93 protein-coding genes, 2 tRNA genes and 1 pseudogene (2 of these 96 cut by a window edge) are annotated in these 115,343 nt (G+C 38.7%); 35 read left to right on the top strand and 61 right to left on the bottom strand.

Going from position 1 to position 115,343, the window contains the following annotated elements:
• A protein-coding gene (locus tag J5X91_RS00510) for an ABC transporter ATP-binding protein (RefSeq protein ID WP_208833844.1) crosses the window boundary here: on the top strand, nucleotides 1–1,081 show its 3' portion. The gene continues 767 nt to the left of window position 1, outside the view; the window shows 1,081 of its 1,848 coding nt (coding positions 768–1,848); its start codon lies off the left edge, out of view; the stop codon is at nucleotides 1,079–1,081.
• An 82-nt stretch (nucleotides 1,082–1,163) separates the two neighbouring features.
• Here J5X91_RS00510 and J5X91_RS00515 read toward each other — a convergent pair whose 3' ends face one another.
• The 4 genes from J5X91_RS00515 to J5X91_RS00530 form a co-directional block, all read right to left on the bottom strand.
• Nucleotides 1,164–2,540 (bottom strand): NAD(P)/FAD-dependent oxidoreductase, encoded by a 1,377-nt coding sequence (locus tag J5X91_RS00515; RefSeq protein WP_011328377.1) that lies wholly within the window; start codon nucleotides 2,538–2,540, stop codon nucleotides 1,164–1,166.
• 351 nt (nucleotides 2,541–2,891) lie between these two features.
• Nucleotides 2,892–4,286 (bottom strand): sodium:proton antiporter NhaD, encoded by a 1,395-nt coding sequence (gene nhaD, locus J5X91_RS00520; RefSeq protein ID WP_244363703.1) that lies wholly within the window; start codon nucleotides 4,284–4,286, stop codon nucleotides 2,892–2,894.
• Nucleotides 4,287–4,693: 407 nt separating this feature from the next.
• The gene (locus tag J5X91_RS00525; protein WP_011328379.1) at nucleotides 4,694–5,113 is read right to left on the bottom strand and encodes an MAPEG family protein; all 420 of its coding nucleotides are present in this window, start codon (nucleotides 5,111–5,113) and stop codon (nucleotides 4,694–4,696) included.
• Nucleotides 5,114–5,353: 240 nt separating this feature from the next.
• Nucleotides 5,354–6,436 carry an endonuclease/exonuclease/phosphatase family protein gene (locus J5X91_RS00530; RefSeq protein ID WP_208833914.1) on the bottom strand — a complete coding sequence of 361 codons (1,083 nt, stop codon included), beginning with the start codon at nucleotides 6,434–6,436 and terminating at the stop codon, nucleotides 5,354–5,356.
• Nucleotides 6,437–6,965: 529 nt separating this feature from the next.
• Between J5X91_RS00530 and J5X91_RS00535 the strand changes: the two genes are divergently transcribed.
• Together J5X91_RS00535 and J5X91_RS00540 are read left to right on the top strand one after the other, a co-directional pair.
• Entirely contained in the window at nucleotides 6,966–8,228 is a 1,263-nt protein-coding gene (locus J5X91_RS00535; protein ID WP_208833846.1) for a valine--pyruvate transaminase, read from the top strand.
• A gap of 301 nt (nucleotides 8,229–8,529) precedes the next feature.
• The gene (locus J5X91_RS00540) at nucleotides 8,530–9,729 is read left to right on the top strand and encodes an Nramp family divalent metal transporter (RefSeq protein WP_208833847.1); all 1,200 of its coding nucleotides are present in this window, start codon (nucleotides 8,530–8,532) and stop codon (nucleotides 9,727–9,729) included.
• 106 nt (nucleotides 9,730–9,835) lie between these two features.
• Here the strand turns inward: J5X91_RS00540 and J5X91_RS00545 are convergent, their stop codons facing one another.
• A complete protein-coding gene (locus tag J5X91_RS00545; RefSeq protein WP_058373532.1) occupies nucleotides 9,836–10,276 on the bottom strand; it encodes a hypothetical protein in 441 nt (146 codons plus the stop codon).
• Here J5X91_RS00545 and J5X91_RS00550 point away from each other — a divergent pair.
• Nucleotides 10,261–11,451: a PQQ-dependent sugar dehydrogenase gene (locus tag J5X91_RS00550; RefSeq protein WP_208833848.1), complete on the top strand. Its 1,191-nt coding sequence runs from the start codon at nucleotides 10,261–10,263 to the stop codon at nucleotides 11,449–11,451. The two genes, J5X91_RS00545 and J5X91_RS00550, sit on opposite strands and share 16 nt — an antisense overlap.
• 248 nt (nucleotides 11,452–11,699) lie before the next feature.
• Here J5X91_RS00550 and J5X91_RS00555 read toward each other — a convergent pair whose 3' ends face one another.
• The 10 genes from J5X91_RS00555 to lrp all read right to left on the bottom strand — a co-directional run bounded on the left by J5X91_RS00555 (nucleotide 11,700) and on the right by lrp (nucleotide 23,666).
• Complete coding sequence (locus tag J5X91_RS00555) at nucleotides 11,700–12,134, bottom strand: hypothetical protein (protein ID WP_208833849.1); 435 nt, start codon at nucleotides 12,132–12,134, stop codon at nucleotides 11,700–11,702.
• 375 nt (nucleotides 12,135–12,509) lie between these two features.
• Nucleotides 12,510–13,154 (bottom strand): DCL family protein, encoded by a 645-nt coding sequence (locus J5X91_RS00560; RefSeq protein ID WP_208833850.1) that lies wholly within the window; start codon nucleotides 13,152–13,154, stop codon nucleotides 12,510–12,512.
• A gap of 51 nt (nucleotides 13,155–13,205) precedes the next feature.
• The gene (locus J5X91_RS00565; RefSeq protein ID WP_208833851.1) at nucleotides 13,206–15,671 is read right to left on the bottom strand and encodes a DEAD/DEAH box helicase family protein; all 2,466 of its coding nucleotides are present in this window, start codon (nucleotides 15,669–15,671) and stop codon (nucleotides 13,206–13,208) included.
• A complete protein-coding gene (locus tag J5X91_RS00570) occupies nucleotides 15,668–16,435 on the bottom strand; it encodes a hypothetical protein (protein ID WP_197119318.1) in 768 nt (255 codons plus the stop codon). Before J5X91_RS00570 ends, J5X91_RS00565 begins: the two co-directional genes overlap by 4 nt.
• A 419-nt stretch (nucleotides 16,436–16,854) precedes the next feature.
• Nucleotides 16,855–18,159: a serine--tRNA ligase gene (serS, locus tag J5X91_RS00575; protein WP_197108179.1), complete on the bottom strand. Its 1,305-nt coding sequence runs from the start codon at nucleotides 18,157–18,159 to the stop codon at nucleotides 16,855–16,857.
• An 8-nt stretch (nucleotides 18,160–18,167) separates the two neighbouring features.
• Complete coding sequence (crcB, locus tag J5X91_RS00580) at nucleotides 18,168–18,548, bottom strand: fluoride efflux transporter CrcB (RefSeq protein WP_041454454.1); 381 nt, start codon at nucleotides 18,546–18,548, stop codon at nucleotides 18,168–18,170.
• The gene (locus tag J5X91_RS00585) at nucleotides 18,541–19,884 is read right to left on the bottom strand and encodes a replication-associated recombination protein A (protein WP_208833852.1); all 1,344 of its coding nucleotides are present in this window, start codon (nucleotides 19,882–19,884) and stop codon (nucleotides 18,541–18,543) included. The genes crcB and J5X91_RS00585 overlap by 8 nt, the downstream gene beginning before the upstream one ends.
• Entirely contained in the window at nucleotides 19,877–20,503 is a 627-nt protein-coding gene (gene lolA, locus J5X91_RS00590; RefSeq protein WP_086998676.1) for an outer membrane lipoprotein chaperone LolA, read from the bottom strand. Before lolA ends, J5X91_RS00585 begins: the two co-directional genes overlap by 8 nt.
• Complete coding sequence (locus tag J5X91_RS00595; protein WP_011328393.1) at nucleotides 20,503–22,989, bottom strand: DNA translocase FtsK 4TM domain-containing protein; 2,487 nt, start codon at nucleotides 22,987–22,989, stop codon at nucleotides 20,503–20,505. The genes lolA and J5X91_RS00595 overlap by 1 nt, the downstream gene beginning before the upstream one ends.
• Before the next feature lie 197 nt (nucleotides 22,990–23,186).
• Nucleotides 23,187–23,666 carry a leucine-responsive transcriptional regulator Lrp gene (lrp, locus tag J5X91_RS00600; protein WP_011328394.1) on the bottom strand — a complete coding sequence of 160 codons (480 nt, stop codon included), beginning with the start codon at nucleotides 23,664–23,666 and terminating at the stop codon, nucleotides 23,187–23,189.
• A 138-nt stretch (nucleotides 23,667–23,804) separates the two neighbouring features.
• Between lrp and ald the strand changes: the two genes are divergently transcribed.
• Nucleotides 23,805–24,926 (top strand): alanine dehydrogenase, encoded by a 1,122-nt coding sequence (gene ald / locus J5X91_RS00605; RefSeq protein ID WP_011328395.1) that lies wholly within the window; start codon nucleotides 23,805–23,807, stop codon nucleotides 24,924–24,926.
• 117 nt (nucleotides 24,927–25,043) lie between these two features.
• Here the strand turns inward: ald and pssA are convergent, their stop codons facing one another.
• A complete protein-coding gene (pssA, locus tag J5X91_RS00610; protein ID WP_011328396.1) occupies nucleotides 25,044–26,369 on the bottom strand; it encodes a CDP-diacylglycerol--serine O-phosphatidyltransferase in 1,326 nt (441 codons plus the stop codon).
• 288 nt (nucleotides 26,370–26,657) lie between these two features.
• Between pssA and trxB the strand changes: the two genes are divergently transcribed.
• From trxB to infA, 4 genes are all read left to right on the top strand, one after another.
• On the top strand, nucleotides 26,658–27,608 hold the full coding sequence (gene trxB / locus J5X91_RS00615) for a thioredoxin-disulfide reductase (protein ID WP_011328397.1): 951 nt from the start codon (nucleotides 26,658–26,660) through the stop codon (nucleotides 27,606–27,608).
• A gap of 97 nt (nucleotides 27,609–27,705) precedes the next feature.
• Nucleotides 27,706–28,422 carry a leucyl/phenylalanyl-tRNA--protein transferase gene (gene aat, locus J5X91_RS00620; protein WP_011328398.1) on the top strand — a complete coding sequence of 239 codons (717 nt, stop codon included), beginning with the start codon at nucleotides 27,706–27,708 and terminating at the stop codon, nucleotides 28,420–28,422.
• Nucleotides 28,415–29,119, top strand: a complete 705-nt coding sequence (locus J5X91_RS00625) for an arginyltransferase (RefSeq protein ID WP_208833853.1) — start codon at nucleotides 28,415–28,417, stop codon at nucleotides 29,117–29,119. The genes aat and J5X91_RS00625 overlap by 8 nt, the downstream gene beginning before the upstream one ends.
• 90 nt (nucleotides 29,120–29,209) lie before the next feature.
• Complete coding sequence (infA, locus tag J5X91_RS00630; protein WP_002962494.1) at nucleotides 29,210–29,428, top strand: translation initiation factor IF-1; 219 nt, start codon at nucleotides 29,210–29,212, stop codon at nucleotides 29,426–29,428.
• Nucleotides 29,429–29,639: 211 nt separating this feature from the next.
• On the opposite strand, the gene clpA is transcribed toward infA, so the two are convergent.
• Together clpA and clpS are read right to left on the bottom strand one after the other, a co-directional pair.
• Entirely contained in the window at nucleotides 29,640–31,901 is a 2,262-nt protein-coding gene (clpA, locus tag J5X91_RS00635) for an ATP-dependent Clp protease ATP-binding subunit ClpA (protein WP_011328400.1), read from the bottom strand.
• A 68-nt stretch (nucleotides 31,902–31,969) separates the two neighbouring features.
• Entirely contained in the window at nucleotides 31,970–32,278 is a 309-nt protein-coding gene (gene clpS / locus J5X91_RS00640) for an ATP-dependent Clp protease adapter ClpS (protein ID WP_011328401.1), read from the bottom strand.
• Nucleotides 32,279–32,487: 209 nt separating this feature from the next.
• Here clpS and cspD point away from each other — a divergent pair, with 209 nt between their 5' ends.
• Nucleotides 32,488–32,706, top strand: coding sequence for a cold shock domain-containing protein CspD (gene cspD / locus J5X91_RS00645; protein ID WP_011328402.1), 219 nt, complete (start codon nucleotides 32,488–32,490; stop codon nucleotides 32,704–32,706).
• Between the two features lie 797 nt (nucleotides 32,707–33,503).
• Nucleotides 33,504–35,726: an NADP-dependent isocitrate dehydrogenase gene (locus tag J5X91_RS00650; RefSeq protein ID WP_208833915.1), complete on the top strand. Its 2,223-nt coding sequence runs from the start codon at nucleotides 33,504–33,506 to the stop codon at nucleotides 35,724–35,726.
• A 155-nt stretch (nucleotides 35,727–35,881) separates the two neighbouring features.
• Here the strand turns inward: J5X91_RS00650 and J5X91_RS00655 are convergent, their stop codons facing one another.
• The 4 genes from J5X91_RS00655 to J5X91_RS00670 all read right to left on the bottom strand — a co-directional run bounded on the left by J5X91_RS00655 (nucleotide 35,882) and on the right by J5X91_RS00670 (nucleotide 40,212).
• Nucleotides 35,882–37,123 carry an amidohydrolase family protein gene (locus tag J5X91_RS00655; RefSeq protein WP_208833854.1) on the bottom strand — a complete coding sequence of 414 codons (1,242 nt, stop codon included), beginning with the start codon at nucleotides 37,121–37,123 and terminating at the stop codon, nucleotides 35,882–35,884.
• A gap of 12 nt (nucleotides 37,124–37,135) precedes the next feature.
• Nucleotides 37,136–38,518, bottom strand: coding sequence for an amidohydrolase (locus tag J5X91_RS00660; RefSeq protein WP_208833855.1), 1,383 nt, complete (start codon nucleotides 38,516–38,518; stop codon nucleotides 37,136–37,138).
• Nucleotides 38,519–38,618: 100 nt separating this feature from the next.
• On the bottom strand, nucleotides 38,619–39,404 hold the full coding sequence (locus tag J5X91_RS00665; RefSeq protein WP_208833856.1) for a hypothetical protein: 786 nt from the start codon (nucleotides 39,402–39,404) through the stop codon (nucleotides 38,619–38,621).
• 115 nt (nucleotides 39,405–39,519) lie between these two features.
• Entirely contained in the window at nucleotides 39,520–40,212 is a 693-nt protein-coding gene (locus J5X91_RS00670; protein WP_011328407.1) for a hypothetical protein, read from the bottom strand.
• A gap of 109 nt (nucleotides 40,213–40,321) precedes the next feature.
• On the opposite strand from J5X91_RS00670, the gene J5X91_RS00675 reads away from it, so the two are divergent.
• On the top strand, nucleotides 40,322–41,182 hold the full coding sequence (locus tag J5X91_RS00675) for a fructosamine kinase family protein (protein ID WP_011328408.1): 861 nt from the start codon (nucleotides 40,322–40,324) through the stop codon (nucleotides 41,180–41,182).
• A 135-nt stretch (nucleotides 41,183–41,317) separates the two neighbouring features.
• Nucleotides 41,318–41,521, top strand: coding sequence for a CPXCG motif-containing cysteine-rich protein (locus J5X91_RS00680; protein WP_011328409.1), 204 nt, complete (start codon nucleotides 41,318–41,320; stop codon nucleotides 41,519–41,521).
• Here the strand turns inward: J5X91_RS00680 and J5X91_RS00685 are convergent.
• Nucleotides 41,518–42,141 (bottom strand): riboflavin synthase subunit alpha, encoded by a 624-nt coding sequence (locus tag J5X91_RS00685; protein WP_086993449.1) that lies wholly within the window; start codon nucleotides 42,139–42,141, stop codon nucleotides 41,518–41,520. The genes J5X91_RS00680 and J5X91_RS00685 overlap by 4 nt on opposite strands.
• Nucleotides 42,142–42,312: 171 nt before the next feature.
• Between J5X91_RS00685 and J5X91_RS00690 the strand changes: the two genes are divergently transcribed.
• The 5 genes and pseudogenes from J5X91_RS00690 to J5X91_RS00710 all read left to right on the top strand — a co-directional run bounded on the left by J5X91_RS00690 (nucleotide 42,313) and on the right by J5X91_RS00710 (nucleotide 47,005).
• A complete protein-coding gene (locus J5X91_RS00690; protein ID WP_208833857.1) occupies nucleotides 42,313–43,668 on the top strand; it encodes an MATE family efflux transporter in 1,356 nt (451 codons plus the stop codon).
• A pseudogene (locus tag J5X91_RS00695) lies at nucleotides 43,646–44,697 on the top strand (DUF3080 domain-containing protein). The gene J5X91_RS00690 and the pseudogene J5X91_RS00695 overlap by 23 nt, the downstream one beginning before the upstream one ends.
• 114 nt (nucleotides 44,698–44,811) lie before the next feature.
• Nucleotides 44,812–44,888, top strand: a tRNA-Val gene (locus tag J5X91_RS00700).
• Nucleotides 44,889–45,007: 119 nt separating this feature from the next.
• Nucleotides 45,008–45,084 (top strand) — tRNA-Val (locus J5X91_RS00705).
• 400 nt (nucleotides 45,085–45,484) lie between these two features.
• A complete protein-coding gene (locus J5X91_RS00710; protein ID WP_208833858.1) occupies nucleotides 45,485–47,005 on the top strand; it encodes a catalase in 1,521 nt (506 codons plus the stop codon).
• 309 nt (nucleotides 47,006–47,314) lie between these two features.
• On the opposite strand, the gene J5X91_RS00715 is transcribed toward J5X91_RS00710, so the two are convergent.
• A complete protein-coding gene (locus tag J5X91_RS00715) occupies nucleotides 47,315–47,758 on the bottom strand; it encodes a hypothetical protein (protein ID WP_208833859.1) in 444 nt (147 codons plus the stop codon).
• 386 nt (nucleotides 47,759–48,144) lie between these two features.
• On the opposite strand from J5X91_RS00715, the gene J5X91_RS00720 reads away from it, so the two are divergent.
• Complete coding sequence (locus tag J5X91_RS00720; protein ID WP_041454459.1) at nucleotides 48,145–48,876, top strand: FCD domain-containing protein; 732 nt, start codon at nucleotides 48,145–48,147, stop codon at nucleotides 48,874–48,876.
• Nucleotides 48,877–48,941: 65 nt separating this feature from the next.
• On the opposite strand, the gene J5X91_RS00725 is transcribed toward J5X91_RS00720, so the two are convergent.
• The 17 genes from J5X91_RS00725 to J5X91_RS18055 all read right to left on the bottom strand — a co-directional run bounded on the left by J5X91_RS00725 (nucleotide 48,942) and on the right by J5X91_RS18055 (nucleotide 70,133).
• Nucleotides 48,942–51,992, bottom strand: a complete 3,051-nt coding sequence (locus J5X91_RS00725) for a TonB-dependent receptor (RefSeq protein WP_208833860.1) — start codon at nucleotides 51,990–51,992, stop codon at nucleotides 48,942–48,944.
• A gap of 694 nt (nucleotides 51,993–52,686) precedes the next feature.
• The gene (locus J5X91_RS00730) at nucleotides 52,687–53,667 is read right to left on the bottom strand and encodes a class 1 fructose-bisphosphatase (protein WP_197182773.1); all 981 of its coding nucleotides are present in this window, start codon (nucleotides 53,665–53,667) and stop codon (nucleotides 52,687–52,689) included.
• Entirely contained in the window at nucleotides 53,664–54,746 is a 1,083-nt protein-coding gene (fbaA, locus tag J5X91_RS00735) for a class II fructose-bisphosphate aldolase (RefSeq protein WP_011328419.1), read from the bottom strand. Before fbaA ends, J5X91_RS00730 begins: the two co-directional genes overlap by 4 nt.
• A gap of 13 nt (nucleotides 54,747–54,759) precedes the next feature.
• Complete coding sequence (eda, locus tag J5X91_RS00740) at nucleotides 54,760–55,377, bottom strand: bifunctional 4-hydroxy-2-oxoglutarate aldolase/2-dehydro-3-deoxy-phosphogluconate aldolase (protein ID WP_208833861.1); 618 nt, start codon at nucleotides 55,375–55,377, stop codon at nucleotides 54,760–54,762.
• Between the two features lie 57 nt (nucleotides 55,378–55,434).
• Complete coding sequence (locus J5X91_RS00745; RefSeq protein ID WP_208833862.1) at nucleotides 55,435–56,367, bottom strand: sugar kinase; 933 nt, start codon at nucleotides 56,365–56,367, stop codon at nucleotides 55,435–55,437.
• Between the two features lie 73 nt (nucleotides 56,368–56,440).
• Nucleotides 56,441–57,748 (bottom strand): MFS transporter, encoded by a 1,308-nt coding sequence (locus J5X91_RS00750; RefSeq protein WP_208833863.1) that lies wholly within the window; start codon nucleotides 57,746–57,748, stop codon nucleotides 56,441–56,443.
• Between the two features lie 2 nt (nucleotides 57,749–57,750).
• A complete protein-coding gene (locus tag J5X91_RS00755; RefSeq protein ID WP_011328423.1) occupies nucleotides 57,751–58,095 on the bottom strand; it encodes a cupin domain-containing protein in 345 nt (114 codons plus the stop codon).
• Nucleotides 58,096–58,100: 5 nt separating this feature from the next.
• Nucleotides 58,101–60,317: a heparinase II/III family protein gene (locus J5X91_RS00760; protein ID WP_208833864.1), complete on the bottom strand. Its 2,217-nt coding sequence runs from the start codon at nucleotides 60,315–60,317 to the stop codon at nucleotides 58,101–58,103.
• Nucleotides 60,318–60,321: 4 nt separating this feature from the next.
• Nucleotides 60,322–62,583 (bottom strand): polysaccharide lyase 6 family protein, encoded by a 2,262-nt coding sequence (locus tag J5X91_RS00765; RefSeq protein WP_208833865.1) that lies wholly within the window; start codon nucleotides 62,581–62,583, stop codon nucleotides 60,322–60,324.
• Nucleotides 62,584–62,728: 145 nt separating this feature from the next.
• Nucleotides 62,729–63,607, bottom strand: a complete 879-nt coding sequence (locus J5X91_RS00770) for an NAD(P)-dependent oxidoreductase (protein WP_182683406.1) — start codon at nucleotides 63,605–63,607, stop codon at nucleotides 62,729–62,731.
• A gap of 1,027 nt (nucleotides 63,608–64,634) precedes the next feature.
• Nucleotides 64,635–65,906: an IS4 family transposase gene (locus tag J5X91_RS00775; RefSeq protein ID WP_208833866.1), complete on the bottom strand. Its 1,272-nt coding sequence runs from the start codon at nucleotides 65,904–65,906 to the stop codon at nucleotides 64,635–64,637.
• Nucleotides 65,907–66,016: 110 nt separating this feature from the next.
• The gene (locus J5X91_RS00780) at nucleotides 66,017–66,640 is read right to left on the bottom strand and encodes a nitroreductase family protein (protein WP_244363689.1); all 624 of its coding nucleotides are present in this window, start codon (nucleotides 66,638–66,640) and stop codon (nucleotides 66,017–66,019) included.
• A 58-nt stretch (nucleotides 66,641–66,698) separates the two neighbouring features.
• The gene (locus J5X91_RS00785) at nucleotides 66,699–67,430 is read right to left on the bottom strand and encodes a sulfite exporter TauE/SafE family protein (RefSeq protein WP_208833867.1); all 732 of its coding nucleotides are present in this window, start codon (nucleotides 67,428–67,430) and stop codon (nucleotides 66,699–66,701) included.
• Nucleotide 67,431: 1 nt separating this feature from the next.
• Nucleotides 67,432–68,127 (bottom strand): pirin family protein, encoded by a 696-nt coding sequence (locus J5X91_RS00790; RefSeq protein ID WP_208833868.1) that lies wholly within the window; start codon nucleotides 68,125–68,127, stop codon nucleotides 67,432–67,434.
• Nucleotides 68,128–68,227: 100 nt separating this feature from the next.
• Nucleotides 68,228–69,115 (bottom strand): LysR family transcriptional regulator, encoded by an 888-nt coding sequence (locus tag J5X91_RS00795; protein WP_208833869.1) that lies wholly within the window; start codon nucleotides 69,113–69,115, stop codon nucleotides 68,228–68,230.
• Between the two features lie 164 nt (nucleotides 69,116–69,279).
• Nucleotides 69,280–69,687, bottom strand: coding sequence for a pirin-like C-terminal cupin domain-containing protein (locus J5X91_RS18050; protein WP_244363691.1), 408 nt, complete (start codon nucleotides 69,685–69,687; stop codon nucleotides 69,280–69,282).
• Entirely contained in the window at nucleotides 69,687–70,133 is a 447-nt protein-coding gene (locus J5X91_RS18055) for a pirin family protein (RefSeq protein ID WP_244363693.1), read from the bottom strand. The genes J5X91_RS18050 and J5X91_RS18055 overlap by 1 nt, the downstream gene beginning before the upstream one ends.
• Before the next feature lie 1,044 nt (nucleotides 70,134–71,177).
• Between J5X91_RS18055 and J5X91_RS00805 the strand changes: the two genes are divergently transcribed.
• From J5X91_RS00805 to J5X91_RS00870, 14 genes are all read left to right on the top strand, one after another.
• Nucleotides 71,178–72,086 carry an urease accessory protein UreD gene (locus tag J5X91_RS00805; RefSeq protein WP_208833870.1) on the top strand — a complete coding sequence of 303 codons (909 nt, stop codon included), beginning with the start codon at nucleotides 71,178–71,180 and terminating at the stop codon, nucleotides 72,084–72,086.
• Nucleotides 72,087–72,348: 262 nt separating this feature from the next.
• Nucleotides 72,349–72,651, top strand: a complete 303-nt coding sequence (ureA, locus tag J5X91_RS00810) for an urease subunit gamma (protein ID WP_058374577.1) — start codon at nucleotides 72,349–72,351, stop codon at nucleotides 72,649–72,651.
• Between the two features lie 11 nt (nucleotides 72,652–72,662).
• Nucleotides 72,663–72,995 (top strand): urease subunit beta, encoded by a 333-nt coding sequence (locus J5X91_RS00815; protein ID WP_011328434.1) that lies wholly within the window; start codon nucleotides 72,663–72,665, stop codon nucleotides 72,993–72,995.
• Nucleotides 72,995–74,698, top strand: coding sequence for an urease subunit alpha (gene ureC / locus J5X91_RS00820; RefSeq protein ID WP_208833871.1), 1,704 nt, complete (start codon nucleotides 72,995–72,997; stop codon nucleotides 74,696–74,698). Before J5X91_RS00815 ends, ureC begins: the two co-directional genes overlap by 1 nt.
• Before the next feature lie 20 nt (nucleotides 74,699–74,718).
• Nucleotides 74,719–75,231 carry an urease accessory protein UreE gene (gene ureE, locus J5X91_RS00825; RefSeq protein ID WP_208833872.1) on the top strand — a complete coding sequence of 171 codons (513 nt, stop codon included), beginning with the start codon at nucleotides 74,719–74,721 and terminating at the stop codon, nucleotides 75,229–75,231.
• Nucleotides 75,221–75,928: an urease accessory UreF family protein gene (locus tag J5X91_RS00830; RefSeq protein ID WP_208833873.1), complete on the top strand. Its 708-nt coding sequence runs from the start codon at nucleotides 75,221–75,223 to the stop codon at nucleotides 75,926–75,928. The genes ureE and J5X91_RS00830 overlap by 11 nt, the downstream gene beginning before the upstream one ends.
• Nucleotides 75,929–75,958: 30 nt before the next feature.
• Nucleotides 75,959–76,597: an urease accessory protein UreG gene (gene ureG, locus J5X91_RS00835; protein WP_089368417.1), complete on the top strand. Its 639-nt coding sequence runs from the start codon at nucleotides 75,959–75,961 to the stop codon at nucleotides 76,595–76,597.
• A gap of 58 nt (nucleotides 76,598–76,655) precedes the next feature.
• Nucleotides 76,656–77,240: a HupE/UreJ family protein gene (locus tag J5X91_RS00840; protein WP_089368418.1), complete on the top strand. Its 585-nt coding sequence runs from the start codon at nucleotides 76,656–76,658 to the stop codon at nucleotides 77,238–77,240.
• A gap of 188 nt (nucleotides 77,241–77,428) precedes the next feature.
• On the top strand, nucleotides 77,429–78,694 hold the full coding sequence (locus J5X91_RS00845) for a RidA family protein (RefSeq protein WP_208833874.1): 1,266 nt from the start codon (nucleotides 77,429–77,431) through the stop codon (nucleotides 78,692–78,694).
• A 679-nt stretch (nucleotides 78,695–79,373) separates the two neighbouring features.
• Complete coding sequence (locus J5X91_RS00850; protein WP_208833875.1) at nucleotides 79,374–80,588, top strand: EAL domain-containing response regulator; 1,215 nt, start codon at nucleotides 79,374–79,376, stop codon at nucleotides 80,586–80,588.
• Nucleotides 80,585–82,057, top strand: a complete 1,473-nt coding sequence (locus J5X91_RS00855; RefSeq protein WP_208833876.1) for a response regulator — start codon at nucleotides 80,585–80,587, stop codon at nucleotides 82,055–82,057. The genes J5X91_RS00850 and J5X91_RS00855 overlap by 4 nt, the downstream gene beginning before the upstream one ends.
• Nucleotides 82,058–82,199: 142 nt before the next feature.
• On the top strand, nucleotides 82,200–86,156 hold the full coding sequence (locus J5X91_RS00860; protein WP_208833877.1) for a transporter substrate-binding domain-containing protein: 3,957 nt from the start codon (nucleotides 82,200–82,202) through the stop codon (nucleotides 86,154–86,156).
• Between the two features lie 238 nt (nucleotides 86,157–86,394).
• The gene (locus J5X91_RS00865) at nucleotides 86,395–87,882 is read left to right on the top strand and encodes a bifunctional 2-methylcitrate dehydratase/aconitate hydratase (RefSeq protein WP_208833878.1); all 1,488 of its coding nucleotides are present in this window, start codon (nucleotides 86,395–86,397) and stop codon (nucleotides 87,880–87,882) included.
• A 106-nt stretch (nucleotides 87,883–87,988) separates the two neighbouring features.
• Nucleotides 87,989–88,192 carry a hypothetical protein gene (locus J5X91_RS00870; protein ID WP_011328442.1) on the top strand — a complete coding sequence of 68 codons (204 nt, stop codon included), beginning with the start codon at nucleotides 87,989–87,991 and terminating at the stop codon, nucleotides 88,190–88,192.
• Nucleotides 88,193–88,251: 59 nt separating this feature from the next.
• Here the strand turns inward: J5X91_RS00870 and J5X91_RS00875 are convergent, their stop codons facing one another.
• The 4 genes from J5X91_RS00875 to J5X91_RS00890 form a co-directional block, all read right to left on the bottom strand.
• Nucleotides 88,252–89,226, bottom strand: coding sequence for an aldose epimerase family protein (locus tag J5X91_RS00875; protein WP_208833879.1), 975 nt, complete (start codon nucleotides 89,224–89,226; stop codon nucleotides 88,252–88,254).
• A 135-nt stretch (nucleotides 89,227–89,361) separates the two neighbouring features.
• A complete protein-coding gene (locus J5X91_RS00880; RefSeq protein ID WP_011328444.1) occupies nucleotides 89,362–90,924 on the bottom strand; it encodes a sodium/sugar symporter in 1,563 nt (520 codons plus the stop codon).
• A 41-nt stretch (nucleotides 90,925–90,965) separates the two neighbouring features.
• On the bottom strand, nucleotides 90,966–92,111 hold the full coding sequence (gene galK, locus J5X91_RS00885) for a galactokinase (protein ID WP_086995000.1): 1,146 nt from the start codon (nucleotides 92,109–92,111) through the stop codon (nucleotides 90,966–90,968).
• Nucleotides 92,111–93,154, bottom strand: coding sequence for a UDP-glucose--hexose-1-phosphate uridylyltransferase (locus J5X91_RS00890; protein WP_192532089.1), 1,044 nt, complete (start codon nucleotides 93,152–93,154; stop codon nucleotides 92,111–92,113). The genes galK and J5X91_RS00890 overlap by 1 nt, the downstream gene beginning before the upstream one ends.
• A gap of 145 nt (nucleotides 93,155–93,299) precedes the next feature.
• On the opposite strand from J5X91_RS00890, the gene J5X91_RS00895 reads away from it, so the two are divergent.
• Complete coding sequence (locus J5X91_RS00895) at nucleotides 93,300–94,310, top strand: LacI family DNA-binding transcriptional regulator (RefSeq protein ID WP_208833880.1); 1,011 nt, start codon at nucleotides 93,300–93,302, stop codon at nucleotides 94,308–94,310.
• A gap of 90 nt (nucleotides 94,311–94,400) precedes the next feature.
• On the opposite strand, the gene prpF is transcribed toward J5X91_RS00895, so the two are convergent.
• From prpF to J5X91_RS00920, 5 genes are all read right to left on the bottom strand, one after another.
• Nucleotides 94,401–95,567: a 2-methylaconitate cis-trans isomerase PrpF gene (gene prpF, locus J5X91_RS00900; RefSeq protein WP_208833881.1), complete on the bottom strand. Its 1,167-nt coding sequence runs from the start codon at nucleotides 95,565–95,567 to the stop codon at nucleotides 94,401–94,403.
• Between the two features lie 14 nt (nucleotides 95,568–95,581).
• The gene (gene acnD / locus J5X91_RS00905; RefSeq protein ID WP_089368425.1) at nucleotides 95,582–98,191 is read right to left on the bottom strand and encodes a Fe/S-dependent 2-methylisocitrate dehydratase AcnD; all 2,610 of its coding nucleotides are present in this window, start codon (nucleotides 98,189–98,191) and stop codon (nucleotides 95,582–95,584) included.
• Nucleotides 98,192–98,325: 134 nt separating this feature from the next.
• Nucleotides 98,326–99,450 (bottom strand): 2-methylcitrate synthase, encoded by a 1,125-nt coding sequence (prpC, locus tag J5X91_RS00910; protein WP_086994992.1) that lies wholly within the window; start codon nucleotides 99,448–99,450, stop codon nucleotides 98,326–98,328.
• Between the two features lie 25 nt (nucleotides 99,451–99,475).
• Complete coding sequence (gene prpB, locus J5X91_RS00915) at nucleotides 99,476–100,348, bottom strand: methylisocitrate lyase (protein ID WP_011328451.1); 873 nt, start codon at nucleotides 100,346–100,348, stop codon at nucleotides 99,476–99,478.
• Nucleotides 100,349–100,419: 71 nt separating this feature from the next.
• Nucleotides 100,420–101,118, bottom strand: a complete 699-nt coding sequence (locus J5X91_RS00920) for a GntR family transcriptional regulator (protein ID WP_011328452.1) — start codon at nucleotides 101,116–101,118, stop codon at nucleotides 100,420–100,422.
• A gap of 263 nt (nucleotides 101,119–101,381) precedes the next feature.
• Here J5X91_RS00920 and rsmF point away from each other — a divergent pair, with 263 nt between their 5' ends.
• Nucleotides 101,382–102,830, top strand: coding sequence for a 16S rRNA (cytosine(1407)-C(5))-methyltransferase RsmF (gene rsmF / locus J5X91_RS00925; RefSeq protein ID WP_208833882.1), 1,449 nt, complete (start codon nucleotides 101,382–101,384; stop codon nucleotides 102,828–102,830).
• A 227-nt stretch (nucleotides 102,831–103,057) separates the two neighbouring features.
• Here the strand turns inward: rsmF and J5X91_RS00930 are convergent, their stop codons facing one another.
• The 11 genes from J5X91_RS00930 to J5X91_RS00980 form a co-directional block, all read right to left on the bottom strand.
• Entirely contained in the window at nucleotides 103,058–103,780 is a 723-nt protein-coding gene (locus J5X91_RS00930; RefSeq protein ID WP_086994989.1) for a VpsP family polysaccharide biosynthesis protein, read from the bottom strand.
• On the bottom strand, nucleotides 103,773–104,501 hold the full coding sequence (locus tag J5X91_RS00935; protein WP_089368427.1) for a CpsB/CapC family capsule biosynthesis tyrosine phosphatase: 729 nt from the start codon (nucleotides 104,499–104,501) through the stop codon (nucleotides 103,773–103,775). The genes J5X91_RS00930 and J5X91_RS00935 overlap by 8 nt, the downstream gene beginning before the upstream one ends.
• Nucleotides 104,502–104,504: 3 nt before the next feature.
• Nucleotides 104,505–106,718: a polysaccharide biosynthesis tyrosine autokinase gene (locus tag J5X91_RS00940; RefSeq protein WP_208833883.1), complete on the bottom strand. Its 2,214-nt coding sequence runs from the start codon at nucleotides 106,716–106,718 to the stop codon at nucleotides 104,505–104,507.
• Nucleotides 106,719–106,738: 20 nt separating this feature from the next.
• A complete protein-coding gene (locus tag J5X91_RS00945; RefSeq protein WP_089368429.1) occupies nucleotides 106,739–107,260 on the bottom strand; it encodes a polysaccharide biosynthesis/export family protein in 522 nt (173 codons plus the stop codon).
• A complete protein-coding gene (locus J5X91_RS00950) occupies nucleotides 107,257–108,474 on the bottom strand; it encodes an outer membrane beta-barrel protein (protein WP_011328458.1) in 1,218 nt (405 codons plus the stop codon). Before J5X91_RS00950 ends, J5X91_RS00945 begins: the two co-directional genes overlap by 4 nt.
• Nucleotides 108,458–109,861, bottom strand: a complete 1,404-nt coding sequence (locus tag J5X91_RS00955) for an undecaprenyl-phosphate glucose phosphotransferase (RefSeq protein ID WP_089368431.1) — start codon at nucleotides 109,859–109,861, stop codon at nucleotides 108,458–108,460. Before J5X91_RS00955 ends, J5X91_RS00950 begins: the two co-directional genes overlap by 17 nt.
• A 1,109-nt stretch (nucleotides 109,862–110,970) precedes the next feature.
• Nucleotides 110,971–111,927: a phosphoribosyltransferase family protein gene (locus J5X91_RS00960; protein WP_011328461.1), complete on the bottom strand. Its 957-nt coding sequence runs from the start codon at nucleotides 111,925–111,927 to the stop codon at nucleotides 110,971–110,973.
• Nucleotides 111,928–112,124: 197 nt separating this feature from the next.
• Nucleotides 112,125–112,853 (bottom strand): WecB/TagA/CpsF family glycosyltransferase, encoded by a 729-nt coding sequence (locus J5X91_RS00965; RefSeq protein ID WP_089368434.1) that lies wholly within the window; start codon nucleotides 112,851–112,853, stop codon nucleotides 112,125–112,127.
• A 12-nt stretch (nucleotides 112,854–112,865) separates the two neighbouring features.
• Nucleotides 112,866–113,663 (bottom strand): hypothetical protein, encoded by a 798-nt coding sequence (locus J5X91_RS00970; protein ID WP_182683396.1) that lies wholly within the window; start codon nucleotides 113,661–113,663, stop codon nucleotides 112,866–112,868.
• 36 nt (nucleotides 113,664–113,699) lie between these two features.
• Nucleotides 113,700–114,887: an EpsG family protein gene (locus tag J5X91_RS00975; protein WP_011328464.1), complete on the bottom strand. Its 1,188-nt coding sequence runs from the start codon at nucleotides 114,885–114,887 to the stop codon at nucleotides 113,700–113,702.
• A 53-nt stretch (nucleotides 114,888–114,940) separates the two neighbouring features.
• A protein-coding gene (locus J5X91_RS00980) for a glycosyltransferase (protein WP_089368435.1) crosses the window boundary here: on the bottom strand, nucleotides 114,941–115,343 show its final stretch. 512 nt of this gene lie beyond the right edge of the window; only the last 403 of its 915 coding nucleotides appear in the window; its start codon lies beyond the right edge, outside the window; its stop codon occupies nucleotides 114,941–114,943.

Genomic DNA, 115,343 nt, shown 5'->3' on the forward strand with positions numbered 1-115,343 from the left:
GCCGGTGTACAAGCAAATGCGTTTAGTTACCAGCCTCAACTTTGTTATTCAAACTTTAAATTACTTATTAGTGTTTTCGGTCACTGCGGTATCACTTTACTTGTGGTCGCTAAGTGCCATTAGCGCAGGAGCAATTGCCGTTGCGGTAAGTTTAGCCCTTAGATTAAACGGCATGGCGCAGTGGATCATGTGGGAAATAAGCAGCTTATTTGAAAATATTGGCACCGTGGCCGATGGCATGCAAACCCTCTCTAACCCAATTGCAGTAGCCGATAAACCCAATGCCAGCACTCTTAACGTTAGCCAAGGTGCAATTGAATTTAACAATGTGCACTTTAACTACGGCAAAGCAGCAAGTGAAACGCTGCGTGGCCCGGTTATTAACGGTTTAAACTTAAATATTAAAGCCGGTGAAAAAATTGGCTTAGTGGGTCGCTCTGGCGCGGGTAAATCAACGCTAGTTAATTTACTACTACGCTTTTACGACACCGACTCTGGCAGTATAAAAATTGACGGCCAAAACATTACCGATGTGAGCCAAGAAAGCTTACGCCGTTACATTGCCATGGTAACTCAAGACACTTCCCTGCTGCACCGCTCAGTAAAAGACAACATTTTATACGGCAGACCAGATGCCACTGAAGCCGAAATGATCGATGCCACCAAGCAAGCTAAAGCTCTAGAGTTTGTAACCGACTTAGTTGATAGCAAAGGTAATAAAGGCTTTGACGCACAAGTAGGCGAACGTGGCGTTACCTTATCGGGTGGGCAGCGCCAACGTATTGCTATTGCGCGCGTACTGCTTAAAAACGCCCCTATTCTCATACTCGACGAAGCCACCAGCGCGCTTGATTCAGAAGTAGAAGCCGCTATTCAAGCAAGTCTTGATGATTTAATGACAGATAAAACAGTAATTGCTATTGCTCACAGGCTATCAACCATAGCGCAAATGGACAGGCTTATCGTACTTGATAACGGCGGTGTTGTTGAGCAAGGCACACATGATGAGTTAATAGCTAAGAATGGGATTTACGCTGCACTTTGGGCACATCAAACAGGTGGGTTTATTGGCGTTGAATAGTTTTTTTAAGTATTAACAACAAACTTAAAATATTAAACCATAACGAAAAATGCGTTATGGTTTAATATTGTTTTATTACGTGCTAGCTCGCTTTACTTTTTTCTATGGTGTGAGTAGCCGATAATTCTAAAAAGTATTCTAATGAATCATCAAGTACATCTAACCACGGCACAGGAAGCTCAGGTGCCAAGGTATTTGTTAAAGTAGAGCGATACGCTTTTTCTCTAAAACACATAATGTCTTGTTGTTTATCTTTTTGCCATTCTTTGAGAATATCTGCCTGTTTTTCAACTGCAAATTCAGGGTAATCTGTGGCATTAGTTAAATCACGAATATACGCTGCTTGATAATCAATAGAGCCTTCAACATTCGTTACTTCATCGTACTTAGCTAACCAATTTTTTTCATCTTCTTGTCGTGCTGCTAATGCTGGTATTTTTATTCTGTCTAAAATTTCGTCGCGTACATACCATGCTTGCGCATCAAACATATTAAAAGTGAAGTACTGATCTTGCATGCCTAAATAAACTAACTTAGGGTTTGGCTGCCAAAAAACACCCTTATACAAGTTTGCCGGATACAAACAGTTATGTGTTTGTAAACGTAGTTCGTCAGGTAAAAATGGAAAATGAAATAAATACCCAGTACACATAATCACAGCATCAAAGCGCTTACTAGTGCCATCTATAAAATGCGCAACGTCCCCTTCAAAGTGGGTCACAAGTGGCATTTCTGCAATGCCGTCTGGCCAATTATAGCCAAGTGCTTTAGTACGGTAGCTTATAGTTACCGATTTAGCGCCATACTTATAACACTGCGTACCTATATCTTCGGCAGAATAGCTACTGCCTATAAGTAAAACTTCTGAATCTTTAAATTCTAGTGCGTCTCTAAAGTCATGAGCATGTAATACTCGACCAGAATACTCTTCTAGCCCTTCAAAATAAGGCATGTTTGGTGTAGAGAAATGACCTGTAGCAACAATAACATAATCAAACTCATTCACTTCCTGCTCGCCGGTTTTATGGTTCATAACCGTTACAGTAAACATTTGTGTTTCGTCGTCAAATGTAACCCAACGAACCGGGCACTCAAAGCGAATGTATTTACGAATATCTTGCTTGTTAATACGCCCCATTATGTAGTCTTTAAGCACTTCACGAGGGGGATACGAAGGAATAGGTCTACCAAAATGTTCTTCAAAAGAATAATCAGCAAATTCTAAGCATTCTTTTGGTCCGTTAGACCAAAGATAACGATACATACTGCCATGTACCGGCTCACCATTTCTGTCTAGCCCAGTGCGCCATGTATAGTTCCACATGCCACCAATATCATTTTGTTTTTCGTAACAAACAACTTCCGGTAAATTCTCAATACCGGCTAAACGAGCTGCTTCAAATGCACGTAATTGTGCCAAACCGCTTGGACCTGCGCCCAAAATAGCAATTTTTTTCATTATAAAAGTCGACTCCTAATAGCTAATACGAGCCTTACTATAACATTTTTTCATGCAAATTATTTGCCACAATAAAAATAAATCCTTTTTTATAACATTTACCTTTAAAAAAACATAAAATAAATCAATATTTTATTAACTAGCCGTCTATTATCACCACAACTTATTTGGCTTAAAAAATTTAATCAGTAAGCACTCAGCCATTAGTTTATAACGGCTTAAATTTAAGTAATAAAAAAAGCGAAGATGCTGTTTATGCTCCTTCGCTTTTACTACCATTTAATACTTAAATTAAAGCTTTAAAGTATTGTTACTGTGATAAAAAATAGCTTATAGCGTTTGCTGGTATCTTTAAAATAATGATGCGTTAAGCCATAAGTGCAGCATTATGCTGGCCCCGTAACCTAACGCAATCACAGGCGTCCACTTTAGGTGACCAAAAAAAGTATAGTAGCCGCGTGCTTGCCCCATTAATGCCACTCCCGCAGCCGAGCCAATCGAGAGTAAACTACCGCCTACCCCCGCAGTTAATGTGATCAGCAACCATTGCCCATGCGACATTTCAGGATCCATAGATAACACCGCAAACATAACCGGTATATTATCGATCACTGCAGAAATCACCCCAAGAAAAATATTTGCCGTTGTAGTAGACCAATTGCCGTATAGCATCTCAGACATAAAGTTTAAATAACCTAAAAACCCTAAGCCACCCACGCACATAACAATACCGTAAAAAAATAATAACGTGTCCCACTCTGCCCGTTGCACTCTACTAAATACGTCAAATGGTACAACACTGCCTAGTTTAGCTAATCGTTCTTGATCGCCCAACTGCTCTGCATGGGCTCTTTTACGAGCCAGTGATCCTGGTAAAGTCATTCTTAAAAAATAACCAAAAAACTGTAAATAGCCTAGCCCCATCATCATACCTAATACTGGTGGCAGGTTTAAAAAGCTATGACAAGCAACGGCAGTGGCTATGGTAAGTAAAAACAACACTAATATTCGCACTGCGCCGCGTTTGAGCTCAACCGCTTCGTATTGTGCGGTTGGGTGCTTATCGGCAACATAAAAGCTCATAATGGCTGCGGGCACTAAGTAATTAACTAAAGCAGGTAAAAACAGCACTAAAAACTCGTTAAAATGCACCAATCCAGCTTGCCACACCATTAGCGTGGTTATGTCGCCAAAGGGGCTAAATGCGCCGCCCGCATTAGCCGCAATAACAATATTAATACAGCTGATGTTTATAAATGGCTTATCACCTTCGGCAACTTTCATTACCACTGCACACATTAATAACGCGGTGGTAAGGTTGTCGGCAATCGGGGAGATAAAAAATGCTAAAAAACCGGTTATCCAAAATAAATTTTTATAGTTAAAGCCTTTACGGATCATCCAAGCGCGCAATGCATCAAATACTCCTCTTTCTTCTAGCGCATTTATGTAGGTCATAGCGACCAGTAAAAAGAGCATAAGCTCAGCAAACTCAAGTAAATTATGCCTAAATGCAGTTTCGGTAAGTTCAGTAATATCATGGCTAACGTAATAGGCACCTATTAATATCCAAATTAATCCTGCTGCAACCAATACTGGTTTCGACTTTCTTAAATGTAGCTTTTCCTCGAGCATAACCACGGTATAAGCAATAAAAAATATACCAATACACAACCAACCAATACTCGATGATGTTAAATCTAACTGCCCTTGCGCAGCCCAAACTGGCGAGCAAAAAAACAACATAGCAATACATACTATGTTGAACCCCCGTAACAAACTCTTCATTTTACATTTCCTGTTTTAATTACATAAATCAGCTGGCTTTAATTACAATAAAGCAATTTATCTGCTTTATTGATACGCATTTTGGTGAGTATTTATTGGTTATTATTTTTTCACCACAATAAAATAGCACAGCATTACCAAGTGGCTATTGTACTGAGGTCTATATATGCATAGATGGTTGCTATATTGTAAATAGAGTGTGTGAATAGTGGTTGTGCAAGCTTTAATATTTACAGGTTAATTATTTAAAATTCAATTGGTTATATTATTTTTATTTAGTGCTGCGAAAGTAGTTTACAAAAAAGCGAAGTTGCTATGTAAGCAACTTCGCTCTTGGTTAATTGTTGTTTGTTATTTAATTTGTATTAGGCAATTAACCTTAAACCTACCATTACTAGCATCACAACATTGGCAAGTACCCCAATTAAAAAGAAGTAGCTACGTGGGCTAGGATTTTTATTAGTAGCAATTGCGTAGTACAGCACCATATGAATTAATCGCGCAATAACGTATATCCATACACATAGTGCAAATATTGGGCTTTGATAATTTATTACAAAAGCAAACAACACTGTTCCTATAAATAACGCACTATTTTCAAGGGTATTGTGAAAAGTACGGTGTGCTCTAAATATAAAACTATCGTGAGATAAATCGTCACTTATTTTACCCGGCACTGCATTAGGCTGTTTTGCTTTACTAAAAGTTGCTACCGCCCACTGTACAAGCAACATAATTAAATACAGGTAAAACGCCAAATACGCCGAAAGTGCAATATTAGTCATAGTTAATTTCCTTGTTTTTATTAAAGATTATCAATTTTTAGATGTTTAACATTAATAACAGGCAAGTTTTAGGCCGAGTTTAATTATTTGATAGTTATACAAATAATTAAAGCTATCGTTTAAACTCAGTAATTTATTCCGACGTTTTTACATAAAAGCACTTAATACTTAAATTAAAAACCGTAAAAGTAATATTGTTAAACAAATATTCTTAGCAATATCAATCATTAAAATTATAGCCTACGACCTCAAAGTTAAACTAACTATAACCACCCCATGGTCGGTACTTAAATCGTCTCGCTCAAATACTGGGTTAATTAAATGCCGATCGTAAGTGTTATAGTCACTTACTTCAAAAAAGCTATCATGGTAGCTGGCATCAAATTCACTAGACAATAAAATGTAGTCAAGCACTGAACTGCTCGCGCCATAATAATGGGTTGGCGTGCGTGGAGTTGCTGGCTTAGCCACATTATTTGTATCACCTTGCTCAATTACAACACTCGCTATATCACCATCAACACGCAAGTCGTCTGTTGGTGCTTGTGGCTCAGCACTTGCCAATTGCGACTTTGTAAATAAGTCCCATGCATCATTTAAACAATATTTAGCAAGGTAAGTTTTAGCGTCAAAAGCAGGTGCAAAACGCAGTGTATTAGTAAGCATGTGGCTTAACACACCATCGGCTATGCTGTTATTAAAGTCGCCCATTAAAATCATAGGCTGCTGCGTAGCTTCGCGGCGCGCAATCATTTGTATCATTAATAATGTGGCTTCGCTGCCGCGTTGAATAGTTGATCCCCAGCCACCCGCTACATTCGCTTTTAAAATCTCAATTATGTTCTTTTCGGGCGAAAGTGCTTTATTGTGCTCATCAACCTCAATCATTGGGCGTTTAGATTTAAAATGCACCACATAACAATCGGTATTACCTATGTGCGGCAAAGTTACTGTGGCTCTTAATACCTTGCGGCTAAATGTAAAATCAGCACTAAGCCCAAGGGTAGCTACAAGTTCATTATCGTGCTGCACCGCAGCCACTTCAACAATAGGATATTTTGCGGCAATTGCCACTACGGGGCGTTTATAAATAAAGTCGTCAATCACCTCGGGCGTATCTACCACTGCAAAGTGCTCATAACCTTGCCCACGTACTAATTCTTGTAACGACTCAATACTAAACACTTCTTGAAAACCAATCACATCAGGTGCGTGCTCTGTTAAATAATCAATAATCCACTGCTGCTTTTTAGCCCACTGTTGCGCGGTATAAATTTTCTCAAACTCATAGAATGCATTGGGTGGCTCAAGGTAATTAAACAAGTTAAATGTGGCTATTTTTAGTTGAGTGTTTTTTATCAAAAGAGGTTCCACTACTGTACATTTTAAAATAACAAACATCGCTGAGTTATTAGCCCTAATGCTTGCTTAAATGAATACGTAAAAGTATGTAATAGCAGTATACCCTATTGCTTATCGTTTTTAAGGCTTTAGGGGGGTGTTCAAAACCTGTGCTATTTCAGTAAACTTGTAAAAATAAGATCATACATGGCAAATCAATTCAATTTCATACATCAAACAATAGCATTACAAATTTAGCTGCTTACGTATTCGTACGCTTTATTTTTACCCTTGAGTATCGCTACGTGCTATTAAAACCAAAAACCCCTCATCTTTTACAAATATCTCCAAAAAGCACAGTGCCTATTTTATTACTGCTTTATTATGCTTATATGCAATGAGGTTGCAGTAACAACCTTTAAAACTACGCATTGAATAATTCTCAACTTACTATTTTAGCCCTTTATTTAGGCTATAATGCCCTTTCCATTACCTACAAACGCTATGTATTATGAACTACTCAAACTTTGGCACTAAATTTACACAACCCAACGGCATTACTCAGTTAATGGAAGACTTAGGCAGTGCTAAAAGCAGTAACAATCCTAATATTGTTATGCTGGGTGGCGGTAACCCTGCATTAGTACCACAAGTAAATGAGGTTTTTTTAAGTGAGTTACAAAAGCTCGTTGCCAGTAATAAAGTATCGCAAGTATTTGGCCTTTACGACGGCCCAACCGGTAACGACGAGTTTAGAGCTGCATTGGCAGGCCAACTAAGTAAAGAATATGCATGGGATATAAGCGCCAACAACGTAGCACTTGGCAATGGCAGCCAAGCTAACTTTTTTGTGTTGTTTAATATGTTTGCAGGCGAAATGCCTGATGGCAGCCATAAAAAGATTTTATTTCCCCTCGCGCCAGAATACGTAGGTTATGCCGACCAAGGTTTATCGGACGATATGTTTGTTGCCATAAAGCCCGATATCGAAATTTTAAATACCGGTAGCACATCTAAACAATTTAAATACGTTATTGATTTTAAAGCGGTTGAAAAAATATTAGCAAACGACAGCAGTATCAGTGCGCTGTGCGTGTCGCGCCCTACCAATCCAACCGGTAATGTAATAACCGACGATGAAGTAAAACACCTTGATTTACTCGCTAAGCAATACAACATTCCACTCATTATAGATAACGCATATGGCGATCCATTCCCGGGCTGTATTTACACCGACGCAAACCTAACCTGGAACTCAAACATAATTTTATGTATGTCGCTTTCAAAGCTTGGCTTACCGGGTTTACGCAGCGGTATTGTGGTTGCAAACAATGAAATTATTAAAGCAATTGGCCGCGTAAATGGCAGCATGGTTTTATCGCCAAATAGTATAGGCCCAAGCTTAGTTACCCGTTTAATTAACGACGACGAACTACTGCCGCTGTGTCGTAATGTTGTGTTGCCTTTTTATCGTAATAAAGCACAAGTAGCGATTGAACTGTTTGATGAAATATTTGCCGATATGAGCGTTTACTTGCATAAAGTTGAAGGCGCATTTTTTATGTGGCTGTGGTTTAAAGATGCAAAAATAACAAGCGAAACACTATACCAAAAGCTTAAAGAGCAAGATGTGTATGTAATTCCTGGACACAACTTTTTTATTGGTATTGACGATAGCTGGGCGCACAAGCACGAGTGTATTCGCATTAACTATGCAACCGATGAAGCAACACTACGCAAAGGTTTACAAACCATAAAGTATTTAATGGCGTAAATTAATGCTTATGCTATCTACGCTTTGGCTATAACTTAACATCCACTATAACGGCACGCTATTGAGCAAGTGTTGTCTTTATCCCTTATTTACCTCTGTAATACTGTACTCTTTTTGTGCAAACGCGCGCTATACTCTTTAAATTTATATATAAACTGTTATTCTACGCGACCTTTTTTACACGCTATTTACTAGCGGGTAGCATAAAAGGTAGTTCAGGCTGCAAACGCTTACTAAGTGGCAGTAATAAAACGCGCGCCCATACAGGTGCACACTTTAAACACCAACATACAGGTAAATTATGCGATTAGGACCAGGACTACTAGTCACCGCAGCCTTTATAGGACCAGGCACCATAACGACTGCTAGCGTAGCAGGTGCAAACTTTGGCTTTGCACTTATCTGGACATTACTTTTTTCAGTAATAGCCACTATATTATTACAATCTATGGCTGCTCGCCTTGGCGTAGCAACAGGCAAAGATCTTGCTCAAGCACTGCGCGCGCATATTCATACCCCAGTGCTTAAAGTGCTCGCTAGCTTTTTGGTAATAAGCGCCATTGGCGTGGGCAGCGCCGCCTATGAAGCGGGTAACCTTAGTGGCGCTAGCATGGGTTTAATAAAGATATTTCCGACAATAAATGCGCAAATATGGACGCCGCTCATTGCTTTTATTAGCGCATTGTTACTGTACAGCGGAAAACATAAAGTGGTAGAAAACGCGCTCATTTTATTAGTGATTTTAATGAGCTTAGTGTTTATTTCTACTTTAGTTATGGCTGCTCCGCCTATAAGCAAAGTACTAGCGGGTTTTATTCCTACTATGCCTGAGGGCTCTGTTACCACTGTACTTGCACTGATTGGCACCACCATAGTACCTTATAATTTATTTTTGCATTCAGGAGTGCTCGCAGCAAAGTACAACAATAATAGCGATAAACGTAAAATAATTAAGCAAACAAATATCGATACCAGCTTATCAATCACTTTAGGTGGAGTGATCACTTTGGCTATTTTATCTACCGCCTCGGTGGCTTTTTATGGTACCGACGCAGGTAAAGTTAGCGCAGCCAATATGGCTGTACAGCTTGAGCCATTATTAGGTGGCGCTGCCCATTACTTTTTTGCTATTGGTTTATTTGCTGCAGGTTTAACTAGTGCAATTACTGCTCCTTTAGCGGGAGCCTATGCAGTTTGCGGAATGCTTGGTTGGTCTAACAAAATGCAAAGTAGCCGTTTCAAATCGGTAGCATTAGTTATCTTATTGTTTGGCGCAGCTGTTGCCTCTTTGGGGTTAGATCCGGTTGCCGTGATCATTTTTGCCCAAGCTGCTAATGGCTTATTACTGCCTATTATTACTGTTTATTTACTCTGGTTGGTAAATCAAAAAGCGGTGATGGGCAATTACACCAATTCTGTGTTATTAAACCTTATCACTGTGCCTATATTACTGCTTATTTTTGGCTTAAGCAGCTACAAGCTGATTAGTTTGATTTTTTAATTAAACTAAAAACACCTAATTAAAAGCCACTGTTTATTAAAAACAGTGGCTTTTACCTTATTCACTATTATAAAAAAACCTTACCTGTATCCTGCAGTAATTAAAATCAGATAATATTTGTTTTTGTTAAGCGTGAAAACACATAGCCACCGGCCGCACCTGCAAGCAATTGAGTGTAAAACCCCCAACCTCTTGCGCCCGCTATAATATGAATATTCATAATCGATTCAATGGCAATTAACACCATAGCAAATGCCACAATGCCAGCAATAACAAATAGCTGAGTACGGTATTTTTGAACCTTTTTATTAAGCTGCACCGTAACTAAAAAAGCGATTGCCAATGCAATGGCAATAATAGCGCCATAGGTGGGTAATAAGCCCAGCCAATCATCCAGTGTTAAACTAACACGGTCGCTAAAGCCCACTACAACACCTACATTAACTAATTGATTGACAACGTATTGGCTATGAAACAAGCTAGCAAGTGTGAATGTAAATAACCAAGAAACTAAAAATGAGGGCAATATACGTGTTAAAAATGACATGGTTATCTCAACTTAAAATAAAGTTTTTTTCTTATATAAGCCATGCTAGCAAAGGCTTACCCCGTAAACAATGTATCTCTTTTTTTACTCTGCTTTCGCTTTTTGCGTTTTCTGTTAATGCAGGCGCTGCGTTACCAAAAAAGCAATACAGTACAAAAACCCTTGCTACACAATTACAGTCTCCGTGGAGCATGGTTGAACTAGCAAACGGTACATGGTTAATTACAGAGCGCGATGGCCACGTAGTTATAATTAAAAATAATGCGCAATCAAGAGTAAAACTAAACCTAGAGGGCTTATACCTTGCAGGCCAAGGTGGCTTACCCGATATAGTGTTATCGCCAGATTATAGCAACTCCAAAGAAGTAATTTTTACCTACGCCCAAGGCGATGCCAACGCAAACAGGCTTGTTGTTGCCAAAGCCACCTTTAATGGTACTCGTTTTTCAAAGCCGCAAATTATTTATAAAGTAGCTACCAATAAAAACACACCACAGCATTACGCTGGGCGCGCCCTTGTCCTACCCGACAATACGTTATTAGTTTCAACGGGCGATGGCTTTGACTTTAGAGAACAAGCACAAGTTATTACCAGCCAGCTTGGTAAAATATTACGTATAAACTTAAACGGCAGTATTCCAACAGATAACCCATTTATTAACCATACAAATCCAAATGCCCATGCTGTTTACTCACTTGGCCACCGTAACCCTCAAGGCCTTGTATATGATTACGATACACAGCAAATTATTAGCAACGAACACGGCCCCGCAGGCGGCGACGAGCTAAACTACTTAACCGCAGGCACCAATTATGGCTGGCCAGTAATTACTTACGGTAGGGATTATTCGCAAGCGCGTATTTCACCTTTTACGCAATACCCAGGCATGCAAAAACCAAGTGTTAATTGGACGCCATCAATCGCCCCATCAGGCATGGCGTATTACGGCTCTAAGCACGCGGCTTTCCCTTCACTACAAAAACATGTGTTAATTACTACTTTGGTTGATAAAAAGCTCTACGCTGTAAATTTAGCTAATGGTGAATTTACCCAGTCTCATATATTCCCAGAGGCCACAGGCCGATTAAGAGATGTGTTTGTAACCACTGAGGGGAATGTAGCAATATTAACCGATGGGGAAGATGCAAAGCTGATGTTAGTTAAATCAAATTAGTTCACAAGAGGGTTAGAGAGACTTCGCTTTTAGGGGGTGATAGCGCCTTTTAGTAAGCCGCTTTAATAGGTTTAATAACTCTGTTGGGTGGCGCCTTCGGCTTAACCAACCTACCTTTTGACGTAAGTCGGATAAGTGGCGAAGCCACGCCATCCGACAAAAGTGATGAGTTTACTAGAAACAACCCGACTTACCGCGTTATGCAGTAACCGAAAAATGTATTAAAGGTAACTACAGGAGCTTTACACCTAGTTTTTACCCGATTCTAATTTCTGTTTTAATAATTCAATAAGTTGAATATTAAGCCCGGTAATTTCACCTTCTAGCACCTTCACTTTTGCCTGCGACTCTTCATCATTTTTACTGCGTAACAATGCAGTTTCTTGCAGTAGTTTTTCAAGCTTTTCTTGTATTTCAGCAATTAGTTCATCAAGGGGGGCACCTTCAGATTGTGAGGCTTGATCTACATCTTCATTACCTAATAACTTGCGAAACGCTGCTTGATTTTTATCTTCCAGACTTTTTTCCGCCCCCTCTTCAGATATATCTACTTGAACACCTTGAGCCACTCCCTTTTGCACTGTCTCTTTTTCAGAAGCGTCATCAGCCACCACCTTTAAAATTTGTTTTTTCGGGTAAGTTTCTAAAGGTTTAGACGTTATGTTAACTGACATTTTATCCATTGTAATACCCCTTATTTAATCAATTCTTGGTGGCTATTGTTCAACTATAAATATAATGCTTTGCCAACTGTTATTTATTCTTGTATATAAAAATTTTGTGCCTGTCCTATTTTACTTGTTGAATGTTTACGCGTAATATCAAAGCTCGTATTGGTGAATTTATGCAGTCTCACGTATTCCCTGAGGCCGCAGGGCGATCAATAGATGTGTGTTACAACTGAGGAAAATATAGCGATATTAATCGGTGAGAAAGATGCAAAGCTTATGTTGCTGATACTGAATTAATTTGCATGAAATAATCAATAATAAAACTAATTGCAAAAAAACTGACCCCATTCTTTTGTTTAAATTCATTAAATTGGTGATCAATCAACCTTATTTTCGTTGGTTAGCACCTGCACTCCATAGCTCCAAATTAGAATTGCTACGATGATATTTTATCCATGATGTTTTAATATTAAGGTTTTTAAGCTTACCTCTTTGGTCTTTATCTCCAGATAAAGGATTTTCAAGCTCTACTGATTCATACGTATTATTAGTCAATGTGAGAAATTCACTCAATAGTTCATCAAAACTAGGTTTCACATATGACACATGGCTATTTTTCAAATTAAGGGGGATTTTTAATATTGGGCAACAAGATCCCTTACTTATAGCCTTCATCTTAAAATCTTTTATAGTCTCTTTAACTGCTCGTCGAAAAGCCATAGATACTATCGATTTAATTGTAGCTGGGCGGACACAATGAACCCAACTAATATCAATTTTAGTACCATCGACTCTATGAATATATAAACATCGATTATTATTAAAGTCTCTTTCTACTTGAATATGCTTTATACCAAGACCTACTTTGTTATCGTGTTCATCATGGAGTTTAAAAAGTTCCTCAAAAAATAATTGGTCTTCTTTTTTTAGTACTTCGCTTGTTTCATAAGCATTAATTCTTCGACGAATTTCATCCGTTGCTGCTTTTTTTGTTCTAAACTGAAAAGATCCAAATATAATCGATTTTGCCACAAAATTCTCCTCATGCATTATAAAATTAAAAAGACGCAATTCTGTAATTACCTATATAGGTAAGTATTTATTCACTTCAAACTGCATTAGATCATCCTGCCTTAATAAATAGTCTTTAAACTCAGTATTGGCTTTAACATGACCTAAATGGTCAATTTCAATATTTTGAAGTTGCTTATCATTTTCCAGTTTGTGAATCAGTGAACCAGTCAAACCCAATTTAGTAAACTCAGTATTTCTTTTAGTGCTAGTTCCATAAATAAATTTATTATATTCGTCTTCGGTAATTAATTCTAACTCTTCAAGAAGTGAAACGTATTGGTTTAATGTATACGAAACAAAGTCACTCTCGATTTTCAGCTTGACTAATGCAAGATTAACTAACTCTTTTTGACTCTTATTACTTAAATTTAAATAAACTAATCTACCTGAGGTATTCGCATTGCCAGTGTCTTTCGCAACTTCACCATAAGAGGGACCAATGTAAAACTCTCTGCCACTTTTTTTATCTTTAATCGAATAAAAGTATTTAACGATGCTATTAATATGCTCCTTCAATGTAAACATGTGCATATTATTCACAAATGCATTATAAAAATTTCTAGCTTTTTCATTTTTCAATCGTGCAACAGATAGCTCTAAAAACTCATCATCTAGATCTTCAATGAAAACGTGAAAAACTTTAGTGATCACATCAATTTCAGACCAATTTCCCAAGCTAACTAACCTATCTTTCCGCTCTCTAATTAACTCTATTACAGCATCTGGATTCCGATATACAGAAAAAAGTCCGGCTTCAATGAAAGCTGCCCTAAATTTATTTTCAGGGATATGCGAAAGGTTCACCAAGAACTCTTCCCTTTCTTTAATTTCAGTAGCTCTATTTAGTACCTTTTCTTCCTTAAGTCTACCCTCAATACTTGTGGTGTTTTCTATAAACTCTTCGTGTTTTTCAAAATCATATGATTTAAGCGTAGGGTTTTTGATCTCATCAGGGAAAAAACGAGATTTAAGCAATTCAATTTTTTTACTCATATTGCTATTTTTGCGATTGAAATGTTCAGTGTTTACAAAATGAACTTTAGGAATTAATTTATTTAATGAATGCTCTGAGCCACTAAATACTTCATTTAGCCTATTCACTCGGCCAATTAAATTTGTCAGTTCTTTACCCTTTAATGAGAACGTATTCATTATGTACAAATTATCTACTGGTAAATTCACTCCTTCCAATATTACTGAGTTTGCAACTATATATTTTAATTCATTAATCGTTTTAAATTTATATTCTAAGTACTCTTTTACTAAATCAGGTAATTTTCCATGGAGGTATAAAAGACCTTTTTTTACATAATCGACGCAGTAAAAATCATCGTGTACGTTTTTAGATAATATTTTAGATAGAGCTTTAAGTTCATCATTTTCAGCATAATGTAACTCTTCAGAAAGCATAAATGTTAACTCTTCCACTTTCTTTGGGGTTCTTAAATATAGGAAGTTTTTATTACATTTATTTCTTAGAATATAATCCAGAAAAGTACCTTGCTCACCAATTGGATAGAAGTCATTTAGAAATCTATTATATAGGTAACTATTACCATCTAACCTGTACTCAAATATATCGGGCTCTTTAATATTTAACTCTATTTTTCTTTCATATATTTCTTGTCTATCGTCTGTTTGCAAATTATTGCTATCAGTGATCAATGGGGAAAAATAAAATACTTTCGAATTTGTATTTCTAATTTTATTTTTTCTAATTAGACGACTTAATAGAATGCTTCTGCTGGATGAGTCAAACAGATTATGAGCTTCATCAATGATAAGGGCGTCAAAAAATATCGCATAATTTTTGAGTAAGCGAAGTGCTCTTTCTTGTGTAAATACTGCAATAAATTCATCTTCGTTGTCATACATTTCATCGTGAAAAATCACTTTCTCTTTTGTAAATGCTTGGCTTACCATTCTATAAGTTTGTGTAAGAAGTGATTTAGTCGGTACAATAATTGCTATTTTATTAAGATTTAAATTTTCAATAACATCTATGATTAATGAACTTTTACCGAATGATGTAGGAGCAATATAAGAATTATCCTGTTCTTCAGTTGAAATCATCTCTTTTCGGAATTTATTTTGTTCAAATGTCTCAGTAATATCCTGATATTTAAATCTTTCAAGTTGGTTATCAATTAGAAAAGATTGTAAGTTATTTTGTGAAATAAGTTTATTATCAATTATGTACTGTGATATTGGATAGAAGCCAAAATTTGTACTTAAATCAAACAAAGGAGTGTAGTCGTTAGTTTTAAGGCTATATTTTAGGATGATGAAGTAACTAAACTCAAAATTTGTACTTGTCCTTTTATCTTTAGAGTATTCTTTTAAAAATGTAATTGCGCAACTCAAAAGATAAGAATATTCATAAGAAGATAACTCCTCTTCTTTTGTAAGTTTCATAAATAACATTAAAAAATATTCGTCTTTACCTAACCATGACAAGCTAATCGATACACTCATAATGGTAACTCCAAATATTCAATAAACTTATCACTACTATTCTTAGTTATACATATCATTCTTGTTGTTTTTGCTTTAATGCCAGTTAAAAACTCTATATCAAGATTTAATATATCCGTCGAAAATCCATCATCCCAAACACCATCTAAAAAGATAGTTGAACATGGGATGATATTAAACTCATCTACTTCTCTAAATTCTCCAGAATCAAATAAGTCAGAAAGGGCTTTAATTTTTTTTCGAATAGTCCCCTTGCATTGAACATCTATATGACTTGCATGGTTATAAGCATTTTTCCAAGGATTGTTTGTACCTTTTTTACTGGTTCCTTCAACGTTTGTTTTAACGTCATCATAAGCTTTTTTTATCTTCGATTTGTGGCTTATATTCTTCGTTGAAGATTTTCCTGATTTACTTTCTACAATATACTCTTCATTGTCCTTAGAAAAATAACCATCAAATCCCTTTTTAATAGACCCTTCTTCAAGGTTAAAAAATAAAAACTCTTGTTTGAAGCCATTTTCATTTAAATACAAATGTACAAAAAATTCAGCAATAGCCCCTAAGATAGTTCTTTCATCTTTTGTTGATAAAAATTTTAAGAAGTTTTTCTTAACTTGGATTACAGTGCTGTCAGACTCTCCTTCACAAATCCCTACAATGCGACTATCTAATAACTTTATTTTATCATCAGTTAATAATTTAAAATCAATCACATGTAGTTCAATATCACCTGTAATATTTCTAATTTCAGCTTCTAGCATGTCAATTCCATTTGCAATTTTAGTATCGTCTTAATTTAATCACACATTCCATGCTATCAGGTTGATTTAAAATAATATAGAGAATACATATTGGTAATAAATAAAAATTAGTTTAGTTACTTAAAGCTCTAATTTAAAGGATATTTATCATGCTTTATCTAATTATTGATATAGATACCTTAAAACACATCTAAACAAGCCTTTTATGCACGACACCATCTATTAGGTAAAACTGACAAAAAGGACAGGTACATATTTTTGTCAAAAAACTGTAACGCGCTAAAGCACGTCCTACATATTAGCTGAACCTTTTTCTCTTCAACCTTTAATCTAAAATAAAAAAGCCGCTGTTCATTACAAACAGCGGCTTTCGTCTTAAGATTTACAAGCTTAAAGCTTGCTTAACTTAAACTTGATTTTTATTGCTTACCAATCACTTCAAGTCCACCCATGTACGGGCGTAACACTTCTGGTACTACAACTGTGCCATCGGCTTGTTGGTAGTTTTCTAGTATGGCTACGAGTGTACGGCCAACGGCTAAACCTGAGCCATTTAGTGTATGTAGTAACTCTGGCTTTTTAGCCCCTTCACGGCGAAAACGTGCTTGCATACGACGTGCCTGAAAATCTACCATGTTTGAACATGATGAAATTTCGCGGTAGGTGTTTTGCGCTGGTAACCATACTTCTAAGTCGTAGGTTTTAGCTGAGCCAAAGCCCATGTCGCCCATGCATAAAATTACTTTGCGGTACGGTAGTTCAAGCTCTTGTAGTATTTGCTCTGCATGACCTGTTAACTCTTCAAGCGTTGCCATTGAGTCTTCTGGTTTTACCAGCTGTACAAGTTCTACTTTATCAAACTGGTGCTGGCGAATTAAGCCGCGAGTGTCGCGACCATAGCTGCCGGCTTCACTTCTAAAACATGGCGTGTGTGCGGTTAAACGAATTGGCAAATCGCTTTCGTCGTAAATTTCATCGCGTGCACTGTTAGTAAGTGGTACTTCTGCTGTAGGGATTAAGCTAAAGCCTGATTGCTGTTCGCCATCGTCGTTTACAAGGCCTAGCGTGTGGAATAAATCGCCCGCAAACTTAGGTAATTGGCTAGTACCGTATAGACTTGCGCTATTTACTAGGTACGGTACGTACATTTCTGTGTAACCGTTTTTGTCTGTGTGGGTGTCTAGCATGTATTGCGTTAATGCACGATGCATACGCGCTACTTGGCCGCGCATTACAGTAAAGCGTGCGCCACTAATTTTAACGCCCATTTCAAAGTCTAAGCCGTTTAAGTCTTGGCCTACATCAACGTGATCTTTCACGTCAAAATCAAACTTTTTAGGTGTGCCCCACGTTAAAATTTCAACGTTGTCGTCTTCGTCTTTACCTGCAGGTACTGATTCGTCTGGCAAGTTTGGAATTGCTAAAGCAATGTCGTTAATTGCGGCTAATACGACATCTTGCTGCGCTTTTGCTGCGTCTAGTTCGCTACCTAAGTTAGCAACTGCATCAAGTAGCGGTTGAGCGTCTTCGCCTTTGGCTTTAGCTTGGCCAATTGCTTTTGCGCTTGCATTACGCTGACTTTGAAGTTCTTGCGTTTTTACTTGTAATGTTTTGCGTTTTTCTTCAAGTGCCGTGACCGTCGCTACATCGAGTTCGTAACCGCGAGCCGCTAAGCGTGCTGCAGTTTGTTCGATATCTTGACGTAAAAATTTAGAATCTAACATGTTAGTTTTTAACCTTTTTGCATTACTAGCTGAAGGCCCAGCCAAGCCATAAAAATACACACCATCACGTTTAAGATGATATTGAGGGCCATTTTAATAAAGTGACCTTGTTGTAACAACAACAGCGAATCCATTGAAAATGTTGAAAAGGTGGTTAACGCACCTAAAAAGCCAACCCCGATCAGGGCTTTAGCAGGGCTTTCGGCGATTATATCTTTATCTAGTAAACCGTACAAAATGCCCATCAACAATGAACCCAGAATATTAACCGCCAACGTGCCAAAAGGGAATCCCCTACCGAGGAGTTTTAGCATGCTTTCGCTAATAAAAAACCGTAAACACGCTCCTGAGGCTCCACCAAGGGCGATCATCATATAAAGTTTAATCATTTTCGTATCGTTTAAGTGGGCTTTGCGCGTCGCGCTCTTTTAGGTAATCGAGCTTTTGCTTAATTTTTTGCTCAAGGCCACGATCGCTCGGTAAGTAATACTCCCTACCTTGCATTTCTGGTGGTAAATACTTCTCTCCGGCAGCAAAAGCGCCTTCTTCGTTGTGCGCATAACGATACTCAGCGCCATACCCCAAGTCTTTCATTAAGTTGGTTGGCGCATTGCGTAAATGCTCTGGCACGGGGTAACTTGGCTCGTTTTGGGCATCGGCCTTGGCTTGATTAAACGCCATATACACCGCATTACTTTTAGGTGCGCTGGCTAAATAAAGTGTGGCTTGAGCAATTGCGCGTTCGCCTTCGCTTGGGCCTACTCGCTGAAAAATATCCCATGCGTTTAGCGCCACTTCCATAGCGCGCGGATCGGCGTTACCAATGTCTTCTGTAGCAATGGCAAGTAATCGCCTAGCTACATATAATGGGTCGCCACCACCGGCTAAAATACGGCAATACCAGTACAGCGCGCCATCGGGGGAGCTGCCACGTACTGATTTATGAAAGGCTGAGATTAAATCGTAAAATTCATCGCCGCCTTTATCGTATTTAGCTAAATGTGTGGGCAGCACTTGGCTAAGTACATGCTCGTCTACGTTGTATTGGCCGTTTTGCTCCGTGGTTAAATCAACCGCTTGCTCTAGTAAGTTAAGTACTTTTCGCGCGTCGCCACCACTTGCTTGGCACAGTGCTTTTTTAGCGTTGTCGGCAATTATTATGTGTTTTTGGTTTAATTGTTCGTCTTGTTTGAGTGCACGATCTATTACTGTGTATAGGTCGGTATCGGCAAGCGATTTTAAAACATACACCCGCGCCCGCGACAAAATAGCGTTGTTAAGTGCAAATGATGGGTTTTCGGTGGTTGCACCTACAAATATAAACGTACCGTCTTCTATATGTGGTAAAAATGCATCTTGCTGAGATTTATTAAAACGGTGTACTTCGTCAACAAACATTAAGGTGCGTTGGCCACGGCTTTGTAGGTTTTCGCGCGCCTGCGTAACGCTGTCGCGAATGTCTTTAACGCCTGCAGTAACTGCCGACATTTGAATAAGCGCAGCATCAGCATGGTTGGCAATTATTTGCGCGAGCGTTGTTTTACCTACGCCCGGCGGGCCCCACAATATTAAACTATGGCAGCGCCCTGCAACAATTGCCTGATGCAGTGGTTTATCGGCGCTGAGTAAGTGCTGCTGGCCAATGTATTCATCAAGCGTTGTTGGGCGCATACGCGCTGCGAGTGGGCGCACATCGGGCCCAAAGTTAAATCCTAAGTTACTCACCGTTACTCTGATCGTCTATTTCAACACCTTCAGGAGGCGTAAATTCAAAGGTGCTTTTATCAAGCGGCGTATTAACTTGTGCATCATTAAAAGTAAACGACGATAACTGCCCTGAATTATCGGTTACCACTAATTTAGCCAAACCTTGCTCGTTACCAGCAAAGGTTATATCTAGCTGCTCCACTTGGCTTTCTACGCCTTTGTTTGGCGTTACGCTAAAGCCGCTATTTGTAGCCAGTACGCTGTATTTCTCCCACTGCGCTGGGTCTTTTGAGGTAAGTAACACAAACGGCGTTGAATCTATAAGGCTGCTAGTTTGCATAATAGTTACTTGCTCGGCAAAACTGTCGAAGTAATATGTTTTATCCCCATTTGATACAAATAATGTATCGTCTGGATTAGTTTGCTGCCAGCGGATCATCATAGGTTGTTGCAGGGCAATTGTGCCCTCGCCTTGCATTACTGCTTGGCCTTGTTTGTCTGTTACTTTTTGCGAGAACTGAGCTTTAAAGCTTTTTAGCGATGCGAGTTGATCTTGTAATGCTTGGCTGTCGTCTGCAAAGCTTGGCGTAGCAACTAAGCTGCCAAGTACTAATAATAAGGTGTTAAGTTTTTTCATTAATTTGCTCCATTAGGTACTAATACATCGCGAGCGCCATTGTGGCCAGCTGAACTCACGATACCCGATGTTTCCATTTGTTCTACTAAGCGTGCTGCGCGGTTATAGCCAACACGTAATTTACGTTGCACAGACGACACCGATACTTTACCGGTTTCAATTACAAACGACACGGCTTCGTCGTATAGCGGATCGTTTTCTTCATCTGCGTTTTCGCTGGCTTCACCCGGTAATAAAATATCCTCGTTCGCGTCGCCATTAAGTATTTCGTCTATGTAATTTGGTTTAGCACGGGCTTTCCAGTCGTTTACTACTGCGTGTACTTCGTGGTCGTCTACAAACGCGCCATGCACACGCTCAGGAACACTTGTACCTGGCGGTAAATACAACATATCACCCATACCTAGTAAATTTTCGGCACCTTGTTGGTCAAGTATAGTGCGCGAATCTATTTTACTCGATACCTGAAACGCCATACGCGTTGGTATATTTGCTTTAATTAAACCGGTAATTACGTCTACCGATGGGCGCTGTGTTGCCAGTATTAAATGAATACCTGCGGCACGTGCTTTTTGCGCAATACGGGCAATTAGCTCTTCTACCTTTTTACCTACAATCATCATCATGTCGGCAAATTCGTCAATTACTACCACTATACTAGGTAGTTTTCCAAGCTCATCTGGGCCATCTTTCATGCCATCGGTGTCTTTAAATAATGGGTCCATTATTGGATAGCCCGCTTCTTTGGCTTCAAGCACTTTTTGGTTGTAACCTTTTAAGTTACGTACACCCAAAGCCGACATTAGCTTATAACGACGCTCCATTTCGCCTACACACCAACGTAGTGCATTAGCGGCTTCTTTCATGTCGGTAACTACTTCACACAATAAATGCGGAATACCTTCGTATACCGAAAGTTCAAGCATTTTAGGGTCAATCATGATCATTCGTACATCATCAGGCCCCGATTTGTACAGTAAGCTTACTATCATCACATTAACGCCCACTGATTTACCCGAGCCTGTAGTACCGGCTACCAGTAAATGCGGCATTTTGCCAAGGTCGGCACATACCGGCTCCCCGGCAATATCTTTACCTAAGACCATGGTGAGTGGCGATGGGTTTTGCTCAAATTTAGGGGCGTTTATTACTTCTGATAAACGCACTATTTCGCGATACTTGTTAGGCAGCTCAATGCCTACATAGGTTTTACCCGGAATAACCTCAACCACACGTACACTAATTGCCGAAAGCGAACGGGCTAAATCTTTTGCTAAACCGGTAATTTTAGACACCTTTATACCGGGTGCTAAATCTAGCTCAAAGCGTGTAACAACTGGCCCTGGGTATACTGCTACAACCTTTGCTTGTACGTTAAAGTCGAGCAGTTTTGTCTCTACTAGTCGCGATACTGTATCGAGCTCTTCTTGCGAAATAGGGTTTTTAGCTTTGTCGGGTCTGTCGAGTAAATCAAGCGATGGTAATGGCCCTAGTGGCGGCTCTTGATTTAGTAATTGTTCAAATTTTTCTTTGGCTGTTGGCGGCGGCTGATACGCAGCTTTTGGCTTGTTCATTGGCCTTGCTGGCGATACTACCGTAGTTACTGGCTTTTCAGGCTCTACTACTGGGCTCTGATCAAGTGCATTAAGTGCAGCTTCTGTATCCATTGGATCGTCATCTATGGCGCTAAAGCCAATTTCTTGATCGAGAATATCATCTAGCTCGTCAAACGGCATAAATTCGTCGCTAATTTGCGGCTCATTAAATGGCGTTTGCGGTTTGTTAATTGATTTTTGTTTATTTACTTTTTTGGTATTTGTTTCATCGGCTTGCTCGTTGGCGTCTGGTTCAAATTGTGCGTCTATTTGCTGATTATCATTACCTGCTAAACGCTCTCGGTTTAACCAGCCTTTTACATAATTGCTTATGTAACGATAAAAACGAACGATTAAATCACCTAAATAATCAACAAAATCAACCCACGATACGCCCGTTAATAATGTTAAACCGGCAAAAAAGAAGCACAATAATAGTATTGAAGTACCGGTAAAGTTAAATGCTGGCATCATTGCCGATTCAATCACATCGCCCACTACCCCGCCTGATGAAAAGTTATAAATATCATCAAAATTAATGCTGCTAATAGCGGTAGCTGAGGTAATAAATAAAGCAAAACCAATAACACGCAATGCTAAGGTGGTGTAGTCGAGTTGTAAAATTCGGTGCGGTTGTTTAAATAATAAATAACCAAATATCTGAATTGCGGCCGGTACTAAATAAGCCAACCAGCCAAAAGTGAGTAATAATATGTCAGCAATCCATGCACCCGCAGCGCCAGTAATGTTTTTTACTTCGCTAAAGCTAGTTTGCGACCATGCAGCATCCGCCGGATCAAAGCTGATTAAAGCACATAAAATAAATATTGCTGTAAAAGTGCTGATTATCAGCCCTGTTTCTAATAGCCTTTGCACACCGTTTAGGCGCATAATTCCCTATTCCTCTTTATTATTTTTACACTCACTTAGCAGTGGAATACCTTAGCAGGAAATGTATTTTGTTGCACTTTATCTTAACCTTGATGGCCTGATTATGAACAAGTTTTTATAATTTAAACTTATATTATGCGAAACTAATTATAAATTACTATATTAGCCTATAAATAACACACATATTGTAAATCAGCTTAAGCAACATAGGGGCGAATAATTACGCCTTCCTCGCCTTTTACTTCTTCCATTACTACATAAGTACGACTTTCGCTAACATTGGGTAACTTTAAGAGTATATCACCCAGTACTCCTCGATATTCTGACATGTCGTTTACCCGCGTTTTAAGTAAAAAGTCAAAATTACCCGATACTAAATGGCACTCTATTATTTCGTTATGCTTTTTAACTGCAGCACTAAATTCGTCAAATACATCTGCCGATGTTTTAGTAATTGTTACCTCAACGTATACCGATAAACCTTGGCCAAGCTTAGCCGGATCGACCACAGCCTTGTAACCAAGTATATAACCTTCTCGCTCCAACTTTTTTACACGCTCTAAACAAGGTGTCGCACTTAAGCCAACTCGTCGGGCCAGTTCCACATTAGATAACCGCCCATCCTGTTGTAATTCCACTAATATTTTGCGATCTATTCTATCTAATAGTGTATGCATACTCACCTAGTTTATTATTCTGTTTAAAAGCCAAAAACAGATATTATCACTATAATATGTTAAAAAAAAGGTAAGACACACTAGCAACTCATGAATATAATAGTGAAAAAACTTATCCCGTTCTAACAAGGCAAAATTATGATTATAGGTGTACCTAAAGAAATTAAAAACCATGAATACCGCGTAGGTATGGTTCCTGCTAGTGTTCGTGAGCTCGTTAATCACGGCCACCAAGTATTAGTGGAAACAGATGCGGGTATGGGCATTGGCTTTACTAACGACGATTACGTACAAGCCGGTGCTGAAATTTTAGCAACACCTGCTGATGTATTCGCAAAAGCCGAGATGATAATTAAAGTAAAAGAGCCACAAGCGATTGAGCGTGCCATGCTGCGCGAAGATCAAATTCTTTTCACTTACTTACACCTTGCCCCTGACTTACCACAAACTGAAGACCTAGTTAAAAGCAAAGCAATTTGTATTGCATACGAAACAGTCACAGACTCTCGCGGTGGCCTTCCTCTTTTAGCACCTATGAGTGAAGTAGCAGGTCGTATGTCTATTCAAGCAGGCGCACAAGCACTTGAAAAAATAAATAAAGGCAGTGGTATGTTACTTGGTGGCGTACCGGGCGTTGAGCCAGCTAAAGTAGTTATTATTGGCGGCGGTATGGTTGGCCGTAGCGCTGCCCTTATGGCGGTTGGTTTAGGTGCAAACGTAGTAATACTTGATCGTAACATTGATGTATTACGCGCACTAGACGCACAGTTTGGCAACAAAGTACGCGCTATTTACTCAACTGCCGACGCACTTGAAAAACACGTACTAGAGGCCGATTTAGTAATTGGTGGTGTACTTATTCCAGGTGCAGCTGCACCTAAACTAGTAACTGCTGCGCACATTAAAGCCATGAAACCAGGCTCTGCAATTGTTGACGTTGCCATTGACCAAGGTGGCTGTATTGCCACCTCTAAAGCAACTACCCATGCTGATCCTACGTTCATTGTTGATGACGTTGTTCACTATTGTGTTGCTAATATGCCGGGCGCTGTGCCACGTACTTCTACGTTTGCACTTAACAATGCAACCTTGCCGTTTATTATTAACCTTGCAAACAAAGGTTATAAAAAGGCATTGCTTGACGACGCTCACTTCTTAAAAGGCTTAAACGTAATAAAAGGCCAAGTAACTTACAAAGAAGTAGCACAAGCGTTTAACATGGAATATGTTGATCCTCGTACTGCGCTAGAAAACGTTTAATTTAGCGTAAAGCACTCAAGCATTAACTTACTTGAGTGCTTTAGAGTAAACATTAGTGCAAACAAAAAAAGCAGCTATTAGCTGCTTTTTTGTTGTATAGATTTTAAATTTATAAGCTTATATAAAACGTTTAATTATAAAATCTACTTTTACACGTTTTGCTTGGCCAAGTAACTTTTTAACCGCTTGCGGATAATCGTCCATGGTTTCTAAATCATCTGGGCCAGTTAAACGGCGACAGTGCTGCAGAATTTCTTGCTTTTCGTTGTCAATATCTTGCATTATTGTTTGCTGTGGATCTTCAATTAAAATACCATTTTCAACATCTAGTCCCCACGCCCGCGGGTTAAGGTTATGACCACTGAGTAAATGTACTTTTCTGTCTGAACAAATGCCTTTTAAATGAAACGAATTACTGTCGTGCTTCCATAAATAAACGTTTAAATTACCGTTATCAATATGGCGTTTTTGCGTTTTAACAAATTTATGCAAAATAGTTTCGTATAAATACGGCAACGCGCCTATTTTACTAAATGGCTCGCTAGGCGGTACATAAAAGTCGTTGGCCGTTTTATCGCCCACTACAATAGTGACTTGCTTACCTTGTTTTAATAAGCGGCGTAATGAGCGCATTAACGGCGCCGGAAAATTAAAGTAAGGCGTATACAACACTAGCTCTTGCTCGGTGGCGTCAAACATGGTTTTAATTAAACGATTAAGTTCGTTATTGCGTCGCCCTAATCCTAAAAACAAACGAATACCTAAGGACTGAGTATTATGCAGCTCGGCGCTGTTATACCTTGCTGTTTTTAAATCACGCATTAATTGCTTTTGATCTAATCTAAAATCATTAAGCTTTGGCAGCGGGCGGCTATCAATACGCGGCACTGCATTTGAGCTAAGTAATGTTGTTTCAATAAAGTCTATTACAGCATCGCACAATGCGTTTTGCGTAACTAAAAAGTAACGATCGAGGCGATAACGGTCGTTATACTCTAAATACACATTATTTATACTCGCGCCGCTATAAAGCAAGGTGTCGTCAATCACAAAACCTTTTAAATGCAATACGCCAAATAACTCTTTCGCTTTTACTGGTACGCCGTATACCTGCACGTTCGATTGAAACTTTTCGAGGTAATCACAATATAAACTGGCATTCCCCTCAGATTTTTCGGCACCAATAAGGCCACGTTGCGCGCGATGAAAATCTACCAGCACTTTTATTTCAAGCGCTGGGTTAGCTAATGACACCTGGTGCAGTGCCTCTAAAACTTCACGTCCGGCTTCATCATCTTGTAAATAAAGCGTGGTTATATAAATTCGTTTTTTTGCGTTGGCAATTAAACGTAGCAATTGCGTACGGTACTCTTGCGCATTGGTTAAGACGTTAAGGTCTTTTGAAGTCAACCCAAATGCGGGTTTTTCCTGCCAAAATAACATAGTTGCCTATTCACTTAGGTCACATAATCTTTCAGTGACAAATCAAAATTAGGTAAAACATATCAAAAAAAATCAAACCGGTCATGAATTAACGCAGTTTTGTTGCGTATTAGTCTGTTTATTGAACTAATTTTACTTATTAGACATAAATTACTCCATTTTAAGTACACAATATTGCACAGCTTTAAAATTTGTTAAAAAAATTAATCACGGATTTTGTTTACTTCCTGCTTGTTTTTCTTAGAATCGAGCGCATTACAGAGTGAATTAAACGTTTAGGAAAAAACCATGACTGAAGCAAAACATTGTAAGTTACTTATTTTAGGCTCAGGCCCCGCTGGTTACACTGCCGCAGTTTACGCAGCCCGCGCAAATTTAAACCCGGTATTAATTACTGGTATGCAACAAGGTGGCCAATTAACCACCACTACCGAAGTAGAAAACTGGCCTGGCGATGCGCATGGCTTAACTGGTCCTGCGTTAATGGATCGTATGAAAGAGCATGCTGAGCGCTTTGAAACTGAAATTATATTTGATCACATAAATAAAGTAGACGTGTCTAAACGCCCTTTCACTTTAACTGGCGACCAAGGCACTTACACCTGTGACGCACTTATCATTGCAACAGGCGCGTCTGCTAAGTACCTAGGCTTAGAGTCAGAAACAAATTTTCAAGGCCGTGGCGTATCTGCGTGTGCGACCTGTGATGGTTTTTTCTATAAAGGACAAAAAGTAGCGGTTGTTGGCGGCGGTAACACAGCTGTTGAAGAAGCGCTTTACTTATCTAACATTGCCGATGAAGTGCATGTAATTCACCGTCGTGATAGTTTCCGTAGTGAAAAAATATTAGCCGACCGCCTAGCTGAAAAAGCAGCAAACGGTAATGTGGTAATGCATTACAACCGCACGCTTGACGAAGTATTAGGTGACCAAATGGGCGTTACCGGTGTGCGTATTAAAGATGCAAACTCTGATGCAACCGAAGAGTTAGACCTAGCGGGCGTATTTATTGCTATTGGCCATAAGCCAAATACCGATATGTTTGTTGGCCAACTAGAAATGAAAGACGGCTATATAATTGTTGAGTCGGGCCTTAATGGCAACGCTACACAAACTAGCGTACCAGGCGTATTTGCCGCTGGTGATGTGTCGGATCATATTTACCGCCAAGCAATTACTTCAGCCGGAACAGGTTGTATGGCAGCATTAGATGCTGAGCGCTTTTTAGATAATCTATAAGCAGTTAAGTATTTAGTGAAAAAGGCTGATAAATCAGCCTTTTTTTATGTCTAAATTATAGTTACACTTTTGTTATTCGTTTTTATTGAAGTATTGTATGAAAAAGCAGCTGTACCAGCTAAGTAATACCGATATAGCATTTCCTCCTATAGAGTGCGCTCTCGACTCCCCCGACGGTTTACTCGCTATTGGTGGCGATTTAAGTTTAGCGCGGCTAAGTAACGCTTATAATAATGGTATATTTCCGTGGTTTAGCGAAGACGAGCCAATAATGTGGTGGTCGCCCAGTGAGCGCGGCATTGTAGAGCTCGATAATTTTCATATTAGTAAAAGCCTGCGCAAGCATTTAAAAAAGCACCCGGTCACCGTTACTATAAATAATGCCTTTATTGAAGTGATTGAAGCATGCTGCGAGCAACGCATTGATACCGATGGTACGTGGATCACCTCTGACATGCTCACTGCGTACATTAACGCCCATAACGCAGGCATTGCTCATAGTGTAGAAGTGTGGCGCGAGGGAGAGCTTGCAGGTGGCTTATATGGCATTATGCAAAATGGTGTTTTTTGTGGCGAGTCGATGTTTCATCATCAAACAAACTGCTCTAAGCTGGCTATGTGGGCGTTGGTTAATTGGCTTAAGCGCCATAACGCGCATTTTATTGATTGTCAGCTCGAAAACCCCTATTTAATGTCGTTAGGGGCGACAGTGATCCCACGCCCTGCATTTTTAGCTAAACTACACGCAGCGCAAAATTATAAAGTAGACCCTGCTATGTGGATACCACAGGAGCTTAACGCTATTTATGAATGAACATATTCCTGCACGCGCTGGTTTAAGCCAAGAGTTTGCTTGTAGTTATTTACCCAACCGCCAAGAGCAGTTATTGGTCATTCTTGATCCAAGTTGCTACAGCAGCGATAAATTTGAGTCTTTGCTGGCGTTAGGTTTTCGTCGCAGCGGTAACCAAATTTACCGCCCGCACTGCCCAACTTGTAGCGCATGTAGCTCTGTACGTGTATTAGCACAAGAGTTTATTGAGACAAAATCGCACAAACGTAAACTAAACAAAGCAAAAACACGCTTTGAAGTTAAATATTCTAACCAAGAGCGCCCGCAATACTTCGCGCTGTACAGTAAATATATTAGTTTGCGCCATCAAGACGGTAGTATGTATCCTCCTGATAAAACACAGTTTCAGAGTTTTTTATTATGCAGTTGGTTAAACATCACTTTTATAGAACTTTGGGATCAAGACAATTTAGTTGCGGTTGCTGTAACTGATTGTATGGACAAGGCTATTTCAGCTATTTATACTTTTTTTGACCCCGACTATGAGCAGTATAGTTTGGGTACTGTGATGATTTTACAGCAGCTAATATTTGCTAAAGCACAAAATAAGCACTACGTGTACTTGGGCTACCAAATAGACGAATGTCCTAAAATGAACTACAAAACGCAATTTTTACCGGCGCAAAAACAAGTCAAAGACCAGTGGTTGACTATTTAATTTGCAAAAATAGCCGCTGCGCCTTTACTTATTGGCGTATTTTGGGCAGAATCTGCAGCGTTTAACTATTAAAGAGGTGTTACGCTAAACATGGCGAAAGAAGACGTAATCGAAATGCAAGGGACAGTCCTTGATACTTTACCAAATACAATGTTCCGAGTTGAGCTAGAAAATGGTCACGTAGTTGTGGCTCACATTTCAGGCAAAATGCGCAAAAACTATATCCGTATTTTAACCGGCGATAAAGTAACGGTAGAAATGACTCCTTACGATTTATCGAAAGGTCGTATCGTATTCCGTGCTCGCTAAGTAAGTGCGTAAACGAGATTTAGTTTTTGGCTAGTGTTTCACTAGCTTTAAGCGTTTATTAAATGTAATTGATGGATATTAACTAGCAATTACATTTAATAAACAAAAAACCCAGCCTTGCTGGGTTTTTTGTTGTCTATAAAACATTACAAAAAAAGGCCTGCTTTTTAAAAGCAGGCCTTTTTATTTAACTCATTTAGCGCATATTAAACTAAGCTGGTGTTAAATCACTTTGATAATCAAAGCGAATTTTTTTATCTTTAACCGATACTTTAACCGTACCGCCTTCAACAAGTTCGCCAAAGAGTATTTCGTTGGCTAATGGTTTTTTAAGCTGCTCTTGGATAATACGTGCCATAGGACGTGCCCCCATCGCTTTATCGTAACCTTTGTCAGCCAACCATTCCCGTGCTTTAGCACTTAGCTCAAGATTAACTGACTTTTTATCCAGTTGCGCTTGAAGCTCTACAATAAACTTATCAACCACAAGTAAAATAACGTCTTTATCAAGGTGATTAAACCAAATAATGTTATCTAAACGGTTTCTAAATTCTGGTGAAAATACTTTATTAATTTCACCCATTGCATCGTGCGTATGGTCTTGCTCGCTAAAACCAATTGACGCACGCGTTGTTTCTTGCACGCCCGCATTGGTGGTCATTACCACGACTACATTTCTAAAATCGGCTTTGCGGCCGTTATTATCAGTTAATGTACCGTGATCCATTACTTGCAACAATATGTTGTAAATATCTGAATGCGCTTTTTCAATTTCATCTAACAGTACTACCGCGTGCGGGTTTTTAATTACCGCTTCAGTGAGTAACCCACCTTGCTCAAAACCAACATAACCTGGTGGCGCACCAATTAGTCGACTTATTGCATGGCGCTCTACGTACTCCGACATATCAAAGCGAATAAACTCAACACCCATACATTTAGCTAGCTGTTTAGTTACCTCTGTTTTGCCTACCCCTGTTGGGCCTGCAAATAAGAACGACCCTACCGGTTTTTCTTCGTTGGCTAAACCAGAGCGCGATAAGCGAATAGCTGATGTAAGCGCATCAATAGATTGATCTTGCCCAAACACCAACATTTTTAAATTGCGGTCTAAGTTTTTTAGCGTTTCTTTGTCGCTAGATGACACACTTTGCGGTGGAATACGCGCCATTTTAGCCACAATGTTTTCTATATCGGCAACGCCAATGGTTTTTTTACGTTTAGAGCTAGGCAGTAAACGTTGGCTTGCACCGGCCTCGTCAATTACGTCAATTGCTTTGTCGGGCAAATGGCGTTCATTAATATATTTTGCACTTAGCTCTGCCGCTGCTTTTAACGCTTTTTGCGTATAACGAATGCCATGGTGCGCTTCGTAACGCTCTTTTAAACCATTTAATATTTTAGTGGTATCGGCAACACTCGGCTCAAGCACATCAATTTTTTGAAAGCGACGTACCAATGCACGGTCTTTCTCAAAAATATTTTTATACTCGTTATAAGTTGTCGAACCCATACAGCGTAATTGCCCACTAGAGAGTAGTGGCTTAAGTAAGTTTGATGCATCCATAACTCCACCCGATGCCGCGCCGGCACCAATAATGGTATGAATTTCATCAATAAATAAAATAGAACCCGGTTGTGCTTGCAACTCTTTTAGTAAGCTTTTAAAGCGTTTTTCAAAATCGCCACGGTACTTAGTACCTGCCAATAATGCGCCCATATCAAGCGAGTAAACAACTGCATCGGCAATTACTTCGGGTACTTGCTTATTTACAATACGATACGCTAAGCCTTCTGCAATTGCTGTTTTACCAACACCTGCTTCGCCTACTAATAGTGGGTTGTTCTTTTTACGACGACACAACACCTGTACAGTACGCTCTACTTCACTATCGCGCCCTATTAATGGGTCAATGTGGCCTTCGAGCGCTTGTACGTTTAGGTTAGTGGTAAAGCTGTCGAGCTTGCTTGCTTCTTCGCTTTGCACTTCTTGTACATCTTCGTGAATATCGTCGGTGTCATCGCCTAATTCATCATCGCCTTTGGCAATGCCATGCGAAATAAAATTAACAATATCGAGACGTGATATGTCGTGTTTTTTAAGTAAATAGACTGCTTGGCTTTCTTGTTCAGAAAAAATAGCCACCAGCACGTTTACGCCTGTCACTTCGTTTTTACCCGATGATTGCACATGAAAAACAGCACGTTGCAATACACGTTGAAAACCAAGTGTTGGCTGAGTTTCACGCTCTTCTTCTAAATCTGGAATAACCGGCGTGGTTTCGTTAATAAACTCAAGGAGTTCAGTTTTTAACTCTGCAACATTTACTGCACAGGCACTTAGCGCTTCCCCAGCAGATGGATTGTCCAAAAGCGCAAGTAAAAGGTGTTCTACCGTCATAAACTCATGACGACGTGTACGCGCTTCGCGAAACGCGCTGTTCAAAGTAAGTTCTAAATCTTTATTTAGCATTGGCAACCCCTTACAGAGATAATAATTTTATACCATTACAATCGAACGAAAGATCATTCGCTTGGTATTTATTCCTGCTCACAACTACATAGCAGTGGATGCTCGTTATCCCTTGAATACCGGTTAACTTGTTCAGCTTTTGTATGGGCTACATCTGAGCTAAATACGCCACAGATCCCCTTCCCTTGTTGATGAATTTGCAGCATCACGTCGGTTGCTCTATCGCTATCCATATTAAAAAACGTCATCAGGACCTCAATCACAAAATCCATTGGCGTGTAATCGTCGTTATTTAAAACAACTTTATATTTTCGCGGTGGTTGCAGCTTTTGCTTTTCCTTGTCGCGAACGATGTCTATAACACCTGAATCTTTCATACCACTCATAATTAAATATAGTCTTGTCTTTGTAACTCAAGCAAACTTGAATAAAAAAATAAATAAAATGTTAATAAATAGATCAAAACACTTGACTGACTGGCTAAATAAACTACAGTCAAACATAGATTGATTAAACCTTAGTCAGTCTAGCAAATTATACAGTTTAGATTAACTAAATTAGTGAACTTATAGAAGGATGTAGAAGTATGGCTTGTGGTAAAGTCAAATGGTTCAATAATGCCAAAGGTTTCGGTTTCATCGTAGAAGACGGCTGCGAGAATGATATTTTCGCTCATTACTCAACAATTGTAATGGACGGCTATAAAACACTTAAAGCTGGTCAAGATGTAACATTCGAATTAGAACAAGGCCCTAAAGGCTTACATGCTAAAAATATAGCGCCTAACGGTGATATTATTGAGTGACTGTTATTTTGTTCTACTAAAGCGAGTGACCTGTTTAGATCCTCGCTTAATTCCTTCAACATCTTTTTTATCATCTCTTCTTCTGTATTAATAGCCTCATTATCTGCAAATTCAACCCTTTTCCTTGAATTTATTTTATCTACCCCAATATTTTCTATATTGAATGTTAAATATCAATTTGTATTAAATACGCGAATATACCAATAACATTAAATTAATGAGTAATTTCGGCGCAAAACAAATGGCTTAACAATAGGGTTAAATAATGTACCCCATTGTTTTACCTTAGTTATTTTAAAAGTAACCAATAAGTCATTTAATACGCAAGCATGCTCATATTTTTAATAAAATTGGCATTTACTATAGCGACAAGTAAAAAAGCTTAATAATTAAGCATAAATTTAAATGTATAGTTATTCTATATGAAAATTTTAATGCCATTATGAAACTTTAGTCCGTTAGAACGATCAATGTTTTTAATTCAATTGGTATAACTACTTGGATGGTGCTTGCAAAAACTAGCCCTTTTAAACCAAGCTTGTTACACTCTTTACCCTAAAAATAACGTATTAACGCTAGCCTAAAGGCTAATTTATTTTTATTAAATGTTTAGTTATAAATACGGTACTAGCTGGTCAGGTGTGACTATTTTGCTTTATATAAATATAGGGCAATAAACACCTAACTGACTGCTCGTTGCTCCATTATTAACGCTTTAATGTATTACCAATACTGGTGGCAATGATTTCTTTGCATTGTTGAATATGGTCGTTATGGCCAACTATCTAGGAATGATGATGACATCAAAAATTATCTATACAAAAACGGACGAAGCTCCGGCACTCGCAACTTATTCGTTGCTACCTATCATCCAAGCATATACAAATGCGGCAGGTGTTGAAGTTGAAACTCGCGATATTTCATTAGCAGGTCGTGTAATTGCAAGCTTCCCTGATTATTTAACACCAGAACAACGTATTAACGATGCACTGGCTGAACTTGGCGAACTGGCTAAAACACCAGAAGCTAACATTATTAAATTACCAAACATCAGCGCCTCTGTACCACAGCTTCGCGCGGTAATTAAAGAGCTTCAAGCTAAAGGTTATGCACTTCCAGAATACCCTGTTGAGCCTAAAAACGATGAAGAAAAAGCAATTCAAGCTGCGTACGACAAAATTAAAGGCAGTGCAGTAAACCCAGTACTACGTGAAGGTAACTCAGATCGTCGTGCACCTGGTTCTGTAAAAGAATATGCACGTAACAACCCGCATTCAATGGGTGCGTGGAGCAAAGATTCTGAATCTTACGTTGCTAGCATGAGCGAAGGCGACTTTTTTGGTTCTGAGCAATCAGTAACTGTTGATACAGCCACTGATGTGCGTATTGAACATGTTGCAACTAACGGCGACGTTACTGTGCTTAAACAAAGCACACCGCTTTTAGCTGGCGAAGTTATTGATGCATCAAGCATTAGCGCTGCTAAACTGCAAGCTTTCTTAGCTGCCGAAATTGATGCTGCTAAAGAAAAAGGCGTATTATTCTCGCTGCATATGAAAGCGACAATGATGAAAGTATCTGACCCAATTATTTTTGGTCACGCTGTAAAAGTATTCTACAAAGATGTATTTACTAAGCATGGTAAACTTTTTGAAGAGCTAGGTGTTGATGTAAATAATGGTTTAGGCGACGTATATTCTAAAATTCAAACATTAGACGATGCTAAGCGCGAAGAAATTGAAGCAGACATTCAAGCTGTTTACGCTAACCGCCCCGCTATTGCTATGGTTGATTCTGACCGTGGTATTACAAACTTACACGTACCAAGTGACGTGATCATCGATGCATCTATGCCTGCTGCAATTCGTTCAAGCGGTCAAATGTGGAATAACGATGGTAAATTACAAGACACTAGCTTTGTAATTCCTGATCGTTGTTACTCAAGTGTTTACCAAGCAACTATCGATTTTTGTAAAGAAAATGGCGCGTTTGATCCAACAACAATGGGTAGCGTTCCAAACGTTGGCCTTATGGCTCAAAAAGCTGAAGAATACGGTTCACACGACAAAACATTTGAAGCAAAAGCGGACGGTTTTATCCGTGTTGTTGATGCAAATGGTAATACATTACTTGAGCACAGTGTTGAGCAAGGCGATATCTGGCGCATGTGTCAGGTTAAAGACGCACCAATTCAAGATTGGGTTAAGCTTGCAGTAAATCGTGCACGCGCAACAGGCGTTCCTGCTATTTTTTGGTTAGACGAAAACCGTGCACATGATGCGCAGCTAATCAAAAAAGTAAATAAATACCTACCAGAGCACGATACAGCTGGCCTAGATATTCAAATTTTAGCACCGCTTGAAGCAACTTTATTCTCTTTAGCGCGTATTAAAGAAGGTAAAGACACGATTTCTGTAACAGGTAACGTTTTACGTGATTACCTTACAGATTTATTCCCAATTTTAGAGTTGGGTACAAGTGCTAAAATGCTGTCAATTGTTCCACTTATGAACGGTGGTGGCTTATTTGAAACTGGCGCAGGTGGTTCTGCACCTAAGCATGTGCAACAATTCGAAAAAGAAAACCACTTACGTTGGGATTCTTTAGGTGAATTTTTAGCACTTGCTGCATCGCTTGAGCACCTAAGCGTAACGACGGGTAACAACAAGGCACAAGTACTTGCTGACACCCTAGATAAAGCAACTGGTACTTTCCTTGCAGAAAACAAGTCGCCTTCACGTAAAGTAAAAGAAATTGATAACCGTGGTTCTCATTTCTTCCTATCTTTATTTTGGGCACAAGAACTTGCTAAGCAAAATGACGACAGCGAACTTAAAGCGCAGTTTACGCAAATTGCTAGCGACCTTGAAACTAACAAAGAACAAATTGTTAGTGAGCTAAACAACGCTCAAGGCCCAGCGGTAGATTTAGGCGGTTACTTCCAGCCTAACGACGATGCTGCTTTTAAAGCGATGCGTCCAAGCACTACCTTTAACGATATTCTTGCTAAATTAGTATAATATTGAAATGAATTTAAAAGCCGCTTACTTGCAAAAGTAAGCGGCTTTTTTATGTCTAAAATTTTACAAATAAAAAGGCCGCTATTTATAAAATAGCGGCCTTTTTAGTAGTAGCTTTAACCTCCAATATATAGGATGTTTAGCTTAGTTTCTGATTACTTAGTATATGCGCGTGGCATACTTGACTCAGTTGTATAACGGTCACGCAGTTTATCTTGGCGAGATTGTGTAGATACCTCAACCCCATTAATAAACATTTTGCTCACGTGGCTGCTAAGCTCAAACGGATCATTGCTCCACATAACCACATCGGCCGCTTTACCTACTGCTAGGCTGCCTGCATTAATGCCAAATACATCAGCCACGTTTGCTGTAACTGCTTTTAACGCACCTTGTTGGCTCATACCATACGATACAGCATTACCCGCATCAAAACGTAGCTGGTAAACATTATGACTGGCATCGCCGCCCACAGTTAGCAGTACTTTTACACCGGCCTTTTCAAGTAATCCTGCATTATTTAAACTCGCATTTAATGAGTCAAAACTACCTGGCAAACTATCCATAGCACTAATGATCACTGGAATGTCTGCTTTAGCTAAACGCTCTTTAACTACAACAGCATCTTGCGCACCATTAAGTACAAAGTTAATGCCAAACTGCTGCTTTACTTTAATAAGCTCAACTATATCGGCAGCGCGAGATACATTAACGATTAATGGCATTTCACCGCTAAGTACTTTAGCCATTATTTTATCTTCGGCGGTTGGCTTTTTGTCATCTTTTTTAGCTTTTTTATCGGCTTTCGTTTGATGTTCATCAAGCTTATTTATAAGCGTTTGCAAAGTAAACGCACGCGAACCTTTACGGCGCTCACCTAAATTAACCACTAGTGCCACTTGTTTTTGCAGTACGCTTTCAAAACTACCACTTAAATCAACTACACTAGCAAGGCCTGCAAAAATACTCTCGCCGCCCTGTGGGGTGATCACATCGCGTGTAATTCCGCCTTTACGTGCGTAAGGAATTAACCCCGAGTGGCCGTTAAAAGCTAAACTTGCATCAAAATCAATACCGGCTTTTTCATCGCCGCCATCGCGTGAGCCTGCAACCGCGCCTACTTCAACTAAACCTAATTGGTTAATACTGGCAATAAAGCCAGGCGTTACTATTTGGCCCTTAGCATCAATAATTTTGTCGGCTTTTACAGCGCTTGGATTAATGGCAGAAATTTTGCCATCAGTCATTACAATGCTCGCGCCCTCTAATACACCTTGCTCTGTTGAGGTGTGTAATGTGGCGTTAATAATTGCCAGTGACTGCGCATTAACCGCGCCTGCTGCTAATAACCCTGCAGCAACCAGAGAAAGCGAAAACGAACGTGATAAATTTTTCATTCTGGGTGCTCCTTATTGTTGACCTAACATAAAATCACTTGTTGCCTGATACGTGCTATCGTTTCTATCGTAAACTTTTGCACCATCAACAAACACTTGCTCAGCTTTAGCGTAAACACTAAACGGACTTTGGTTCCAAATAACCACATCGCCCTGTTTACCGGCTTCGAGTGAGCCTGTTTTATCATCAATTCCTAGTGATTTTGCCGCATTAGCGGTGATCCACTTAATTGCGTGTTGCTCCGAAATATCAAAACCATTTTGATTAGCGCGGAACATTACCTTAGCGGCCTCTTGGTTTAAGCGCTGAATAGTCGTATCTGAATCAGAATGAACTACCGCACACGAGTTTTTAACCGCATCAACAATGGCCACATTTTCTTGCACCATGTCGTAGGCTTCCATTTTAAAGCCCCACCAGTCTGGCCAAAGCGCAGCACATGAACCGTTTGCAGCTAGCATGTCGGCAATTTTATAGGCTTCTATACCATGATGAAAAGTACCCGCGTGATAATTAAATTCTTTTGAAAGATCAATCATCATCGCCATTTCTTCTGCTTTATAGCAATGGTTATGAATGCGCACTTCGCCCTCTAACACTCCTCGCAATGTATCGTATTTAATATCGCGGGTAGGTGCTGCTGGGTTTTTACCCGCTGCATAATCGCTATCGTATTTATCCCACGCGCGTTTGTATTCTACAGTTTCGGCCCATGCCATTCTGTAACCGGCCATGTTCCCCATACGGGTTGACGGTAACTTGCCTTTACGACCATAAACGCGTTTTGGGTTTTCGCCACACGCCATTTTTAAGCCGTACGGCGCATCTGGAAATTTCATTGCTTGCATTGTATGCGCTGGTACGTTTTTAAGTGTTACGCCGCGCCCACCAAACAAGTTAGCAGAGCCAGGTAATATTTGTAGTGAGGTAATACCGCCTTCGCGAGCACGATTAAAGCCTGGATCTTGTGGCCAAATAGAGTGCTCTACCCATACTTCTGCTGTATTTGGGCTGGTCATTTCGTTACCGTCTTGATGTGACTCAACCGAGGGGCTTGGATATGCACCTAAATGTGAGTGAACGTCAATTATACCCGGTGTTACCCACTTGCCTTGAGCATCAATTGTGGTATCTGCTGATGCAGTTAAATCTTTGCCTACTTGTTGTACTTTACCATCAACAAGTAATACATCGGTATCATCTAAGCGCTCGCCCGTACCAGTTAATACAGTGGCATTAGTGATCAGCGTGCTTGATGTAGCAACCACTTTATAAGTACTTGGGTAAGGGTTTTTGTTTATTGTTATTTTATCGTCTTGTGGGCCGTTTTCTTGGCAACCAACAAGTGCAGTTGCTAAGCCAATAGCTAACAATGAGGGAGCAAATTTTTGCATGTTATTCGGTTCTCCTGTTTTTTTGCTACTTTAGCTAAAGCTAACTAATAAAGCTAAAAAAACAGGCCAAAAACCAATAAATTGAGATGAGTTGCTGTAATTACTTTTTTATATAATTGTTATAAAGTTTCTCTAGTGCGCCTTCGGTTGCTAACACTGGATCTTTTTCCATAAAGTGCTTAACAGTGCGAGTTACAAAATCAGAGTTTTGTTTGTGCAGCTTTGAAAAATCTTTAATTAACGTGTTGCCATCTTTAGCGGCAGTTACTTTGTCATGCCGATGACGATACTGGCTAAGTGCTTTGTTAAAATCACCTTGATAGTCTTCAACCAATATTTTATAAAAATCACTTTTATCAACATTTAAGTCGGTAATGCAGTAGCTTAGTGCCTCTTTAAAATCAGTAAATAACATGCCTTCTACGTCAAATTCTTTGGTTTTTTCCCGCACTGTGACCTTAGCCTCTTCAGTGGCGTAACTAAAGCCAGTAAATGCTAAGCGCTCTGCGGCTTCTTTACCTAGTTTCATACCCGCTTGAATGCTGTGCGCAAACTCGTCGCTCATATCACCCAGTTCACTCTCTTCCCACATGTTATAAACACGCAGTGGTTTAGCGTATTTATTAGAAAGCTTTTTTTTCATTTTAGTAAAGCGCTCATCTATCGTCATTAACCTTTCGTTATGTAGTAGCGCATAGCACTCATAACATGCCGGTATTGATACAAAGTCGGCTTCTTCACCTAGGTCAATAATGCTTTGTAGCATGTGTAATGGCGGACAATGGTCGCGCTCTGTCGCTTCACAGCCACAATAAAAACATTGGTTAAAGTGCTGTTGGTCGCATGCATACGCCTGCTGATAATAACTGGCTAGCGTTTTACTCACAGTGGCTCCTTTTAATTAAACACTAAAAATTAGGGGGCGATAATAACAGTCTGAAAAAATATGTCAGTAGCTATAAAATACTTTTAATAAAATTATCTTATAGCTCAGACTATATTTAAATCACGGCAGCGATTAACCCAAACAATCCACCAAACACGCCGCCCCATACAACTAACCAACCTAAGTGCTCGCGGATCATGGTTTGAATAATCTCTTTAACCATTTTAGGGGTTAGTTCATCTAAACGCTCATCAACTAATTTAAGCACTGTATTGTGTAAACTTTCAGCACTATTACTTTGCGAAAGTGTTTGACTAACTAAGGCTTTAAAGTTATCAGTTTGAGATATTTCTCCAAGCGACAGTTGCATTTTTTCAATGAATTTTTCACGCATTGGTTCAACCGCCGCACTGCCACCAAACATAGCAAGCATGCTGCCAAACTGAGATTGCTCAATTACCTCTAGTAAACTGTCGAATGCGGGGTTTAAATCAACATTATTTATTATTGGTTCAAAGTCGATATTAGGTTGCGCTTTGCTGAGTAAGCTATTAATTTTTTGCTCTGAAAAAAACTCAGTTAAAATTAAGTTTCTTATTGCTACTTTAAAGCTTTGAAACTTTAACGCGATTACTCCCGAACCATATAAAAAAGGTACTTTTTCGAACAGCATATGAATAGCTAATAAATTAGTCACTGCTCCAGAGAGTGCAAATAAACCAACCGACAGCACAATTGCCTGATCAAATATAAAGCCGAGAACAACAAATATACCCGCTAGCAAATTGGTTATTAAACTTTTATTCATTTTTATTCCATTTCAGTGATTTATGGCATTAATTTTACAACGATTAGTTTGTTAAATTAATACCTTTTTGCCATAGTTTAAGTATCGGTTTAAAAAGCGAGCAATTGTTATGTGGAAAACAGTAAACGAGCAAATAAGCCAAGCCATACATTATGACTTTAAACATACTCATAAACAGCAACTTCAGAGCACCAACACAGACAAACTTTTTCATATAACCAATGGTACGCACAACTATTTAGTAAAAGTAGCGTTAAAAAATGAGCTTGAGCGCCTAGAAAGCGAATCGCTTGGTTTAAAGCTGCTCACAGAAAACGGGGTATTTATAGTGCCTGATTGCATTACAACAGGTGCAAATATAGAGTTCTCGTTTATTGTTTTAGAGTGGTTAGAATTTGACAAACAACCACACCCCACATGGAACGCAATGGGAAAAGGCTTAGCAATGTTGCATCAAAAGCATCAGCAAGCCATGTTTGGTTTTGATGTAGATAATTATTTAGCCACTACAGTACAGCCTAATAGCTGGCATAAAAAGTGGAATATATTTTACGCCGAAGAGCGCATAGGCTGGCAATTACAATTATTGGCAGAAAAAGGCATTATATTTATAGAGCCAGAGCGATTAATTAATTTAGTAAAAGAGCAATTACACAGCCACCCCGTAGAGCCATCATTATTACATGGCGATTTTTGGCGTGGCAATGTAGGGTTTATAAATACAGTACCGAGTATATTTAACCCTGCCTGTTATTACGGTGACCGAGAGGTTGATATAGCCATGAGCGAGCTATTTGCACCACTGCCAGATGATTTTTACAGCGCTTATAATCAACAATATCCGTTGCTAGCAAGTTTTGAGCAACGTAAATTAATATACCAGCTTTACCCTATTTTAAACCACGCTAATATTTTTGCGGGGCATTACCTTACCCAAGCAAAACAACACATAGAAAGGTTAATAAAGTAATCCTAATAAACTAAATTAAACGCAGTAAACATTTAATCCCGACTATATTGAGCTTATACCAATAGCATTAAGTAAGTGATTAATTAGTGTAATTATATTATTGAAAGCCTACTTAATAATGTACATGGAGTGATTATGAAAAACTTTGTATCGCAACGTATTTCATGTCCGCACTGCGGGCATCATATTCATTTAGATTTAGATGCCAGCATGGGAGATCAAGACTACATAGAAGAGTGCAGCGCCTGTTGTAACCCTATTCATTTAAACATGCACATTGACCATGCTCGTAATAAACTAGAATTACATGTAGATAGCGGCGACGAACAAATATTTTAACTCTGCTGACGCAAGTAGTTCTCGACCGTATTTATTATGGTATAGGTTTGCTGATCTACCTCAATATTAAACTCATCACCTAGCTTAGCTGCATCTAAGTTGGTAATAGCGAGGGTTTCGGGAATAAGGTGCAGCCAAAAGCCCTGCTCATCAACATTACCTACAGTTAAACTTGCGCCATTTATAGCCACAAAACCTTTATACAATACATACTTTTGCCACTGCGGCGGTATGCACAATTGCATTTTATAATTACTTTGCTGTTTAACTATTTGCACCACTTTAGCCGTACAGTGAATATGGCCAGACACAATATGCCCGCCAAGTTCAGTACCAAAGGTTACTGAACGCTCATAATTAACTAAACTGCCCAGTTCAAGCTTACCTAAGTTAGTTAACTTGAGTGTTTCATCAATCACATCAAAATATACCTGCGCCATTAAATCATCACTTGCTAATACTTTAACAACTGTTAAACAACAGCCATTAATAGCAATACTCGCCCCTAAATTTAGTTGCTGTATATATTGCTTTTCAACCGCTATGGTTAATTGCATCACGCCATTTACTTGGTTAGCCGACACGACTCTCGCTTGGGTTTGTATAATTCCTGTAAACATATAATCTCTTAAGTTTATTACAAAATTGGGGCTGTTAAGCCTTTGCTGCTTAATAGCCTCTAGTTTAACGTATCAAGTTATAAAATCATGCACTCTTAATAATTATCTTAATGGATTGGCACCCCGCAATAGATTACAATTATGCCCTGTATTATTTCTTAGCTGTTTGTTATGACATTTAGTAATTGGGAAGCTAAACGCTTACTTTCCCTTGCCATCCCCGTTTTTTTAGCTCAGGTTACCCTTGTTTTAATGTCTGTCGTCGATACGATTATGGCAGGCCAAGTAAGCCCAACTGATTTAGCTGCTTTATCTATTGCCACTGGTATTTGGAACCCATTATTACTTGCACTGCAAGGTATTTTACTCGCTTTAACCGGTGTTATTGCACAGTTTGCGGGGGCCAACGATAAAAAAGGCATCAGCCATTATTTTCAACAAGCTTTATATTTAACTGCGCTGCTATGTATTGCTGGGTTTGGTATTGCTCAATTTGCCGATATTATTATTTTAAAACTCGACACCAGCCCTGCTATAGCAACACTTGCCAGTGATTATATTCGCTTTGTTAAATGGGGAGTGTTTGGCTTTTTAATTTTTACCGTTTACAGAAATATGACCGAAGGTATGGGCATGACCAAACCCGCTTTTTATATCAGCCTGTTAGGTTTAGCGGTTAATATTCCGGTTAACTATATTTTTATTAATGGCTTATTTGGCCTACCCGCTTATGGCGGCGCAGGCTGTGGTATTGCTACTGCATTAGTATTAACTGTAATGGCAATAGCCCAGGTTATTTATTGCCAAATGAGTAAAAAAATAGATGCTAAAGGCTTAATGACTCCATTTGAAAAACCTAATTTAACCACTATTGGCATTATCACTAAATTGGGTATTCCTATTTCATTAGCTACTTTTTTTGAAGTAACCTTATTTGCCTGCATTCCATTATTTATAGCCCATTTAGGCGCCGTAGCCGTATCTGGCCATCAAATTGCCGCCAGTGTTACCACATTATTGTTTATGATGCCGCTTAGCCTTTCTATTGCTATAAGCATACGCATAGGTAACTTATATGGTCAAAACCATTTAAAACAGCTAAAAGTTGCTGTTTCAACTAGCTATATACTGGCAGCGCTCATTGCCCTATTTGTTGCCGTAACTACCTTTTTAGGCCGCGATTTAATAAGCCAACTGTACAGCGACAGCTCCGAAGTACTGGCACTGGCTTCATCTATCATGATTTTAGCCTGTATATATCAACTACCTGATGCACTACAAGTTGCTGCAAATGGCATATTACGTGGATTAAAATACACCGCACCTATTTCATACATTACATTTGTATCGTATTGGTTAGTTGGCTTTGCACTAGGCTATGTATTAGCCAGAACCGACTTAATCGTCCCAGCAATGGGCCCACATGGTTTTTGGTTGGGCATTATTGTTGGCTTAACACTCGCTGCTGTATTGTTAATGTACACAGTACATAGACGTTTTAAATATGAACCATCTTTGCAAGCTTAAACGGCTATTAGTAAAGCCACTGCCAATAACCTGTTTATTGGTAGTGTGCTTTATTGCATTAACCGCTTGTAGCGATAAGCCCAGTAATGCAAACCATACTTATATCCAGCGACTAGCTAACACGCTTGATTTACAGCCAGTAACACCAAAACCGCTAGTGCCACTAAGCTTAATACCATTAACTGTATTAAGTGATAGCAACATCACCTTGGGCATTATTCAACTTGCCAGTTTAAGCCACTGCAAACTTAACGTCCTCATTAGCGAGCATAATAACCAACTCGGTAAAACCGCCACAGCGGCAAGCATATTAATCTATCAAATAAAATTTATACAAAGTGCGCAGCAGTGCTTAACTTCGCTTGAAAAAGACTCTTCTATTTATAAAAAGATTTTGGCGGCAACCGAACACAAACAAAATAACTTAATGCACTACTTTAATAGCATGCTCTATAAAGATTCCGAGCTTAATCGCATTTGGCAACTGAGCTCGCGAGAGCTTTCAATAACCCCAGCAGGCTTTAGCGACACAGTAAATGCCGTAACAAAGCTGGTAAATATTAAACAACAAATAACCAAGCAGCAGTTTGCACAAATAAACTCCGAGCATTTATTTGCCGCACTAGAGCAGCTTAATAAATACCAGTTTAACCAGCAGCTAATTCAATCAGTAAGAACGCAAATAGCCCTAAATAACAGTGCTACCCAATTTATAAACACCATAAATATTAGCCAGCTATGCCAAGCAGGTAAAAATAATAACCAAGCGCAAATTGTAAATAATATCTTTAAAAAATATTACTTAGGACAAGTGCAACCTTACCAAGCACAGCTCGCCGGCTACTTAGAAACCCTGCAACCGCTATATCAACAACTTTGGTATAAAACAGCAATCACCGCAAACCAATTAATAATTTACTCCAGCCCAATGCAAACAGTAACTTATTGAACCAACTAAAATACTCAGCTAAAAACCATGTACTTTGGTGGCAAGTTTTTTATAAAACGTGTGAAATCAGCCCAATATGAATAAAAAAACGGCAAATAAACGCAAAAACTATAAAGCTGCTTGATCCAACTCCCATCACGCTATATATTAGCGCCCGTGCTACCGAGTTAGCACTTAGCTTAAATTAAAGTAATACGACTGTAGCTCAGTTGGTTAGAGCACTACCTTGACATGGTAGGGGTCGGTGGTTCGAATCCACTCAGTCGTACCAACATTTAAGAAAAAGTATAATTGAAGGAAAGAGCACTACCTACTCTTGATCACCCGGTCCAAGAGTCAGTGATTCAATTCATTCAGTCGTACCAACATTTAAGAATCCTAAAAAATTGTACGACTGTAGCTCAGCTGGTTAGAGCGCTACCTTGACATGGTAGAGGTCGGTGGTTCGAATCCACTCGGTCGTACCAATTCAAAGTAATGAAAACATCTAAAAAGAACACTCCCAACTCTTGCTCACCTACTCTAAAGCTCTACGGTTAAAACCAACTCAATCACACCAGCTAACTCTTTCATTTTAAGCAGTTAAATACCCCAAGTAGTTTATTTAACTCTTAATACTTAAGCATAATTACTAAAAGTATAAACTTTGGCTGCAACTAAAGCTTTGTTTAATGATAATTTGATTTGCATGTTTCGCTATCGAAGATAAGCCTATTCTAAAAGCCTTTTTATAAAACTTTAAATACCATTTTTTGCAGGGATCTACCTCGGCTAATTCTCGTACTATACTATTTGGGCTATTAGTATAGTATTGAGTGATCAGTGTATTTTGTTTTCATTCTAAATAATCATTAAAGGAGCAATTGTATGAGTGATAAAAGATGTCCTTTTGACCATACCCCTCTCACCACTAACAGCGGTGCGCCTGTTGTTGATAACCAAAATAGTATGACCGCTGGTAAGCGTGGGCCATTACTTGCTCAAGACGTTTGGCTAAATGAAAAGCTGGCAAATTTTGTACGCGAAGTTATTCCAGAGCGCCGTATGCATGCAAAGGGCTCTGGCGCGTTTGGCACATTTACTGTTACTAACGACATTAGTAAGTATTCTTGTGCAAAAATATTCAGCGAAGTTGGTAAAAAAACCGAAATGTTTGCTCGATTTAGTACGGTTGCTGGTGAACGTGGCGCTGCTGATGCTGAACGTGATATTCGTGGGTTTGCATTAAAGTTTTATACCGAAGAAGGCAATTGGGATATGGTGGGTAATAACACACCTGTATTCTTTTTACGTGATCCACTTAAATTCCCAGATTTGAATAAAGCGGTAAAGCGCGATCCTCGTACTAATATGCGCTCTGCAACTAACAATTGGGACTTTTGGACTTTATTACCTGAAGCGCTCCATCAAGTAACGGTTGTAATGAGTGATCGTGGTATACCTGCCTCGTATAGACATATGCATGGTTTTGGCTCACACACCTATAGTTTGTGGAATGAAGCCGGTGAGCGCTTTTGGGTGAAATTTCATTTTCGTACACAGCAAGGTATTAAAAACTTAACCGATGCAGAAGCTGCTGAAATAGTTGCTATGGATCGTGAAAGTAATCAAAAAGATTTATTTGAATCGATTGAGTGCGGCGACTTCCCTAAATGGAAAATGTATGTGCAAATTATGCCTGAAGCCGAAGCTGATAACGTGCCGTATCATCCTTTTGATTTAACTAAAGTATGGCCTAAAGCTGATTACCCACTGATTGAAGTAGGTGAGTATGAGTTAAATAAAAACGCTGATAACTACTTTGCTGACGTAGAGCAAGCTGCTTTTGCACCGAGTAATTTAGTACCTGGAATTGGCGTATCACCAGATAAAATGCTACAAGCCCGTTTAATTAACTACGCTGATGCACAGCGCTACCGTGTAGGTGTGAATCATAATCAAGTGCCGGTAAATCAACCTCGCTGCCCTGTTAATAGCAATGCGCGCGATGGACAAGGCCGTGTTGATGGTAACTATGGCGCAAGGCCACACTACGAACCGAATAGCTTTGGCCAGTGGCAAGAGCAGTCACAATATGTTGAGCCGCCACTTAAAATTAATGGCGATGCTAAACATTACGACTTCCGTGAAGACGATAGCGACTACTTTAGCCAACCACGCGCTCTTTTTAACTTAATGAATGATGAGCAAAAACAAGCGCTATTTAGTAATACGGCGGCACAAATGGGTGATACCTATGACTTTATTAAATATCGTCATATTCGTAACTGTAATCAGTGCGATCCTGCCTATGGTGAAGGTGTTGCTAAAGCCCTTGGAATGACGGTTGCTGATGCAATAAAAGCACGTGAAACAGACCCTGCAAAACATTTACCTGGCTGCTTATAAACTATTAGTTATATCTAAATTTTGATATTACAGCTAGAAACACAGTTTTGATAAGCAAGGATGCTTTGTAATATTTGCTGCCCTTAAAGGGCAAATGATTTTATTGGCTTAATAGTGTAACCCGGTCTATTTGTGAGTTTTATGCTAAAACGCAGTTATTGCTAGCTGGCTTTTCTAACAAAAAGCCAGCTAATTACAGCAGTAATAAATGTAGTTAACCTTAGTCTGTGGTTTAATTTATATAACCCATTTAAATAATGCACTTGTATATTCTCCCTTATACCAGTTCCACTACATAATTAACCTTCTCTATTCATGACAGCTAATCATAAAAAATTCAAAACCGTTTTTCTGCTCGCTTAAGCCTTGATTAAAGCCAGCCGACACATATAAAAAGCCATCATTTGCTACAAGCTGTTTAAGCTTATTTACACTATCAGAAAAGTCATCCATAAAATTAGTCTCGGAGTTTTCAAGCAACTTTTTATGCCCAAATAAAGCCTTTGGTGTGTACTGATTTGATTTAACAAATTCAGTTAACGTATCTTGATTAGAAAAGGTTTTAAAACCATGTTTACACTCGGCTAAAAATGCTAATAAATCCGCAAAGTCAACTTCAACAAATGTTGACTCTTCCATTAGCCGAATAAAGGTTAAAATTAAATCATTTGAAAAAGTATCACCAAACTGACTTTTAATTGACTCTGTTATGTCATTTTTAACTTCAAGCGGGAACGCTTTATAACTTTTCATACTAAACTCCTTTTATTGATATATTTAACTTATGTATTTAATCGCCAAATTTTTAATTGCTTATAAATGCACTTTTAAAATGTTGAATAGGCTACCTCAAACCACAGTATTATGCCTTAGATTTATTTGTAAATAAGATTGATTAATAAATGCGTTTTTGTTTGCAATAATACGCTAGGTATTTATCAATAGAGAAATGTATATCAATACCTTACATGAAAAGTGAAGCCAATTTGACAAGCCTCTTGAAGGGGGTTATCTTACCAATTAGTATTATAAAATTACCAATTAACTTACGATTACAAAGTAGGCGTAAAGTAGCCTTATTAATTTTCTATTGTGGCAACATTATGAATTTACAACAATTTAAATCAGAGGATATGAAAATGAAAAGGCGCAGACGTTTTTGGACAATTGTTGAAAAATTAGAAACCGCGATAGATCAAGGTATTTATCCTGTGGGTACACGGTTACCAGCAGAACGTGAGTTAGCCGAAATTCACCAAGTAAGCCGCCCAACTATACGCGAGGCAATTATTGCACTTGAAGTCAGAGAGCGCGTTGAAGTAAAAACGGGTTCTGGTGTTTTTGTTACTGACACTAAAAAGTCAGAAAGCTTCGCTAAACCAATAAGTGCATTTGAGCTAACTCAAGCCCGTGCTTTGGTTGAAGCAGAGGCTGCAGCACTGTCTGCCGCAACGATACAAAGTGAAGAGTTAGCGTTGTTAAAACAAACACTTGATGACATGCGTATTGCTGAAACCGCGAATGCAGCCGATCAACGTTTTCATGAAATTATCGCGCAATCAACCCGTAATAACGCTATTGTTTTAACAATTAATAATCTTTGGAAGTTGAGATTAACCGAACCTGAAATTATCTCGGCTCATGAAGATGTTTGTTCGCAAAGTAACGAGCAACGAATACAAGAACACACTGCTATATACGAAGCAATTGCATCGCATGACTCATCAGCAGCAAGAAAAGCAATGCATAACCACTTTAACCGATTAATTAACGCATTATTTGCAGCTAGTGAAGCTAAAGCGCTTGAAGAGATAAAACGTAAAACAGATGAAACCCGTGGATTGTATTCTATTACCCATTTAACCCACTAAGTTAGTGTGTTCACCAAATAAAAAAGGCTCTAAATTAGAGCCTTTTTTGTGTTAGTTGCTTTAATTTAGAACTTAAAGCTCATACCCAAGAATAAGCGTGGGCCATAGTCATTCACTTCACCTAAGTTCCCCTCAACAAAGAAGTCTTGTGATTTAGGTGCACTAAATAAGTTAATTGCCTCTGCTTTAATTCTAATGTGCTCATTAATTTTATAAGATGCGCGCATTTCCCACACCCCTACCCCGTCTACATAACGTAAGCGAGTACCATTAGATGTGTAAGGTTGGAAGTATTCGCTACGGTATTTGTAAATAACCGCGGTATCAAATCCACCAATTTGGTAGTACAACTGGCTACTAAATACATGCTTAGAAAAGCCAGGTACTGAAGCTGGTGGAATAATACCTGCTTGCAGTTGAGTTGAATTTCCATCTACATCAGTTTCATACGTGTCGCCGTATAAACTATCTTGGAACTCAAAATCAGTGTCGGCAAAGTTATAACCAAACTTCATACCAATTCCGTTATCCCAGCGATATGAAAATGAGGCTTCAAGGCCTAATATTTCGCTATCTTCGTCAGAGGTAACAGAGTTAGTAATGGGTAAAGATACTGTTTCACCGCCCACAATAAAGTCTTCAATAACTGTTTGCTGTTGAAAACCGCCTTGGAACTGTTTGTAGTAAAGGCTTAACGCAAAAATCGAGTCTTCATTTGGGTACCATCCAAAAGCGGCATCGTAGTTCCACGACATAAGTGGTTGAGTATTTGGGTTACCAGAACCATTTACGCCTACTAGTAAATCACTAATTGATGTTGCAGTACCTTCTTTATCTTCTTCAAATGTACGGCTGTAACCTAAATTTGATGGATCAGCACGCGACATACCACGGTATATACCCGCCCGAAGTAAAATATCTTCACTGTAATCAATAACTAAGTTAAAGCTTGGTAAGTATTTAGTGTAATCGCCACCACTTTGTATTCTATCTAATGAGCCTGAACTTGATTCAACAAGAGAAAGCACACCTGTGTCACTTGTTACTATATCAAAGCTATTTCTAAAACCAATCGACGTAACTTCTGTATCTACAATACGAAGACCAAAGTTACCGCGAATAAACTTACCAAACATTTCAGTATCATAATTAGCCATTAAATATACTGATGTTGTTTTTTCGGTTACATCTATTGTACCTGTATTTTCGTACTCAACATCGGGGTAAGCAAACTGCCCGTCTACGTTAGAGCCGGCAACTGCTTGAGAAAAACAAACGTTATCGTAGGTTGCCCATGATGAGCCTGTACCAGTGCCTATTGCATTACCATCAGCATCTATATTGGTTACAATATTGCCATCAGATACGCCTGATAAAAAACCTGATTCAGGGAAGTCGATTTGACATCCTTGTAGCACATTAAGCGCATCAGTGCCTGAATCTAACGTAAATTCGTTTCTTGAACCATTACCTTGGCTGCCACCAAATTGCACAAAGCTCAATTCTGATGTTCTAATGCCGCCCTTAATACTAGTAAAAACATTACCCTCGAGTAAGTAATCAAAATCTAGTCGAGCTGACATAACTTCGTTCTCACGAACGTTTTCACGATCTAAACGTGTTCTTAAGCTATCTGTAAAGTTTGAAATATCGGTAACATCAAAGTCTGTTAACGTAAAGTGAGGTATTTCTGTGCCCATATCCCAGGTAAAGAATTTTTGGCTTGAAGTCCTACCGCGGTTAGATATTTGCAGCTCTTCTCGTTCAGTTTTTGAATAGGCTAAATCTAAGTCAACTGTTAATCTATCGGTAACAGTATGTTCAATGTTTATGCCGTAGCCTTGGTAGTTTTCTTCACGAGAAAATTGCTCACCCGCCGACTCTATGCGCTCTTCACCTTCCCAATGCAAAATACCACCTACATCATTGGTAACCAATGTAGGGCCTGTTATACCTGGTGTAGCACGTTTTTGTAAAAAGATTAGATCGTGACGCGCTTCTTGTTGTGTTCTATCTGATATTTGCGTATCAATGTTAATATCCCACGCAGCCGATGGCTGGTACTGTAATGCAAAAAACACCGCATCACGCTCATCAGACGTTTCATTTTGACGAAAGCTGCGGCTACTGCCAGTCCAAGCATATGGAGTACCGTCACTTTCTGCTTTACCAGTTTGCGAGTCTATTTTGGTTTGATAACCTTGGTTTTTTAATTTATCGCCCGCTACTTGGTCTTCACAGTCGCCAGCTTTACTGCGATAAAATCCCTCATTGGTATTGTTAGGATTGTTTATACAAGCCCATAATGATGAACCCGATGGGCTAGAGCTTCTATATTCAGCTTCTGGTTGGCTAATATCTTGGCGCTGTACACCAAACGACACACCAACGGCTTGCCCATTGTCAAATTCAAACTGATCTACATAACTAAACGTACCGCGATAGCCCATATCACTTTGTAATGAGTTATCTACGTTACCTTCATCTGGGTTGTAATTTAATTTAACTTCGCCAGATATACTTTGCTTACCAAAATCGAGCGGAGTAATGGTTTCAAGTGCAATTACACCTGCTACCCCACCTTCTATCATTGATGCGTCTTGGGTTTTATATATGGCTACTTTTTTTACCAGCTCAGATGGAAACTGTGAAAAGTTAACTGAGCGATCACCACTACCATTAGTCGCTTCACGGCCATTAATATGTGTTGCACTTAAGAAAGGACCAAGACCACGAATAGTTATTTCTGTTGCACCGCCATTTTCACGATGAGAGGCAGCTCCAGTAATAGATTCAAGTGCTTCACCGATAGATAACGCCGGTAAATCACCAATGTCTTCTGATGAAAGGCCATCGACCACAGTAGTTGATTCGCGTTTAATTGCTATTTGGTCTTGTATAGTTCTACGAGTACCTGTAACACTAATAACTTCAACGTCTTCTTTTGCTTGAGTATTTTCAACGGCTTCCTGTCCATTTGCGGAAAATACAAATGAGCCTAATACACCTGTAATAACGCTGTTTTTAATTAATTTAGCTACTGGGCTAAGTTTAAATCGATTACGAACTTGTTTGTACGCTTCAACATTATTTATATGTTTTTTGTTCAACGCCATTACAAATTCTCCTTTCTAGTTGTGTGTGAAGTGTGTTGCTAGCCGTTTATTTGTGTAAATGAACTAAGGCAGCTATTTTTTTGTAAAGGACTTTTATTACTGCGTTTATTATTAGGTGTGGTTTTTTCTTTAACGCTGAAAATTTGTAAATCAATTTTTCACGCTACAAACCCACCTACATTACCAAATAAAAACCTATACATTACCAATTTGTATAAATAAAACCCTTCGCTGTTAACCAGCTTGGTCATATAACCATAATAAAATAACTTTTGCCACTAAAAACAATCAAAAAAAGAACAATTAATTCACAAAAGAATAACGAAACAAGCTTGAAACGCCAACAAACAACTTACCAGCAACGGCTTATTGTTATTACCAATTTATTACCCTGTATTGGTATTTACTTGAGGCTATTAATTTAAGTAAGGCTTTTAAGTGTGATTTATTAAGGTATGAGTAATTAAGGAGTAATAAGGAGGAGCAAAAAATAAAATTAACGCGAGTTTACCCTCTAATGGGCTCGATAACTGCTTATGCGTTATTTTAGCCTTACACCCATGCAAGAGCCGAGTAAGTCGACTCAAGTAAACGTGGGGTAATGCGCGCTACCTACATCTATGTGGGTAACGCACAAAAGAGCAACCAAATAGCGTGTATTGGCCTTAACACATCGCTACACGTTTTATATACACTAATATTTAGCATTACTGTTATAAACAGTGCTATTAAAATATTCAGCTGGCGCTATAGATCCTAAAACAACAGGCACTCGCTGGTGCAAGTTAGTCGGGGCTATATCTAATATTCGGGCCCCTTTTGAAGTGGCTTTACCGCCGGCATTTTCTACTAATAAGGCTAATGGGTTTGCTTCATAGAGGAGTCTTATTTTTCCATTTTCATTACCAGCGCGGTTATCTTGTGGATATAAAAATAACCCGCCACGGCATAAAATACGATGTACATCTCCCACCATAGCAGCGTTCCAACGCACTGAGCTTTTATCAAAGCTTTTACATGTATATAGCAACTTGTCAAAATATACCTGTGTAGGCTCATCCCAATAGCGATAGTTAGCCATATTTACGGCAAACTCACTGCTTTGCTCTGGCACACTAAGTTGGCTATTTGTTAGTAAGTAACCGCCGTGTGTAGAGTCTAATGTATAACACCGTGTAGGGCCGCCAGTACTCATTACAAGTAATGACGAGGGGCCGTAAAGCACATAGCCCGCGCAAACTTGGTTTGCACCTAATTGGTTAAATTGCTCATCGCTATCATAGGGCACATCATCTCGGGCTAAATAAATAGTAAAAATAGTGCCTATTTGGCCATTTACATCTATGTTAGAAGAGCCGTCAAGTGGGTCAAATGCCACTATAAACTTACCCTCTGGGTTGGCTCCTACTGCGTGGTCTTCTTCTTCTGACGCTACAGTTCTCACTGAGCTGTCCTCTAGCAAAATATCTTTAAGTAGTTGATTGGCTATTACATCAAGCTTTTTTTGCACTTCACCTTGAATGTTTTCATTTAAGGTTGAACCCAAAACACCGGCTAATTCACCTTGGCTTACTCTAAAAGCAATTTCTTTGCTGGTCGCTAAAATTGTGCGAATAAGTAAAATAAGGTCGGTTTGTACGCCATCTTCTTTTAATACTGTATTTAGTCTTTTCATGCGCTATACCTATTTACACAATTTAGATCGTTAAAACACTGAACAAGCCTTGCAACCATACTTTGCTCTGAATGGCGAAGCCATACGCGTGGATCATAGTATTTTTTATTGGGTTTATCGTCCCCATCTGGGTTACCAATTTGGCCTTGTAAGTACGCTTGCTTGCTAGTGTAATAATCTAAAATACCGGTCCAACACGCCCATTGGGTGTCGGTATCAATATTCATTTTAACTACGCCATAGGTTAAAGACTCAACAATTTTGTCGTACTCTGAGCCACTACCACCATGAAATACAAAGTTAATTGAGTTAGGGGGTAAATTAAATTTATTTGATACGTAAGCTTGTGAGTCTTTTAAAATGGTTGGTGTAAGTACCACGTTACCCGGCTTATAAACACCATGAACGTTGCCAAAAGACGCCGCAATAATAAAGTTAGGGCTTATTTTGCTTAATCGCTCATACGCGTAAGCAACATCTTCAGGTTGCGTATACAGTGCAGAACTGTCTAGGTGAGAGTTATCAACACCATCTTCTTCGCCACCGGTACAACCAAGTTCAATTTCAAGCGTCATCCCTATTTTGCTCATGCGCGCTAAATAACGCGCACATATCTCGATATTTTCTTCTAAAGGTTCTTCAGATAAATCTATCATATGCGAGCTAAAAAGTGGTTTGCCCGTTAACTCAAAGTGCTGTTCACCTGCATCGAGCAAACCATCTATCCAAGGTAGTAACTTTTTAGCAGCATGATCTGTATGTAGCATTACGGGGATTTCATAATGCGCCGCAACTGTATGTACATATTTAGCCGCACTAACTGCGCCAAGTACTGCAGATTGTTGCTCTGGTAATACCAAACTTTTACCACAAAAAAATTGTGCGCCGCCATTAGAAAGCTGAATAATAACAGGCGAGTTCATTTTTTTTGCAGCTTCAAGCGTTGCATTAATAGACGTTGTACTAACAACATTTACCGCAGGTAAAGCATACTGATTAGCACGTGCATGTTCGTATACAATTCTTACATCGTCGCCAACTACTACACCTGGCAATATTGCCGGGGCTAAATCTTTCATTGTTTGTTCCTTACTACTTTAATGCTTGAATACACGAGTCAGTAATTGCTTGCCAGTTTTCTTGTGCAACCCACTCTTTATTTGCGATCCAAGTACCACCCACAGCAAATACATTATTTAAAGATAAGTAATCCATTTTATTTTGCTCGCTTACGCCACCTGTGGGGCAAAAGCTAGCGGCTCTAAATACTGACGATACAGCCGATACGAATGGTGCACCACCAGCGAGCGATGCAGGGAATAATTTTTGTTCTTCAAAACCGTACTCAAGCGCCATTAAAATGTCACCCGTGTTAGACACACCAGGAAGTACCGGCACATTGCATTTTGTTAGCGCGGCTAATAATTGCGGAGACACTGCTGGCGTAACAATAAAGTCGGCACCCGCTGCGAGTGCTTGCTCTAAAATGTCAGTATTTATTACTGTACCAGCACCTACTTTAAGCGCTGGCACCTGCTTTTTAATAGCTTTTAATGCATCTAACGATGCATCAGTTCTAAGTACTACTTCAACCAAAGTAAGGCCAGCATTGGCCATAGCTTGAGCTATTTTAACGCCTTGCTCTGGTGTGTCGGCTTGAATTATAGGCAATAATGTTTGCCCTGACATAAGTTCAGAAAAGCGAGTCATAACCTTGTTCCTTTATTAAAGATAATGCGGCCGAACTGATGCGGCCTTTAAATTTAGTTAAATAGCGGCTTCAGCCATTGCTAACTGAAATATATCTTTTGGCACAATAGCCCCGGGTTGTTGTATAACTGCACCGGCGGCTTTTGCAGCAAGTTGTACTGCGTTTTCAATAGTACACCCCGATAAACGCGCACCTAAATATACACCGTTAAAAGCATCACCCGCGGAGGCTGTGTCAACAACATTTTTAACCGGTATAATAGTATGGCTCTGAAGTGTATTGTCGTGTTTTGTCACAACTGATGCTGGACCATTTTTAACAACAATTTCTTCAATTTTATATTTTTGTAAGTATTCAATAACCGCATCTACGTTATGCACATTATAAAGTGTGGTTAAATCTTCAACTCCTGGCAGGGTAATGTCTGCAACAGAAAACGCTAAATGATACTGCGCTTTCGTCTCCTCTGTGTTTTTCCATAAACGCGCTCTGTAATTGGGATCAAACACTATTTTTACTCCGGCATTTTTGAGCTGCGTTACAATTTGCCAAAAGCGCTCACGCGCTCCTTCTTCTATTACAGCGAGTGAAATACCCGAAAAGAAAAACATATCACCTTGTGAAAGTTGCTCAACAAGCTCGGGAGTTAAAAAATCAACAACCTTTTTAGCGGCAGCATCACTGCGCCAATAAATAAAGCTACGCTCGCCATGCTCATCCGTTTCTATGTAATACATGCCCGGTACTTTGGTATCGTGAGCAAATACAAACTGAGTGTCTAACTGTTCGCTTTCGAAGCGTTCAAGCATTTTTTTACTTAAGTTATCTTGGCCTAAAGCGGTTACAACAGAGGTCGAAATTTGCGCAAAGCTACGCTTTAAATAAACGGCAGAATTATAAACATCACCTGCAAATGATTGGTGCAGTGTTGCCTCACTCATAGCCCTAAGCTCGACCATGCATTCACCAAGAAAGTAAATATTTTTCATTTTGGAAGTTATCCTATGTAGTTAACTGCTATGCGCTTTATAAAACACAGTGGCATAGCAGTTAGTATCGAGATTATTGAGGCTTTTTAAGAGGTTCTATTTTTGGAATAAGGATCCAAACAGCAGCCATTGCAATAATTGCTAATGAGGCACCAATAATAAATGCTGGCGCATAATTACCATCGGCAGTAAGTATAGGAACCAAAGATGTAAGGCCTACAGCACCTAACTTTGCTGCCATACCAGAGAAACCGGATAATGTGCCCACAGCCTTTTTACCCAGTAAGTCACTCGGTAATGTTTGTACGTTACCAATGGCTGTTTGAAAACCAAATAAAATAACCGCCATAATAAGTACCGCTGTTACTGGGCCACCTGGGTTAGCCATTGCAAGCAGTGCCGGTAGCATAATTAAACAGCCCAATGTTATGGTAAGTTTACGTGTTTTATCGGTATTCCAACCAGATTTGAGCCTGTTTTGCGCTAACAAGCCACCAAACCATGCACCAAACATAGCACCAACATAAGGCACCCATCCGTATATACCAATAGATTTAACATCCATGCCATACACTTCGTTTAGATAAATAGGGATCCAAAAAACAAACAGCCACCAAATAGGATCAATCGCTGCCGAGGCAATAATTACGCCCCAACTTTGCTTACGACACAACAGCTCTGCGGTAGAAGGGTTGTATTCTTCTTCCTCTTCGTCTGTTACATCGCCATTATCATCAACACGTCTTTGGCCCGTTAAAATGTACTCACGTTCTTGTGCTGTAAGCCAAGGGTGAGAGCTAGGCGGCGCTTTAACTAAAATTAACCACGGCACTAGCCAAAGAAAGCCTAAAACACCAATAGCAACAAACACCATTTGCCAGCTAAAGTAAATTGTTAAATAGGCAATTAAAGGGATGGCAATAATACCGCCAATTGCCGCGCCAGAATTAAAAATACCCTGTGCTAAAGCACGTTCTTTAGTCGGAAACCATTCAGCGTTACCTTTAGCAGCACCTGGCCAGTTACCTGCTTCGGCCACACCTAAAATAGCGCGGAAAAAGCTAAAACTAAGTACACCTTGGGCAAATGCATGTGCAATTGTTGCAAGCGACCAAACACCAATTGATAAAACAAAGCCGAGTCGTGTGCCTACCCAGTCAAATACTTTACCAAATATGGCTTGGCCAAAAGCATAAGAAAACACAAACACAATAGAGATATTAGCGTATATTTGTTTACGCTCTAACGCCGATTCATCCGGGAATAAATCCTCAACTATGTCTGGCCAAAGTACACTCAGTGCCTGGCGATCGATATAATTGATAATAGTGGCAAGCGCAATTAGCGCGATAACCCACCAACGTAAGCCTTTAAGTTGCATAATTATTCCTCAATAAAGTCTTCACGAGCTGGGCTAAAGGTATCAATTAAAATACCACCCGTTGGGCAGGTTGCGCCATGATCAGCGAAAGGAGGTATTAAACAACTATCACCGGGCTTTAATATTTTAGTCACGCCATCAATATTAAAATGAAATTCACCTTCAACAACATAAGTAACTTGGGAGTGCCTATGCGCATGGTTATAGCCAATAGCCCCTTTTTCGAACCAAATTTTAACGGCCATGAGTTCTTCGTTATAACCCAGCATTTGACGCTTTAAGCCATTACCTAAGTCTTCAATTTCAGTTTCGTTGCCAAATGAAAAGTGTGCACTTTGCTTTTGCATCCTGTTTACTCCTGGTTATTGTTCATCGCATAAACGCCCAGTCGGCTATTTAAGGTGAATACTTTATTTTGAAATTTAAATGTATTTTTTATTGTGCTATGAGCTTTATTTATAGCCACTAAATACGACTTACCTTTAATACTCAGTTGTACAAGTACTAAGTCATCTTGCTCGGTATATTTAAGTGCCGACACTCGACTAACCGCTTCTAATGTATATTCTTTACTTGGGTTGTATTCACCATGGGGTTCTAATACCGATATAAACGTATGCTGCTTTTGCGCGTTTACACGGCGAATAAAACCGTTTTCATTGCGTAAATTAAATTGCGGATCGTTTGCACCAATTTGAGTAAACAAAAACGACTCGTCACCCTTCACCAAACTGGTTTGCGTATAAAAACGACCGTTATCGTTAAGCCAAGTTACTTTAGCTAAGCCACTTTGTGGTTGTGCCTGCCCTTTTAGCCATAAGTGCTGATAACCATTTTTAGACCCAAGTGCAGCAAGCTGAGTTGTACTGGCTTTTAATTCAAAGCTGGTATCAATAAGCTGACCTTTGTAATGCAGTGGTAAATCAAATTGATGCGCGTTATCGGCAGCAACATTAAATACATCCAGTGCAATGCTGCTTTCAAGCTCTGGTAAATTAATTAATGCCAAGGTGCGCTCAAGTTCAACACCTTTGTACGCGGTGCTTATTTCACCACTTGATACTGTGCCAAACTCATTGGTTTCAAAAAAGTTTAGTGTAGGATGGTTGTTATTACCCACATCTACATTGGCATTAAAGTGTGTGGTTTCGTCAACCACAACAGTATTGTGTGCAACCGTATGCTTGGCATAGGTTTCGTTTTCAGGTAAGTAGCGCCCGCCGTATTTGGCCTCTACATTTAAAAAACGAGCGGCGCCATAATCAGATACAATTTCGTTACCGTGGTCATAAAACTGCCACGTTAACTTATCAAAATGACCGTGGCCTAAACCTTGTGCTGCTGGCTTAAACAATAAAGCCTGATCGCCCCCTACTTGGGTACGCATAACCACTAAAGCACCTTGCTTACCGTCATTACCATCACCAAAAGCAACCGATTTAAACGAATAAGGTTTTGCCATATCGCTATCGAGTGCTTGTGCTACTTTTAAGCCATCGCCAGAGAGAATTATTTGCTCTTGTTGTTTAGCAATATCTAAATAACCCGCGTCGTTTGTTAAGCCATAAGCAGTAGTAACACCATGCACCAGCTCAATGGTATCTATACCTTTGCTTTTTATTGCATCGTTAATTGGGAAAAACAAACCGTTGTAGCTAAGTTGAATAGTGGTATCAATCGCTTTTAATAAAATACCATCGCGGTATTCAAATATTTTTCTTTGTGGTTCGTTGTTTTCAATTGCCTTCGCAAACGTTACAAACGGCAGTAGTGCAAAGCGTTGATAGTAAGGACCTTCGTTGTAGTAACCTTGTGGCGAAAACAGCATTTCTAACTGCTTAATAAAGCCGCCTTTACCCGACTTTTCTAAATCGTATAACGATTTTTCTACCCACTCTGGCTCACCCAGCACATAGCCTGCCATACCTACACCCGCAGTTGCCCACGTACCATGGTTATGTACTTTATTAAATGTTGATGGTTGGCCTACCGATGTAAATAATGAAACCGGGCGTAATAAATCGTTCTCTATTGTTTTAATATTTGCAGCATTTAACGAATCATAAACGAGATCGTATGCTTGTATTGTGTACACAAGCCACATTGCTTCGTTAAGGCTTTGCCAAAAAAACTTACCTGGGTTTTGAGAGTCAACCTTACGCTTTGGGTGTACATCCAAGGTTGGATATAATTTGGCGTAATCAAGTAGCATATCGCGCACATAATTGGCGTATTTATCGTCTTGGCTTAGCTGATAAATAATGCCAGCGTTGTACATAAGTTGGTAATTTTTTTTATGGCGTTCATGTGTATAACCACCACCACCATCTTTAGGTACAGGCACTGTAATAGGGTGTGCTATTTGCTCATCTACTTGCGCTTTTAACAGCTCAAACGCAGTGGCAAACTTGCCACTGCTATTACTGCTAATTGCTTGGCGCATGTGCTTAACATCATCAGTAGTAATTACCAAATTTGGGTGCGCGGCATGCGCACCCAATGATAAAAACAAGGTAGATACCGCTATAGCAACTGTTTTAAAACGTGTTTGGCATTTTAATAAATACATAATATTAATCTGCCTTATTATTTAAAACGTTATTATTTTTTAACACCGCCGTGTGTGGGCCCTTAACTATTAGCTCTTTAACGTTAGGTGTTTTTGTAGCATTAAATGTATTGTTTGAAATCTCAGTTTTTGGCTCCCCTACGGTATGCTCAACAACAATTGGTGCAGATTTAACAAATTCATTTTCTTTAATATTTGTTACCTGAACACCATGTACATAAATGCTTGCTTGTGCTTTATTGCGCGCACCAAAACCAACATTATTTAGCGTGTTATTAATCATTTCTAAATGAGGGCCAAATGTACTTTCGTCTGTACCACCTCGATAAAGCTTAATTAGGCTGCCTTCTACATCATTAAAGGTATTGTTATTTACCGTCACGTATTCAGCGTTATAAACACCTAAATCTTCAATTTCAGTATTTAAACGTAAAATATCCCCTGTCACATTTGTAAAGCTATTACCTGTTAGAATAATTTCATCAGCCATAGCGCCTTTTCCGGTAACAAAAAAGTGGAATGAATGGTTAATGTCTAAAGCAATTAATTCTGAGTTCGTCATTACAAAGCGGTAGTTATCAAGCATGCCCCACTTTTGGGTACGCACAATGCTATTATCAATAGCATCTGGTGCATATTCACCAGAAATAAGTAGCCCTTCTAGCTTTAAGTTACCGCCATCGTGTATTTCAAATAAGGTAGAACGTTGAAAGGTAAGTTTAGATTTACCACTTTGCTTGGCTTTAATGGTCAAGGTTTTATTAATTTCAACAAGCTTAGACACATCATATTGCCCTGGTGCAAGTTCAAGTACGTCACCCGACTGTGCATTATTAATAGCATTTAATAACGCATTGGCACTGGCTTTAACAACATGTGTTTTACCTGAGTCAAACTCAACTATTGCTGGTACTTTTGCATACCAGCTAACACCAGTGTCTTCTTTTTTAAGCACTTTTAGGTCGCGCTTTGCACCTACATTTACACTTTTAGATGTTGGGTAAAGTAAGCCGTTACTTGCTTTTCCAAGTGTAATATTTTGCTGTTTTACACCATACGCAAGCTCAGAGAGCACTTTAGTATTTGCTATATTGTTACTTAATACTAATCCGCTAACATCATCAAATGTCGAAAATGGTTGCTTAGCGTCTTGATTAATAATTAAATTATTGTTCATTACGCTATTTTTTGGCGCAGCACTGCGCTCAGCATCGCTACCTGCAGCAAGTTGAATATGACTAACATTTACAAATGTATTGTTTTCAATTGTTGCGTTTTCAACTTGGTGATAACGATTAATAGATGAATTTGGTACACCGTTCATAACCGTAAAACCACTACCAAAACGATAACCGGTTAACCCTTGTAGGTAGTTATTTCTAATAATTTGATCTTTATTAATAACGCGAATACCACCTGTGTGGTCAACACCATTACCAATAAAAATGTTTTCCTCTACAATATTACCGTTACCATGGCGCAGTGTTAACGTGCCACGCGACTCGTAAAATACGTTATTACGAACAATGTTTTTACCGGCTTTAATAGAAACCGTTTCTACTTCACCATTGGTGCGGTCAAAGTAGTTGTTCTCTACCAATGTGTGCGAATCAGTTAATGAGTGATGGCTGGTGCCAACTCGTAGGGTTTCACCACCGTTTGAGCCAAAAGTAGGACGATAACCAAAATAGTTGTTATCTATGCGGTGGTAATTTTTTTGGCTTTGCACTGAATTTAAACGAACTGCAACGGTAACCCCTTTGTTTCGTTTACCCACTAAGTGGCTATGATCAAAGCGGTTATGTTGTCCATATAAAGCAACCCAGTAATCTGACTCACGTTTATCTGGGTTACTATAATTATCGATCACGATTTGAGTAACGCGTGAATGGTAGGCTAATTCACTCTTATTTCGACGAAATTCTATTACCGCCGAGCTTGGGGTATAGCCATCTTTAAATACTAAGCCAGAAACCTCTAAGTATTTACCAGCGAGTCGAAGGTTAGATTGACCAGATAAAATTACTTGGCCTTTAGTTTCCGCGGTTAATAAAATTGGGGCGGTTTTGCTTCCTTGACCTGCAAATAAAATTTCGAAGTCATTCCAAGTACCGTTTTTTAATATTACTTTATCGCCCGCTACTAAATCGGCTGAGATGCTATTATAGGCTTGTTTATTCTCTACAAAATAATCTTTGGCAGCTAATTGTGTCGATAAGCAACCAGTGAGAACTAGACTAAGCTTTATTATATTCATTAGACGCATAGTTAACTCTTTTTTATGTGATTTAAATTTAGGCTTTATGAATGTTGAACAACAGTGTTTACATAAAAACAGTAAATCTAATCAATCGATAATATTGTGTGTTGCGGCGTTTAAACGCTAATTTAAACGCCATTTTGTTTTTGTATTACTTATTTAATTGCTTAAAGTAATCAAAAATTTCTGGTACGTTGCCCTGTCCCATACCCGCATCAAATGCAGCTTGTAGGTTAGCAGAAGAACCTTCGGCAATTTTTGACTCTGTGCCTAAGTCTTCAACCATTTGTAGGAAGTAACCTAAATCTTTGTTTGCATTAGCAATAGAAAAACCAAGGTCGCTTACATTATCAACGGCGTAGTTTTTACAAAATTGCATAAATGGAGAGTTTGATGGACCTGTAGACATAATGTCGAAAAGTTGTTGGCGGTCTACACCAGCACGATCAGCCACTGCAAATGCTTGTGACATTGCACATACTGTTGTCATACCCATAAAGTTATTAATTAGTTTAGTAGTATGGCCGGCACCTAGTTCACCTAAGTGAAATACGTTTTCGCCTTGATCTTCTAACACTGGCTTAACTTTATTAAATGTATCAATATCGCCTGCAGCCATAATGTTTAATAGGCCATCTTTAGCGTGTGCAGGTGTACGACCTAATGGTGCGTCAATCATGCCTGCGCCTTTAGCAGCTAAATCTGCACCAATTTTTTTAGTGGATGATGGAATAGATGTACCAAAATCAACTAATACTGCGCCTTCTTTAATACCGGCTAAAATGCCATCTTCGGCATAAACAATTTTTTCAACAACAGCAGATGTTGTAAGACAAAACATAACAATGTCTGACCCTGCAGCAAGCTCTTTTGCTGTGCTTGCTGTTTTTGCGCCTCTAGAAACACACGCTGCAACCGCCTCTTTGTTAAGATCCATAACAATAAGGTCGTAGCCTTTGTTTTGTAAATTTTCGGCCATATTGCCGCCCATTAAACCAAGGCCAATAAAACCAATAGTAGGTTTTGACATAAAAAACTCCCAATAATTGTGACGTATACTTATAGTCGAATTATTTATACACCTGATAAGCACACTTTATTTAAATTTAAATTCATTAAAATTATTTACCAAATAGCTTTGGTATTTATAACCAAATTAAGTATCCAATTTTAATTAACCTGAATAATTTAGCTTAATAAACAATCTAATTTTAATTTAGAATTGCCCTTCTCTACATTGATAAAGCGTTACATTAGTAAAGAATTACCCTTGAGAATGTAAACACCGTATTACCAACCACTTTAATTGTCAACCAATATAATTTACCAAGTAACAATAAAGTAAAGTTTAAAACATAACACTCACCTAAAATCAAAGGTAATAAGATAAGCTAAAAACACAACAACAATACAAGTAGTTGATTTAAAGCAAATTAATTTAGTTAAGCACATGCCCAACCTAGCATACCCAAACAACAAAATTGGTAATAACAAGGGGAATTAATTTTAAAGCATTTTGCTTTATTGCTCAGAACCACCAGCCATAATTGATGGCTCAACTTATTTCAAGGCAATAAAAGGAGGGAGATTTATAATAAAGGTGAGTAATATAAATTAAATTTAACAAAGTCCTTAGTAAAGAACCAAGCAAAGCTATGCAGATTAGATACGCTTTATACAAGCTAAATTAATATCTTATGAATTTAATGGCGTTTAAAAACAACAACTTACAATAGCGCTAACCGCATGTAAGCAGCCGCGAAAGCCACAATATTGTTTTTATAGGATAAAGCTATGTTACTAAGCGTTTGATTATTGAAGCTGTAAATTATTAATTTAAAACTATAAGCCAAGTAGAGGATACGAGGCAAAGTAGTGCTGATAATTTTATACTGAATGATTTTGCTATTGTTATGGCTTTGGTTGTTGTTTAAAGCAACTTCAGATTAATTACTTATAAAAATCAATGAAACCGCTATAAATATACTTAAGCGGTTTCATTGGTTAAATTATATTAAAGTCATAGGTAGGTACTTAAGAAAATCTTAAGTACCGCCTTAAAAATTTGGCTCTACCCCATACTGAAATACGCCTGTTTTCCGATCACGTTTGGGGTGTGCCCTAGCTGCATTTTTCCTCAGAAAGTCAAATGCTCCATTCACTGCATTTAACAATCCTTTCCTATGCTTCCTAATAATCGCTGTTAACATGTTAATCCACCAAACCCCCGTCGTTTTTGCTACTATCATTGTAGACATTTCAGTTTTGAATATCTTTTCAATACAGCCAGTTAAGAACCTTTTAAGCGTGGTTACTATTAAACTTACATAAATTAGCGCTTCTTGTAAGGTTGCGTTTGATGTTTGAAAGCCGCGTAAATTATTATAAGACTTACATTCCTTAAAAAGTAATTCAACCTGCCAGCGTAACCTATATAATTTGCCTATTTCAGTCGCTGTAAATTCATCAATAGATAAATTAGTGACTAAAAATGTATATTGCTTTTCTTTTTTTGACCAATACCCAACGACTCTTGTTAGCTTGTTTTTTATGCAAACATTCATATCAATAAGATCATTTTTAGGTAATTCGGGGAGTAATTCACATAACTTTGGGGAATGACTTCCTGTTAATTCCTGTCCATTTTGCTTAAAAGCATTATGCACTCTTACTGCTTTTAACCCCTTAGCTCTTAATACGTAAAATCCTCCTGCTTTATCTAATTCATGAATATAACTACCTGAATAATATCCTCTATCAGCAAGTAACAACTGTCCTTTCAACTCTTTAAATGTTGGAAGTTCTTCACGTTCAGAATAACTGTCTGGTGTTATACTTGCTTTTTCAAAGCAACCTTGCGTTAAATTTAAAGTAGCATGCAATTCAATAGCTGCTGGACACGTATTTGAAAATCGCCCAGGAAAAACATCTTTTAAAGAACGATGAAGCATAATAGAACTACCGTCCTGAATTAAGATATTATCAAACTTGAATAAATCCTTTTTCGTGTACTTAAGCGCATCATTTATCCAACAATTAAAAACTCTATTTGTTACCTCTCGCATTAATTCAGCTAGTTCAGGTTTAACTAACTGGTTATGAAAAGGCTTATACTTAATAGACTGCCCTGTTAGCTGATTATAAACTCTTAATATTTCGGATAAATAAATCGTTTTTTTATCCCCAAGCGCAGCAACAAGACTAACAACCATATGAAATGCGGTAATATTTCTTTCTCTTTTGGTAAATGCTACTTGTTTACCAAGTCGATTCAGTTTCTTTTCACTTAGGATACTTTTTAACTTATTAATAAAAATGTTAGCATTCATTTGAAGCTCTTTTCTTGATTTTGTGGTTTGTGTGGTAACAACCATTTGATCATGAATTGAGCTTCAACTCAATTTCTTAAGATCTTACCTATGATATTAAAGTAAGTGTATTAACCAAATACTTTCATACGTTCTTCAACCGGTTTAAACTCCTTGTCGCCTGCTGGCTGATCAATAGCGCCAAATACCATTTGTGCATTTAATTCCCAGTCTGCAGCTATGTTCCACTCATCTGCAACTTTTTGATCGATAACTGGATTGTAATGTTGCAAGTTGGCACCAATGTCTAAGCTAGCTAATGCTGTCCAAATTGCATATTGATGCATAGCACTGCTTTGTTGTGCCCAAACTGGAAATTTGTCAGCATACAAAGGTGCAGCTTCTTGCATGTTTCTTACTACGCCTTTGTCCTCGAAGAACAATACCGTACCTGCACCGGCTCTAAAGCCAGCAATTTTATTTTTAGTACCTTGGAATTTTTCGTCGTCACCAACGATAACTCTTAGCGCTTCTTCAGTAATGTCCCACAGTTTGTGGTGCTCATCACCAAACAAAACAACGATACGTGCCGATTGTGAGTTAAAAGCTGATGGCGTATGCAAAACTGCATGCTCAACAAGTTTAACTACTTCTTCGTTAGAAACGAGTAACTGATCGCTAAGCGCATAGATAGAGCGACGCTTCTGTGCTAATTGTTGTAGATCTTTTAAGTTTGACATTTTCAATACAGACATGAGTATCTCCTGTGATTGTTCAAATATTTAAGTAATTAAAAAACTAATCTAGTTACAGTTACTTACCTAAAAGTAACCAAAAACCGAGCACTAACAATAAGTAATTCATTATCTTTAAAAATAACGCTTTATCCAGTACTGCATTGATTTTTACCCCTAACCAATTACCTACAAATGCCAGTGGGAAAAATGCCAGTGCAGTTAAAATTGTTTCACCCGTTAATAAGCCGAACGATAAAGCTGCAATAAGTTTTATAACATTCATCATTGCAAAAAATACTGCCGCGGTTGCAACAAACTTACCCGGAGTAAGCCCTATCGCTGTGAAATAAATAATAATAGGTGGCCCACCCGCATGTACTAAACTGCTGGTTATACCGGAGAACATAGACATTATCCCCGCGCCAATTTTATTGCTGAGAATTTTAAGCGAGCTTTTTTTAAAGAAAATATTTTTAATTGAAAAAACAATACATATTAAGGCGATTATCAAGCGTAAGTGTTCTGCATTAATAATGTCTATAATTAAGTATGCAATGAGCACACCTACTATTGCCCCAGGAATTAGGGGCAATAGTAGGTGGTTATCCCATTTTCGCCAGTAACTTCTTACGCTTAATATGTCGCCAATAATTAATAATGGCAGCATTAGTGCTATGGCTTGCGCTGCTGGCAATTTTAGCATTAGCAGCGGCACGGAAAATACGCCTAATGCCCCAGCAAATGCTGATTTTGAAACACCTATCAATACAACAACAGCTGCTATTAAAACAAGTGTTGTAATATCCATACTAAAAGTCCGCCGGTAATTCAAACCATAAAGCTTCAAGTTCAGCTGTTGCTTCAAGGTTTAGCTCTGTAGCGGGGTCAACCGCAAAGGCATCACCTGCAGCAAATTCTTTACCATCAACCATTACGCTACCTTTTACAATGTGCAGGTAACCAATTTGCTTACCCGAAGTCAGCATAAACGTTTGTTGCGCGTTTAAAACTAAGCGTGACAAGCTTGCATCTTGATTAATTGACAATGCATTTTCACCGCCCTCTGGTGTAAGTAATGGCGTTAATGGACCGTTTTTCGCAATGCTTTTTTGCTCATAACTTGGTTTAATTCCCATTTTATTGGGCTGTATCCAAATTTGTAAAAACTTAACTGGGTCGGTGTTAGATGCATTATATTCTGAATGCATTACGCCACTGCCCGCACTCATACGTTGTACGTCGCCTGCCGGTACAGTGTGTTTATTGCCTTCACTGTCTTCATGCTTTAATGCGCCTTGCATAACATACGAAATAATTTCCATATCGCGGTGCCCGTGTGTACCAAAACCTTGACCTGGCATAACCATGTCGTCGTTTATTACGCGCAGTGCTGAAATACCCATATGTTTAGGATCGTAGTAACTGCCAAAAGAAAAACTATGTTTGCTTTGCAACCAACCAAGATCGACCGAACCGCGCTCTTGTGACTTTCTTATATATTTCATTATAAATTCCTTCATTTCTTTCAATGAAGTCAGTTTACTACTGTGTTTATACGATTAAAATTAGCTGTTTTAGCATCAATCATTCGATTTAAATGAATGTTTATTGTAGTTCTTCACATTGATACCTTAGTTCAGCTAAAAAAGCTCTGGCTGCTGGGCCTAAGCTGTCGCTATCTTTAAAAATTAAATGCAATTGCATAGAGCGCTTGCTGTTATGTTGTAAAGGGAGTGTTTTGAGTTTGCCCTGTGCAAGTTCATTTTTAATAGAAGTTGTAGGTAGCCAAGCAAAACCTAAACCACTGCAAATCATATCAATAGAAGTGCGTAAATGACTCACCGTCCAGCGCTGGTTAGCACCTAACCAGCCAGCATCACTTTTACGATGCATACCTGAGTCGCGCACTACAATTTGACGATGACTTTTTAAATCCTCTGCGGTTAAATCTCTCCCCAAAGAATGTAAAGTATGATCTGGATTAGCAACTGCAATAAAGTCTATTTGGCAAAGTTGCTCGCTAAAACCTTCGGTTAATGCAACCGGTGAAATAGCAATGTCTACGTCTGCATTCTCAATCAGCTCGCTTGCCCCGCTCAGTACCGACTCCACCAACTCTATTTGCAACATTGGGTATTGAGCAGAAACAGTATCAAGCACTTTATATAGCCTTGCTTGCGGAAACATTTCATCAACCGCAATTTTTAAGCTGCCTTCTGTGCCTTGGCCAAGAGTATGGCCCACTATTTCCAGCTTAGCGGCTTCATCAAGTAAAAAGTTGGCGCGCTTAAGCATTAGCTCACCTGCTTGAGTCAAAACAGTTTTTCGCCCTTCAATTTCAAATAATTTAACATCGAGCGAGCTTTCTATTTTACCCACCGCATTGTGAATACTTGACTGGCTTTTATGAATTCCTTGTGAGGCTTGATTAAAGCCACCAAATTGCACCACAGAGCGAAACATTCGCCATTGCTCTAGTGTGACTCTAAGCATGATTACCTCTTATTACTTTAAATTTTATTTTTGTTGTTAATTCTGCAGGCTATCTTCAGACAAGTTAAGTTTGAGCAACCCACACCTAGTTATTATGCATAAATAGGTGTGAGTTTTATTCGGATCTCAGGTAATTAGCTATTAATGAGCAATAGCGCTTGGCATTATTTAAGCGGAATAAACTCTTTATCATCATCTGGAATAGTTGGAAAACGCCCATTTTCCCAATCGTCTTTTGCTTGCTTAATACGCTCTTTGCTAAATGACACAAAGTTCCAATACAAAAATAGTACTTTTTCAAATTTATCGCCGCCTAACATAATAAAGCGACCGTCATTTGCCAGCATAATTTCGTTATCGCCTGGCTCTAATAAAATAAACTCATTAGCACCAAACGTTTCACCATTAACAGTTACTTCACCACAAATGGTAAATATTGCAGTTTCTTGCTCTGGATGTGGGCGCTTTATAACACTTCCTTTGCTGGCAACCACATCAATATAAAACATGGGTGAATAGGTTTTAACCGGCGAACTTAAACCATAAGCTTCACCCACCACTAATCGCATCATTACTCCTTCGTGGATAATGTGCGGTAATTGGTTTTTTTCACATGATTAAATGATGGTTCAATTTCTGCCATAACTTCTGGCAATGCAACCCAGCACTGTAAACCACTAATTGAATGTGGATTTGCACGTACTTCAAAGCTCTCACGCTCTGAATGGGTAATCCCCTTGCCTGAGGTCATCCAGTTAACATCACCAGGGCGAATTTCTAAATTATTACCCAGCGAATCTCGATGTAAAATACTGCCATCAAATAGGTAAGTTAATGTTGATAAACCAATATGTGGGTGCGGTCTAACATTTATTCCTTGGCCCGCAGGGAAATTATTAGGCCCCATTTGATCAAAGAAAACAAATGGGCCTACCATGCGTTTTTCTTGATGAGGTAAAACGCGTTTTACATTTAATCCACCAATATCATGCTCTTTCGCTTTAAGCACTTTAGCCATAATAAACATCCTCTTAAGTTGCTTTATAAAAATAAACGTATGTTATTTTTATTTTATATACAGTCAATTATCTATAATTCATATTGTAGTTTAATGAAAGCCAACATCTGTTGTTCTTATTTAATTAATGAATAGCGCTACTTTAACCCGCAGCATTCTCTCTTTGAGAATGTTAGCACGTCATTGCAATTACACAAAAGATGCAGATAATTTACATAATCGTTTTTTATTCTTACTTTTAAATTAGGGTCTTGTTTTTAGGTTAAAACGTGTATAGCTGTGAAAATGTTTATACATGTAAATAGTGCTGCAGCAAAAAACACCTAATAATTTAGCCAGTTTTATCGCAAAAAGAATTCATAGCATACAAAGTATTTAACTTATTAAGCTGCCTGTATTTTAAGCGAAAATATAATGCTAACACTAAAATAGTACGCTAGCGCAAAAGTATATTTGCATTAATTGGTATTTCTGAGCTTGTGTTTTTTTACCCTCAAAGGCTTAATATTTATACTAATCCAAAGCTTAGAAACCGCTAGTACAGCATTGTACTAATGCTTAAACAGGCGTTATTTTAATCAACTTTAACCTTTGGTACATATTTTGTACCAACAGTAAAAGCTCGTATCTAATTAATAAATAACAACAAATAGTTAAACACATTGAAAAAATGCAATTTTTTTAATTTTTTTCTGGACAATTTATTTTCCTCAGCTAACATCTAGCTAGAACATAGTTATTTCCTCACAACTCTACACGCCCTATGATTTGAGCTTTAACAGACTCTATTTGCGGGAAGTAGATACACACCCTGATATGTATTCGAAGTTTATCTTCATCAGTTTTGCAATTTCAGGCAATTAATTGCCCGCATACTGACATCCGGCGAAGGCTAACAAGCTAACTCCGTCAATTTGACCGAATCCACACATGTGGACGTTCTTAAAGATTTTGCTATCTTAAGGCTATACCCCTGCGCGTCAGAAAAGCCATAAATTTAGCGAAAGGTGCACTGCTGGGCCTATATAAAAGGTATATGTTGGAATGATGACACTTTCCTCCATGCCCGTAACACATCGGGCAGACGCTAAATCTGGGCATAGCTTTGATGCCAATCGCCACTGGGCGGCTTCTTTAACGCTCGGCTTCTGTGCTCAAAACAGCGGCGATACACGTGTTACGCGCATGAATATTGCTCGTCATTATGGTCCATTACGTGTGCAAAGACCTTTTTACCCTGAAGGCAAAGATGGCTGCTGTCACGTGTATTTACTGCATCCACCCGGTGGAGTTGTGAGTGGCGATGCCCTCAATATAGATATTACGCTCACAAAAGGTGCGCATAGCTTAATTACCACACCTGCCGCCAATAAGCTTTATAAAGCCGACAGCAACGGAGTTGCATGGAGCCAAACGACTAATTTAAAAGTGGATGACAACGCCATTTTAGAGTGGTTACCGCAAGAAACCCTCGCCTTTGATGGCTCTCGTGGGGTACAAGTATTTAATATTGAACTGGCTAAAACGGCTAAGTGCCTAGGCTGGGAAATACTAGGCCTTGGCCGCCCAGCCAGTGATCTGCCCTTTGCCACTGGCTGTATTGAGCAGCGCTTTGAGTTAACCCAAGACGGTAAGCCATTGTGGTTAGAGCGTCAAAATTTAGACCCTACTCACCCTAGATTTAACGGTAAATGGGGCCAAGGTGGTGCTACCGTACATGGCACATTTTGGACCGTTGGCTTAAGCGATCCAACAGCAGCTATTGCCGCACTGCGTGAACAACTACTGCCTAGTAATAATTGGGCTGCTACCTATCGCCGTGGCGTTTTATTAGTGCGCTATTTAGGGCACGAACGTAACCAAGTATGGAAATTATTTGAACAAGTACGCGAGATACTTCGCCCACTATTAAGCGGACATCAAGCTACCATACCACGGATTTGGTTAACCTAATTTTAACTGTTTGTCATGGCTAAAAATGACAATAATAATTCTATCACCTATGCTCATTAGGTGATTAATTAAACACTATTATTTACCAAGGTGTTAATCATAAGCAGAGCCTAGTTATTGCTTATGATTAGCCCCTTGGCCGAAGAATTTGTACCGATATTTTAAACAAATCGTCTTAGCTTTTTGCTTAGGCGAACCCACCACCTGTGCCAATTAGTCATAGGTAATTAATATAACAACATCGAGGACTATGGAGTTAGCGATGGAATTAACACCCAGAGATAAAGATAAATTAATGTTATTCACTGCAGGTTTACTTGCAGAGCGACGCAAAGCCAAAGGGCTAAAACTAAATTACCCAGAAGCAATTGCCCTAATCACTTGCGCTATTATGGAAGGTGCACGCGAAGGACGCACAGTAGCAGAAATGATGGCATTGGGTCGTGAAATTTTGACCCGTGACGATGTAATGGAAGGCATTGCTGAGATGATTCAAGACGTACAAGTAGAAGCAACGTTTCCTGACGGGACCAAACTGGTCACTGTGCATAACCCTATAGTTTAAGGAAGTTCGTTATGATTCCAGGTGAATATCAACTAAAAAGTGGCGACATTGAGCTGTGTGTTGGGCGTAAAAGCATCACCATTAATGTTGCTAATAAAGGGGATCGACCTGTGCAGGTTGGCTCTCATTACCACTTTGCCGAAAGTAACCCAGCACTGAGTTTTGATCGCGAGCAAGCCTATGGTTATCGCTTAGCTATTGCTGCTGGTTTAGCAATTCGCTTTGAACCAGGACAAACCCGTGAAGTGTCTTTGATCCCCTATTCAGGTTTACGTCGTCTTTACGGTTTTCGTGGTGAAGTAATGGGACCTTTAGACAATAAACCTAAACAGGAGAGCGTGTAATGAAAATATCTCGTCAAGCCTATGCTGATATGTATGGCCCGACCACGGGTGATCGAATTCGTTTAGGTGATACCGAATTATGGGTCGAAATAGAACATGACCATACCCATTATGGTGAAGAAGTAAAATTTGGTGGCGGTAAGGTTATTCGTGATGGCATGGGACAAAGTCAACGTTATGATGACGCCGTTATGGACACGGTTATCACTAACGCAGTGATTATCGACTGGTGGGGTATTATTAAGGCCGACGTAGGTTTAAAAAGTGGCCGTATTGCCGCTATTGGCAAATCTGGCAACCCTGACACACAGCCCGACATAGACATTATTATTGGCCCAGGTACTGAGATTATTGCTGGTGAAGGTCAAATACTAACAGCCGGTGGCGTAGATACCCACGTGCACTATATTTGCCCACAACAAGTTGATGAGGCACTTATGAGCGGCCTAACAACTATGATTGGCGGCGGTACAGGCCCTGCAACGGGTTCGGTAGCTACAACACATACGCCAGGGCCATGGCATTTAGGCAAAATGATGCAAGCCGTGGACGATTTACCGATTAATATTGGTTTTCTAGGTAAAGGTAGTGCTAGTACTCCCGGAGCGCTTGAACAACAAATTAAAGCCGGCGCTATGAGTTTAAAAATTCATGAAGATTGGGGCGCGGCACCCGCTTCTATTAGTAACGCATTAGATGTAGCTGATCGCTACGACATTCAAGTTGCCATACATGCAGATAGCCTAAATGAATCTGGTTTTGTGCAAGATACGTTAGAAGCATTTAAAGATCGTTGTATCCACACCTATCATACCGAAGGTGCCGGTGGTGGTCATGCGCCCGATATTATCGTTGCTTGTGCTATGCCTAATGTGTTGCCGTCGTCAACTAACCCGACGCGCCCGTACACTATTAATACTGTAGATGAGCATCTTGATATGTTGATGGGCTGTCATCACCTCGACCCAAACATTCCTGAAGATGTAGCCTTTGCCGATTCGCGTATTCGCCGTGAAACAATTGCGGCCGAAGATATTCTTCATGATATGGGCGTTATTTCTATGATGTCTTCTGACTCGCAAGCCATGGGGCGCATTGGCGAAGTAGTGTGTCGTACGTGGCAAACTGCACATAAAATGCGCGTGCAACGTGGTTTATTACCAGAAGATGAAGCACTTGGTGCCGATAACTTTCGCGCAAAACGTTACATTGCTAAATACACCATTAACCCTGCCATTACTCACGGTATAAGCCACGAAGTGGGCTCTATTGAAGTGGGTAAATTTGCAGATTTAGTACTGTGGAAACCACCATTTTTTGGGGTTAAACCGTCAATTATATTAAAAGGCGGCATGATTGCAGGTGCGGCAATGGGCGATCCAAACGCAGCTATTTCTACACCACAACCGGTACATTACCGCCGTATGTTTGGTGCACTGGGTAAAGCGGTAAGTGCAACACGTATGACCTTTGTAAGCCAAGCAGCTATGAATACTGGGCTTGAAGAAAAGCTCGGTTTGAAGAGCCAGCTTGTGGCCTGTAAAAATGTGCGACAAGTGCGTAAATGCGATATGAAGCTCAACGATGCTTGTCCGGTATTAACGGTAGATCCACAAACGTATGAGGTTCACGCAGACGGTGTATTACTTACCTGCGAACCTGCAACTGAATTACCGTTAGCCCAGCGCTACCATTTGTTTTAATCCATTTTTAGGACAATTAAATGTTTGAATTAACAAAAAGAATAGATAACAACACGCAAGATGCTGTGTTTGACACCCTCACTTTGCCATACGAGTTACGTATTCGTGGTCGCCTAAAAGCAGTGAGCGACAATGGTCATGATGTTGGCTTATTTCTTGACCGTGGCCCAGTGCTGCGTAATGGCGATTTACTGCGTGCCAGCAGCGGCGAAGTATTTAGTATTAGCGCTGCCGATGAGCCGGTTACCACAGCATACATAGAAAACGGTTTGCCTTTGGCACGATTATGTTACCACTTAGGTAACCGCCATGTGTCACTTGCCATTGGCGTTGATGCAGATGGTCGCCATTGGATACGTTTTCCGCCAGATCATGTATTAGAAGAGTTAGCGGTACTTTTAGGCGCGCAATTAACGCACCATCAAGCACCGTTTGATCCAGAATCTGGTGCATATGCACACGCTGGCCGTGAGCAATCGCATGCTCACTCCCATGAACATTCACATGCAGATGGTCATAGCCATGCACACTAATACTGAGCCAACACAAAGCAGTGATCTAGCATTATTGGGCTTGATACAATTGATCAGCCCTGCGCTGCCAATTGGTGCTTTTGCTTGGTCTCAGGGGTTAGAAAGCGCTTTTGAACTTGGCTGGGTTACTAATGAGCAACAACTTGGCGAATGGTTAGAAGGTGTGCTTGACGACGGTTTAACGCGCTGCGAATTACCGGTACTTGCTCGGCTACAAAACTGCTGGTCTAAAAGCGACAGCGAAGGTTTAAGCTACTGGAACGACTGGCTACATGCAAACCGTGAAACTGCCGAGCTAAGCGATGAAGATACCCGCTTAGGCTTAGCCCTAATGCGTTTGCTCAACAGTTTACAGTTACAACCGCAAATCGAGCAAGGTCATGCAGCATTACCGCAAGACCCAGGTTATGTCACCGTTTTTGCCTGGTTAGCCCAACAACGACAAATTCCAGTACGCCAAAGCTTACTCGGGTTTGTTTGGGGCTGGTTAGAAAACCAACTGGCGGTTGCCTGTAAAGCAATGCCGCTTGGGCACACGGCAGCGCAGCGTTTAATTGAGCAATTACGACCTAAAATGGTTATCGCAATCGACACTGCATTAGCATTAGCCGACGACCAACTTGGGCCAATTATGCCTGGCTTAGCGCTTGGTAGTGCACAGCACGAAACACAATATTCAAGATTATTTCGAAGCTAATACGCTTCTATATACACAAGGAAAACAGCAATGACACATTGTTTACGAATCGGCGTTGGCGGCCCAGTTGGCTCTGGCAAAACAGCTTTATTACGTCAATTATGTAAAGCATTGAAAGATCACTATGATATCGCCGTGGTTACAAACGATATTTATACCCGCGAAGATGCTGACTTTTTACTTAAACACGACGCACTCCCAGCGGACCGTATTTTAGGAGTAGAAACAGGTGGTTGCCCACATACGGCAATTCGTGAAGATGCTTCTATGAACTTAGCTGCGATTGACGACTTACAAGCACGCCACCCCAATTTAGAAATAGTACTGGTTGAATCTGGCGGCGATAACTTATCAGCTACTTTCAGCCCAGAGCTTTCTGATTTAACACTTTATGTGATTGACGTGTCTGCTGGCGACAAAATTCCACGTAAAGGTGGCCCAGGTATCACTAAGTCTGACTTATTAATAATTAATAAAATTGATATCGCAGAATATGTACATGCTTCGTTAGAGGTAATGGAACGTGACTCGAAAAAAATGCGCGGTGAACGCCCTTTCGTTTTTGCTAACCTTTACGATGGTGTTGGCTTAGAAGAAATCATCAGCTTTATTTTAAAGCAAGGCATGTTACCTGAACGCCGACCTGGCAAGCCAAATAGTATTAATTAAGCAACACAATTTTTAATCAAAACACAATTCAATAGTAAAAAAATAAACGGAGAATAGTATGAAAATAATGACCAAATTACTGATGGGATTAGGCCTAATGCTAACAGCTACTGCAGCTTTAGCCCACCCTGGTCATGGCGTTGAAACCCATAACGGTTTTCTTAGTGGCTTGTTACACCCACTTATGGGTATTGACCACTTATTAGCAATGGCAGCAATTGGCTTTTGGAGTATTCGCCAAAGCACAGCAATGAAACGCGGCGCGCCATTATTTGTAGTTGGCGGCATGGTTTTAGGTGCGGCCCTTGCTTGGAGTGGCTTAAGCTTTGCAGGCGTTGAAACCGGTATTGCAATGACCGTATTACTAGCCGGTATTTTAATTGCCACTATGGCTAAATTACCAACCGTATTAGGCGCAAGCTTAGTCGCTTTATTTATGCTTACACATGGTTATGCCCACGGTGCAGAAATGGCTGAAGGCGCAAGTATATTGAGCTACATGGCAGGCTTTGTTGTTGCTACTTTAGCTATCACCTTTATTGGTCGTGGTTTAGGCACACTTATGCTAAAAGCTGATAACCGCGCTACCCGTGCACTTGGCGGTGTTGTTGCTGTAATTGGTGGCGTATTGGCAGTTGGCTAATAGCAACTGAATTTATTATCCCCATTAGGGTAGCTTTACTGTCGCTAACATAGTTGATGCTATGGTTACCCTTACCTTCAAATCAATGACTATCGAGCAGCAGCTAGATAGTCTGCGAGAATAAACCCACTTTTAATGTGGTCAATTTAAATCTCATTATAACTATCTCAGCTAGGAGAAATATCAAGATGAGCGGCACAATCATAAAGCTTTCAAGAAACACCAATAATGCACCAAGCTGCACTGTAGCTACACAAACAGTTGCTTTTTCGCATTACAATAATATTTCAGCACAATTACCGATTGATCCTAAAAGCGGTAACATTGTGGCTGATGATATAAAAACACAGGCAAAACAGTGTTTAACAAATATTAAAGCGGTTATTGAAAGTATTGATCATGTTATGGACGATGTGATTAAAATTAATGTGTTTTTAAAAAACATCACAGATATTGATGCTGTAAACGACGTATACGCCAGTTTCTTCCAAGACTACTTACCAACACGCACAACAGTTGCCGTGGCAGCTTTACCGCTAGAGGGGGCATTAGTACAAATGGATGCGCTTATCTCTAATGGCGAAGGTACTACTCCACAAGCGCCTTGCGATTTAATTAAAGTAGCAAAAAATAGCAATAATGCACCTATATGCCCAGTGTCTACGCATACGGTTGCTTTTTCTCATTACAATAATATTTCTGCTCAGTTACCTGTCGATCCTAAATCGGGAGAAATAGTAACCGGTGGTATAAAAAATCAGACTAAACAGTGTTTAAGTAATATTAAAGCTATTTTAGAGAGTATTGACGTACCCTTTGACGACATAGTTAAGGTAAATATATTTGTTAAAAACCCGGCAGATATTGACGCAATAAACGAAGTTTATACAACCTTTTTTCCAGACTCAGCTATTGCCAGAGCTGTAGCTTACGTACCAGCAAGATCAACCATGGTTGTTGCAGCACTACCTATGGATGCTTTAGTACAAATTGATGCAGTTATATCCCATGGAGATGGCACACCACCACAAGCAGTTGAGGACAGACACGGCATTATTATTAGAGCAAGTAACACACAAAATGCACCAATTAATGCCCTATCTACACAAACAGTGGCATTTTCGCACTACAACCATATTTCAGCACAATTACCCATTGATGCAAAAACGGCTAATCTTGTAGCTGATGACGTAACAACACAAGCAACACAGTGCTTAAACAATATTAAAGCCATTGTAGAGAGTATTGATCATGTTATGGACGACCTTGTAAAAGTTAACATTCAAGTTAAAAACATTAGCGATATTGCCGCTATTGATAAAGTGTACGCCAGCTTCTTTAAAGGTGATTTGCCAGCAAGAACTGTGGTAGGCGTATCAGCTATCCCTATGAATGCGCTAGTACAAATTGATGCGGTAGTGTCTAACGCTGAAGGTACGCCACCTAAGTTATAATTGTAAACTTGGGTTTATAAGCAATGGTGATTAATCACCAACTAAATACAAACATGACTTTAAACGTTAAGTTTGCATAAATAAGGGCAGCGCAAAATCCACTCGGATCTCTACGCTGCCCTTTTTAATTTGTGTTTTTATTGTTACTTCTTATTATTTATTTTTCAGAAGTTATACTAATTATTCCAATTCAATATAAGTTTGTTTACGCAAAATAGTCATATTACTGCAAGTACAAATTTAGCATGGTATACGAACTTTTAAAGCCACTATAAAAAATAAAAGTTGAGTAAATTGGCTGTCCTTCCTGCCACTACTTTTCTATAAACTCAGACACAATTGGTTGCTTTATAGGCAAGGTTATTAAAATAGTTTTAGCAAAAACATACTATAATACTCAGATATAGTATGTTGAGCATAACTATGATTTAGGGGCTAAATTAAAAGGTGCTAATTGTAAAAAGTTATTCGTAGCAACCTACCCTAAATCAATACCTTTATACTATACATTGAAAAAAATGCAATTGTTTAATCCTATATATTGTTTAAAATACAACCTCCACCTATTTATACTTAATTGTATATATCAATGACGAGAACTACCCTGTTCATTACCGTTAAAAAACAAGGTTAACTTTATTTTATTTAGAATAAGTTTTGCGCGGAGTTTAATGTTTATATGCAAATATTAATTGTAGATGATCACGCTTTTCAGCGTCGGGCGCTCACTAGCGTTATAACTCAAATTGGGGCTCACAAAATCACACAAGCAAGTGATGGTGATGAAGCAATGCGTATTATGTTAAGCACAACGCCAGATATAATTATTTGTGATCTGATTATGCCAAAGATGGATGGACTTGCCTTGTTAAGGCGATTATCTGAACAGCAATATAAGGGAAGTATAATTATTTCTAGCGCATCTAATGCAAGTATTTTGCGTGCAGCAGCTAACCTAGTAGGTGCGCTAGGTCTTAATTTATTAGCGGTTATAGCAAAGCCTTTTTCTAAAATTCAGCTAAGTCATTTTTTTAAGCAACACCAAAGTCACTATATTAAGGTTAAAACAAAAGATCCACTACATCGTATAGACACAACTAAAGCCTCTTTGCTTCATGCTATTAACAAAGGTGAGTTTATTAGCGTATTTCAGCCACAAATTGATTTTAATTCAGGACAGTGTGTTGGCCTTGAAGTTTTGAGCCGGTGGGATCATCCTGAATCGGGCTTACTTTCGCCTGATTTTTTTATAGAGCAAATAGAGCAAGCGGGATTAATGACAACGCTTACTTTTGCAATGATAGAGCAAAGTATACAAGCGTTAAAAACGTTACCCCGCGCATTTGATCAAACCAAGCTATCAATTAACTTAACTCCTTCCTTTTTAACTAATGACGCTGTAAACATTATATTAGCTAATCAATCGCTATTGGCATTGGCCCACCGCCAGAGAGTTACATTTGAAATAACAGAGCAAACAAAAATACTCAGTGAGAGTATATCGTTAGAGTTACTATCGCGATTACGTATAAATGGTTTTAATCTTTCTATTGACGACTTTGGTACTGGCTACTCATCATTAAAGCAATTAAGTCAGTATCCATTTAACGAAATTAAGATTGATCGTAGCTTTGTCGCAGACGCGCTGATTGACATACAAAGCGCAGCCATTGTTGATATGTCTATTCAGCTAGCAAAAAAGCTACAAATGAGCGTGGTAGTTGAAGGTGTTGAAACCCACGAGCAGTGGGTATATATGAAGCGACTAGGGGCGCACACTTGCCAAGGTTTTTATTGTGCAAAGCCAATGAAATATCAGCAATTAGATAGCTGGTATGTGCTATGGCAAACACAATATCAAGCTATACAAGCGAAAATAAAGCAGGCCTTATGAAATTTTTAAGCGATAAGCGAATATTGGTGATTGACGATAGTGCCTTAATTTTGTCAGCCATTAAGCTAATGTTGATTAATGAAGGTGCGCAAACAAAAAACATTGTGCTTGCTAAAGATACCAGTACCACCATAAATGCTTGTAAATATGAACAATTCGACTTTATTATTTTTGATTATAATTTAGGTCAAGGTGCAGATGGCTTGCAATTACTTGCTTACTTAACTATGACAAAATTAATTTTAAAAAGCTGTGTTGTGTTTATTGTTACGGCCGAACAATCACGACAGGTAGTGCAAGGGTTTACAGAATGGGAACCTGATGGCTATTTTGTAAAGCCTTTTAATATTAATAATATACTACCGCGAATGATGGTAAGCTATCAGAAAAAAAATGCACTCACAAAGCTTGAAGACTGTTATTTAAAACACGGATTCAGTATTGCAAAACAACAGCTTATAAAATTAGCAAACACTTCATATTATACGGAATATGAAGTGCAATTACTTACCTGGGACGGACAAACAACTGCAGCAAGTAATATCCTCAAACATTTAATTACACAAGGCGATGTTGCCGCCCGCTTAAGTTACGCTAAGTGGCTGTTAATAGAAGGTAATACTGATGAAGCGCTTGATACTTTACAGCCTTTACTTACTATACCGCGCTTTCGTTTAAATGCACTTGAACTATGTGTTAGTGCCTATTTTGCACAAGGCTCACTTCAACAAGCATATGAGCTTTTAATGCAAATGAATATTTTAGCTCCAGATAATCCACAGCGATTGTTAATCCAATTTAACCTGGCGGTTATTTTAAATAATAATGAATACATGCAACAAAGTGTTAGTCGCTATCAAAAAGTGACGCAACAATTAAGTTGGTTAAATATTGATTGCCATTTTAACGTATTACGCTGCTTGATCTCACAAATAGAAAACTTAGAGGACGACACTTATAGTAGCGAGTTTAAACGTCTTGAAACAACTTATTTAAGTAAGCGCCTAAGCATTTTAAAAAAACCTAGAGCAATACAACTGCGAGAAATTAAAAATATACTCGATGCACGTTTTGCACTGTGTAACGGCGATCGTAAAGTCGCTTTAAGTATTATAAAGCAATACAGTGACTACAGCAGTTACGTTACCCTCCCCTTTTATTGCCAGCTAGATATAGTGCATATATATCGCAAACTCGCGCTACCATTACCCAGCTTTATTGAGCAGCTCAGTACAGTGGATCATAGCCAACACTTGTTATTACAAAATACTCTGCGTTTTACACGTATCTTTCAACAACAATTAGATGCTCAAATGCGTAAGATTAAAATAGCTGAGCATAATGGGCTTAATCTTCAAGCGGTAACCATGACTATTAACGCAATAAAAGTTTATGGTATTGACTTACCTTTAGCTAAGTTACTGATCAGAGGCTTTAGCAAAGCAATTCCTCTTGACACCCCCTCCTGAGCAATTAAAGCACTATTATTTATTAGCTAAACATAGCTTGGCATTAAATAAAGCTCAGATCGAAAATAGTGAGCTTTACTTAAAATATTGCAAGTTTATTGAGTCCACTATTGGTTTTTTACACACTGAGTCATAGCCTATTATGTTTAAAAAATACCGCTTGAAAAATTCGTTTATTATACTTATTAGTATAATTAGTTTACACGTAGCCGCACTTTCTCAACTTGCACCTCTTGATACACAAACAGCCACTAAAAAAGTATTAACCGTAGCGGCGCTTAAAATTGATTACATTCCTTACTTTGCCATTAACGAAAAGAATGAAATTGGGGGTATTTATCCTGAATACATAAAACATCTAGCAAAAACCTTAGATATGCAGGTTCATTATAAAATATACAATTCAGTACCCGAGCTAGAAGATGCTATGAAACAAGGTCGTGCTGATATTAGTTTAGGCTTGCAGCTAACAAAGAAGCGCCAAGATTATATAACAATGAGCGAGCCTATTTTAGTCGTTCCACGCACTTTATTAATCACTAAAAAACTAGCCGCACAGCCATTTTATTTACTTAATAACAATAAAATTAAGCTTGCATTGTTTAAGTTCGATGTAGATAAAAGCTATATTAGCCAACTACTTCCTAACACTTATCAATTTACGTTAAGTAAATATAGCGATATTGCTCCAGCACTAAACTATAAATTAGCTAATGCCCATTTAAGTGACTCATTAACTAACCAACATTTAGCCTTACAACTAAACGACCAAGAGTTTACTACGTTAACACTAAATAATTTACCAGATAAAAAATGGCATTTACCTTTAGCAAAACAAAATACTGCACTAAATAAATTACTTAACAAACATATTTTAAAAACTGAAGCAATCACCATGCTGGCTATCGTTGCACGCTCAAGTCAGTGGCAACAATATAATAAAAAATCACAGATGATAATTAACGACCAACAACAGGATTGGTTAAACCAGCATGCCATTTTACGCTACACCACCTTACCCCAATGGGATGCCATAACAATTTATAACGAACCAGATAAACCCAGTGGCTTATCAATAAGTGTATTAAACCGTATAGCAACCATACTTGGGGTGAACTTAGAGTATATTCCTTCCCGCTCAATTGGACATGCTCTAGAACTTATTGAAAGCGGGCGTGTAGATATAATACCTGCTGTATTACAAACCAAAAAGCACATAGGAGTAATGGGGTTTTCACGTCCTTATTTAACATCACCATGGAGCATGATAGTGCTCAAAGATAGTACTCTAGATATAAATAAATTACGCCAAGGTAAACATACAATAACATCTCCAAATGGTCCTTACGCCCAGTCGATTATGGATGATTACTTCTCTAATAGTGAATTAATTGCATCCAGTAATATGAAGCATAGTTTAGCTTTGCTTAAAAAAAATAAAGTTGACGCTGTATTTACCACTTTAGCCGCTACAAAATCTTGGCTGAAACAAGATAAAAATAATAATAATATTTATAAACTGCTTCCTAATTTATTAATTAATAATAATGTTGATGTACAACTGGGTGTGAGTAAGTACTCATCTCCTTTAAAAGATCTAGTAAATCAAGCCCTTGCCGTAACCGGTCATGAAGAGCTAGAAGCGCTTTCTCGAACTTGGATTGAGCTAGACACCGAGCAAGAACGAGACATTAAAATGATTGTTATTTATGGTCTATTGGCTGGTGTTGCTTTTACACTTGTGATGTTGGGATTTTTTTTATGGAATCAAAAATTACGTCAAGAAATAGCATTTCGCCGTATTGCTCAGCAACGTGCATTAGCAGCAGAACAAAAGCTTAGTTCAATTGCGAATGCGATTCCAGGTGCAGTTGTGCAATTTAGCATGCTCGACAACCAACTGTTTTTTACTTACGCAAGTGAAGGGATTGAAGACTTTACGCCCTTTCAACAAGTGAATTTATCTGAATCCCAAGCGATTAATACAAATTTAAACAGCTTTTTTTCGTTTATTTCTCCAAGTAAGGCCAATGAGTTAATAAAAGCCACTAAATATGCGTTACAAGATAAACAAGGGCTTGATTTTGAGTGTAGGCTTAATTCGCCTTATAATAACTGGTTAAATTTAGTCGCATTTCCGAGCTCTTACGATGGCAACTGTATATGGAATGGTGTACTACTAGAGATTAATCAGCGTAAAGAGCAAGAACACGCTTTAAGCGTAGAAAAAAGTAAAGCAGATAGTGCAGTAAAAGCTAAGTCGTATTTTTTAGCGATGATGAGCCACGAAATTCGCACTCCTCTGAGTGGAGTTATTTCGACAACCGAACTATTAGCCCAATCACAACTTGATTTTCAGCAGCGTATAGATATTAATACAATTATATCTTCGGCTAATAATTTACTACAAATTCTTAACGATGTACTCGATCATACCAAAATGGAAACTCACCAGTTTTCAGTTGAAAAAATTGAATATGACTTACTTGTTATTGTAGAGGATGCAATACGTGCCCATATTGCAAGTGCGCATGCAAAAAATCTCCACATTAATTTTTATTTTGGACCACTCATAAATCGATTTGTTAAAACGGACCCAACACGGTTACAACAAATACTATCTAATTTGATCAGTAATGCGGTTAAATTTACTCAGTGCGGTATTATAGATATTTTGGTGGAGTTAGTATCTACAGAAAATAAAATACAGTTAATTGAATTTAAAGTGATAGATAGTGGATTAGGAATTGCACTTGAAAACCACCGCAGCTTATTTGATCCCTTTACTCAGGCTGAGAGCTCGACTAATCGCAAGTACGGTGGCAGCGGTTTAGGACTCTCTATTTGCCGGATGCTGGTTGAGCGGCTAAATGGGCAAATTAACCTAAGTAGTCAATTAGGCCAAGGTAGTGAATTTAACTTTACAATTCCATTAGAGTCTTATCAAGATAATAAGCCTCCAGTTGCTGTTAGACACATACTTATTTTAAATGATGATAGTGAGAATATTAAACGTGTTTCTGACTATTTATCACACTGGCAAATTGACTTCACACTAGAGAGTAGTACTGATGTGCAAGTTGATTGGCTTAACGCTAATAAAAGCAATAATGTTATGGTCATTTTCAACAATATTGTCGACGTAATTACATTAAAAAGTGTATTTAAACACTATGTGTGGCTAAAACTATGTAAAGATGAAAGCGAGGAGTATGGTGCAGATTACTATTTATCTACCAATCCTTTTTTAGTGTCAAGCTTACTTGATATACTTGCGAATAAAGACACTCAGAATTTAACATCTCATAGAACTAATCCAAAACAAAAAATAATTAAACTTCAAACTAAAGAAGAAGCTATTAATAGTTGCCGATTAATATTAGTAGCTGAAGATCATCCTACTAATCGTAAAGTACTTAAAAGACAACTAGAAAATTTAGGGTATTACGCTGATTATGTAGAGAACGGAGTGCAAGCACTAAAAGCAATAACAGAACAGTACTACAACTTATTAATTACCGATTGTCATATGCCTGAACTCGATGGCTATGAATTAACACGAGTGTTACGCCAACGTGGATGTAGCATTCCAATAATTGCTTACACAGCCAACGCATTAATCGGGGAAGCTCAGCGTTGTATTGAGCTTGGTATGAATAGCTATATAACTAAGCCAGTTAGCTTAAGTCTGCTACAAATTAAACTAAATGAATACTTACCTAAGTCAATCCAAGATACTGATAATACAAAAACTACGCCTGTTAATAAGCTGCAGTTTAAGCTTAATGAACTACAGGCTATGTTTGGTTCAAAAGAAATAGTACAAGAACTACTTACTGAGTTTATAGTGAGCTGTAAAGTCGATTTGGAAGAGCTTAATAACGCTAATTTAGCTAATAGCTTTAAAGAACTTGCAAATATTGCACATCGTTTAAAAGGAGCAGCACAAATAGTGCTCGCCTATAGCTTAAGTGATATTGCCAGTGAGTTGGAGCAAGCTGCTAACCAACAAAATAGCCCTCTGTGCGTAAGTAATTTACAGGCACTAACTCAATCAATAACGGATTATGAAAACTGTTTATTAAATTTAAATAATTAAGATCAATACGTTATCTTTTATTCGTTTTCTAGGTAATAAGCAGCGCCTGCATTATAGAGTTATAACTCACAATAAAATATATGAATCTGTAAACATTATCTTTGCTTCCCTATTAGCTGGCAACGCCTCGTGCTATGGTTAAAACGTAAACTAGTAAAAGGTAAAAGTGTTTAATAAATATGTATTAAATACTCAGTGCACATTCTAATCGTTAACATTAAACGAATAAGGATAAAAAATGAGTAATAATGTAGATATTAATAATCGCCCTGATTACGACCATGTAATACAAGATATAGCTGATTATGTATTAAATTATAAAGTAAGCAGCAAGGAAGCGCTCAATACTGCCCGTAACTGTTTAATAGACACTTTAGGGTGTGGGCTATTAGCGCTGCGATTTCCTGAATGCAGCAAACTCCTCGGCCCTATAGTAGCAGGTACTATTGTGCCTAATGGTGCACGTGTACCGGGCACATCTTTGGTACTCGACCCTGTAAAAGCGGCATGGGATATTGGCTGTATTATTCGCTGGCTCGATTATAACGATACTTGGTTGGCCGCCGAATGGGGTCATCCGTCAGATAACTTAGGTGCTATTTTAGCCGTTGCTGATCATCTATCCCAAGTGAGACTGAGCAAGGGTGAACAACCTTTAAAAATGCGCGAAGTGTTAGAAGCCATGATCATGGCGCATGAAATTCAAGGCGTAATAGCGCTAAAAAATTCGTTTAATCGGGTGGGTTTATGCCACGTATTATTAGTACGGGTTGCATCTACTGCGCTTGCCACTAAAATGATGGGCGGCAATAAACAACAAATTATGGCCGCTATATCACAAGCTTGGGTAGATGGCTCAGCGCTGCGTACCTATAGGCATGCACCCAATGCAGGCTCTCGTAAATCATGGGCTGCTGGCGATGCAACTTCCCGAGCTGTTCATTTAGCTGATATATCTATGCGTGGTGAAATGGGCATTCCAAGCGTGTTAACAGCCCCGCAATGGGGGTTTTATGATGTCTCTTTTTCTAAAACCAACAAAGACCAAGCACTTAAACCTGAGGCCGAACGGCAGTTTTTATTCACCCAAGACTACGGCAGTTATGTTATGAAAAATATTTTATTTAAAATATCGTTTCCTGCTGAGTTTCATGCCCAAACAGCCGCTGAAGCGTCGGTTATTTTACATCCTCAGGTAAAAGATCGGTTAGCTGATATTGATAAAATTGTTGTGCGTACTCACGAGTCGGCCATTCGTATTATTTCAAAAACGGGTTCCCTTGCTAACGCAGCCGATCGCGATCATTGTTTACAATACATGATTGCAGTGCCGTTAATATTTGGCAATTTAACCGCTGATCATTACGAAGACGAATTTCATAACGCACACCCGATTATTGATGAGCTGCGCAACAAAATGCACATTGTAGAAGATGCACGCTTTACCAAAGAATATTTAGAGGATGATAAACGCTCTATCGCCAATGCTATTCAGGTATTCTTTAAAGATGGCAGTAGCACCGAGGACATAGTTATAGAATACCCTGTGGGTCATCGTCGCCGTCGTGAGGAAGGGATACCACTATTGGAGCAAAAATTTAAAGCTAATTTAGCATCCCGCTTTGAGAATAAACAATGCCACACTATTTTCACGCTTTGTAAAAATCAAACAGCGCTTGAGGCCATGCCTGTAAATAGCTTTATGGACTTATTTGTTATTGAGTAAGTACACCGCTGGCTGGTTTATTAAAGCGCGTAAATTTAATTATATGGCCAAGTAGTTAAGGCCATAACTTTAAAAGTCACAACTCGCGCCAATAAGAGGATTTAATATGACTGAGCAAAATGAACACAGTATCGCAAACTTTGCAGCGTTAAAAACCGCCATAGTAAATGCAGAAGAAGAGTCAGTAAAAGCGCTATTAACAAAGCAACCTATGCAAGATCTTGAAAAAAGTTACCTAATCGATTTAGCCAAATTAAACAGTAATCAGGCTATTTTAAAGATACTCGAAGATATTCCCGTTAAAAAATAGCTCATAGCCCTTATACTAAATAGCCAATAAAGCTGTGCTATGTATTAGCACAGCTTTATTTAAATATTTTCAAAGTGATAGCTAATATATTTATTATAAACTTCGCCCGGCTTTAGTATTGAGTTTTCAAAATCTGGAAAGTTTACTGCATCGCTATAATTTTGAGCTTCTAAACACACTCCCTGATCAGGGCTTAATGGTGCGGCTAAAAATGCACCAGTATAAAGCTGTATAGATGCTTGGTCGGTGTACAACGACATTTTAACTTTATTGCGTAATGAGCTTAATACCGCTGCTGCTTTGTTTGCTTGTGGCTGATTTATAACAAAACAATGATCAAACCCTGTTGGCCCTGTTAGTTGTGGGTGCTGAGCTGACTGCAGACGCTGGCCAATAATAACCGGTTGGTCAAAACAAAAGTCACTATTTTTGACACTTAACACTCTACCAGTTGGTAAGCTGTTATTGTCACGCTCTAAATAGCTGGCCGCATTTATTTGTAACGTGAGTGGCAAGCAATTTTGCTCACCTAAATTAAAGTAGCAATGATTAGTAGCGTTAATAGGGGTTGCTTTATTTGTGGTTGCGCTAAAACTCATAGTCAACTTATTATCATGTGATAAAAGATAACGTATTTGCATTTCAACCTTGCCAGGAAAACCTTGGTCGCCATCTTCTGAGATTAAGCTCAAAATCACTTCGTTGGCAGTACTCGATTGCACTTGCCAAAAACGCAGAGAAAAGTTATCCGCACCGCCATGTAAGCAATTTTCACCATCATTTTTATTCAGTAAATATTGCTCACCTTCAAGCTCAAAACTAGCACCACTAATACGATTAGCAACGCGACCACAGGTAGCACCTAAATAATAAGTATCGGTTAAATAACGACTGCTATCGGCATACCCGACTGTCATTTCTGTGGGTGTATCGTTTACCGGAAATAAAATAGATTTAACCCGCGCGCCATAATTTAATATTTCGACCCGCATGCCTTGCTCATTGCTTAATATATAACTGTGTAATTGATTCATTTACTGTTTTCTTGTTATGTCTATTAGAACACAAAAAAATCAAAGCAACCTAAGCTGCTTTGATTCACTATATTTTGCGTTAAACACGTGAGCAGATAGCTATGGCTGTCATACTCACTTAGTAAGCATTCTGCATTACCACCAAGTAGTATACAAAGCGATTAAGATGATAACTACACCCAATGCCGCTATGTTGAAGTTGCTTGAGGTTTTAAAGTTAACATCGTCTAGGCTAACGCTACTGTCTTGGCCTTTATCTGGCTTAGCTAATGATACAATTACACACAATGCTAAACACAGTAAAAATACTAAGCCTACTCTGTCCATAAATGGCAGCGCTACCCAGTAAACTTTTAACAGGATTGAGAATACAGCCGAGCCAATTGCCGCAGCTAACGCACCCGCTGAACTGGCTTTTGACCAAAACATACCCATTACAAAAATCACTACAATACCTGGAGTAAAGAAACCGGTGAATTCTTGAATATATTGAAACGCTTGATCGAACTTACCTAATAATGGCTCTGCCACAACCAAGGCTATAGCTAAAGATATTAATGCAGCTGAGCGGCCTATAAATACATAATGTTTTTGTGATTTACCTGGTTTTAACTTGCTGTAAATATCCATAGTGAAAATAGTTGAAATACTGTTAGTCATAGAGGCAAGTGATGAAACAATTGCCGCCACTAATGCAGCAAAAATAAGACCTTTAATACCTGTTGGCATTAACGCCATCATAGACGGATACGCTTGATCTGGCGTGGTAAGTTGCGGGTATAAAACAACCGCAGCAATACCTGGCAACACTACAATTACTGGCATTAATAATTTTAAATAGGCAGCAAAGGCAATACCTTTTTGTGCTTCTTTAAGGTTTTTAGCGGCAAGTGCGCGCTGAATAATATATTGATTAAATCCCCAGTAGCTAATGTTCATTATCCACAGGCCACCAATTAATACTGATAAACCAGGTAAACTCATATAATGCGGGCTATCTGGGCTTAAAATCATATCAAAGTGGTTAGGTAGCTGCTCAGTTAAAACACCAAAACCTGCTATTATCCCATCGCCATCTGCCACTGCATCTAGTGCTAAGTAACTTAAAAACAAGCCACCAAATACCAGCAGTACTACTTGTAAAATATCGGTATAAGCAACGGCTTTCAAACCACCATAAAGTGAATAAGCGACTGAAAATAAGGCTAAAAAGATCATTCCGTACATCCAGTCAACACCGGCAACGGTTTCTATTGCTAAACCACCAAGCCATAAAACAGCGGTTAAATTTACAAATACATATACCGCTAGCCAAAACAGCGCTAACACTGTTTTAACTTTGCTATCAAAGCGTTGCTCTAAATATTGCGGCATAGTAAATATTTCATTTTTAAGAAATATCGGCAGCATATATTTACCTACAATAATTAAGGTAATTGCTGCCATCCACTCATAAGATGCAATAGCTAAACCAATCGCATAGCCCGAACCAGACATGCCAATAATTTGTTCTGCCGATATATTTGAAGCAATTAATGATGCACCAATTGCCCACCAAGGCAGTGCTTTACTAGCAAGAAAGTAATCTTCAGTATTTTTACTGGCACCTTTCTCCTCTCGCGAGATCCACAGCGCGAGTACTAATAACCCCACCACATAAGTAAAAAATATGGCAATGTCGAGCGGTTGTAATTTCATAACTTTAACCTTGTTGTCTTATTGATTTTTATTGTGTTTTATTAATTACTAAAAGCACCTTGAGAAGCCAGGCATACGTAAACGTCTGCTTGAAGCCCTGTTTTTGCATAATAATGTGTGTCAATAGTGTTACGTACTTGCTCAACTAAATGATCCGGTGTTAAAGCAACGATACAACCACCAAAACCACCACCGGTCATACGCACTCCGCCTTGTTCGCCTAAAACTTGAGCAGTAATATCCACTAAAAAGTCTATTTGAGAGGTAGTAATATCAAAATCATTTTTCATTGATAGGTGCGATTGTGCCATAAGTTGGCTCATGGTTACCATATCATTGACGTTTAGCGCTTTGAGAGCTAGTTCGGTACGGGTATTTTCAGTGACTATATGTTTAGCGCGCTTATATATTAATGGCGGTAAATTAGCTTGCTCTGCTTCTAGTTCCTCAAGAGTAACATCGCGCAATGCCGGTTTATTAAAGTGCTTTGCTGCAGCTTCGCATTGCTCGCGTCGGGTATTGTATTCGCTGTCGACCAGCCCTCTTTTAACATTAGAGTTAACAATAACTAACGACATTCCCTTTGGAATCACAGCATATTCAAAGGTTAAACTTCTGCAATCGAGCAACATGGCATGTCCTTGCTTGCCCATCGACGAAATTAATTGATCCATAATGCCGCAATTACAGCCGACAAAGTTATTTTCAGCACTTTGTCCCATAAGTGCCGCTTTAACACCATCGAGCGGAATATTGTTTAATGTTGCAAACGTTTTTAAAAGAGCAATTTCAAAACTAGCTGATGAACTCAAACCTGTACCTTGTGGCACATTTCCCGATACCACTAAGTCGGCGCCACTAATATTTGGATAGCTTTGCATTAATGCTTGCAGTGTGCCGCGAATATAATTAACCCACATTTGTTGTTGGCTAAATTCTATTTTATCTAGGCTAAAACTATTGGTTTCGCTGTTACAATCAATTGCTAAGACGTTAATGTTGCGATCAGCTCGTGCTTTTGCAGCAATGTCGGTGCCAAAATTAATCGCAGCGGGTAGCACAAAACCATCATTATAATCTGTGTGTTCACCAATGAGGTTAACGCGCCCAGGTGCATGAAATAGCTGTTCTGGCGGGCAATTAAAATGTTGTTCAAATTGGCTAATAAGCATTGTAGTTCTTGGCATTACTTAGCCTCCTTATAATGTACGTTTGGTACATCACGTAATCTTTGTGCTGCTTGCTCTGGGGTTAAATCACGTTGTGATTCAGCCATCATTTCGTAACCCACCATAAATTTACGCACAGTAGCTGAGCGTAATAATGGTGGAAAAAAGCTGGCATGAAGCTGCCATTCACTATGCTCTTGCCCATCATAAGGCGCGCCGTGCCAGCCCATAGAATATGGGAACGAACAATTAAATAAATTGTCGTATTTAGTGGTAATTTGTTTTAATGCATCGGCTAGAGTTACCGCTTGTTCTGGGGTTAAGTCGACCATACGTGTTAACGCAAAACGCGGTAATAATAAGGTTTCAAATGGCCAGCCTGCCCAATACGGTACAACCACCAGCCAATCTTCATTTTTAACAACAACACGCTCGCCCGACTGCGCTTCACGCTGAGCGTAATCAAGTAATAAGTTACTGTTATATTTTTTAGCATAGTCGCTCAGCGCATGTTGTTTTTTATTTACCAAAGTAGGTAATTGCTGCTGCGACCAAATTTGGCCATGCGGATGCGGATTTGAGCACCCCATCATCGCCCCTTTGTTTTCGAATACCTGCACCCAGTTATACTTTTCGCCTAACTCTAAGCACTGGCTTTGCCACGTTTTAACAATGTCGGTAATAGCGCTAATACTAAGTTGCGGTAAGGTTTTGCTGTGATCTGGAGAGAAGCAAATAACACGACTTTCACCTTGCTCTGTGGCCATTTTAAATAGCGGATCATTTGTTTTAAATTCTGGAGTATCAATTTTCAGAGCTGCAAAGTCATTAGTAAACACGTAAGTTTTTTTATAGTTGTCATTAACCTCACCGTTTATGCGAGTATTACCAGCACATAAAAAACAGCTTTCATCATGACTTTCTCTAACGTCTTCATCGAGAGTTTCAACTTGTCCCTGCCAAGGTCGTTTGGCACGATGCGGTGAAACTAACACCCACTCATCAATCAATGGATTGTAGCGACGATGTGGATGCTCAGTTGGGTCAAAAATTGTATCCATAAATATCTCAAATGTGGTTTATGATAAAACCGAAAAGGGTAAACGCTTACCCCGCTATTTGCAACCTAAAAAATCAACATATACAGCCCACGTTAAATAGTGTAAATTTTATTATTAACAGGATGTAGAAAACGATTACCCGCCAATGACAACAATAAAAGATGTAGCCAGAATTGCAGGCGTGTCTATCGCCTCGGTATCTCGTGTAATTAATAATGGCCCTAAAGTAAGTAAGGCAACCATAGAAAAAGTAAATAAAGTAATGCAAGAGCTTGGCTACACGCCCAATGCTAATGCACGTGCTTTAGTAACCCGAAAAAGCATGACCATAGGCGTGGTGATCCCCGAACTTACCGACCCATTTTTTGCATCATTAGCCAGCGGGGTAGATAAAGTAGCCCGCGAAAATAATATGCAATTGTTGTTAAGTACCGCAGGACAAAGTGTAGAATCTGAACGCGCTGCTATCAATTTATTACTTGAACGCCGCTGCCAAACTGTTGTTATGCATAGTAAAATAATTCCTGACTGCGAACTAATCACCTTATGTGAAAAACTCCCTGGCTTAGTGCTTATCAATAGACACATTGAGCAAATAAAACATAAATGTATTTGGTTAGATAACGAAGAAGGTGCAAAAATAGCAGCGCGGCATCTAATGGCGCTCAAACATAAAAACATTGCCTGTATAAGCAGCAAGTATCAAATTGAAGATCCTGCGCTACGCCTTAATGGCTTTTCGGCAGAGCTAAGCATGGCAGGCAGCCCCATTAGCCCTGCGCTGATTAAATACGCGGAGCCTACTCTACAAGGCGGACAAAGCGCTGCGCAAAATCTATTAGCCTCTGGGCAGCCCTTCAGTGCTATTTTTGTTTATAACGATGCTATGGCTATTGGTGCTATTTCAACACTTGAAGATAATGGCTTTAAAGTACCCGGTGATGTGTCGGTGATTGGTTTTGATGATGTACTGATTGCGCGTTATTCAAGGCCAAAACTAACCACTTTAAACTACCCCATTGAAAAAATGGCGCAGCACGCAGCTCAGTTGGCGTTAACTCACTTTAAAAATGAAATAGTTGATAGTGATAATGAGCATAAATATTTACCTCGCTTGGTCAAACGAGAATCAACGAGTATAAAAAGTAGCCCATAAACAAAAAAGTTGATGAGTAATACCCTAAAGTATTACCGCATCAACTTATGCATACATTATAAATAACTTAATCGTAATTAAAACAATGCTTTACTGCGGTACTCTTACCACGCCTTCCATAAGTACCCGTGCACTGCGGCTCATACTGGCTTTAGTTACTTGCCAGTTACCATCCGCATTTGTAGCGTGTGCGCCTACTTTTAAAGTGCCCGATGGATGACCAAAGTTAACTTCACTCAATGCTCCGCCACCAGCAGCTAAATTAACTAACGTACCGTCAATTGCCGCAGCGGTACCAATAGCTACTGCTGCTGTACCCATCATTGCATGGTGTAATTTACCCATAGACATAGCGCGCACTAACAAGTTAATTTCACTGGCGTTAATTTGCTTGCCGCTTGACGCTTTGTAATCTTGTGCTGCACCAACAAATGCCACTTTAGGTGTATGTTGGCGTGCTGCTGCCTCATCAATATTTTGTATGAGTCCCATTTTAACCGCGCCATAGGCACGAATGGTTTCAAGCTTTTCAAGCGCTGCTGCATCTGCGTTTATATCATCTTGCAATTCAGTGCCGGTATAACCAATGTCGCTTGCATTAACAAAAATAGTGGGAATGCCTGCGTTGATCATCGTTGCTTTTAAAGTACCTACTCCTGGCACTTCTAGATCATCTACCACATTGCCAGTTGGAAATAACGCGCCGTCGCCATCTGCAGGGTCAATAAATTCCAGTTTTACTTCAGCTGCTGCAAATGTAACGCCGTCTAGCTCAAAGTCACCGGTTTCTTGTACTTCGCCATTAGTCATAGGTACATGCACTAAAATGCTTTTTTTAATATTAGCTTGCCACACACGTACAACAGCAACGCCATTATCGGGTACACGGCTTTTATCAACTAAGTCATTACTAATAGCAAAAGCACCGACAGCTGCGGTTAAATTACCGCAGTTGCCGCTAAAATCAACAAACGCTTTATCTATTGCCACTTGGCCAAATAAATAGTCAACATCGTGATCGGCTTGCGCACTTTTACTTAAAATAACTGTTTTACTGGTGCTAGATGTAGCACCGCCCATACCATCGGTTTGTTTGCCGTACGGATCTGGGCTGCCAATAACGCGCAGTAATAAGTTATTACGTGCCTCACCTGCCACTTGGGCAGGCTTTGGCAAGTCACTAAGGTTAAAAAACACCCCTTTACTAGTACCGCCACGCATGTATGTGGCAGGTACTTTAATTTGTGGTTTAAACATAATTAACCCTGCCCTTATGCTGTTTTTGTAGCTTCTAAAAAGTCTTGTGCAAAGCGTTGTAATACACCACCTGCAGCATAAATAGACAGCTCTTCTTGTGTATCTATACGACATTTCATTGGTACGTTTAGTACTTCGCCATTTTTACGAGTGATCGACAAGTTAAGTGTGCAACCAGGGGTTGGTTCACCCGTTACATCGTAACTTTCACTGCCATCTAGTTTGAGTGTTTTACGAGTTGTTCCCGCTTTAAACTCTAACGGTAAAACACCCATACCCACTAAGTTAGTACGGTGAATACGCTCAAACCCTTCAGCTGCAATTACTTCAACACCCGCGAGTCTTACGCCTTTTGCCGCCCAATCGCGCGACGAGCCTTGGCCATAATCTGCGCCAGCCACAATAATAAGTGGTTGCTTACGCTGCATGTATGCTTCGATTGCTTCCCACATGCGAGTATTTTTTCCCTCTGGTTCTATGCGCGCGTACGAACCTTGCTTAATTTCGCCGTTTTCATCAAGTACCATTTCATTTAGCAATTTAGGGTTAGCAAACGTAGCGCGCTGCGCTGTTAAATGATCGCCCCTATGGGTTGCGTATGAGTTAAAGTCTTCCTCAGGTACGTTCATTTTTAATAAGTATTCACCCGCGGCACTGCTGGCCATTATCGCATTTGAAGGCGATAAGTGATCGGTTGTAATGTTATCGCCAAGTACTGCCAGTGCACGCATACCTGTCATGGTACGCTCGCCTGCTAATGCACCTTCCCAATAAGGAGGTCGGCGAATATAAGTGCTTTCTGGTCGCCATTCGTATAGCGGGTCGTTATCTTCACCGTAATCTACGGTTAAGTTAAACATGGGCTCGTATACTTTTCTAAATTGCTCTGGCTTAACGCTTTGCTTAACTACTGCGTCAATTTCTTCATCTGACGGCCATAAATCTTTAAGGGTAACGTCGTTACCTTGCTGATCTTTACCTAGTATATCTTTTTCAATATCAAAACGAATCGTACCGGCAATTGCATAAGCAACAACCAAAGGCGGCGATGCTAAAAACGCTTGTTTGGCGTAAGGATGAATACGGCCGTCAAAGTTACGGTTACCCGACAGTACCGCGGTGGCGTATAAGTCGCGATCAATCACTTCTTTTTGAATTACAGGGTCAAGCGCGCCACTCATGCCATTACACGTAGTACAAGCAAAACCAACAATACCAAAACCTAGCTGTTCAAGTTCAGTAAGTAAGTTAGCGTCTTCTAGGTACGATTGCACGGCTTTAGAGCCCGGTGCTAATGAGGTTTTTACCCAAGGTTTACGCGTTAAACCCTTGGCGTTAGCATTACGCGCAAGTAATGCCGCGGCAATCACGTTGCGTGGGTTACTGGTGTTTGTACAGCTGGTAATAGCGGCAATAATACACGCACCATCTGGCATTAAGCCTGCTTCGTTTTCAACTACGCCTGAAATACCTTCTTTAGCTAAATCGCTTGTAGATACACGGCGATGTGGATTTGATGGCCCAGCAATGTTGCGCCCCACACTTGATAAATCAAACTTAAGCACGCGATCGTACTGCGCTGTTTTTAAGCTATCGCTCCACAGGCCTGTGGTTTTAGCGTAGTTTTCTACCAGTGCAATTTGCTCTTCTTCACGACCCGTTAAACGCAAATAATCTATGGTCATATCGTCGATGTAAAACATCGCCGCTGTGGCACCAAATTCAGGCGTCATATTTGAAATAGTTGCACGATCGCCCAGCGTAAGTGCATCGGCACCTTCACCGTAAAATTCTAAGTATGCTGATACCACACGCTGCGCGCGTAAAAATTCAGTAATAGCCAGTACGATATCGGTAGCGGTAATGCCCGGTTGGCGCTTACCTGTTAGCTCAACCCCTACAATGTCTGGCAGGCGCATGTATGAAGCACGCCCTAACATTACGCTTTCTGCTTCAAGGCCACCTACACCCACAGCAATAACACCCAGTGCATCAACGTGTGGAGTATGGCTGTCTGTACCTACTAAGGTATCTGGGAAGGCAATACCATCGCGGTTTTGAATTACCGGCGACATTTTTTCAAGGTTAATTTGATGCATAATGCCGTTACCTGGCGGGATCACATCAATATTTTTAAACGCTGTTTTGGTCCAGTTTATAAAATGGAAACGGTCATCGTTACGTCTGTCTTCTATAGCACGGTTTTTTTCAAATGCATCGGGATCAAACCCTGCATGCTCTACCGACAAAGAGTGATCAACAATTAATTGCGTAGGTACAACTGGGTTTACTTTAGACGGATCGCCACCTTTAGCTGCAATCGCGTCACGCAGTCCAGCTAAGTCAACCAGTGCAGTTTGACCCAAAATATCGTGACACACTACACGCGCCGGATACCAAGGAAAGTCTAAATCTTGTTTGCGTTCAATCAACTGGTTTAGTGCATCGGTAAGCATTGCTGGATCGCAGCGGCGCACTAAGTTTTCGGCAAATACACGTGATGTATAAGGCAGTGTTGCATATGCACCTGGTTTAATTGCATCAACAGCTGCTTGAGCATCAAAATAATCAACGTTTGAATTGGGTAAGGGTTTTCTATATTCAGTATTATTTATTATAGTCATTAAAATATTCGCTAATTTGGTGACGGTGGTTGTGCACTACTAGCTTATTTAAGGAGAGAGTGAAAAGTGATGAGCCTTAAAATAGTGTGCAGCAAATAAAAAAGGTGAGCACTTTACGTGCCCACCAAATAATTTTAACGTGATTCGATAGGTGTGTAGCTACGTGCATCTGGCCCAGTGTAATCAGCACTTGGACGAATAATACGGTTATTTGCACGTTGCTCTTTAACGTGTGCTGTCCAACCTGTTACGCGGCTCATTACAAATATTGGCGTAAATAATTTGGTCGGAATATCCATAAAGTGATACGCCGATGCGTGGAAGAAATCAGCATTACAAAATAACTTTTTCTCGCGCCACATTACTTCTTCACAACGAACAGACACAGGATAAAGTACATCATCACCTACTTCTGCTGCGAGCTTTTCAGACCACTTTTTAATAATTACGTTACGTGGATCTGATTCGCGATAAATAGCGTGGCCAAAGCCCATAATTTTATCTTTACGCTCAAGCATGCCCATAATTTCTTGCTCTGCTTGATCTGCGCTGGTGAAGTTTTCAATCATATCCATTGCCGCTTCGTTAGCACCACCATGTAATGGCCCACGTAACGTACCTATGGCACCGGTTACACATGAATGAATATCAGATAGCGTTGATGCACACACACGACCAGTAAAGGTTGAGGCATTAAATTCATGCTCTGCGTATAAAATTAGTGACACATTCATTACCTGAGCAAATAGCTCAGACGGGGCTTTATCGTGTAATAAGGTTAAAAAATGCGCGCCAACTGAGTCGTCATCTGTTTGCGTTTCAATGCGTACGCCATCATGCGTAAAGCGATACCAGTAACAAATAATACTTGGAAATACTGCAACCATGCGGTCAATTGCATCATTGGCTTCGCTAAAATCATTTTCCATTTCAAGGTTACCCAGCATAGAGCAACCTGTGCGCATCACATCCATTGGGTGTGCGTCTTTTGGAATGTTCTCAAGCACTGTTTTAAGCGCTTGTGGTAAGCCGCGTAAGCTTTTTAGTTTAGCTTTGTATTCTGCAAGCTCACCAGTTGTTGGTAATTCGCCACGAGATAATAAAAACGATACTTCTTCAAACTGCGCTTTTTCAGCAAGCTCGCTAATATCGTAACCACAATAAGTTAAACCTGAACCTGTTTGGCCTACTGTACATAATGCAGTTTGACCTGCTACTTGTCCGCGTAAACCTGCACCCGCTAATACTTTAGTACTCATAATTTATCTCCTTAAATTGTTATTATTATTTAGTTGATGAAAAAAGGTTATCTAGGGTATTTTCATAGGTGTGATAATCTAAAAAATCATACAGCTCAGCACGGGTTTGCATATTTTCAATTTGGCTTTGTTGCGAACCTTCATTTAAAATTGAGCTATATACATTATAGGCTGCTTTGTTCATCGCTCTAAATGCGCTTAATGGGTAAAGCACCATTTCAACGCCTACATCGCCTAACTGCTCTTTAGTATAAATAGGCGTTTGACCAAACTCAGTAATGTTAGCCAATACAGGAACGTTAATCGCTTTTGTAAATGCTTGGTAGTCGGCAAGGTCGTGCACTGCTTCTGCAAAAATGGCGTCTGCACCGGCTTCAACACACGCTGCTGCGCGCTCAATAGCGGCATTTAAACCTTCTTTTTGAAACGCATCGGTACGTGCCATAATGTAAAAGTCACTATCGGTTTTTGCATCTACAGCAGCTTTAATACGGTCAACCATTTCACCTTGGCTAACTATTTCTTTATTTGGGCGGTGGCCACAACGCTTTTGCGCTACTTGGTCTTCAATATGGAAACCGGCAGCGCCTGCTTTAGTCATTTCTTTTACTGTACGGGCAATATTAAACGCACCACCCCAACCTGTATCAGCATCTACTAATAAAGGTAAGTCGCTTGCACCGGTAATACGGCGAATATCTTCAAGCACGTTATCAAGGCTAGTCATACCTAAATCAGGCATACCAAAAGAAGCATTGGCAACACCAGCACCCGATAAGTAAATTGCCTGATGACCCATTTTTTCAGCCATCATTGCTGTGTACGCATTAATAGTACCCACTATTTGTAATGGGTGATTATTGGCAATAGCCTGTTTAAACTTTGATCCTGCTGACATTCGTTTCTCCTAACTTTGAACGGTGGCTGCTCTGGGGCAGTTTTGATATTTTAAATACTAAAACGATTTATTTAACTGGCTTTAGTTTGCGCTGCAAGTAAATCAAATTTAGTTTGAATATTGGCTTGTGAAGCACTTATGTGGCGCTTCATCAACATTTCGGCTAATTCACCATCGTGGTTTTCAATCGCATTAATAATAGCTAAGTGCTCATCAAATGCTTTTGATACCCGCGGACCAACCATACCCATTTGTACGCGGTACATTCTTATTAATTGATAAAGGTCGTGGCATAGCAAATGAATCAAGTGGGCATTTTTACTGCCTTTAATAATGCGGTAATGAAAATCTAAATCACCTGCTTCTTGATAGTACGACTCGCCTTCTTTTACTCGTTGCGTTTTTAAATGCTGATTAAGTAATTGCTTTAAACCTTGGACTTCATCGGCTGCCATATTGTCGGCAGCAAGACGACACGCCAAGCCCTCTAAGGCACTGCGCACTTGATAAACTTCTATCAAGCGATCTGCTGTTAACGATACAACTCGGCAACCTATGTTGGCTTTACGCTCAACTAAATAACAGCTTTCTAAACGATTTAACGCTTCACGCAGCGTTGCACGGCTCACTCCATAACGCTTTGCCAGTTCTGGCTCAGATATTTTACTGCCTTGTGCTATGCTGCCCTCTACTATTTCTCGGCGCATATTTACAAACACTTGATCTGATGCGGTTGTAATAGGTGTTTCATTTAACAGGCTTTGCGTCATAGGTTACTATTAGATTGTCGACAATTTATAAAGCCACTATGAACTCACTACCACTAAGTGTCAACCCTAAAACAGTATGTAAAACTTAAAAAACACACTTATTGTCGACATCATTAGCCTAAAGTATAATAATTATCTGCTCTAAAGTGATAAACCACTGCTAAGTGTCGACACCAATAAAAACTAACTTTTTACCTGTTAAGCACTGAAACACACTTTAAGAAATGTTATTATTTGTCTTTAATATAACGACTGGCCAAACCGTGGACGCAAATACCTTTATCCCCGAGCACTTTATCAATGATGTAAAAACCTATTTACCTGCACACCTAGATATAGACGACTTTATTAATGCTTGCCGGCGGCCACTACGAAAATCTATTCGTGTTAATACCTTAAAAATATCTGTTACTGAGTTTAAGCAATACGCTAAGCAAAAAAATTGGCTACTCACTCCTATTCCATGGTGCGAGGAAGGTTTTTGGTTAGAGCGCCCTGCCGCAGAAGAGCAAAACCTAGCACTTGGCAATACCGATCTTCACCTTAGCGGTGCTATGTATGTTCAAGAAGCAAGCTCTATGCTGCCCCCCATAGCACTAAAACAAAGTATAGAGCACACTAATTACGTTCTTGATATGGCATCTGCACCTGGTTCTAAAACTTCGCAGCTTGCTGCACTAATGAATAACCAAGGGGTGTTGGTTGCAAATGAGCTTTCGTCATCACGCTTAAAAGTACTTAGCGCTACTTTAAAACGCATGGGAGTAGGTAACTGTGCGTTATCGCATTTTGATGGGGTGATTTTTGGTAATTATATGTTTGAGTGCTTTGATAGCATTTTACTCGATGCCCCCTGCTCTGGCGAAGGCACAGTACGAAAAGATGCAGATGCACTAAAAAATTGGTCAATCGACTCTAATATTGAAATTGCCCAAGTACAAAAAGATCTAATTAAAAGTGCATTTTACGCCTTAAAGCCCGGTGGAACCTTAGTGTATTCAACCTGTACGCTTACTCCACTTGAAAACCAACACGTGTGCGACTTTTTACTCAGTGAATTTGGCGACTGTATAATACCCGAGTCTTTAAGTGATCTATTTCCTGGCGCAAGTAAAGCAACTACGCCAGAGGGGTATTTACATGTGTGGCCGCAAACGTTTGACAGTGAAGGCTTTTTTATTGCCAAATTCAAAAAACAAGCAAGTAGTGACAACCCTAATCTAAAAGTCAAAAAAGGTGCTTTTCCGTTTCAGCAATTTGAGAGCAAAAAAAGTGCTGTTTTTATGCAAACACTTAAGCAACAATTTGGTTTAAATACCTTACCGGGCATATTAATGCAGCGCGATAAAGAGCTGTGGTTATTTCCGCAGGAGTTTGAAGCTGTGCAAAACAAAATTAAATACGCCCGTTTAGGCATTCAACTTGGTGCCATTCATAATAATGGCGTGCGTTTAGCCCACGAGTTTGCAACCGCATTTGGTAAGCAGTGTAAAAGTAATGTGTTGCCTTTAACCGACACTCAAGCTAACGACTACTTTCAGGGTAAGGATATTCGCTTAGCTGATGTAAGCCAAAATACAGGAGAAGTTATTTTAACTTTATGTGGCTGCCCTATTGGCTTAGGTAAATGGCAAAAAAATAAAGTTAAAAATTCACTCCCACGCGATCTAGTACAAAGTACGCAGCTAATAACATGGGCACAAAGCAATTGAGCTGCGTTTAATGTAAATATGTGAGCATTAAAACATGCATACATTTGTAATATGATTGGGTTTTTAAAGTACCTAAATTCAGATAATAAATGTGCGGTTTTAATGATTTTAGCTATACTTATATGTACTTTCTTCTTCTCCCTATAATCAAGAAAGCGTCTTCAGTTAACGTAAGGCTCAACTAAGAGCCATTTTATAGCCCAGAGTTTTTATAACTCTGGGCATTTTTATTTGCCACTACCACAATGTTTTTTAAATATATAACTTTTGCGAACAGAATCGAAGTCGCCACCAAATTGTAACGATAAACACAATATGGGTAAGCTATTACTTTGTTTTGCAATATCAAATACTTGATTGAATTTATAGCCATATTTAACTGCTAACTTCAATTCGTTAACATATAAAGCTTTGTATTGTGGAGTTAGCTGCGACCAATGAATCAACGCTATTTGAATAATACCTAAATGTACATCAAGCTTATAAGGTCCTACTTTTTTTGCTTGTTGAATATAATCATAAACCTGCTCTGTGGGCCCATCTTGATAACTCACCACTTGCGCCAATGCTATCCAAGTTTCTGCCCATGTTTGCCTTAATTCAATAGACTTTAAAAGCGCTTGTTCGGCTTGTTTATAAGCATGCTGATGTGTAGGAGCATTAATTACAGTCGGCTGATTTAAAATACTTACTGATAATATTTTTATATACGCATTCAAGTGCCAATAATGAGGATGGCTTGGCTCAAACTTAGCCGCTAAAGTAATAGCTTTTTCGGCCTGCTTTAATTCTGAGCGCTTAATTGGAGAGGACAGCTGTTCCAGCGTATTTCTAGCATTAAAATACCAAGCATTGGCGCGTATGCTTTTTATACTGTAATAGGCAATAAACAAGGTTATAAGCGCTAAAACAATAATAGGGATTAACCTATTTAATTTAAAACTAATCACAAAATAGTGACTCAGTTAAGCGCCAAGGGTTAGTTACAAATAACATATGTGCTTTATCCTCCCCTACTAAATTACTCACAATGTGTTTTGCTTTACTAAGTATTGGCGGCCTACGTTTTACCGAATGCGCATCAGAGGCAACATAATTAACTAAATTACCTTTAAGCATGTCATTGCTAATTTGTTTTGCTTTATCCCCCCACCCCCCTTCAATACTTGAAGCGGTTAATTGAAACTCACAACCTAACTGCTTTAAATGTTCTATATAAAAAGGATTAGCCTGAATATCACGGTTACGTTCAGGGTGAGGTATAATCACTTTAATATTTTGTTTTACTAACCAACCAATAAACTTATCGTAGCCTGGTGGTACATGAGAATGTGGTAGCTCTAACAATAAGTAATTTGCTCCGGCTAAATTCCCAATAAAGGGCAATTTATTTGCCTTTACCAGTGCCATTAACTCTATATCAAGGCGTACTTCTGCCGCTACTGCTAGTTTTATAGTAATTTGAGCCTGTTTTGCATGCTCTTTTAAATCAGCTAAGTCCCTGCGAAGTTGTACCGCGGAGTTATCAAATCGCCCTATATGAATATGCGGAGTAATCACCATATGTGTTATTCCATCACTTTGCGCTAGCTTTAATAATGCTAAAGATTCATTTAAATTTTTAGCACCATCGTCAATACCGGGTAAAATATGCGAATGAATATCAATCATAATTTAGCCATTAGGTTGAGGTTTTTCTGGCGGTTGTGAGTAATCATAATAATCATAGTATCCGTAGCTATGCTCATCTTTAGTTTTGCTCATATCTACTTGGTTAAGTATAACGCCTGCCACATGTGCTTTTACCTCAAACAAACGCTCTAACCCAGCTTTAATCGGTTTTACCCTGGTTACGTCTGCTCTCACTACATACACTACCGAATCAACACTTTGTGCAATTACTAATGCGTCACTAACCGCTTGTGTTGGGGGAGTGTCAATAATGATGTGATCGTACTTGGTTTTTAAAACCTTTAATAACTCATCAAACCGGGCGCTAGAGAGTAACTCTAACGGATTTGATGGTATTTGCCCACTTGGCATAATAGCAACACCAGAGCGCTCATCTAAATGAACGCACTCAGAAAACTGCTCTGTACCTGTAATTAAATTACTTAAGCCCGGGTGAAATACAGGTATATCAAACCGTTTTGCTAAGCTGGGTTTACGTAAATCAGCATCAATCAGTAAAACGCTCCCCATTTGCGCAAGCGATAAGGCTAAGTTAGCTGATGTGGTGGTTTTCCCTTCACCTGGGACGCTTGATGTAACTGCTATTATTTGATGATTTCGGTCTAACTGAGTAAGCAATAAGCTTGTTCTAAATGTACGCACAGATTCTGCAAAGCGACGGTATTTATCCTCTAAATATGCGTATATCGGAAACGGATTCTTTCTCGATATTTTAACTTTGGGTAATAAACCTAGCATGCGTTGCGCTAGTTTACTTTCAACGTCATTTTTTGTTTTTACCGTATCGTTTAATGCATCAAATATAAAGCTCATCACTACTGCAAAGACAAAGCTAGCTATAAATGTAATTATTACAATAAGCTTTTTATTGGGCTTACTGGGATATTTAGGTGTGTATGCTCTATCGGTAAAGCGAGCTGCTGCTGAGGTGAAGTCGCTGGTTACTTCGGTTTCTTTAGAGCGAGATAAAAATGTATTAAATATATTTCGGTTAGTTTCAACTTCACGTTTTAACTGATTATACTGCGTTTCTTTGCGTGTAATATATTGATAATCATCTCGGATTTTTTTTAGATCAGCTTCTAATGTATTAACGGTTCGAGTTGTTCTGTTTAACTCTTTTTCGATACCTGTAACTAGGCCTTTAATTTGCTTATTTAAATTAGCTTTTACAGTTGCAAGTTCAGCTTTAGCAGAAATCATTTTTGGGTGCTTATTGCCATATACTTCGCCCAAGTCACTCACTTTTCGCTCAACAAGTACTAACTCGCGCTTTACATCTTGTACTACTTTATGTGATGTTATTTCCGGCATACTACCTAAAAATTCTATATTATTATTTCCGTACTCCTTGATTACTCTGTTTATACTCTTTAAATTATTTCTTGCGGCTCGAGCATCAACTAACTGCTGAGACATTTGCTCTAGCTCTTGTGTCACTAGCCCCGCAATACCTTCTATATCAACTAATTGCTGCGCCTCTCGGTACGCCTGCAGTCGAACCTCTGAATCATCTAATTGGATCCGTAACTGTGACAAGCGTGTGTTTAACCAGCTTGTTGCCTGTTGCGTTATCCCCATTTTGGCGCGCATTTGGCTGTCTATGTATACCTCACCTACCGTATTTGCTACTAAGGCTGCAAGTTTAGAATCACTCGACTCAAAACTCACCCTAACTAATTGCGTTTTACGAATTGGTGAAACTATTAATGCTTTATTAAATATACTAAGCAAATCTTGCATTTGTTGCTCAACTTGATCTTCATACGAGAGCGCAGCAACTTCTTTTTTATTTAAAAAAGGCAGCAACTCTTTAATTTGTATATTAACTTCATTAAATATTGAAGGTTTTGGAATAAAGTCAGTGTGTGACTGCAGATCTAGTTTCGTAATAACTTCACGTGCAATACTGTCTGATTTTATTACCTCAAATTGAGTTAAATAATATTCTTTTTGGTTTGAGTCTAAACCATATATTTCTTCAAAACTAACCGCTTTAGCCTGCTCAGCTTCAATTAATAACGTTGCACTTGCTTTATATTTAGGTATTAAAGTTAACGTAATCATTATCGCTAATAATGTAATAACTATCGCAAAGCTCAAAATTCGCCACTTTGCTTGCTTAATAACATTAAAGTTAATGCCCAACTCAATTACATCATCATTATTATTTAATTTTTCTGATTTTTGATTCATTCATCACTGCCTTTAACGGCTTAAAACAAGCGCTGTTCTATTTTAATGGTGTCGCCCGCTGCAATTTGACTGTTTAAACTGCCTCTAATTTGTTGCTCTTTGGTTTGTTCTTTAAAAATATATATTTTATCTATCGATGCTCGCTCTGTTAATCCACCGCCAAGTGCAATCGCTTGATTTACTGTCATTGCCGGCTGATAAGGGTATGCACCTGGGTTATTTACCTCACCATGAATATAAAAAGGTCGATATTGTGTAACTTGCGCATACACATTGGGGTTAACTAAATAGTCAGGCTGTAGCCCTCTTATTATTATTTGTTCAACCTGTGATGTATTTAGGCCAGCAAGCTTAACTTTTCCCAAAAAAGGGTAATTAACTTTGCCACTGTTACCTAATAACGCCGTCACATCTAAATCTGGTTGGCCAAAAACTTTTATTTCAATTTTGTCACCTGGCCCTAGAGTATAGTTTTGCGCATTTTGGCCAAAACTATTAAAACTTAATAAAAAAGCCAGGCAAACAAGCATCCAAAATTTCATCGATTAGCCTTTAAAACAAAGGTAAAATTAATCCCGACAATGACACGATCATATTCAATCGTATTTTGATTAGAGTTTTTATCTATAAAATCAACGTAACTAGATACCATCCCAAAGTTACTAACCAAATAGTTTAAACCTAGTCGAGCCGCTGTTGTTTTATCTTGTCTGCCAACATCCCCAGTGTATTGCTCATCTGCATAATTTAAACTTGCCAACGAACTAAAGTAATTACTCCAATTGTGATCCCAGGTAATGTTATAAACACTCTCTTTAATATAATCACCTGCTACTAAGGGATCTTTAGCTGAGCGGCTAGTTAAAAATTGTAACGATGAATAAGTAAGTGGTTGCCAAAGTACTGCGGCTTCCCAGCTTAAACCGGTAAAATCTTCACGTAGGTCAGAAAAAAAATCTTTGTCTTGATAACCGACTTTGAAGGTACCGGATGTTACCGCCGTTGCCTCCCACTCTATTCCCAGTAATATTTTTCTGTCATCTGAATCTCGTGAAATACCATTGGCTTGCAAAACATCATAGCGGTACTTTTCTTGTGTTAGCTCCAAAAAAGTGCGCGTTGCTGCAAGCGTATTGTAGTAACCGGTTATTCCCACTAAAGTTTTATCATAATCGCGATATTGAGATACAGGTCTAAAATTTTGGTATTTTTTATTGAAAAAACCAGCAATAAGCGCAACTTGAGCTTTAGAGCTTTTTGCGCCATATTCATAACGCGTTGTTACATTTTGCTGTTGGTACTTAACTAATTCATTAACAATATCCCCCAAACCTTCGGTTAAACCACTACCTCTGGGTTCATATAACCAATCTGCATCACCTTTAATATCGAGTCTATGCTGTTGGGTAAACTCTTTATGAACGCTCGCTGCTGTGGTCACTTGAGTGAAGTTATCTGTGGTATCTTTATTATGAAAGGACGTTATTGTTCCAACATTAAGCTTATAATTGTCTGGGCCATCTTCAATTACAGCCGAAATGTTAGGTGATATATTCCATATTAACCGCGACTCCTCATTAGTTGGTGTTCTAAAAAAGTTATTATTAGTACTCACTCCTGTTTGTAGTGTAGGCGTTATTTCGGCACCATCTTTTGTAATAATACTACCTGGTTTTAGGTTAGCCGTTGCATAAGGACTGCCCCCAATACAAACAACGAGTAGGCAAGGGGCAATTGTATTAGTAGGCATTTTCATTCTTAAATCCTTTAAATATTGTTATGATTATTATTTTTATATCAAATAGTAATGACCAGTTCTTAATATAGTGTAGGTCATACTCTACACGTTTCGCCATTTTTATTAACGTATCTGTTTCACCACGCCAGCCGTTAACTTGCGCCCACCCTGTAATGCCTGGTTTGGCTTTGTGCCTAAACATATAAAACTCTACTTTTTTTCTATACTCTTCGTTGTGCGCAACCGCATGAGGTCTTGGGCCAACAATGGACATGTCACCTTCAAGTACATTTAAAAACTGAGGAAGTTCATCAAGACTCGTACGTCGCAAAAATCGGCCTAACTTTGTTATCCTCACATCATTTTTTGTAGCTTGAGTTACCACTTTGCTGTTTTCTGTGACTGTCATTGAACGGAATTTCCAAACTTTTATTTTTCGTCCATCAAGTCCGTAACGATCTTGCTTAAATATTACAGGACCAGCTGATGTTAATTTCACTGCCGCGGCAATAACTAATAGTAATGGCGAAATCAAAAACAATATAATCATTGAAAACACAATATCCTCTGTACGCTTAATAAACTCATGAGCACCAATGCACGGTGACTCAAACACACTCAATGTATCAACTTCGCCAACATGTTCAATACGCGCATGTATAAGATTAGAAAGCAAAAAGTCAGGTATTATATGCACATCAACTGTGGTATCACCCAGCTGCAATAAAATGTCTGCAATACGTTTTTCTGCTTTCATGGGAAGAGCAATATATAACACATCAACTCTGCCCTCTCTTGCTAAATCCACAGCTTTTTGTATGTTGCCTGCAACATCATGAGAGGCTAATTTACTAAATAAACGCTCTGGGTTTCTATCATCAAAAAACCCTAAAAACTTAAAGCCTAACTCATCATTCTTCTCAATTTCATCATATAGGTAAGCAGCGGTTTCTGTAGCACCAATGATGGCTACATTGCGTAAATATGAACCAAATTTACGACGATTTCGCTTATACAAGTACACAGCTAAGCGCCATAAATATAAATAAAGCATGCTTAATAAAAACCACAAGCTAATGCCAATCCGAGATAAGGATTCTGAAAACTTAAAAATAAATGATATAAAAAACAAACAAGCGAATGAAACTAATAAAGCGCCCCAAACACACAACATCATTACTCTAAACTTCCCTGCTCGCCACGATCTATAAGTAGAAAATATTTCAGCGCAATATAAGTAAATTAATGCAACACTTAGCACTGATACCATATAAAAAGAGCTTAGATTAAAGTTATAAAATAAGGCGGAGCATTGAAAAGCAAAAAATAATGCAAAAATATCGAAGAGTCTATAAAAGCAGGCATCTGACGAACCTGATAACTTAAATGTCCTTGAAGAGCTCATAACTATTAATTCCTATTAATTGGTCTCAGGTAAGAAGAAGCATCACTAGACTATGGAATTAATACTAAATTAACATCTCAAATTGCACAATTAACATACAGGCGTATTTACTAATATACAAAAGGTTAAAGCTATTTTATTAAACATATTTCTTAAAATATAAATTTATCTAAACTACAACTCCTCATCTAAACAACAGCCCTTTTTTATGTAATCATGCTTAGATATTTAAATAAACAATGCATGAATCCATCTGATTAATATTATGAGTAGGGTATACATAACTTACTCTCTCAGTAAAAACTATGCCGATGAATAAAGCTAATAGCATAATATTACAATAAATTTTGCACATTTTTGGCTCTGTTCTTGATGTGTAATTTGCCCTACAGCTATTTTTAATTATCATCTACTTAGTTTTAGCAACTACATTCATTTACTAACAACATAATAGCAACCTATTACCTTGGGGCTTAATTACTGTTTACTTGAAGGTTTTAATAGTTTTATTTATAGCCAATAAAATAAACAACTTAAAAAAACAAACACAAAATAAACAAACATAAAACAAAAACAAACATAAAAGATCGCTTTATACAGCCTGCTTATCAGTGTTTAGGTTTAAACTGCGACTATATAAAAACTACTATCAACCAAACCCTGTGAAATAGTACATTTTTACCCTAGTGTAATTCTTTAGAAAAATAATAGGCTGTACAAAAAGTAAGAGAGCAGACCGCTAACTGGTTTAGATAATAATTAATAACACAACCGAAAACACGTTATAAGTGTTTGCTTCTAAGTTTTAAATAAGCATAGTGCGTCTATTATTTGGTGGGTTTAAGGTAGCCTGGGGGAATGTTATACTACACACGGTGGCAATGACTAACCAGTAAGGCTTACACAAACGTTTGGCGTTAGTTAATAAACAAAAAACGCTAAGTACTGAAGAGCTTAAGCGCAAACAATATCAAGCCTAAATACGGTGAATACTGAAAACTTAGCTTTTATATTTTGAGTTGATGGGAGCCCTACACACTTGCAAATTAACAATAATATAAGCTAGGCTCTATTTATCTAAAGAACAAGGTAAGTCTTTGTAAATAAAGTTAATATAATTTTTTAATCTGATTTTTTATGCCACGAGGTATAAACGAAGCCAACCGTTCTTTTAAGCTTGTAACTGCTTCATGCTTTAGATTATAAAAGCCGTTGTTAATTATTTGGTTACTAGCTGCACAAAAAACTGGTTTTTTAGTGATATGATTAATTTCAATACTTTGCTTATAGTCGCTTTCAATAAAAAGCTCTGCACTACTTTTTTGATAAAATAAAGCTTTATGCTTTGCATGACTAATTTGCTTTTGTCCTCCTTCTTTACCAGGTAAATCTTGCATAATTAAATACTCGTATTCTACTTTATACTTTTTTAACCATATCTCAGTCTGTTCTCGATACTTTTCTGACCGGCTGGTAACAAGCGCATAAACTTTTCTAGAGGGTATAAATAATGGCTGTGCATTTAAAATAAACTCAATGTACTTTTCGGCATCATTAGTTTGCTCTTCAGTAGGGTCAATACACAAAACACCATCTATATCTAAACAAGCAGTCGTTAAAATTGGATGATGAAAAATGTTCCATTCAAACACCCTTGGTGATGGTAGGTACTCTAGAAAAAAATCAACATCATTTCTTTGTTTTAGCGATGAGTAAATTGCACATGTCGTAATTTTACTGTGTAAATATGTGGGAATTAAAGCCATATCAGCTTTAATCGAGTCACCTTTTGCAATACTGTCATCCACTAATAATATTTTTTGTGCGTTTTGTGGGTATTTTAAATATTGATTTTTACTTTTTCGTGTACTTCCTGTTTTGAGCTCTGAATTATTAATTAAAGAAATCAAATCCGTACAATGAATATTCAAATACAATGCCAGCATATTAGCTGGTGTTAAACCACTTCTTGGAAGGCCTACAATTAAATCAAAGTTTAAACTCTGTATTTTAGGCAAGTGTTCTTTTATATCCTGACTTAAATGACAATAACTTTTATAATTCATTAGAATCACCCTCCCTTAAAAACATTTTACCTAACATACTAAAATTATTATTAATTACATTGCTTTTATTAAGGTTAGTACAATTTATCGCAATAATGTAGATCTCACGTCAAAAATAGCCATCAAATTGTTATTATATCTTTGATTTAAGCGTTAGCTTCACGCTAATAGAAATTAACTTTTACCACTCCCTTTAATTACAAAACTCTTTTAGTACTGGAGCGATATACATTTAAAAAAAACAATGGGATCCCGACAACATAACGAGAAAATAACCTTTTAGGCTCTAGAGCAAATCTGTATAGCCACTCAAAACCAAGCTTTCTAAATATCGTCGGTGCGCGCTTTACCCTACCCGCTTGAAAATCCAATATTGCACCACCACATATTATTATCATTTTATTTTTGCTCTGTAGTTTTAGTTGTGTAGCTATCAGCTCTTGCTTAGGCATACCCATAGCAAGAACGACTACGTTAAGACTCTCAGTTTGATACTGTAAATTGTGCTCAAGATAACAGTCGACATCTTTAAACCCATTTAAACTATAATATTGGGAGGTGTTAAAAAGCGAGGTTGCACCTATATCTAACCAAGGTTGCTGAGTACCGTACGCAAAAAGGGTCATTTCCTTGTTAGATAAATATAATTGCGAGATTAATCGCGGAATAAAGTCTGTACCATTTAAGTTAGATTGAGGGTCAATATTGTTGTACAAGCACGCTAATTCAACCCCTTTACCGTCTCTGAATAAATAATCTAAATCGAAAAAGTTAGCTTTTATAGCATCACTACTACTTATTAAGTTATATGCATACTGATTTAAAAAACCGATCGAAATTGCTTTATCCGTATTTGTGATACGCTCTAAAATACTGGCTAAAGATACCTCATTGACTAAAGTTAATGACTTTAAGATAGGGTCCATCGCTTTAAGCTCCTATTTTATTACTTTAAAGTCAGCAAACTTTATTTTTCTTTGTGAATAATAAAAAATACCAACCATAAGCTTTCGCAAATAGTGATAGTAAAGAGCAGTACTTTTTAGTTTGTGGTTATTTAATACCGCGAAAGAGCCTTGAAAATACTTATATCTAAATTCTGGTAATGGATCACGATGGCCAATAGCTGCAGAGTTCATAAAAAATATAACCTTACTAATAAGTGAAGCTTTTATTGCAAAGTCCAAATCTTCACCTCCATTATTTTTAGCGCCGACGCCAAAGTTTTCATCAAACAGCCCTACTTCATTAAATACTTTAGATGCATAAAATGTAGTGTTAGATGATGCGTATCGTATTAAGTTTGACGAATTATGTTCATTAGAAGTAAAGGGGCTAATACTTGGTGCTGATGAAAATTGAGTATAAAACAATTCAAATCGACTGAGTGCTTGTAGTTCATTAAAGCTATTCCAAAACCCTTCTGGGTACCAACAGTCATCGTCTGGGCAGGACACGAAATCAAAATTATTCAATGAATACCGACTGTTCACTTCTTTAATAAGCTTATTTCTGGCCTTTGATAACGACACAATATGACTTTGACTAATTGTGATTAGCGTATAGTTACTAGCTAGCCCAAGTAAACACTCTTCACTGTAGCCATCTGCACTTTGTAATAGTACATAGTGTACAAATTGAATGTTTCTTACACTATTTATCGATAATATTAGTCTTTTTAAGTCTTTGATATTTTCGTCATTACATATACATGTTGTTAGTAATAAAATTTTCATTACAATCCCTATAAGTAGTTATTACATAATATGAAGTTAAAATTTTATAAAGAAATAATGGTGGAACATTCCGTTAAAATCGAAATCAGAAATATAAATTCTGTACCACAAAAATAAAATAAACGCGATTAAAGATAATGAAAAAAACAGTAGCTTTAGCCTGACAACACGTAGTATTAAAGAAAATATATATACCAAGCCAATCCATCTAAAATAGTCAAAGTAGGCATAATAGCGTAGCTGTAAGAAGTTTGTTGTATGCATAAAACAAATTAATACGATAATACCTATATAATAAAACCACATCTTATCAAATGTCGATTTACGCCTAACCATATAGGCGAATATAGAAAGCAGTACGATAGCAACATCTAAAAGCTTAAATAGTATTCCTGAACCTCTATCATCTAATTCTTCATAATTGGTAAATGTGGCGTAATAAACTAAAAGGTATAATATTGATATTGCCGCAGAGCCCATAACGACATATAAAATTTTGTATCTATTACTTCTTTCATCGGAGGCCGTAACATAATAAACAACAAAATAAATTGCACAAACAACCACGGCTGCATTATGTGTTAATGATGCGATGACACCAAAAAAAATGGCGAAGCGTATTTTGTCAAAATATAAAAAAAACAGAGTAATAATTAAGAAAGAACCTGAGCAATAATGCCGTATCATGTTAAACATGTTTGTAAATTTCATTGAATAAAAAATAAAAAACATCAGCGCTAACGCAATTAACACCTCACTAAATTTAGCTGAATCTAATATCTTGTAAATAACAATACATGCTGGTAAATAGATAAATAACGTAATCGTATACGTATAAAATATATAATTGCCATTCGTTAATTTTGAAAAGAAGTAGGAATAGCCATGATAAATCGGCTCCGATATTTTCGGTTGTACTAAAAAGCCATCATTAATAAAAATTGCATAATCTTCATCAAAAATACTCAAAAAACCATATTGATAATTATTGAATGCAAACCATTGGGTTGAATACCAGCCTAAGTCATTGCCTATCCCTAAAAAATCGCCAAATGCCCATGCTTCTTTGTGTAAATTCATATTGCAAAAAAGCAAAATAAAGCTAATAAAAAAAACGTAAAGCCACTCAGATCTTTTAGTTGTTAAATACGTGAATAAAGCAAAAATTCCTATATAAAAAGGCGCTAGCAGTGAAACTAATGATACAAAAACAAGAATCAACATTGTTCTATTTAACAGAAAAGTTTTATTGTGATAGATCAAAATAAAGCTTCCTTTTACTTTGAGTAATATTGATATTTCATCCCAAACTTTACGAGTAACTTAAATGATTCATAAAGTTGTTCGCTTGTTCTTGAGCGCCATACTATTTTTGTGAACAAAAATTTAAATAAAGAGAAATTGCGCCCATGTTCAAGCCAGTAATTATGATAGTCAATTGTGCTCCACCTATAATTCAAATCGTTTTGCTCTGAAGCTGACAACGTGACCTTATTACTTAGCTCTTTTTCTAATTTACACCTGAGCTGTACGCCTGCTATTGGTCGAGTACCTGTGGTAATACTCGCTCCATTGTGGATTGTATGCACAAAGACATTTTCAGCAAATACGCACACACTATAATTTTGAATAAAGGCCTTTAACATTAAGGTATGATCTTGTAAGTAAGGTGTATCATAA

The organism is Pseudoalteromonas sp. K222D, from assembly GCF_017653575.1.
In the GTDB taxonomy this organism is placed as follows: domain Bacteria; phylum Pseudomonadota; class Gammaproteobacteria; order Enterobacterales; family Alteromonadaceae; genus Pseudoalteromonas; species Pseudoalteromonas nigrifaciens.

Excerpts from the sequence above, each read along its gene's own strand:
- J5X91_RS00750 (WP_208833863.1), bottom strand. The coding sequence starts at position 57,748 with ATGCAACTTAAAGGCTTACGTTGGTGGGTTATCGCGCTAATTGCGCTT.
- prpB (WP_011328451.1), bottom strand. The coding sequence starts at position 100,348 with ATGTCAGCAGGATCAAAGTTTAAACAGGCTATTGCCAATAATCACCCA.
- J5X91_RS00805 (WP_208833870.1), top strand. The coding sequence starts at position 71,178 with ATGATGACACTTTCCTCCATGCCCGTAACACATCGGGCAGACGCTAAA.
- infA (WP_002962494.1), top strand. The coding sequence starts at position 29,210 with ATGGCGAAAGAAGACGTAATCGAAATGCAAGGGACAGTCCTTGATACT.
- J5X91_RS00895 (WP_208833880.1), top strand. The coding sequence starts at position 93,300 with ATGACAACAATAAAAGATGTAGCCAGAATTGCAGGCGTGTCTATCGCC.
- J5X91_RS00780 (WP_244363689.1), bottom strand. The coding sequence starts at position 66,640 with ATGTCTGTATTGAAAATGTCAAACTTAAAAGATCTACAACAATTAGCA.
- J5X91_RS18055 (WP_244363693.1), bottom strand. The coding sequence starts at position 70,133 with ATGGCTAAAGTGCTTAAAGCGAAAGAGCATGATATTGGTGGATTAAAT.
- J5X91_RS00720 (WP_041454459.1), top strand. The coding sequence starts at position 48,145 with ATGAAAAGGCGCAGACGTTTTTGGACAATTGTTGAAAAATTAGAAACC.
- cspD (WP_011328402.1), top strand. The coding sequence starts at position 32,488 with ATGGCTTGTGGTAAAGTCAAATGGTTCAATAATGCCAAAGGTTTCGGT.
- ald (WP_011328395.1), top strand. The coding sequence starts at position 23,805 with ATGATTATAGGTGTACCTAAAGAAATTAAAAACCATGAATACCGCGTA.
- ureC (WP_208833871.1), top strand. The coding sequence starts at position 72,995 with ATGAAAATATCTCGTCAAGCCTATGCTGATATGTATGGCCCGACCACG.
- J5X91_RS00840 (WP_089368418.1), top strand. The coding sequence starts at position 76,656 with ATGAAAATAATGACCAAATTACTGATGGGATTAGGCCTAATGCTAACA.
- fbaA (WP_011328419.1), bottom strand. The coding sequence starts at position 54,746 with ATGAAAGATTTAGCCCCGGCAATATTGCCAGGTGTAGTAGTTGGCGAC.
- clpA (WP_011328400.1), bottom strand. The coding sequence starts at position 31,901 with ATGCTAAATAAAGATTTAGAACTTACTTTGAACAGCGCGTTTCGCGAA.
- J5X91_RS00625 (WP_208833853.1), top strand. The coding sequence starts at position 28,415 with ATGAATGAACATATTCCTGCACGCGCTGGTTTAAGCCAAGAGTTTGCT.
- J5X91_RS00945 (WP_089368429.1), bottom strand. The coding sequence starts at position 107,260 with ATGAAATTTTGGATGCTTGTTTGCCTGGCTTTTTTATTAAGTTTTAAT.
- J5X91_RS00955 (WP_089368431.1), bottom strand. The coding sequence starts at position 109,861 with ATGAGCTCTTCAAGGACATTTAAGTTATCAGGTTCGTCAGATGCCTGC.
- J5X91_RS00540 (WP_208833847.1), top strand. The coding sequence starts at position 8,530 with ATGCGATTAGGACCAGGACTACTAGTCACCGCAGCCTTTATAGGACCA.
- J5X91_RS00790 (WP_208833868.1), bottom strand. The coding sequence starts at position 68,127 with ATGAAATATATAAGAAAGTCACAAGAGCGCGGTTCGGTCGATCTTGGT.
- prpC (WP_086994992.1), bottom strand. The coding sequence starts at position 99,450 with ATGAGTACTAAAGTATTAGCGGGTGCAGGTTTACGCGGACAAGTAGCA.
- nhaD (WP_244363703.1), bottom strand. The coding sequence starts at position 4,286 with ATGTTGTTTTTTTGCTCGCCAGTTTGGGCTGCGCAAGGGCAGTTAGAT.
- J5X91_RS00685 (WP_086993449.1), bottom strand. The coding sequence starts at position 42,141 with ATGTTTACAGGAATTATACAAACCCAAGCGAGAGTCGTGTCGGCTAAC.
- J5X91_RS00860 (WP_208833877.1), top strand. The coding sequence starts at position 82,200 with ATGTTTAAAAAATACCGCTTGAAAAATTCGTTTATTATACTTATTAGT.
- J5X91_RS00875 (WP_208833879.1), bottom strand. The coding sequence starts at position 89,226 with ATGAATCAATTACACAGTTATATATTAAGCAATGAGCAAGGCATGCGG.
- J5X91_RS00525 (WP_011328379.1), bottom strand. The coding sequence starts at position 5,113 with ATGACTAATATTGCACTTTCGGCGTATTTGGCGTTTTACCTGTATTTA.
- J5X91_RS00845 (WP_208833874.1), top strand. The coding sequence starts at position 77,429 with ATGAGCGGCACAATCATAAAGCTTTCAAGAAACACCAATAATGCACCA.
- J5X91_RS00830 (WP_208833873.1), top strand. The coding sequence starts at position 75,221 with ATGCACACTAATACTGAGCCAACACAAAGCAGTGATCTAGCATTATTG.
- eda (WP_208833861.1), bottom strand. The coding sequence starts at position 55,377 with ATGACTCGCTTTTCTGAACTTATGTCAGGGCAAACATTATTGCCTATA.
- J5X91_RS00745 (WP_208833862.1), bottom strand. The coding sequence starts at position 56,367 with ATGAAAAATATTTACTTTCTTGGTGAATGCATGGTCGAGCTTAGGGCT.
- ureA (WP_058374577.1), top strand. The coding sequence starts at position 72,349 with ATGGAATTAACACCCAGAGATAAAGATAAATTAATGTTATTCACTGCA.
- galK (WP_086995000.1), bottom strand. The coding sequence starts at position 92,111 with ATGCCAAGAACTACAATGCTTATTAGCCAATTTGAACAACATTTTAAT.
- J5X91_RS00680 (WP_011328409.1), top strand. The coding sequence starts at position 41,318 with ATGAAAAACTTTGTATCGCAACGTATTTCATGTCCGCACTGCGGGCAT.
- J5X91_RS18050 (WP_244363691.1), bottom strand. The coding sequence starts at position 69,687 with ATGATGCGATTAGTGGTGGGTGAAGCTTATGGTTTAAGTTCGCCGGTT.
- J5X91_RS00535 (WP_208833846.1), top strand. The coding sequence starts at position 6,966 with ATGAACTACTCAAACTTTGGCACTAAATTTACACAACCCAACGGCATT.
- ureG (WP_089368417.1), top strand. The coding sequence starts at position 75,959 with ATGACACATTGTTTACGAATCGGCGTTGGCGGCCCAGTTGGCTCTGGC.
- J5X91_RS00785 (WP_208833867.1), bottom strand. The coding sequence starts at position 67,430 with ATGGATATTACAACACTTGTTTTAATAGCAGCTGTTGTTGTATTGATA.
- J5X91_RS00795 (WP_208833869.1), bottom strand. The coding sequence starts at position 69,115 with ATGCTTAGAGTCACACTAGAGCAATGGCGAATGTTTCGCTCTGTGGTG.
- J5X91_RS00935 (WP_089368427.1), bottom strand. The coding sequence starts at position 104,501 with ATGATTGATATTCATTCGCATATTTTACCCGGTATTGACGATGGTGCT.
- J5X91_RS00760 (WP_208833864.1), bottom strand. The coding sequence starts at position 60,317 with ATGTATTTATTAAAATGCCAAACACGTTTTAAAACAGTTGCTATAGCG.
- J5X91_RS00765 (WP_208833865.1), bottom strand. The coding sequence starts at position 62,583 with ATGCGTCTAATGAATATAATAAAGCTTAGTCTAGTTCTCACTGGTTGC.
- trxB (WP_011328397.1), top strand. The coding sequence starts at position 26,658 with ATGACTGAAGCAAAACATTGTAAGTTACTTATTTTAGGCTCAGGCCCC.
- J5X91_RS00570 (WP_197119318.1), bottom strand. The coding sequence starts at position 16,435 with ATGCTAGAAGCTGAAATTAGAAATATTACAGGTGATATTGAACTACAT.
- serS (WP_197108179.1), bottom strand. The coding sequence starts at position 18,159 with ATGTTAGATTCTAAATTTTTACGTCAAGATATCGAACAAACTGCAGCA.
- J5X91_RS00850 (WP_208833875.1), top strand. The coding sequence starts at position 79,374 with ATGCAAATATTAATTGTAGATGATCACGCTTTTCAGCGTCGGGCGCTC.
- J5X91_RS00770 (WP_182683406.1), bottom strand. The coding sequence starts at position 63,607 with ATGTCAAAACCTACTATTGGTTTTATTGGCCTTGGTTTAATGGGCGGC.
- lolA (WP_086998676.1), bottom strand. The coding sequence starts at position 20,503 with ATGAAAAAACTTAACACCTTATTATTAGTACTTGGCAGCTTAGTTGCT.
- aat (WP_011328398.1), top strand. The coding sequence starts at position 27,706 with ATGAAAAAGCAGCTGTACCAGCTAAGTAATACCGATATAGCATTTCCT.
- J5X91_RS00975 (WP_011328464.1), bottom strand. The coding sequence starts at position 114,887 with ATGTTGATTCTTGTTTTTGTATCATTAGTTTCACTGCTAGCGCCTTTT.
- J5X91_RS00555 (WP_208833849.1), bottom strand. The coding sequence starts at position 12,134 with ATGGATAAAATGTCAGTTAACATAACGTCTAAACCTTTAGAAACTTAC.
- J5X91_RS00970 (WP_182683396.1), bottom strand. The coding sequence starts at position 113,663 with ATGAAAATTTTATTACTAACAACATGTATATGTAATGACGAAAATATC.
- J5X91_RS00730 (WP_197182773.1), bottom strand. The coding sequence starts at position 53,667 with ATGAAAAGACTAAATACAGTATTAAAAGAAGATGGCGTACAAACCGAC.
- lrp (WP_011328394.1), bottom strand. The coding sequence starts at position 23,666 with ATGCATACACTATTAGATAGAATAGATCGCAAAATATTAGTGGAATTA.
- J5X91_RS00710 (WP_208833858.1), top strand. The coding sequence starts at position 45,485 with ATGAGTGATAAAAGATGTCCTTTTGACCATACCCCTCTCACCACTAAC.
- J5X91_RS00865 (WP_208833878.1), top strand. The coding sequence starts at position 86,395 with ATGAGTAATAATGTAGATATTAATAATCGCCCTGATTACGACCATGTA.
- J5X91_RS00855 (WP_208833876.1), top strand. The coding sequence starts at position 80,585 with ATGAAATTTTTAAGCGATAAGCGAATATTGGTGATTGACGATAGTGCC.
- J5X91_RS00675 (WP_011328408.1), top strand. The coding sequence starts at position 40,322 with ATGTGGAAAACAGTAAACGAGCAAATAAGCCAAGCCATACATTATGAC.
- J5X91_RS00565 (WP_208833851.1), bottom strand. The coding sequence starts at position 15,671 with ATGAGTGTATCGATTAGCTTGTCATGGTTAGGTAAAGACGAATATTTT.
- J5X91_RS00515 (WP_011328377.1), bottom strand. The coding sequence starts at position 2,540 with ATGAAAAAAATTGCTATTTTGGGCGCAGGTCCAAGCGGTTTGGCACAA.
- acnD (WP_089368425.1), bottom strand. The coding sequence starts at position 98,191 with ATGACTATAATAAATAATACTGAATATAGAAAACCCTTACCCAATTCA.
- J5X91_RS00940 (WP_208833883.1), bottom strand. The coding sequence starts at position 106,718 with ATGAATCAAAAATCAGAAAAATTAAATAATAATGATGATGTAATTGAG.
- J5X91_RS00725 (WP_208833860.1), bottom strand. The coding sequence starts at position 51,992 with ATGGCGTTGAACAAAAAACATATAAATAATGTTGAAGCGTACAAACAA.
- J5X91_RS00815 (WP_011328434.1), top strand. The coding sequence starts at position 72,663 with ATGATTCCAGGTGAATATCAACTAAAAAGTGGCGACATTGAGCTGTGT.
- J5X91_RS00775 (WP_208833866.1), bottom strand. The coding sequence starts at position 65,906 with ATGAATGCTAACATTTTTATTAATAAGTTAAAAAGTATCCTAAGTGAA.
- pssA (WP_011328396.1), bottom strand. The coding sequence starts at position 26,369 with ATGTTATTTTGGCAGGAAAAACCCGCATTTGGGTTGACTTCAAAAGAC.
- crcB (WP_041454454.1), bottom strand. The coding sequence starts at position 18,548 with ATGATTAAACTTTATATGATGATCGCCCTTGGTGGAGCCTCAGGAGCG.
- J5X91_RS00870 (WP_011328442.1), top strand. The coding sequence starts at position 87,989 with ATGACTGAGCAAAATGAACACAGTATCGCAAACTTTGCAGCGTTAAAA.
- J5X91_RS00715 (WP_208833859.1), bottom strand. The coding sequence starts at position 47,758 with ATGAAAAGTTATAAAGCGTTCCCGCTTGAAGTTAAAAATGACATAACA.
- clpS (WP_011328401.1), bottom strand. The coding sequence starts at position 32,278 with ATGAAAGATTCAGGTGTTATAGACATCGTTCGCGACAAGGAAAAGCAA.
- J5X91_RS00655 (WP_208833854.1), bottom strand. The coding sequence starts at position 37,123 with ATGAAAAATTTATCACGTTCGTTTTCGCTTTCTCTGGTTGCTGCAGGG.
- J5X91_RS00890 (WP_192532089.1), bottom strand. The coding sequence starts at position 93,154 with ATGGATACAATTTTTGACCCAACTGAGCATCCACATCGTCGCTACAAT.
- J5X91_RS00950 (WP_011328458.1), bottom strand. The coding sequence starts at position 108,474 with ATGAAAATGCCTACTAATACAATTGCCCCTTGCCTACTCGTTGTTTGT.
- J5X91_RS00595 (WP_011328393.1), bottom strand. The coding sequence starts at position 22,989 with ATGCGCCTAAACGGTGTGCAAAGGCTATTAGAAACAGGGCTGATAATC.
- J5X91_RS00755 (WP_011328423.1), bottom strand. The coding sequence starts at position 58,095 with ATGCAAAAGCAAAGTGCACACTTTTCATTTGGCAACGAAACTGAAATT.
- J5X91_RS00690 (WP_208833857.1), top strand. The coding sequence starts at position 42,313 with ATGACATTTAGTAATTGGGAAGCTAAACGCTTACTTTCCCTTGCCATC.
- J5X91_RS00650 (WP_208833915.1), top strand. The coding sequence starts at position 33,504 with ATGACATCAAAAATTATCTATACAAAAACGGACGAAGCTCCGGCACTC.
- J5X91_RS00660 (WP_208833855.1), bottom strand. The coding sequence starts at position 38,518 with ATGCAAAAATTTGCTCCCTCATTGTTAGCTATTGGCTTAGCAACTGCA.
- J5X91_RS00960 (WP_011328461.1), bottom strand. The coding sequence starts at position 111,927 with ATGAATTATAAAAGTTATTGTCATTTAAGTCAGGATATAAAAGAACAC.
- J5X91_RS00965 (WP_089368434.1), bottom strand. The coding sequence starts at position 112,853 with ATGGACCCTATCTTAAAGTCATTAACTTTAGTCAATGAGGTATCTTTA.
- J5X91_RS00880 (WP_011328444.1), bottom strand. The coding sequence starts at position 90,924 with ATGAAATTACAACCGCTCGACATTGCCATATTTTTTACTTATGTGGTG.
- J5X91_RS00545 (WP_058373532.1), bottom strand. The coding sequence starts at position 10,276 with ATGTCATTTTTAACACGTATATTGCCCTCATTTTTAGTTTCTTGGTTA.
- prpF (WP_208833881.1), bottom strand. The coding sequence starts at position 95,567 with ATGTTTAAACCACAAATTAAAGTACCTGCCACATACATGCGTGGCGGT.
- ureE (WP_208833872.1), top strand. The coding sequence starts at position 74,719 with ATGTTTGAATTAACAAAAAGAATAGATAACAACACGCAAGATGCTGTG.
- J5X91_RS00920 (WP_011328452.1), bottom strand. The coding sequence starts at position 101,118 with ATGACGCAAAGCCTGTTAAATGAAACACCTATTACAACCGCATCAGAT.
- J5X91_RS00670 (WP_011328407.1), bottom strand. The coding sequence starts at position 40,212 with ATGAATAAAAGTTTAATAACCAATTTGCTAGCGGGTATATTTGTTGTT.